The 115,343-nt window shown below is 71.8% G+C and carries 92 protein-coding genes, 1 tRNA gene and 3 pseudogenes (2 of these 96 only partly in view); 71 read left to right on the top strand and 25 right to left on the bottom strand.

What is annotated here, in order from left to right:
* Both ACZ5VD_RS09055 and ACZ5VD_RS09050 read left to right on the top strand, forming a co-directional pair.
* Window positions 1-884 carry the 3' portion of a helix-turn-helix transcriptional regulator gene (locus ACZ5VD_RS09055; protein WP_468681632.1) on the top strand. 82 nt of this gene lie to the left of the window's left edge, so only the last 884 of its 966 coding nucleotides appear in the window; its start codon lies beyond the left edge, outside the window; it ends in the stop codon at window positions 882-884.
* A 143-nt stretch (window positions 885-1,027) separates the two neighbouring features.
* Window positions 1,028-2,866 (top strand): rhamnogalacturonan lyase, encoded by a 1,839-nt coding sequence (locus tag ACZ5VD_RS09050; protein WP_468681697.1) that lies wholly within the window; start codon window positions 1,028-1,030, stop codon window positions 2,864-2,866.
* Window positions 2,867-2,918: 52 nt separating this feature from the next.
* On the opposite strand, the gene ACZ5VD_RS09045 is transcribed toward ACZ5VD_RS09050, so the two are convergent.
* Window positions 2,919-5,576 (bottom strand): cellulose binding domain-containing protein, encoded by a 2,658-nt coding sequence (locus ACZ5VD_RS09045; RefSeq protein ID WP_468681631.1) that lies wholly within the window; start codon window positions 5,574-5,576, stop codon window positions 2,919-2,921.
* Window positions 5,577-5,849: 273 nt separating this feature from the next.
* Entirely contained in the window at window positions 5,850-8,765 is a 2,916-nt protein-coding gene (locus ACZ5VD_RS09040) for a glycoside hydrolase family 48 protein (RefSeq protein WP_468681630.1), read from the bottom strand.
* Window positions 8,766-9,016: 251 nt separating this feature from the next.
* On the opposite strand from ACZ5VD_RS09040, the gene ACZ5VD_RS09035 reads away from it, so the two are divergent.
* The 5 genes from ACZ5VD_RS09035 to ACZ5VD_RS09015 all read left to right on the top strand — a co-directional run bounded on the left by ACZ5VD_RS09035 (window position 9,017) and on the right by ACZ5VD_RS09015 (window position 15,186).
* Window positions 9,017-10,507, top strand: coding sequence for a cellulase family glycosylhydrolase (locus tag ACZ5VD_RS09035; protein WP_468681628.1), 1,491 nt, complete (start codon window positions 9,017-9,019; stop codon window positions 10,505-10,507).
* Window positions 10,508-10,615: 108 nt separating this feature from the next.
* A complete protein-coding gene (locus tag ACZ5VD_RS09030; protein ID WP_468551171.1) occupies window positions 10,616-12,322 on the top strand; it encodes a glycoside hydrolase family 6 protein in 1,707 nt (568 codons plus the stop codon).
* Between the two features lie 222 nt (window positions 12,323-12,544).
* Window positions 12,545-13,459: a class I SAM-dependent methyltransferase gene (locus ACZ5VD_RS09025; protein ID WP_468681627.1), complete on the top strand. Its 915-nt coding sequence runs from the start codon at window positions 12,545-12,547 to the stop codon at window positions 13,457-13,459.
* Window positions 13,460-13,795: 336 nt separating this feature from the next.
* Entirely contained in the window at window positions 13,796-14,314 is a 519-nt protein-coding gene (locus ACZ5VD_RS09020) for a WD40 repeat domain-containing protein (RefSeq protein WP_468551174.1), read from the top strand.
* A gap of 170 nt (window positions 14,315-14,484) precedes the next feature.
* Window positions 14,485-15,186, top strand: coding sequence for an SDR family oxidoreductase (locus ACZ5VD_RS09015; protein WP_468551175.1), 702 nt, complete (start codon window positions 14,485-14,487; stop codon window positions 15,184-15,186).
* A gap of 69 nt (window positions 15,187-15,255) precedes the next feature.
* Here the strand turns inward: ACZ5VD_RS09015 and ACZ5VD_RS09010 are convergent, their stop codons facing one another.
* The 4 genes from ACZ5VD_RS09010 to ACZ5VD_RS08995 form a co-directional block, all read right to left on the bottom strand.
* Window positions 15,256-15,975 carry a glycoside hydrolase family 75 protein gene (locus ACZ5VD_RS09010; protein ID WP_468551176.1) on the bottom strand — a complete coding sequence of 240 codons (720 nt, stop codon included), beginning with the start codon at window positions 15,973-15,975 and terminating at the stop codon, window positions 15,256-15,258.
* A 186-nt stretch (window positions 15,976-16,161) separates the two neighbouring features.
* Entirely contained in the window at window positions 16,162-16,992 is an 831-nt protein-coding gene (locus ACZ5VD_RS09005; protein WP_468551177.1) for an aldo/keto reductase, read from the bottom strand.
* A 131-nt stretch (window positions 16,993-17,123) separates the two neighbouring features.
* Window positions 17,124-18,950, bottom strand: coding sequence for an AMP-dependent synthetase/ligase (locus ACZ5VD_RS09000; protein WP_468551178.1), 1,827 nt, complete (start codon window positions 18,948-18,950; stop codon window positions 17,124-17,126).
* Window positions 18,951-19,212: 262 nt separating this feature from the next.
* Window positions 19,213-20,712, bottom strand: a complete 1,500-nt coding sequence (locus tag ACZ5VD_RS08995) for an MFS transporter (RefSeq protein WP_468681625.1) — start codon at window positions 20,710-20,712, stop codon at window positions 19,213-19,215.
* A gap of 111 nt (window positions 20,713-20,823) precedes the next feature.
* Between ACZ5VD_RS08995 and ACZ5VD_RS08990 the strand changes: the two genes are divergently transcribed.
* Complete coding sequence (locus ACZ5VD_RS08990) at window positions 20,824-21,804, top strand: Lrp/AsnC family transcriptional regulator (protein WP_468551180.1); 981 nt, start codon at window positions 20,824-20,826, stop codon at window positions 21,802-21,804.
* A gap of 12 nt (window positions 21,805-21,816) precedes the next feature.
* Here the strand turns inward: ACZ5VD_RS08990 and ACZ5VD_RS08985 are convergent, their stop codons facing one another.
* Window positions 21,817-22,686 carry a LysR substrate-binding domain-containing protein gene (locus tag ACZ5VD_RS08985; protein WP_468551181.1) on the bottom strand — a complete coding sequence of 290 codons (870 nt, stop codon included), beginning with the start codon at window positions 22,684-22,686 and terminating at the stop codon, window positions 21,817-21,819.
* A gap of 163 nt (window positions 22,687-22,849) precedes the next feature.
* Here ACZ5VD_RS08985 and ACZ5VD_RS08980 point away from each other — a divergent pair, with 163 nt between their 5' ends.
* On the top strand, window positions 22,850-23,863 hold the full coding sequence (locus ACZ5VD_RS08980; protein WP_468681694.1) for a bile acid:sodium symporter family protein: 1,014 nt from the start codon (window positions 22,850-22,852) through the stop codon (window positions 23,861-23,863).
* On the opposite strand, the gene ACZ5VD_RS08975 is transcribed toward ACZ5VD_RS08980, so the two are convergent.
* Entirely contained in the window at window positions 23,799-25,028 is a 1,230-nt protein-coding gene (locus tag ACZ5VD_RS08975) for a DUF4185 domain-containing protein (protein ID WP_468551182.1), read from the bottom strand. The two genes, ACZ5VD_RS08980 and ACZ5VD_RS08975, sit on opposite strands and share 65 nt — an antisense overlap.
* A 134-nt stretch (window positions 25,029-25,162) precedes the next feature.
* On the opposite strand from ACZ5VD_RS08975, the gene ACZ5VD_RS08970 reads away from it, so the two are divergent.
* Complete coding sequence (locus ACZ5VD_RS08970) at window positions 25,163-25,708, top strand: isochorismatase family protein (RefSeq protein ID WP_468551183.1); 546 nt, start codon at window positions 25,163-25,165, stop codon at window positions 25,706-25,708.
* Window positions 25,709-25,779: 71 nt separating this feature from the next.
* Here the strand turns inward: ACZ5VD_RS08970 and fdhD are convergent, their stop codons facing one another.
* The 5 genes from fdhD to ACZ5VD_RS08945 are packed head-to-tail and all read right to left on the bottom strand — an operon-like array spanning window position 25,780 to window position 32,223.
* Window positions 25,780-26,628: a formate dehydrogenase accessory sulfurtransferase FdhD gene (gene fdhD, locus ACZ5VD_RS08965; RefSeq protein WP_468551184.1), complete on the bottom strand. Its 849-nt coding sequence runs from the start codon at window positions 26,626-26,628 to the stop codon at window positions 25,780-25,782.
* Window positions 26,629-26,635: 7 nt separating this feature from the next.
* On the bottom strand, window positions 26,636-27,496 hold the full coding sequence (locus ACZ5VD_RS08960) for a 2Fe-2S iron-sulfur cluster-binding protein (protein WP_468681624.1): 861 nt from the start codon (window positions 27,494-27,496) through the stop codon (window positions 26,636-26,638).
* On the bottom strand, window positions 27,493-29,325 hold the full coding sequence (locus ACZ5VD_RS08955) for an NADH-ubiquinone oxidoreductase-F iron-sulfur binding region domain-containing protein (protein WP_468551186.1): 1,833 nt from the start codon (window positions 29,323-29,325) through the stop codon (window positions 27,493-27,495). Before ACZ5VD_RS08955 ends, ACZ5VD_RS08960 begins: the two co-directional genes overlap by 4 nt.
* 4 nt (window positions 29,326-29,329) lie before the next feature.
* Window positions 29,330-31,255: a molybdopterin oxidoreductase family protein gene (locus tag ACZ5VD_RS08950; protein ID WP_468681622.1), complete on the bottom strand. Its 1,926-nt coding sequence runs from the start codon at window positions 31,253-31,255 to the stop codon at window positions 29,330-29,332.
* Window positions 31,252-32,223 carry a 2-dehydropantoate 2-reductase gene (locus ACZ5VD_RS08945; RefSeq protein ID WP_468551188.1) on the bottom strand — a complete coding sequence of 324 codons (972 nt, stop codon included), beginning with the start codon at window positions 32,221-32,223 and terminating at the stop codon, window positions 31,252-31,254. Before ACZ5VD_RS08945 ends, ACZ5VD_RS08950 begins: the two co-directional genes overlap by 4 nt.
* A gap of 263 nt (window positions 32,224-32,486) precedes the next feature.
* Between ACZ5VD_RS08945 and ACZ5VD_RS08940 the strand changes: the two genes are divergently transcribed.
* The 4 genes from ACZ5VD_RS08940 (at window position 32,487) to ACZ5VD_RS08925 (ending at window position 35,860) form a co-directional block, all read left to right on the top strand.
* The gene (locus ACZ5VD_RS08940) at window positions 32,487-33,821 is read left to right on the top strand and encodes an OFA family MFS transporter (RefSeq protein WP_468681621.1); all 1,335 of its coding nucleotides are present in this window, start codon (window positions 32,487-32,489) and stop codon (window positions 33,819-33,821) included.
* Window positions 33,790-33,924 (top strand): MFS transporter small subunit, encoded by a 135-nt coding sequence (locus tag ACZ5VD_RS08935; RefSeq protein ID WP_468551190.1) that lies wholly within the window; start codon window positions 33,790-33,792, stop codon window positions 33,922-33,924. The genes ACZ5VD_RS08940 and ACZ5VD_RS08935 overlap by 32 nt, the downstream gene beginning before the upstream one ends.
* A gap of 149 nt (window positions 33,925-34,073) precedes the next feature.
* Window positions 34,074-35,015 (top strand): beta-ketoacyl-ACP synthase III, encoded by a 942-nt coding sequence (locus tag ACZ5VD_RS08930; protein ID WP_468551191.1) that lies wholly within the window; start codon window positions 34,074-34,076, stop codon window positions 35,013-35,015.
* A 167-nt stretch (window positions 35,016-35,182) separates the two neighbouring features.
* Complete coding sequence (locus tag ACZ5VD_RS08925) at window positions 35,183-35,860, top strand: GntR family transcriptional regulator (RefSeq protein ID WP_468551192.1); 678 nt, start codon at window positions 35,183-35,185, stop codon at window positions 35,858-35,860.
* A 47-nt stretch (window positions 35,861-35,907) separates the two neighbouring features.
* On the opposite strand, the gene ACZ5VD_RS08920 is transcribed toward ACZ5VD_RS08925, so the two are convergent.
* Entirely contained in the window at window positions 35,908-36,744 is an 837-nt protein-coding gene (locus tag ACZ5VD_RS08920; protein ID WP_468681619.1) for an NAD(P)H-binding protein, read from the bottom strand.
* A gap of 239 nt (window positions 36,745-36,983) precedes the next feature.
* Between ACZ5VD_RS08920 and ACZ5VD_RS08915 the strand changes: the two genes are divergently transcribed.
* The 16 genes from ACZ5VD_RS08915 to ACZ5VD_RS08840 all read left to right on the top strand — a co-directional run bounded on the left by ACZ5VD_RS08915 (window position 36,984) and on the right by ACZ5VD_RS08840 (window position 56,829).
* The gene (locus ACZ5VD_RS08915; RefSeq protein ID WP_468551194.1) at window positions 36,984-38,165 is read left to right on the top strand and encodes an ROK family transcriptional regulator; all 1,182 of its coding nucleotides are present in this window, start codon (window positions 36,984-36,986) and stop codon (window positions 38,163-38,165) included.
* 154 nt (window positions 38,166-38,319) lie between these two features.
* Window positions 38,320-39,837 carry a sugar ABC transporter ATP-binding protein gene (locus ACZ5VD_RS08910; RefSeq protein ID WP_468681617.1) on the top strand — a complete coding sequence of 506 codons (1,518 nt, stop codon included), beginning with the start codon at window positions 38,320-38,322 and terminating at the stop codon, window positions 39,835-39,837.
* Window positions 39,834-40,853 (top strand): ABC transporter permease, encoded by a 1,020-nt coding sequence (locus ACZ5VD_RS08905; protein ID WP_468681615.1) that lies wholly within the window; start codon window positions 39,834-39,836, stop codon window positions 40,851-40,853. Before ACZ5VD_RS08910 ends, ACZ5VD_RS08905 begins: the two co-directional genes overlap by 4 nt.
* 17 nt (window positions 40,854-40,870) lie before the next feature.
* Window positions 40,871-41,932, top strand: coding sequence for a substrate-binding domain-containing protein (locus ACZ5VD_RS08900; protein ID WP_468551197.1), 1,062 nt, complete (start codon window positions 40,871-40,873; stop codon window positions 41,930-41,932).
* Between the two features lie 104 nt (window positions 41,933-42,036).
* Window positions 42,037-43,341 carry a Gfo/Idh/MocA family protein gene (locus ACZ5VD_RS08895; protein WP_468681613.1) on the top strand — a complete coding sequence of 435 codons (1,305 nt, stop codon included), beginning with the start codon at window positions 42,037-42,039 and terminating at the stop codon, window positions 43,339-43,341.
* Between the two features lie 13 nt (window positions 43,342-43,354).
* The gene (locus ACZ5VD_RS08890; protein ID WP_468551199.1) at window positions 43,355-44,359 is read left to right on the top strand and encodes a sugar phosphate isomerase/epimerase family protein; all 1,005 of its coding nucleotides are present in this window, start codon (window positions 43,355-43,357) and stop codon (window positions 44,357-44,359) included.
* A gap of 52 nt (window positions 44,360-44,411) precedes the next feature.
* Complete coding sequence (locus ACZ5VD_RS08885; RefSeq protein WP_468681611.1) at window positions 44,412-46,955, top strand: PQQ-dependent sugar dehydrogenase; 2,544 nt, start codon at window positions 44,412-44,414, stop codon at window positions 46,953-46,955.
* Between the two features lie 15 nt (window positions 46,956-46,970).
* Window positions 46,971-48,332, top strand: coding sequence for a ThuA domain-containing protein (locus ACZ5VD_RS08880; protein ID WP_468681609.1), 1,362 nt, complete (start codon window positions 46,971-46,973; stop codon window positions 48,330-48,332).
* A gap of 125 nt (window positions 48,333-48,457) precedes the next feature.
* A complete protein-coding gene (locus ACZ5VD_RS08875; RefSeq protein ID WP_468681606.1) occupies window positions 48,458-49,597 on the top strand; it encodes an inositol-3-phosphate synthase in 1,140 nt (379 codons plus the stop codon).
* Window positions 49,594-50,565: an SCO3242 family prenyltransferase gene (locus ACZ5VD_RS08870; protein ID WP_468681604.1), complete on the top strand. Its 972-nt coding sequence runs from the start codon at window positions 49,594-49,596 to the stop codon at window positions 50,563-50,565. The genes ACZ5VD_RS08875 and ACZ5VD_RS08870 overlap by 4 nt, the downstream gene beginning before the upstream one ends.
* The gene (locus tag ACZ5VD_RS08865; protein ID WP_468681602.1) at window positions 50,562-51,509 is read left to right on the top strand and encodes a sugar phosphate isomerase/epimerase family protein; all 948 of its coding nucleotides are present in this window, start codon (window positions 50,562-50,564) and stop codon (window positions 51,507-51,509) included. Before ACZ5VD_RS08870 ends, ACZ5VD_RS08865 begins: the two co-directional genes overlap by 4 nt.
* A complete protein-coding gene (locus ACZ5VD_RS08860) occupies window positions 51,506-52,222 on the top strand; it encodes an EboA domain-containing protein (protein ID WP_468551205.1) in 717 nt (238 codons plus the stop codon). Before ACZ5VD_RS08865 ends, ACZ5VD_RS08860 begins: the two co-directional genes overlap by 4 nt.
* Window positions 52,222-53,070: a TatD family hydrolase gene (locus ACZ5VD_RS08855; RefSeq protein ID WP_468551206.1), complete on the top strand. Its 849-nt coding sequence runs from the start codon at window positions 52,222-52,224 to the stop codon at window positions 53,068-53,070. Before ACZ5VD_RS08860 ends, ACZ5VD_RS08855 begins: the two co-directional genes overlap by 1 nt.
* Window positions 53,071-53,073: 3 nt before the next feature.
* Entirely contained in the window at window positions 53,074-54,282 is a 1,209-nt protein-coding gene (gene eboE, locus ACZ5VD_RS08850; RefSeq protein WP_468681600.1) for a metabolite traffic protein EboE, read from the top strand.
* On the top strand, window positions 54,279-55,721 hold the full coding sequence (locus ACZ5VD_RS08845) for a nucleotide pyrophosphatase/phosphodiesterase family protein (protein ID WP_468681598.1): 1,443 nt from the start codon (window positions 54,279-54,281) through the stop codon (window positions 55,719-55,721). Before eboE ends, ACZ5VD_RS08845 begins: the two co-directional genes overlap by 4 nt.
* A gap of 67 nt (window positions 55,722-55,788) precedes the next feature.
* The gene (locus ACZ5VD_RS08840) at window positions 55,789-56,829 is read left to right on the top strand and encodes a sugar phosphate isomerase/epimerase family protein (protein WP_468551209.1); all 1,041 of its coding nucleotides are present in this window, start codon (window positions 55,789-55,791) and stop codon (window positions 56,827-56,829) included.
* Between the two features lie 212 nt (window positions 56,830-57,041).
* On the opposite strand, the pseudogene ACZ5VD_RS08835 reads toward ACZ5VD_RS08840, so the two are convergent.
* From ACZ5VD_RS08835 to ACZ5VD_RS08815, 5 genes and pseudogenes are all read right to left on the bottom strand, one after another.
* A pseudogene (locus ACZ5VD_RS08835) lies at window positions 57,042-57,302 on the bottom strand (MFS transporter); the annotation flags it as partial.
* Between the two features lies 1 nt (window position 57,303).
* Window positions 57,304-58,692 carry an OFA family MFS transporter gene (locus tag ACZ5VD_RS08830; protein WP_468681596.1) on the bottom strand — a complete coding sequence of 463 codons (1,389 nt, stop codon included), beginning with the start codon at window positions 58,690-58,692 and terminating at the stop codon, window positions 57,304-57,306.
* A gap of 318 nt (window positions 58,693-59,010) precedes the next feature.
* Entirely contained in the window at window positions 59,011-61,143 is a 2,133-nt protein-coding gene (locus ACZ5VD_RS08825) for an acetate--CoA ligase family protein (RefSeq protein ID WP_468551211.1), read from the bottom strand.
* Between the two features lie 4 nt (window positions 61,144-61,147).
* Window positions 61,148-62,410 (bottom strand): formyl-CoA transferase, encoded by a 1,263-nt coding sequence (gene frc, locus ACZ5VD_RS08820; protein ID WP_468551212.1) that lies wholly within the window; start codon window positions 62,408-62,410, stop codon window positions 61,148-61,150.
* A gap of 10 nt (window positions 62,411-62,420) precedes the next feature.
* Window positions 62,421-64,103 (bottom strand): thiamine pyrophosphate-binding protein, encoded by a 1,683-nt coding sequence (locus ACZ5VD_RS08815; RefSeq protein WP_468681594.1) that lies wholly within the window; start codon window positions 64,101-64,103, stop codon window positions 62,421-62,423.
* Between the two features lie 143 nt (window positions 64,104-64,246).
* Here ACZ5VD_RS08815 and sucC point away from each other — a divergent pair, with 143 nt between their 5' ends.
* The 13 genes from sucC (at window position 64,247) to ACZ5VD_RS08750 (ending at window position 77,380) form a co-directional block, all read left to right on the top strand.
* Window positions 64,247-65,377, top strand: a complete 1,131-nt coding sequence (gene sucC, locus ACZ5VD_RS08810) for an ADP-forming succinate--CoA ligase subunit beta (protein WP_468551214.1) — start codon at window positions 64,247-64,249, stop codon at window positions 65,375-65,377.
* A 14-nt stretch (window positions 65,378-65,391) separates the two neighbouring features.
* Window positions 65,392-66,270 (top strand): succinate--CoA ligase subunit alpha, encoded by an 879-nt coding sequence (gene sucD / locus ACZ5VD_RS08805; protein ID WP_468681593.1) that lies wholly within the window; start codon window positions 65,392-65,394, stop codon window positions 66,268-66,270.
* 111 nt (window positions 66,271-66,381) lie between these two features.
* A complete protein-coding gene (locus tag ACZ5VD_RS08800; RefSeq protein ID WP_468551216.1) occupies window positions 66,382-67,923 on the top strand; it encodes an aldehyde dehydrogenase family protein in 1,542 nt (513 codons plus the stop codon).
* A 173-nt stretch (window positions 67,924-68,096) separates the two neighbouring features.
* Window positions 68,097-68,546 (top strand): MarR family winged helix-turn-helix transcriptional regulator, encoded by a 450-nt coding sequence (locus ACZ5VD_RS08795; RefSeq protein WP_468681591.1) that lies wholly within the window; start codon window positions 68,097-68,099, stop codon window positions 68,544-68,546.
* 324 nt (window positions 68,547-68,870) lie between these two features.
* Window positions 68,871-68,955: transfer RNA gene (locus ACZ5VD_RS08790), tRNA-Leu, on the top strand.
* A gap of 276 nt (window positions 68,956-69,231) precedes the next feature.
* Complete coding sequence (locus ACZ5VD_RS08785) at window positions 69,232-69,471, top strand: hypothetical protein (RefSeq protein ID WP_468681589.1); 240 nt, start codon at window positions 69,232-69,234, stop codon at window positions 69,469-69,471.
* Between the two features lie 26 nt (window positions 69,472-69,497).
* Entirely contained in the window at window positions 69,498-71,729 is a 2,232-nt protein-coding gene (locus tag ACZ5VD_RS08780) for a heavy metal translocating P-type ATPase (protein ID WP_468681587.1), read from the top strand.
* Window positions 71,726-72,238, top strand: coding sequence for a copper chaperone PCu(A)C (locus tag ACZ5VD_RS08775; protein ID WP_468551220.1), 513 nt, complete (start codon window positions 71,726-71,728; stop codon window positions 72,236-72,238). Before ACZ5VD_RS08780 ends, ACZ5VD_RS08775 begins: the two co-directional genes overlap by 4 nt.
* Window positions 72,239-72,433: 195 nt before the next feature.
* A complete protein-coding gene (locus ACZ5VD_RS08770) occupies window positions 72,434-73,087 on the top strand; it encodes a hypothetical protein (RefSeq protein WP_468681585.1) in 654 nt (217 codons plus the stop codon).
* A gap of 152 nt (window positions 73,088-73,239) precedes the next feature.
* Window positions 73,240-73,860: a sigma-70 family RNA polymerase sigma factor gene (locus ACZ5VD_RS08765; RefSeq protein WP_468551222.1), complete on the top strand. Its 621-nt coding sequence runs from the start codon at window positions 73,240-73,242 to the stop codon at window positions 73,858-73,860.
* A 573-nt stretch (window positions 73,861-74,433) separates the two neighbouring features.
* Window positions 74,434-75,498, top strand: coding sequence for an ABC transporter substrate-binding protein (locus ACZ5VD_RS08760; protein ID WP_468681583.1), 1,065 nt, complete (start codon window positions 74,434-74,436; stop codon window positions 75,496-75,498).
* A 2-nt stretch (window positions 75,499-75,500) separates the two neighbouring features.
* The gene (locus ACZ5VD_RS08755) at window positions 75,501-76,568 is read left to right on the top strand and encodes a FecCD family ABC transporter permease (RefSeq protein WP_468681582.1); all 1,068 of its coding nucleotides are present in this window, start codon (window positions 75,501-75,503) and stop codon (window positions 76,566-76,568) included.
* Window positions 76,565-77,380 carry an ABC transporter ATP-binding protein gene (locus tag ACZ5VD_RS08750; RefSeq protein WP_468681580.1) on the top strand — a complete coding sequence of 272 codons (816 nt, stop codon included), beginning with the start codon at window positions 76,565-76,567 and terminating at the stop codon, window positions 77,378-77,380. The genes ACZ5VD_RS08755 and ACZ5VD_RS08750 overlap by 4 nt, the downstream gene beginning before the upstream one ends.
* A 57-nt stretch (window positions 77,381-77,437) precedes the next feature.
* Here ACZ5VD_RS08750 and ACZ5VD_RS08745 read toward each other — a convergent pair whose 3' ends face one another.
* Window positions 77,438-77,653, bottom strand: a complete 216-nt coding sequence (locus ACZ5VD_RS08745; RefSeq protein ID WP_468551226.1) for a heavy-metal-associated domain-containing protein — start codon at window positions 77,651-77,653, stop codon at window positions 77,438-77,440.
* 315 nt (window positions 77,654-77,968) lie between these two features.
* Here ACZ5VD_RS08745 and ACZ5VD_RS08740 point away from each other — a divergent pair, with 315 nt between their 5' ends.
* The 4 genes from ACZ5VD_RS08740 (at window position 77,969) to ACZ5VD_RS08725 (ending at window position 83,571) form a co-directional block, all read left to right on the top strand.
* Window positions 77,969-79,357, top strand: coding sequence for an MFS transporter (locus ACZ5VD_RS08740; RefSeq protein ID WP_468681578.1), 1,389 nt, complete (start codon window positions 77,969-77,971; stop codon window positions 79,355-79,357).
* Between the two features lie 16 nt (window positions 79,358-79,373).
* On the top strand, window positions 79,374-81,200 hold the full coding sequence (gene asnB, locus ACZ5VD_RS08735; protein ID WP_468681576.1) for an asparagine synthase (glutamine-hydrolyzing): 1,827 nt from the start codon (window positions 79,374-79,376) through the stop codon (window positions 81,198-81,200).
* A 48-nt stretch (window positions 81,201-81,248) separates the two neighbouring features.
* Entirely contained in the window at window positions 81,249-82,448 is a 1,200-nt protein-coding gene (locus ACZ5VD_RS08730) for a cytochrome P450 family protein (protein WP_468681692.1), read from the top strand.
* Window positions 82,449-82,578: 130 nt separating this feature from the next.
* Window positions 82,579-83,571 carry an L-tyrosine/L-tryptophan isonitrile synthase family protein gene (locus ACZ5VD_RS08725; RefSeq protein WP_468681575.1) on the top strand — a complete coding sequence of 331 codons (993 nt, stop codon included), beginning with the start codon at window positions 82,579-82,581 and terminating at the stop codon, window positions 83,569-83,571.
* A gap of 49 nt (window positions 83,572-83,620) precedes the next feature.
* Here the strand turns inward: ACZ5VD_RS08725 and ACZ5VD_RS08720 are convergent, their stop codons facing one another.
* Window positions 83,621-84,226 carry a TetR/AcrR family transcriptional regulator gene (locus tag ACZ5VD_RS08720; RefSeq protein WP_468551230.1) on the bottom strand — a complete coding sequence of 202 codons (606 nt, stop codon included), beginning with the start codon at window positions 84,224-84,226 and terminating at the stop codon, window positions 83,621-83,623.
* Between the two features lie 214 nt (window positions 84,227-84,440).
* Here ACZ5VD_RS08720 and ACZ5VD_RS08715 point away from each other — a divergent pair, with 214 nt between their 5' ends.
* From ACZ5VD_RS08715 to ACZ5VD_RS08665, 11 genes are all read left to right on the top strand, one after another.
* Complete coding sequence (locus ACZ5VD_RS08715; RefSeq protein ID WP_468551231.1) at window positions 84,441-85,064, top strand: (2Fe-2S)-binding protein; 624 nt, start codon at window positions 84,441-84,443, stop codon at window positions 85,062-85,064.
* Window positions 85,061-86,053, top strand: coding sequence for an FAD binding domain-containing protein (locus ACZ5VD_RS08710; protein WP_468551232.1), 993 nt, complete (start codon window positions 85,061-85,063; stop codon window positions 86,051-86,053). Before ACZ5VD_RS08715 ends, ACZ5VD_RS08710 begins: the two co-directional genes overlap by 4 nt.
* The gene (locus tag ACZ5VD_RS08705) at window positions 86,050-88,200 is read left to right on the top strand and encodes a xanthine dehydrogenase family protein molybdopterin-binding subunit (protein ID WP_468681573.1); all 2,151 of its coding nucleotides are present in this window, start codon (window positions 86,050-86,052) and stop codon (window positions 88,198-88,200) included. The genes ACZ5VD_RS08710 and ACZ5VD_RS08705 overlap by 4 nt, the downstream gene beginning before the upstream one ends.
* A complete protein-coding gene (locus ACZ5VD_RS08700) occupies window positions 88,193-89,335 on the top strand; it encodes an XdhC family protein (protein WP_468681572.1) in 1,143 nt (380 codons plus the stop codon). The genes ACZ5VD_RS08705 and ACZ5VD_RS08700 overlap by 8 nt, the downstream gene beginning before the upstream one ends.
* Before the next feature lie 194 nt (window positions 89,336-89,529).
* A complete protein-coding gene (locus ACZ5VD_RS08695) occupies window positions 89,530-91,014 on the top strand; it encodes an MFS transporter (RefSeq protein ID WP_468551391.1) in 1,485 nt (494 codons plus the stop codon).
* A 397-nt stretch (window positions 91,015-91,411) separates the two neighbouring features.
* Window positions 91,412-93,502: an elongation factor G gene (fusA, locus tag ACZ5VD_RS08690; RefSeq protein ID WP_468681570.1), complete on the top strand. Its 2,091-nt coding sequence runs from the start codon at window positions 91,412-91,414 to the stop codon at window positions 93,500-93,502.
* 405 nt (window positions 93,503-93,907) lie between these two features.
* Window positions 93,908-95,224 (top strand): ABC transporter substrate-binding protein, encoded by a 1,317-nt coding sequence (locus tag ACZ5VD_RS08685; protein ID WP_468681568.1) that lies wholly within the window; start codon window positions 93,908-93,910, stop codon window positions 95,222-95,224.
* A gap of 5 nt (window positions 95,225-95,229) precedes the next feature.
* Complete coding sequence (locus ACZ5VD_RS08680) at window positions 95,230-96,240, top strand: carbohydrate ABC transporter permease (RefSeq protein WP_468681566.1); 1,011 nt, start codon at window positions 95,230-95,232, stop codon at window positions 96,238-96,240.
* 13 nt (window positions 96,241-96,253) lie between these two features.
* Entirely contained in the window at window positions 96,254-97,093 is an 840-nt protein-coding gene (locus tag ACZ5VD_RS08675; RefSeq protein WP_468551392.1) for a carbohydrate ABC transporter permease, read from the top strand.
* Window positions 97,094-97,140: 47 nt separating this feature from the next.
* Window positions 97,141-98,499, top strand: coding sequence for a GH1 family beta-glucosidase (locus tag ACZ5VD_RS08670; RefSeq protein WP_468681564.1), 1,359 nt, complete (start codon window positions 97,141-97,143; stop codon window positions 98,497-98,499).
* 170 nt (window positions 98,500-98,669) lie between these two features.
* Complete coding sequence (locus ACZ5VD_RS08665) at window positions 98,670-99,566, top strand: alpha/beta fold hydrolase (protein ID WP_468681563.1); 897 nt, start codon at window positions 98,670-98,672, stop codon at window positions 99,564-99,566.
* Here the strand turns inward: ACZ5VD_RS08665 and ACZ5VD_RS08660 are convergent.
* Both ACZ5VD_RS08660 and ACZ5VD_RS08655 read right to left on the bottom strand, forming a co-directional pair.
* Window positions 99,539-99,931, bottom strand: coding sequence for an SCO5389 family protein (locus ACZ5VD_RS08660; protein ID WP_468681562.1), 393 nt, complete (start codon window positions 99,929-99,931; stop codon window positions 99,539-99,541). The genes ACZ5VD_RS08665 and ACZ5VD_RS08660 overlap by 28 nt on opposite strands.
* Before the next feature lie 49 nt (window positions 99,932-99,980).
* Window positions 99,981-100,934: an ATP-binding protein gene (locus ACZ5VD_RS08655; RefSeq protein ID WP_468681560.1), complete on the bottom strand. Its 954-nt coding sequence runs from the start codon at window positions 100,932-100,934 to the stop codon at window positions 99,981-99,983.
* A gap of 142 nt (window positions 100,935-101,076) precedes the next feature.
* Here ACZ5VD_RS08655 and ACZ5VD_RS08650 point away from each other — a divergent pair, with 142 nt between their 5' ends.
* From ACZ5VD_RS08650 to ACZ5VD_RS08630, 5 genes and pseudogenes are all read left to right on the top strand, one after another.
* Window positions 101,077-101,613, top strand: coding sequence for a GNAT family N-acetyltransferase (locus ACZ5VD_RS08650; RefSeq protein ID WP_468551242.1), 537 nt, complete (start codon window positions 101,077-101,079; stop codon window positions 101,611-101,613).
* 4 nt (window positions 101,614-101,617) lie between these two features.
* Window positions 101,618-103,108, top strand: coding sequence for an ABC transporter substrate-binding protein (locus ACZ5VD_RS08645; RefSeq protein WP_468681558.1), 1,491 nt, complete (start codon window positions 101,618-101,620; stop codon window positions 103,106-103,108).
* Between the two features lie 318 nt (window positions 103,109-103,426).
* Window positions 103,427-104,740: pseudogene (locus ACZ5VD_RS08640) on the top strand (ABC transporter permease subunit); the annotation flags it as partial.
* 2 nt (window positions 104,741-104,742) lie between these two features.
* Window positions 104,743-106,122, top strand: coding sequence for an MDR family MFS transporter (locus ACZ5VD_RS08635; RefSeq protein WP_468681690.1), 1,380 nt, complete (start codon window positions 104,743-104,745; stop codon window positions 106,120-106,122).
* Window positions 106,123-106,131: 9 nt separating this feature from the next.
* Entirely contained in the window at window positions 106,132-106,311 is a 180-nt protein-coding gene (locus ACZ5VD_RS08630; protein WP_468681557.1) for a hypothetical protein, read from the top strand.
* 291 nt (window positions 106,312-106,602) lie between these two features.
* Here the strand turns inward: ACZ5VD_RS08630 and ACZ5VD_RS08625 are convergent, their stop codons facing one another.
* Window positions 106,603-107,391 (bottom strand): CDP-alcohol phosphatidyltransferase family protein, encoded by a 789-nt coding sequence (locus tag ACZ5VD_RS08625; RefSeq protein WP_468551247.1) that lies wholly within the window; start codon window positions 107,389-107,391, stop codon window positions 106,603-106,605.
* A 108-nt stretch (window positions 107,392-107,499) separates the two neighbouring features.
* Here ACZ5VD_RS08625 and ACZ5VD_RS08620 point away from each other — a divergent pair, with 108 nt between their 5' ends.
* The 5 genes from ACZ5VD_RS08620 (at window position 107,500) to ACZ5VD_RS08600 (ending at window position 112,621) form a co-directional block, all read left to right on the top strand.
* Entirely contained in the window at window positions 107,500-108,483 is a 984-nt protein-coding gene (locus tag ACZ5VD_RS08620) for a zinc-dependent alcohol dehydrogenase (RefSeq protein ID WP_468681555.1), read from the top strand.
* 151 nt (window positions 108,484-108,634) lie between these two features.
* The gene (locus ACZ5VD_RS08615; protein WP_266450177.1) at window positions 108,635-109,033 is read left to right on the top strand and encodes a 6-pyruvoyl trahydropterin synthase family protein; all 399 of its coding nucleotides are present in this window, start codon (window positions 108,635-108,637) and stop codon (window positions 109,031-109,033) included.
* Complete coding sequence (locus ACZ5VD_RS08610) at window positions 109,030-110,211, top strand: glycosyltransferase family 4 protein (RefSeq protein WP_468551249.1); 1,182 nt, start codon at window positions 109,030-109,032, stop codon at window positions 110,209-110,211. Before ACZ5VD_RS08615 ends, ACZ5VD_RS08610 begins: the two co-directional genes overlap by 4 nt.
* The gene (locus tag ACZ5VD_RS08605) at window positions 110,208-111,263 is read left to right on the top strand and encodes a class I SAM-dependent methyltransferase (protein WP_468551250.1); all 1,056 of its coding nucleotides are present in this window, start codon (window positions 110,208-110,210) and stop codon (window positions 111,261-111,263) included. The genes ACZ5VD_RS08610 and ACZ5VD_RS08605 overlap by 4 nt, the downstream gene beginning before the upstream one ends.
* Window positions 111,260-112,621, top strand: a complete 1,362-nt coding sequence (locus ACZ5VD_RS08600; protein WP_468681553.1) for a lysylphosphatidylglycerol synthase transmembrane domain-containing protein — start codon at window positions 111,260-111,262, stop codon at window positions 112,619-112,621. The genes ACZ5VD_RS08605 and ACZ5VD_RS08600 overlap by 4 nt, the downstream gene beginning before the upstream one ends.
* On the opposite strand, the pseudogene ACZ5VD_RS08595 reads toward ACZ5VD_RS08600, so the two are convergent.
* A pseudogene (locus tag ACZ5VD_RS08595) lies at window positions 112,510-113,253 on the bottom strand (creatininase family protein); the annotation flags it as partial. The gene ACZ5VD_RS08600 and the pseudogene ACZ5VD_RS08595 sit on opposite strands and share 112 nt — an antisense overlap.
* 38 nt (window positions 113,254-113,291) lie before the next feature.
* Between ACZ5VD_RS08595 and ribA the strand changes: the two are divergent.
* The 3 genes in view from ribA to ACZ5VD_RS08580 are tightly spaced (at most 44 nt apart) and all read left to right on the top strand, a layout consistent with a single transcriptional unit that may run on beyond the window.
* The gene (gene ribA, locus ACZ5VD_RS08590; protein ID WP_468551252.1) at window positions 113,292-113,951 is read left to right on the top strand and encodes a GTP cyclohydrolase II; all 660 of its coding nucleotides are present in this window, start codon (window positions 113,292-113,294) and stop codon (window positions 113,949-113,951) included.
* 44 nt (window positions 113,952-113,995) lie between these two features.
* Window positions 113,996-114,967 carry an ornithine cyclodeaminase family protein gene (locus ACZ5VD_RS08585; RefSeq protein WP_468681551.1) on the top strand — a complete coding sequence of 324 codons (972 nt, stop codon included), beginning with the start codon at window positions 113,996-113,998 and terminating at the stop codon, window positions 114,965-114,967.
* A gap of 2 nt (window positions 114,968-114,969) precedes the next feature.
* Window positions 114,970-115,343: the start of an NAD(P)/FAD-dependent oxidoreductase gene (locus tag ACZ5VD_RS08580; protein ID WP_468551393.1), read on the top strand. The gene runs 766 nt beyond the window's last position; 374 of the gene's 1,140 nt are visible here — the first part of the coding sequence; it begins with the start codon at window positions 114,970-114,972; its stop codon lies off the right edge, out of view.

Below are 115,343 nucleotides of genomic sequence, written 5' to 3'. Positions count from 1 at the left end.
TGGAGGTGTCCGTCCGCACGGTCTACCGGGACGTCGAAGCGCTGAGCGCCGCCGGCATCCCGCTGTACGGCGACGCGGGCCACGCCGGCGGCTACCGCCTCCTCGACGGCTACCGCACCCGTCTCACCGGCCTCACCGCGGGGGAGGCCGAGGCCCTGTTCCTCTCCGGGGTCCCCGGTCCCGCCGCCGACCTCGGTCTCGGGTCCGTGCTGGCCGCCGCCCAGCTCAAGGTCCGCGCGGCCCTGCCGCCCGAACTGCGTGCCCACGCCGACCGGATCAGCGGCCGCTTCCACCTGGACGCCCCGGGCTGGTACGCGGACGCGGACGAGACGCCGTACCTGTCCGTGGTCGCCGACGCGGTGTGGCACCACCGCGTCCTGGAGGTCGTCTACCGCCGCTGGCGCACACCCACTGACGTGCGGCGGCGCCTCGAACCGTACGGACTCGTCCTCAAGGCCGGGCGCTGGTACGTCGTCGCCGGCCCCGGACCTCGCACCTTCCGCGTCGACCAGATCCTCGAACTCGCCACCACGGACGAGGAGTTCATCCGTCCCGACGCCTTCGACCTGGCCGGCTACTGGACGGCGTACCAGCGTGACTTCCACGCCCGGCTCCGGCAGGGCGAGGCGGTGGTACGCCTGGCGCCCGGCGTCGGACCGGGCGGACCGGGCGGGCAGGCCGGGGGCGGCGGACGTACGGACGAGGACGGCTGGACCGTGCACACCGTCCCCATCGAGTCCCTCGACCGCGCCCACGCCGACTTCCTGCGCCTGGGCACCGGCATCGAGGTTCTCGAACCGCCCGAGCTGCGGGCGAAGATGGCCCGCACGGTCGCCGAATTGGCCGAGAGATACGGCAACTTCGCCACGGACGGCGGCGACTGAGGGGGAACGGAACCCGTCCGTCCCCCCAGGAGGTTCGCCCCGTGCAGACCCCGCACCCGCACCCGAACGAGCTGCCGAACCCGCACCCGAGCCCGCGGACGCAGTCCCCTCCGCCCCCCTTCAGGCACCGCAGACGCCGTGTGGTGCTCACCGTGGCCACCGCGGTGGCGGCGCTCGTCGGTGCCGGACTCACCGCGACGCTCGGCGCCGACACCGCCGAAGCCGCCACCGCCAGCCAGGTCGAGAGGCTCGACCGCGGTGTCGTCAGCGTGCACACCGACAGCGGCAACCTGGTCAGCTGGCGCTGGCTCGGCACCGATCCGAACGACGTCTCCTTCAACGTCTACCGGGCCGGCACGAAGGTCAACTCCACGCCGGTCACCGGCTCCACGAACTACTTCCACTCCGGCGCCCCCGCCCAGGCCGACTACACGGTCCGCGCGATCGTCGGCGGTGTGGAGCAGGCCGACTCCGTGCACGCCGTCCAACTCCGCACCGGCTACACGGACGTACCCATCAGCCCGCCCGCCGGGGGCACCACCCCCGACGGCGTCGCCTACACCTACGAGGCCAACGACGCCTCCGTCGCCGACCTCGACGGCGACGGAGCCCTCGACTTCGTCCTCAAGTGGCAGCCCACCAACGCCAAGGACAACTCCCAGTCCGGCTACACCGGCAACACGATCGTCGACGGCGTCACACTCGACGGCACCCGCCTGTGGCGTATCGACCTGGGGCGCAACATCCGTTCCGGCGCGCACTACACGCAGTTCCAGGCGTACGACTACGACGGCGACGGCAAGGCCGAGGTCGCCATGAAGACCGCCGACGCCACGGTCGACGGCACCGGCACGGTCATCGGCAGCTCCTCGGCCGACCACCGCAACTCCAGCGGCTACGTCCTGTCCGGCCCCGAGTACCTGACCATGTTCAACGGTCAGACCGGCAGGGCGATGCAGAGCGTCGGCTATGTGCCGGCGCGCGGCACGGTCTCCTCATGGGGCGACTCCTACGGCAACCGCGTCGACCGCTTCCTCGCGGGAACGGCCTACCTGGACGGCGCCCGCCCCTCCCTGATCATGGCGCGCGGCTACTACACCCGTTCGGTGATCGCCGCCTGGGACTGGCGCAACGGCACCTTCACCCGCCGCTGGACCTTCGACACCACCTCCTCCACCAACACCGGCAAGGGATACGACGGCCAGGGCTCGCACAGCCTCTCCGTCGGCGATGTCGACAACGACGGCAAGGACGAGATCGTCTACGGTGCGATGGCCGTCGACGACAACGGCAACGGCCTGTGGACCACGAAGACCGGCCACGGCGACGCCCAGCACCTCGGCGACCTCGACCCGTCGCACCCGGGACTGGAGTACTTCAAGGTCTCCGAGTCCACCTCGCAGCCCGCCGAGCTGTACATCAACCCGGCCGACGGCACGGTCAACTGGAGGCTCGCCGCCTGCTGCGACAACGGCCGCGGCGTGGCCGGCGACATCTGGGCCGGCAACGACGGCGCCGAGGTCTGGTCCGCCTCCGACAGCTCCGTCCGTGACGAGTCGGGCGCCACCAAGGGCCGCGAACCGTCCTCCGCCAACTTCCTGTCCTGGTGGGACGGCGACACCGTCCGCGAACTCCTCGACGGCACCCACATCGACAAGTACGGCACCTCCGCCGACACCCGCCTCCTGACCGGCTCCGGCGTCCACTCCAACAACAGCACCAAGGCGACGCCCTCCCTCTCCGGCGACATCCTCGGCGACTGGCGCGAGGAGGTCGTCTGGCCGACGTCGTCCAACACGGCCCTGCGCATCTACTCGACGCCCGTCGAGACCACCACCAAGATCACCACCCTGCTCCACGACACGATGTACCGCACCGGCCTGGCCTGGCAGAACACGGCATACAACCAGCCGCCGCACCCGAGCTTCTTCATCGGCAACGGGATGCCGACGGCACCGCGGCCCACGGTCTACACCCCGTAACCGCACGAGGGCGCGGGCCGCACCGGCCCGCGCCCCCGGATCCGGGTCGGGGTCAGCCGACCGTGCAGGTGCGGTCGCCCAGCTTGAAGGCCGTCGGTTTCGTGTTCGTGCCCGACCAGCTTGCGGTGAAGCCGAAGCCGACCGAGGAACCCGCGGCCACGTTGGCGTTCCAGCCGACGTTCCTGGCCGTCACCGCCGTGCCGGACTGGGTGTGTTCGGCGTTCCAGACCTGGGAGACCGACTGTCCGTCCGAGAAGGACCAGGCAAGTGCCCAGCCGGTCCAGGGAGTCGAGCCCGTGTTGGCCAGTTGGACGTCCGCCTGGAAGCCGCCCGACCACTGGTTGGTGACCTTGTAGGTCACCGTGCAGGCGCCGGTGGGGGTCGGATCCGTACCGCCGCCACCGCCGCCCGCGTCCGAGCTGTCGCCGTAGATCACGCCACGGCCGTTCGTCGACACGTACACGCGGCCGTACACCCGCGGGTCGCCCGTGATCGCCGCTCCCGTCCAACCCCACTGGTGGGCATCGTCGTTGACGCGGGTCCAGGTCGCGCCCTTGTCGGTGGAGCGGAAGATGCCGCGGACACCGGCGATCTTCGCGCTGGTGTAGAGGGTCTGGTACGACGCCCCCGTCGCCGCCTTGCCGAAGCCGATGGTGTCGGCCTGCTCGACGCCGGGGAGCTTGGTGAAGGTCGCGCCCGAGTCGGTGGAGTGCCACAGACCGTACGCACCGTCGCTCGCGCCGCCCGCCAGCCACACATCGCCCTTGGTGCCGGGCAGCGCCTTGAAGCGGACGCTGTCACCGGCGGGCAGACCGGTCGCGGGGGATGCGGCGAAGGTCGCGCCGCCGTCCGAACTGACGTAGAACTTGCCCGACTTGAAGCCGTAGAAGGTCTTCGGGTCGACCCGGTCCGACTCGACGACCGCGCCGGCCGGGATGCCGACGGCGGCCGACCACGACGAGCCGAAGCCCGTCGTGTACCGCACGCCCGTGCCCTCCGGGCTCCACACGAACCGGCTGCCGTCGGCCGCCGCGGCGACCGTGCCGCCCCCGCTCACCCCCGAAGGGTCGGTGCCCGCGAACCAGTTGGCGCCGTTGTCCGTCGAGAACCCGATATGCGGCCCCGAGTCGAGGTTGCCCACCCGGACCACGGTGTCGGGGGTCGTCTCGGCGAAGTCCAGACTCGTCGTCGTGGTGAAGTTCGGCGAGGTGAACATCATCGGCGGGACCTTCGTCGGGTCCGTGTGACGGAAGCCGCCGATGTCACCCAGGGCGCTCAGCAGCGGGGCGCCCGAGGGCGGTGAGGCGAGGTCGTTGACCGCGGTCTCCTCCAGGCCCTGCACCATCGGCTTGATGGTGAACTGGCTCCCGCTGTCCCAGTTGGTGAGGTTCTCGGTGCCGTAGACCGTGGCGCCCGTCCCGTACATCATCCGGTTCGAGTCGAACGGGTCGATCTCCAGCGACTCGGTCATCCAGCCCAGCTTCGGGGTCTGCTCGGGCGGCGAGGGGCTCACGCCCCAGCTCAGCCAGGGGGAGGACGACACGTCCATCGTGTAGCGGTTCGAGCGGTTGGGATACGAGGTGTAGTCCCACGCCTTCGTCCAGGTCGCGCCGCTGTCCGTGGAACGGAAGAACTGGGTGTCGGGCCACCAGGAGCTGTACGCGGTGGCCATCAGGGTGCCGGGTTTCTGCCGGTCCACCGTCAGCCCGCTGAAGCCGTAGTAGGTGTCGGCCTCGGCGACCGGGCTGATGTCCGTCCAGGTGCCGGTCGCGGTCGCGTACCGCCACAGCCGGCCCTTGCCGCCGTCGTACGGGCCGCCCTTGTCGCTGTACGCGATGTACAGGTTGCCGCCCGCGGTGTCCAGCACGCCCTTGTGCGGGAGGTATCCCGTCGGTTGCCCGGCGACCCGCGTCCAGGTCGCGCCCGCGTCCGTCGACCGGTACACCGCGTTGTCCTTGTCGGCGACCCCGACGTAGATCGTCTTCGTCGCGGCCCCCGCGGTGCCCGTCGACTTGTCGAAGGTGACCCAGACGACGCCCTGGTTGTCGCTGGCGTAGCCGCTGGTGTCGCTCGGATCCTGGGCGTAGTTCCCCACGTTGGGGAAGCCGCTCACCTGCGACCAGGTGACACCGGAGTCCGTCGACCGCCACAGGCCCTTGCCGCTCGGCGCGGCGAGGTACAGCACGCTGTTCCTGTTCGGGTCGATCGCGAGCCGCTCGCCCATGCCCCGGCCGGGCATGTTGCCGCCCAACTTGAAGGGCAGGTTCGTCTTCTGCCAGCTGGCGCCCCGGTCGGCGGACCTGAGCACCGCCCCGTTGCCGGGGTCCCAGCTGTTCGTGTAGGTGCCGACGGCCGCGTACACCTTGTTCGGATCCACCGCGTCGGAGGCGATACTCGCGACGCCGGTGTGCCCCCAGTCGTCCCAGCCGACGGAGTCCAGCAGCGGGGTCCAGGTCTTCGTGGACTGCTGCCAGCGGTAGGCACCGCCGATGTCGGTGCGGGCGTACGCGAGGTTCTTCTCGGCCTGGTTGAAGACGATGCCGGGGACGAAACCGCCGCCGTCGACACGCGCGTTCTTCCAGGTGTACGTGTCGGCCGCGACGACCGCTTTCGCGGCCGGAGTGGCCGGGGCGGCCAGCGCGGGCGGGGTGCCCGCGAGCAGTCCGGCGGCCAGTGCCAGCACCGCCGTGAGGATGTGGGCTCTTCGCACGGGGGGTCCTTTCCGGATGGGGGGATTCGGGAAGGTGCGGAGGGTAAGCGCTTTCCACGTAGAGCGAGAGGTGCCGGGCGGCCCCCAGTGCGGGAGGGGGCCGCCCGGCCGGTCGGTCCCGCCGTCAGGTGGCGGGACCTCGAACGCGGAACTCACCAGCGGTTCCGGGGAAGACGGTGCGTGCGCGCCCTTCAGGGGCGCGGGGAGCTGCGCGACCAGCCACAGCGGACCCGCGGTCGAACACCGCCCAACCCGCGGAGCGCTCGGCGGGGGCTATTCGAGAAGCTCCGCGTACGAACCCATGGCCAGGGCGATGTCCGCCTGGGCCCAGAACCGGTGGTACGTGAAGGAGGGCGCGGCTCCGCCCGCCAGGTACGCCTCGATCTTCGACCAGGCCGGGTCGTCCTCGTAGAAGGAGCGGATCGAGTCGAAGGTCGACGAGCCGTTGATCGCGTCGCCGTTCGGCATGGTGCCGGTCCAGCCGCTCGGGACGTACACGCTGTCGTCGAAGCGGTTGTAGTCGGCGCGGGTCTCCGGGACGGCGATACCGAGGCTGTCCTGGTGGTTGTCCCACATGCCGTCGAGGAGGGCCTTGGCCGTGGTGGCGGCCTCGGTGTCTCCGGAGCGGTCGGCGTAGTACGTCAGGGTCTTGGCGTACGCGGCGGCCACGCCGACGTCGTTGGTGTAGTCGGCGACGGTGACGTGAAGTCCCGTGTTGCTGCCGGGACTTGACGCGTTCCAGGTGTCGGGCTGGCCCGACCACTGGAGCGTCGACGGGATCAGATAGGTGCCGTCCGGGTTGATGGTCGTCTTGGACAGTGCCCAGTCGACCCACTTGTCGAGGACGACCTTGGCGTCCGCGTCGCCCGTCTGCTGGTAGTACTCGGCCACCCGCTCCATCGACCACGCCTGGAAGCCGAACCACTGGTTGGACGGCGGGTCGTGGTAGACGGGCTGCTGGTCGTAGTACATGCCGTAGAACGTCGACTTCCCGGCCGGCGGGGGCGCGTAGCGGCCCGCCCAGCTGTTGGTCGCGCCGCCGGCGATGGCGCCCTCGTTCGACTGCAGCCAGCGGTAGAACTCCAGCTGCCGGTCGAGGGACTTGGCCCAGTCCGCCTGTCCTGTCGCCGACTTGGGCTTCAGGTCGGCGTAGGAGCTGAGCGCGTAGGCGGCCAGGGGGTTCTGGTAACCGCCGTGCGCGTGGCTGGAGCCGATGCGCCAGGCCCAGCCGGCCGAGGTGTCGTTGGCGCCGCCCCACGCGTAGTACCAGGACATCAGGTACATCGAGGCGTCCTTGCCGGTGCCCGCCGCACAGGTCGACGGTCCGACGCAGTTGCCGATCTTCTTGAAGTACTTGTCGTACATCGAGTACCGCAGGTAGTCGCCCATCTTCGCGGCCTTGCCCACGGTCGCGGAGACCGCGGAGCCCTTGCCCTGTTCCTTCGCCCAGAGGTCGGCCCAGTACGCGGCCTGCACGGCCCGCGCGTCGGCGTCCGGGGCGTTGGTGAACTTCCACTGCTTGGCGTAGGACGCGTCACCGGTGAACAGGTCCAGGTAGCCGTTCCTGCCGCCGTACTTGAAGGCGTCGCAGGTCGGCTGCGGCACCGTCTCCCACACCGACTCCTGCGCGCCGCGCTGGAAGGTGTTGATGTACGACGGTCCGGTGTCGGCCGGGCCCGCCTCGCACTTGCCCGGCGCGTTGCCGTAGCCGTAGACGTTGTCGACGTCCTGCAGCCAGTGCATGCCGTAGACGTCGTCCGTGCCGTAGGCGCTCTTCAGCTCACCGGCGATCGGGTCCGATCCGGCCGGAACCGACGCGTCGAGCTTCGCCGGGTACTCGTTCGGCGTGTCCAGCTCCGGTGCGTAGGTCGCCGGCTTCGAGGGGTTGTAGAAGGAGTTCGTCGGCTGGTCGGCGTGGGTGGGGATCATGAACTTCTCCATGATGTCCCAGGCGCCGTTGAACTTGGTCCAGTCGCCGGTGACCTTGCCGTACATGGCCTGGAGCCACAGGAGGTAGCTGTACGCCTCCGAGGTCGTCTCGTGCCCGTGGTCCGGGGCCTCGACGATCAGCGTCTCCACCGAGTGGTACGGAATGCCCTCGGGGGAGAAGTAGCCGCTGGCCGGATTGGTGATCTTCCCGTAGAGCTCCAGGAACCGGGCGTCGTACTCGCCCGCCGCGGCGATCTGGGTGACCGTCACCGAGGACTTCGCATGACCGGTCGCCGTCGACTCGAAGGTCGCCGCACCGGTGCCCGAGGCGTTGGCCGTGACCGTCACCCGCTGCGCCGTGTTCCAGTTGGCCGGGGTGAAGGTGAGGGACGCCCCGCCGGTGACGGACAGCCCCGTGTTGCCGCTCGCCCGGGCGGTCGTGACGGTCACGTTGGCGGACGGCTGGGTCGACAGCCGCACGTCGAAGGTGCCCGTCTTGCCCTGCTGCACGGCCAGCTGGCCGGTCGAGGCCACCACGGCGGGACCCGAGGCGACCGTGATGCCGACCGGGGTGGACTCCGCGGACGCGCCGAGGCTGTCGTACCCCTTGGCCAGCAGAGAATGACTGCCCACGGTCAAGCTTGAGGCCGAGAGCGTGTACGGGGCCGAGGTGTCGGTGCCCAGCAGTGTGGTGTTGTCGTAGAACTCCACCTTGCTGATCGTCGCGCCGTCCGCGGCGGCGGCGGTCGCCGCGAGCGGTACGGCGTTGCCCTGCGAGTAGACCGCGCCCGCGGCCGGGCTGGTCAGCACGGTGATCGGCGGCTGGTGCGCACCGACACAACTGGTGCCGTTCACCGCGAAGTTGGACGGGTTGGCGTTCGTGCCGCTGTAGGTGAACTGCGCCCCGGTGGAGACGGAGGCGCCGGCGGCGATCGTCCCGTTGTACGACGCGTTCGTCACCGTGATCGCCTGGCCGGACTGGGACCAGGTGCCGTTCCACCCGTTCGAGAGCTTCTGGTTGCCCGCGTAGCCGTAGGTGAGGGACCAGCCGGTGATGGGATCCGTGCCGCGATTGGTGAGGGTCAGATCCGCGGTGAAACCGGAGCCCCAGTCATTCGTCTTGTAGTCGACGCTGCACTGAAGTGGTGCCGCCTGTGCGGGAGTTGAACCCGTAGTGAGCATCGTGAACGGAAGTGCCAGGGCCGCCACGACAGCGGTCCACAAACGCCGGGCGGTCCGGCGTCTCGTTCTGGGGGCCATGTGCTGGTTCCTCCTCGCGGCTCGGAGATGTCAAGGCTTGAACCAGTGGGAGCGCTCCCATAGTGAGGACGAGGGTGAGAGGGGTCAAGGTGCTTGAAGAGTCGAAAAGATTCGACGATGGGTGTTGAGGGAAAGTCAGTTACTCCTCTGTTCTTTGCCGTCACTTGGCGCTAGCTTCGTTGACACCAGTGGGAGCGGTTCCATCAGTCGACGCGTCCGTCACGGCGCGCCCGAACTGCAAGGAGTCGCTCATGCGACATCCCCCGCGTTCAGTACTTTTAGCCGTCGCCGGCGCCCTTGCAGTTGTCGGGTCCATGACGGTCGCAGCGGTCACGGCAGCCGGGGCCGCACCCGCGTGCACGGTCGAGTACACGGTCACCAGTCAGTGGGCCACCGGCTTCCAGGGTGCCGTGAGCATCACCAACCACACGACGGCCGTCAGTGGTTGGAGCCTGACCTTCGACCTCGGGAACGGTCAGAAGGTCGGTCAGGGCTGGAACGCCAAGTGGTCCCAGTCCGGCACCACGGTCACCGCGGCCAACGAGAGCTACAACGGCTCCCTCGGCACCGGAGCGAGCGTCGGCGCCGGGTTCCTCGCCAGCACGTCGGGGAACACCGCCGCACCGACGTCGTTCCGGCTCAACGGCACCCTCTGCAACGTCGACACCGCACCGTCCCCCACCCCGGAGCCGACCGACCCGACCGATCCGCCGGACCCCACCGACGGCACGGTGCCCGTCCTGCGGGCCTCCGGCAACAAGCTCGTGGACGCCACGGGCGCCACCCGCCGACTGCTCGGTGTGAACCGCTCGGGCGGCGAGTTCATGTGCGTCCAGGGCCGCGGCATCTTCGACGGCCCGGTCGACGACGCCTCCGTCCGGGCGATCGCCGACTGGAACGTCAACACCGTCCGTATCCCCCTCAACGAGGAGTGCTGGCTGGGCCTCTCCCACATCCAGGCGCAGTACGCCGGCGCCCACTACATCGACGCCGTCATGGACCTGGTGGCGAAGGTGAAGGCGCACGGCATGACGCCGATGCTCGAACTGCACTGGTCCTACGGCCAGTACACCGGCAACTCCGCCGGCTGCACCGACGTGCACGCCGGCTGCCAGAAGCCGATGCCCGGCATGCGGTACGCGCCGGCCTTCTGGACCTCGGTGGCGAACACCTTCAAGGACGACCCGACCGTCGTCTTCGACCTGTTCAACGAGCCCTATCCCGACCGCGCCACCACCACGACCACCCAGGCGTGGCAGTGCTGGCGGGACGGCGGCACCTGCCCCGGCATCGGGTACGAGGTCGCCGGAATGCAGGATCTCGTCGACGCCGTACGGAACACCGGCGCCACCAACCTGATCCTGGCCGGCGGGATCGCCTACTCCAACGACCTCGGCCAGTGGCTCGCGCACCGACCCACCGACCCGGCGGGCAATCTCGCCGCCGCCTGGCACGTGTACAACTTCAACACCTGCTCGAACGAGAGCTGCTGGAACTCCACACTCGCCCCGGTCGCCGCCCAAGTGCCGCTGGTGGCCGGGGAGATCGGCGAGAACACCTGCGCACACGGCTTCATCGACCAGGTCATGAAGTGGTTCGACGACCGTGGCCTGTCGTATCTGGGCTGGACCTGGAACACCTGGGACTGCGGCTCCGGCCCGGCCCTGATCTCCGGCTACGACGGCACACCCACCGCGTTCGGCATCGGGCTGCGTGACCATCTGCGCGCCCAGAACGGCTGACGCCCGCACGGAACGGCCGATACCCGCACGAAGGGCCAAGACCCGCACGAAGGGCCAACACCCGCACCGAAGGGCCGTACACCCGCAACCGAGAAGGAACCCGCACTCATGAGTCGTACCAGAACTGCTCTGCTCGCCGCCCTGGCGCTGGTCGCCGGGGCCTCCGGGACGGCCGTCGCCGTCGTACCCGGGGACGTCGGCATCGCCGCCGTCCCGTGCACCGTCGACTACAAGGTGCAGAACCAGTGGGACACCGGCTTCACCGCCGCCGTCACCGTCACCAACAACGGTGCCGCCAAGTCGAGTTGGGCGGTGAAGTGGTCCTACGCCGGCAACCAGAAGGTCACCAGCGGCTGGAACGCCAAGATCAGCCAGAGCGGCACCGCCGTCACCGCCGCCAACGAGTCGTACAACGGCACGCTCGCCACCGGCGGTTCGGCCAGCTTCGGCTTCCAGGGCAGCTACAGCGGCGGCAACGCCCTCCCGACCACCTTCACCCTCGACGGCGTGACCTGCAACGTCGACGACGGCGGCACCGACCCGACCGACCCCGGAACCCCGGGCACCCGGGTCGACAACCCCTACACCGGCGCCAAGGTGTACGTGAACCCGGAGTGGTCCGCGAAGGCCGCCGCCGAGACCGGCGGCAGCCGGATCGCCAACCAGCCCACCGCTGTATGGCTGGACCGGATCGCCGCCATCAACGGCGTGAACGGCGGTATGGGCCTGCGCGACCACCTCGACACGGCGCTGACCCAGAAGGGCACCGGCGAACTCGTCGTCCAACTGGTCATCTACAACCTGCCCGGACGTGACTGCTCCGCCCTCGCCTCCAACGGCGAACTCGGCCCGACGGAGATCGACCGCTACAAGACGGCGTACATCGACCCGATCGCCGCGATCCTCGCCGACGCCAAGTACGCGGGCCTGCGGATCGTCACCACCATCGAGATCGACTCGCTGCCCAATCTCGTCACCAACACCGGAAGCCGCCCCACGGCCACCCCGGCCTGCGACGTCATGAAGGCCAACGGCAACTACCAGAAGGGCGTCGGCTACGCCCTGAACAAGCTCGGTGACGCCGGCAACGTCTACAACTACATCGACGCCGGCCACCACGGCTGGATCGGCTGGGACGACAACTTCGCCGCCAGCGCCAACATCATGAAGGAGGCCGCGACCAGCGAGGGCGCCACGGTCAACGACGTCCACGGCTTCATCACCAACACGGCCAACTACAGCGCCCTGAAGGAGAACAACTTCACCATCAACGACTCCGTGGCCGGCAAGTCGGTCCGTGAGTCCAAGTGGGTCGACTGGAACCGCTACGTCGACGAGCTGTCGTTCGCCCAAGGTTTCCGCAACCAGCTGGTCACCACCGGCTTCAACTCCGGTATCGGCATGCTGATCGACACCTCCCGCAACGGCTGGGGCGGCACCGCGCGGCCCGCCGGACCCGGCGCCACGACCACCGTGGACACCTACATCGAGGGTGGCCGCTACGACCGCCGCATCCACATCGGCAACTGGTGCAACCAGTCCGGTGCCGGTCTCGGTGAACGCCCGCGGGCCAACCCGGCCGCCGGGATCGACGCCTACGTCTGGGTGAAGCCTCCGGGCGAGTCCGACGGCTCCAGCACCGCGATCCCGAACGACGAGGGCAAGGGCTTCGACCGGATGTGCGACCCGACCTACACGGGCAACCCGCGCAACGGCAACAACCTCTCCGGCGCCCTGCCCAACTCCCCGCTGTCCGGACACTGGTTCTCGGCACAGTTCCAGGAGCTCATGAAGAACGCCTACCCGGCGCTCTGACCCACTGAGCACCGCATGACCTGACCCGTCGGGGTCGGCCCTCCCGGGCCCGGCCCCGACGGATCACGCACTCCCGCGTCGAGGAGTCTTCGGGGAGGTGGCTCGGGCCCCTCCTCGCCGGCCCGCGCGGCGCGCTTTTTTTGTTGCTGTCACGGCAACAGTGGTGGCCCCGTGGCGGTGCGTCGGCGCACGCTGACGTCATCCGGACGAGAGGCTGACCCCATGGCGCACCACCACCACGACCACGACGCCGGACCGGACCAGGGCCACGGGCACAGGCACGGGCACGGCGACACCGACATCGACTGGAACGAGATGGCCCCGCTGCTGGAGAACCAGGCGGAGCTGTTCACCCCCCTGTACGAGCGCGCGCTGGCCTGGCTAGGCCACAAGCAGACCGAGCCGGGCCTGATCGTCGACGCCGGCAGCGGCCCCGGAGTCGTCTCCTGCCTGCTGGCCGACGCCTTTCCGGGCGCCCGGGTCGTCGCCGTCGACGGCACCGCCACCCTGCTGGAACGGGCCCGGATCCGGGCCGGTCGGCTCGGTGTCGCCGACCGCTTCGACACCCTCGCCGGTGAACTCCCCGGCATCCTCGACGACTTGGACTACCCCGCCGACCTGGTCTGGGCCGCCCGCAGCCTGCACCACCTCGGCGACCAACGCGCCGCCCTCGCCGCCTTCGCGGCCCGCCTCGCCCCCGGCGGCACGCTCGCGCTCCTGGAGGGCGGCCTGCCCACCCGGTTCCTGCCCCGCGACATCGGCATCGGGCGCCCCGGACTGCAGACGCGCCTCGACGCGCTGGAGGAGGAGTGGTTCGCCGGCATGCGCGCGGACCTGCCCGGCGCCGTCGCCGAGACCGAGGACTGGCCGGCCCTGATGACCGCGGCCGGTCTCCGCCCGACCGGCACCCGCAGCTTCCTCCTCGACCTGCCCGCGCCGACCACGGACCGGGCCCGCACCTATGCCGCCGCCTCCCTCACCCGTCTCCGCGACGGCCTCGGAGACCGGCTCGACACCACCGACCGCGCCACCCTCGACCGGCTTCTCGACCCCGAGGACCGGGCGAGCGTGCACCACCGCCCGGACCTGTTCGTCCTGGCGGCGCACACGGTGTACACGGCCGTCCGCACAGGGTGAGTCCGGCCCCGGGGAGCCGGACGGTCAGCAGCGGCCCGGCGGCCGGGCGTACACCGTGATCCGTGCCCCCTGGACGTCCTGGGTCCGGCAGGCCACGAAGTAGGCGGCGAGCACCCGCCGCTTGACCGCCTCCTGCGGCACCCGGTCCAGCGGCCGGCGGGGTCACCCACCGCGAGGACACGCGCCGTCGCCAGCATGCGGGCGCGCAGGACGGCGGCGGGCACCTCCGTGCCGTACAGCGTGTGCGAGGCGACCGGGGCGCGGTCCAGTCCGAGGTCCCGCAGCCCGCGGACGGAGCCCGGGCCGGCCAGTGACCACACGCGTCGCCGGGACGCCATGAAGAGGACACCGTCGCCCTCCCCGCCCTGGCCGGCGTGGAGGCGGTCGCCGTCGATCCCACCGGCCGCACCGACCGTCGAGGGAACCCTCGTCGACGCCTCGACGGGCAGGGCCCGCAAGGGAGTCGACGGGGTCGTCGGCGAGGACTTCCTCCGTGCGGGCGCCTTCAGCCCGGACGGCCGCCATCTCGCGGTCGCCGACCAGCAGGGCCGCGTCACCCTCCGGGACGCCCGCACCTGGCGCCGGACCGGCATCCTGAGAGCGGTGGGGTCCACGGTGGACGACGTGGTCCTGGCGTTCTCCGCCGACGGTTCGCTCCTCGCGGGCGGCGCGCCCGACGGATCCGTGGAGGTGTGGGAGACGGCCTCGCCCGCCCTGCCCCCGGCCACCCTGTCGGCCGGGGACGAGCCGCTGGCGGCACTGCAACGCACCGCGAACGGCGGTGAGTTGCGCATTACCACGGTCCATCTGGCCGCCGGGGTAGCCCTGTTGGCGCCCGACCGCGCGGCTCTCTAGGTGTGCTCCCGGGCACGGGGCGGTCTCACCCGGGCCGAGTGGCGGCGCCACTTCCCCTCGGCGGCCTGCCGCGAGGCCTGTGCGGCTTGACTTCGAGAGCGCTCCAAGTGATGCACTCGCCGATACCAGCCAACAGGAACGCGAGTTCCATCGAGGTCCCAGGGGGAACCATGACCGACTCTCCGGTCGCGCTCATCACCGGCGGCGGCAGCGGCATCGGCGCCGCGGTCGCCCGGCGACTGCTCGACGCCGGCGGGCGCGTGGCCGTCACCGGCCGCACCGAGGCACGGCTGCGCGGCTTCGCCGAGGAACTCGGCCGCCCTGAGGGCCTGTTGACGCTCGCCGGCAACGCGGCCGAGTACGACGACGTACGGTCCGCGGTCGACCGTACGCTCAAGGAGTACGGCCGTCTGGACACCGTCGTCGCCAACGCCGGCTTCGCCACCCACGACTCGGTCGCGGACGGCGACCCCGCCGCGTGGACCGAGATGGTGCTGACCAACGTGCTGGGCCCCGCCCTGCTGATCCGCGCCTCGATCGACGCCCTGAAGGAGTCCCGGGGCCGGATCGTGCTGGTCGGCAGCGTCGCCGGGTTCGTGCCCACGCCGGGCAACATCTACGGGGCGACGAAGTGGGCGGTGACGGGTCTGGCCGAGAACACCCGCCGGCAGGTGACGGAGTTCGGCGTCGGGGTGACGCTGGTCGCGCCGGGACGGGTGGAGACCCCGTTCTGGGACAGCTACGGCAGCCTGCCGCCCGGCCGCCTGCTCACCGCCGACCAGATCGCCGACTCCATCGTGTGGGCGGTCGGGCAGCCCGAGGGCGTCGACGTCAACACCGTCGTCGTACGACCGATCGGGCAGCCCAACTGACGGAGTTCGACCGACTGAGTTCAACTGACGGACTCCGGCCGACGACACCCAACCAGGCGCTTCCGGCGGTCAGTTGTCGCGGAGGAACCGCTTCGCGAGCCGTTTGCCCAGCTTCACCGCCGCCTTGCGGCTCTCGATGGGGGACACCTGGGAGTTCTTGAAGAGGATGTACGTCACCTCGGAGGCGGTACCCCCCTTCGCAGGGTGGGGGTCGATGCCCAGGGCCTTCGCGGCGGCGTACGAGGCCTCCCCGATGATCTTCGTGGGGCCGGTGTCGCCGACGACGGCGTAGCGGACCTTGTTCTCGTGGATCAGTGCGACCACGCCGCCGCCCCTGATGCCCGAGGCGGCGGGCTTCCAGACGGTGCCGGCGCCGGGGACGACGACGTAGGGCAGGGTGTCGGAGCGCAGGGGCCTGCCGTCGGACTGGTGGAAGGCGGTGTCGGGGTGGAACCAGGGGTCGGTGCGCTCGTTGCACTTCGCGCTGCGCCGGCCGTCGCAGTCGATGTCCATGTCGGCCTTCCAGAAGACCGCGCCCTTGGTGCCGCACACGGGGACCGTGGCCGGGGTGCCCGCGTCGGTGCGGTATCTGCCACGGGAGATCTGGTCACAGGAGGTCACCTTGGCGAGCAGGTCGGCCGCGTCGACCGGGTCCGCGGGGTCGGCGGGGTCGTCCCGGGCCGACGGCGGGCGCGGGGCGCCGGTGGCGCTCGCGGGGAGCGGCAGCTGTCCGGCGGCGAGCAGGGCGGCGGCGGGGAGCGCGGTGAGGGTCAGGGTGCGGAGGTGCACTGCGCGAGGGACCTTTCGTAGGGAAATCGGTTAATACGTCTCCCTGTGTCCCTACCATGAGGGCCCGCGCGGGCCCGTCGACCCGGCCGTGTCCGTCCCCCGCGCGGGTGGCGGACATGGCCGCGCCCCGGGTGCCGTACCGCCGAAGCGGTGTGGCACCCGGGGCGCGGCCGGGACGGGTCGGGCCTAGGCGAGGGTCGCCGGGTCCGGTCCGATACGGCGGTCCTCGTTCAGCGCGCTGATGGCCGCCAGGTCCTCGGTGTCCAGGCTGAAGTCGAAGACCTCGATGTTCTCCTTGATCCGGGACGGCGTCACGGACTTCGGGATCACGACGTTGCCGAGCTGGAGGTGCCAGCGCAGCACCACCTGGGCCGGGGTGCGGTCGTGCTTCTGGGCGATGGCGACGATCGCCGGAACCTCCAGGAGGCCCTTGCCCTGACCGAGTGGCGACCAGGCCTCGGTGGCGATGCCCCGCTCCGCGTGGAACGCGCGGGACTGGTGCTGCTGGAGGTGCGGGTGCAGTTCGATCTGGTTGACGGCCGGGACGACGGACGTCTCGGCGGTCAGCCGCTCCAGGTGCTCCACGAGGAAGTTGGACACACCGATGGCGCGGACGCGGCCGTCGGCGAGCAGCTTCTCGAACGCCCGGTAGGTGTCGAGGTACGTGTCCGCGGACGGTACCGGCCAGTGGATCAGGTACAGGTCGACGTACTCCAGGCCGAGCTTGGCCAGCGACGTGTCGAAGGCGCGCAGCGTGGAGTCGTAGCCCTGGTCGGCGTTCCAGAGCTTGGTGGTGACGAAGAGGTCCTCGCGGGGGAGGCCGGATGACGTGAGGGCCTTGCCGGTGCCCTCTTCATTGCCGTAGATCGCCGCTGTGTCGATGCTGCGGTACCCGGCCTCCAGCGCGGTGGTGACCGCCTGCTCCGCCTCGTCGTCCGGCACCTGCCAGACTCCGAAACCCAGCTGGGGCATCTCGACGCCGTTGTTGAGGATGATCGGGGGGACCTTGCTGCTCACGAGCTCTTGATCCTTACGGTTGTCGTCGGGTGGTACGTCCCATCGTCAACGATCACGAGCCGTGATGCATTCCTGACCGGGGAATCGGTGGGAATCGGCCGGATCGCACGGTCATGGGACATCCTGGGACGTCATGCCCGGTACAGCGCCTCGACCTCGCCCGCGTAGGCGTTCTCGATCGCCTTCCGCTTCAGCTTCAGCGACGGGGTCAGCAGGCCGTGCTCCTCGGTGAACGGCTGGGCGAGGATGCGGAAGGTGCGGATCGACTCGGCCTGCGAGACCAGCGTGTTGGCGGCGACCACGGCCCGCCGCACCTCGGTCTCCAGGTCCGTGTCGCGCACCAGTTCGGCGGGGGTCAGCCGCGGTTTGTCGCGCATGGTCAGCCAGTGCTCCACGGCCTCCTGGTCGAGGGTGACCAGGGCGGCGATGTAGGGGCGGTCGTTGCCCACGACGATGCACTGGGCGACCAGCGGATGGTCGCGCACCCGCTCCTCCAGCACACCGGGGGAGACGCTCTTGCCGCCGGAGGTGACCAGGATCTCCTTCTTGCGGCCGGTGATCGTGAGGTAGCCGTCCTCGTCGAGCATGCCGAGGTCGCCGGTGGCGAGCCAGCCGTCGTGCAGGGACTCGTCGGTGGCCTTCTGGTTGTTGAGGTAGCACTGGAAGACGTTCGGGCCGCGCAGCCAGATCTCGCCGTCGTCCGCGATGTGCACGGTCATGCCGGGGATGGCCTGCCCGACGGTGCCGTAGCGGGTGCGCTCGGGCGGGTTGGCGGTCGCGGCGGCGGTGGTCTCGGTGAGGCCGTAACCCTCGTAGATGTGCACGCCCGCACCCGCCCAGAACAGGCCCAGCCGGCGGTCCATCGCCGAGCCGCCCGACATCGCCTGCCGGATCCGGCCGCCCATCGCGGCCCGGATCTTGGAGTAGACGAGCTTGTCGAAGAGCTGGTGCTGCATGCGCAGCCCCGCCGACGGGCCGGGCCCGACGCCCCAGGCCTTCGCCTCCATCGCGTCCGCGTACTTCACGGCGACGTCGACGGCCTTCTCGAAGGGCCCGGATCTGCCCTCCTTCTCCGCTTTGCGGCGGGCCGCGTTGAACACCTTCTCGAAGATGTACGGGACGGCGAGGAAGAACGTCGGCTTGAAGGCGGCGAGGTCCGGCAGCAGGGCGGCGGCGTTCAGCTGCGGCTGGTGGCCGAATTTCACCTTGCCGCGGATCCCGGCGATCTGGACCATGCGCCCGAAGACGTGCGCGAGCGGCAGGAAGAGCAGGGTGGCCGCCTCGTCGCCCTTCTTGGAGTGGAACACCGACTCCCAGCGCTCGATGACCGTGTCCGCCTCGTACATGAAGTTGCCGTGCGAGACGACACAGCCCTTGGGGCGGCCGGTGGTGCCCGAGGTGTAGATGATCGTGGCGATCGAGTCCGGGGTGACGGCCTGCCGGTGCCGGTGCACCACCTCGTCGTCGAGGTGGGCACCGGCGTCGTACAGCTCCTGCACGGCGCCCGAGTCCAGCTGCCACAGCCGGCCCAGCCGCGGCAGCCGGTCGATGACGGTGGCGATGGTCATCGCGTGGTCCTCGTGCTCCACGACGGCCGCCGTGCACTCGGCGTCGTACAGCATCCAGAAGCACTGCTCGGCCGACGACGTCGGGTAGACCGGCACCACCTGGGCGCCGATGGTCCACAGCGCGAAGTCGAACAGCGTCCACTCGTAGCGGGTGCGCGACATGATCGCGACGCGGTCGCCGAAGCGGACGCCCTGGGCGAGCAGGCCCTTGGCGAGGGCGAGGACCTCGTCGCGGAACTCGGCGGCGGTGACGTCCCGCCACTGCCCCTCCTCGTCCTTGCGGCCGAGGGCGATGTACAGCGGATCCTCCTGGGCATGCTGGAAGACGACATCGGCCAGACCGCCCACCGGTGGTGCCAACGCCAACGGAGGGTTGGTGAACTCGCGCAAACCCCGCTCCCCGCCTCTTGTGACGCTCCGCACGGCGCCGTGAAAGCTACCCCAACCGGGGAGTGGCCGGGAGGGGTGCGGAAGCCGAGCGATGCTCAGGTACGCACTGGTCAGTGACGGAAAATACGCTCACATGGGGAAGGGTCGGACAGAAAGCTGACGGTTGGACAAGTTTCGGTGCCGTAATCTCCACCGAATCTGTACGACCTGATTACGGCCACCCGATGGCCGGATCACGTCTCTCCGGCCGGGGTGTCCTGTCTCATCCGCGCGGCAGCGCGCCCTCCTCCTCCAGCGTCCCGGCGGCCGGTGCCGGCACCCCGTGCGGTGCCGTCCGCCCGGTCCTGACCAGGGCGAGCACCAGCAGGCCCGCGACCACGGCCACGGAACCCGCGACCAGCGCCGCCCGGTCCAGCCCCGCCGCGAAGGCCGCCCGCAGGGTGTGCTCGGAGAAGGCGCCCCCGAGCGCCCCGGCGCCGCCGCCCGCGAGGGTGTGGGCCGCGTCGGGCGGCAGCGTGTCCCGCATCCGGGAGGTGAGGACCGTGCCGCACAGGGCGATGCCGAGGGCGTAGCCGAGCTGCCGGAACGTGTTGACCGCGCCGCCCGCCATGCCGGCCCGCTCGGGCCCCACCGCGGCCAGCGCGGCGCCCGCGATGCCCGGCGACACCAGCCCCGTACCGGCACCCACCAGGACCAGCCCGGGAATCAGCGCGTTCGCGCCGGATCCCGCGTCCAGACCCGCCATGCAGAACTGCCCGGCGCCGATCAGCAGCAGCCCGCCACCGATCGGGAAACGGGCCGGCACCCCGTGCAGCAGCCGGCCCCCGGCCCCCGCCACCACGAACGCGGCGAGGGACATCCACAGGAACAGCACGCCCCCGCGCACCGGGCTCATCCCGAGCATCGTCTGCAACCAGATCGAGGTGTACACCAGCACGCCGAACGCCGTCCCGTTGAAGGCGAGCGCACCCGCCATCACACCGGAGAACGCGGGCCGGGTGAACAGCCGCAGCTCCAGCAGCGGGTCCGCGACGCGCCGCTGGACCGCCACGAAGGCCACCAGCGCCGCGACCGCCACCGCGAACCAGCCGAGCGTGCCGGCCGCGCCCCAGCCGTGCGACCCGGCCCGCACCGCCCCGTACGTCAGCGCCCCGGCGAACGCCGCGAACGTCGCCGTACCCGCCCAGTCGACCCGACGGCCCTCGCGGCCCCGCGACTCGGGCACCACCCGCAGGGTCAGCCAGACCGCGGCCACGCTGACCGGCAGGTTCACGAAGAAGATCCACCGCCAGCCCGGCCCCGCGGTGAGCAGCCCGCCGGCCAGCGGTCCCACCGCGGCCGCCGCGCCACTGACCGCGCCCCACACCCCGAGCGCCGTCGAGCGCTGCCGCCCCTGGTAGACGGAGCCCAGCAGCGGCAGTGTCGTGGCGAACATCGCCGCCGCGCCCACACCCTGCAGTCCCCGTGCCGCGATCAGCATCCCCGGCCCGGTCGCGAGGGCGCACGTCAGCGAGGCGACCGCGAACAGCACCACACCCGCCACATGCACCCGCCGCCGGCCCAGCACGTCGGCCGCGGCCCCCACCCCGAGCAGCAGCGCGGCCAGCGCCAGCGCGTACCCGTCCATCACCCACTGCAGATCGCTCAGCGACGCGTCCAGCGCCCGCGCCATGTCCGGCAGCGCCACCACCGCGATCGTGACATCCAGCAACAACATGAACGTGCCCAGGCACACCGCCGTCAGCGGCCCCCATGTACGCATGTCCCCCACTCTCTCCGTGTCGAAGGTGCTTTCTCCGTACGATGGGACGCACCCGGCCGATCAAGACGGCGAACAGGTGCCGACCGCCGGAATCCGACAGGGGTGAGCCGGATGGAGATGGAATCCCACACCTTCGACCAGCTGGATCTGCGGCTGCTGGACGCCCTGGGAGTCAACGGCCGCGCCTCCTTCAGCCGGCTCGCGGAGGTGCTCGGCGTCTCCGACCAGACGATCGCGCGCCGCTACCGCAGGCTGCGCGCCGAGGGCGGCCTGCGGGTCGTCGCCGTCCGGGACGCCCATCGTCTCGGGCAGGACCAGTGGACCCTGCGCCTGCGCTGCGTCCCCGACAGTGCCCTGGTCATCGCCGACGCGCTCGCCAAGCGCCCCGACACCAGCTGGATCGGTATCGCCGCGGGCGGCACGGAGGTCGTCCTCGGCACCCGGCCGCGCAGCGCGGGCGACCGCGACGACCTGCTCCTCGGCAAGCTCCCGCGCACCCCACGCGTCATGGAGATCCGCGCCCACCAGATCCTCCACCGCTTCTACGGCGGCCCGACCTGCTGGCTGAGCAAGTTCGGCGCGCTCACCGCGGACGAGATCGCCGCCCTGAGGACCGAGCCGGTCGCCACCGACGGCCTGGCCCGTATCGACCCACAGGACGAGCCGCTGGTCGCCGCCCTCGAAGAGGACGGCCGCGCCACCTACCCCGAACTCCAGCGCGCCACCGGCCGTTCGGAGTCCGCCGTCAAACGCCGGCTGGCCGCGCTGCTCGCCTCCGGCGCGCTCTACATCGACGTGGAGTACCACTCCGAGACCATCGGCTACCCCCTGACGGCCGTCCTGTGGATCACCACCACCCCGGCCGCCCTGCACTCCGTCGGCGAGACCCTCGCCGGCCACGACGAGATCGCGTACGCCGCCGCCACGGCGGGCCCCTCCAACCTCCTCGCCACCGCCGTGGTCAGGAACACGGCTCACCTCTACGCCTACCTGAGCGGCCCCCTCGGCCACCTGTCCGGCGTCCAGCACGTGGAGGCCTCGCCGTTCCTGCGGCGCGTCAAGCAGCTCACCTACCAGCGGCCCGCCCGCTGACCGCGTTCCGGGTCACCGCCGGTGCAGCCGGTCCCCGCCCGCCAGGATCGCCGCCGCCAGCGCGTCGGCGGCGCCCTGTGCTGCCGTACGGCGGCGGCCGTGCACCAGGACGAAGTCGACGCGGCCGAGCTCCGGCAGCCCCGACCGGTCGGGGACACGCACCAGGCCGGGCGGGATCAGGCCGCGCGAGTGGGCCATCACCCCGAGGCCCGCGCGGGCCGCCGCGACCAGCCCGTTCAGGCTGCCGCTGGTGCACGCCACGCGCCACGCGCGGCCCTGCCGCTCCAGGGCCTCCATGGCCAGCGCCCGGGTGATGCCCGGCGGCGGGTACACGATCAACGGCACCGGCCGGTCCGCGTCCAGGCGCAGCCGCTCCGCGCCGATCCACACCAACTCGTCGTGCCACACGAGCTGCCCGCGCGGAGCGGCCGCGTCCGGTCGCCGTTTCGCGAGGACCAGGTCCAGCTTCCCGGCCGCCAGCTGGGTGTGCAGGGTGCCCGACAGTTCGACCGTCAGCTCCAGGTCGACCTCGGGGTGGTTGTGCCGGAAGCCCTCCAGGATCTCCGGCAGCCGGGTCAGCACGAAGTCCTCGGACGCCCCGAACCGCAGCCGGCCGCGCACCCGGGTGCCCGTGAAGAACGCCGCCGCCTGCTCGTGCACCTCCAGGATCCGGCGCGCGAAGCCGAGCATCGCCTCGCCGTCCTCCGTCAGCTCCACGGAGTGGGTGTCCCGGGTGAACAGCTGCCGCCCGGTGACGTCCTCCAGCCGCCGCACATGCTGGCTGACCGTGGACTGACGCAGCCCGAGCCGGCGGGCCGCCTGCGTGAAGCTCAGCGTCTGGGCCACCGCGAGGAACGTACGCAGCTGAGAGGGGTCGTACACCCGCTCAGGCTATCGCGGAACGTGATGACAGTGAGTGCGGTGTACGGGATTCCCGATCACGAGGTGAGGGAGCACGATGGAGGGGGGACCCGTGACCCCGCACCGCCGACAGCACCGAGCAAGCAAGTGGAGCACCGTGAAACGCCTGCGATGGCCGAGTTGGATGCCGATCGACCCGTACATCCTGCTGTTGCTCGGGACGGTGGGCCTCGCGGCTCTCCTCCCGGCCCGCGGGGCGACGGCCGACGTGGCCTCCGGCGCCTCCACGGGCGCCATCGCCTTCCTCTTCTTCCTCTACGGCGCCCGGCTCTCCACCCGTGAGGCGATGGACGGGCTCAGGCACTGGCGGCTCCACCTCACCGTCCTTGCCTGTACGTTCCTTGTCTTCCCGCTGCTGGGCCTGGCCGCCCGCGGGCTGGTGCCCGTCCTGCTGACCCAGCCGCTCTACCAGGGACTGCTCTTCCTCACGCTCGTCCCCTCGACCATCCAGTCGTCGATCGCCTTCACCTCGATGGCCCGCGGAAACGTTCCCGCAGCGATCTGCGCCGGCTCGTTCTCCTCCCTGGTGGGCATCGTCCTCACCCCCCTGCTGGCGGCGGCCCTGCTCGGCGGCGGCACCGGTGGGTTCTCCGCCGACTCGCTGCTGGAGATCGTGCTCCAGCTGCTGGTGCCCTTCCTCGCCGGACAGCTGCTGCGCCGCTGGATCGGAGGGTTCGTCACCCGGCACAAGAAGGTCCTCGGCCTGGTCGACCGGGGCTCGATCCTCCTCGTCGTCTACACGGCGTTCAGCGAGGGCATGGTCCAGGGCATCTGGCACCAGGTGAGCCCCGCCCGGCTGGCCGGTCTGATGGCCGTCGAGGTCGTGATCCTCGCCGTGATGCTGGCCCTGACCTGGTACGGGGCCAAGGCGCTCCGCTTCGGCCGGGAGGACCGGATCGCCATCCAGTTCGCCGGCTCGAAGAAGTCCCTGGCCTCCGGACTGCCCATGGCGAGCGTCCTGTTCGGCGCGCACGCCTCGCTGGCCGTGCTGCCGCTGATGCTCTTCCACCAGATGCAGCTGATGGTGTGCGCGGTGATCGCCAAGCGCCGCTCGCTCGATCCCCGGGAGGAGGTCACCGGGTCGGCACCAGCCGCAGGGTCACGAACCGCGGTCGGTACAGGGCCACGTTCCGGTTGAGCTGCGCCGCAGCGTCCGTGACCTCCAGCCAGTTGACGTCGTAGCTCAGCACCAGCCGTCCGTCGGCGCCGAGTTCGGGGTGGACCTGCGGGTTGTAGGCGGCCACCCCGCCCGCCGGCAACGACGCCGTGAAGTCCTTCGCGGGGCCGTGCCAGGGCCCGGTGGGGGAGCACGCCCAGTACGAGGTGACCGTCGTCAGGCCCTTGGCCCCCGCCGCCATGGTGAACAGCACATACGTCCCGCCCTGCCGCACCACCGAGAAGGCGCTGCCCACCCCGGTGCGCCGGCCGTCCCCCAGCACGGCGCCCGGCCGGGCCCGCGCCGCCCAGGCGGAGCCGTCCCAGTACTCCCAGGCCGCGGGGTCCCCGAGCCCGCCCTCTGGCACCCGCGCCACGTACGCCTGCGAGGCGGGCCGGGACGCCGCCTGTCCGTCGTCGCCGCCGAACACGTACGTCCAGCCGCCCTTCTCGACCAGTGTCGTCCCGAACAGCACCCGCCGGGACGGGTCCTGGACGAGGCGCTGGTCGAGGACCTCGACGACGGACTCGACCCGCAGCGCGGGCAGGGAGAGGGTGGCGACCTCGGTCGCGGTGGGCACGCCGTAGATCCACGGCGACTGTCCCGCCGTCCGCACCCACAGCAGCACCCGCAGCACCTGCTCGGAGGAGCCCGGGGAGCGGGGTTCGACGCGGGCCGCGACCGGCCAACGCCACTGGTCCGGGCCCGGATCGGGGAAGAGCGGCGCGGGCAGCGTCGCGGCGAGCCGCCCGTCGTCCATCAGCACCGCCGAGTTGCGCACCAGAGGTGCCGTCCCGTCCCGCCAGGCGTAGGACTCGCCGACCGGGTTGGGCGGGCTGTGCACCTGGCCGAGGTAGGTGTCCGAGAACAGCCACAGCACCCGTCCGTCGGGCAGCCGCACCGAGTGCGTGCCGTCGCCGCCGGTCCAGTCGTCGGCGCGGGCGGCGTCGTCGCCGTAGCGGGCGAACTCGGCGGTGAGGCGGTCGTCGGCCGACCAGGAGCCGACCGTGTGCGGTGCGCACGCCCCGGAACCGCGTCGGTCCTCGTCCTTGGACAGCGCGCTGAGCAGCACGGCCGAGAGAACCAGGGCCATCAGCAGGCCGACCCCGACTCCCGTTCGCTGTCGTGCTCGTGTGTCCTCGGGCACGTTCCGGGACGTTAGTGCCTGCCGCCCACCCGGTCCATGGGGCGTCCCGCGGACGGAGGCCGGACACGGCCGGTTCACGGGCCCGTTGATCCGGATCTCCGGCACGGACGGCCGTCCATGGATAACGTTCCGTCATGAACGCACCGCACACGGCCGATCCGGGGCTCGCGCTCGATCCCGCGCGCACCGCCCTCGTGCTCGTCGACCTGATGGACCGCATCGTCGCGCTGCCCCTGGAGCCCCACAGGGGTCCCGAACTCCTCGCTGTCGCGCGGGAGTTGGCGACGGGTTTCCGAGCGGTCGGCGCACTGGTCGTGCTCGTCCGGGTGGAGCGCCCCGGCGTGACGGAGCAGCCGTCGGGCAGCGCACTGGTGCCGGGGCTGCTCGGGGACGGCGACGTCGAGATCGTGAAGCGGACGATCGGCGCCTTCCAGGGCACCGGACTGGACGAGCGGCTGCGTGAACACGGCGTCACCACGCTGGTGTTCGGCGGGATCGCCACCAACCTCGGTGTCGAGTCCACCGCCCGCGCCGCGGGTGACCTCGGCTACGACCTGGTCTTCGTCGAGGACGCCATGACCGCGTTCACCGCCGCCGAGCACGAGGCGTCGGTGCGCCTGGACTTCCCGCGCCTGGGCACGGTCGTGACCGCCGCCGGGGTGCGCTTCACCACGGATTGAGGCGGGGCCCCTGCGGCGCAGGGGGCGCTCCCCGCCGTTCGGGGCCCCGCCGCCGTGTCGCGGGGAGCCGCTCAGCCCTGGGCGGCCGCGGCCTGCAGGGCGATACGGCCCTCGCCCGCGTACACGTTCATGGAACCGCCCCGCAGGAAGCCCACCAGCGTCAGCCCCGACTCCGCCGCCAGGTCCACCGCCAGCGACGAGGGCGCCGACACCGCCGCGAGCACCGGGATGCCCGCCATCACGGCCTTCTGCGCCAACTCGAACGATGCCCGGCCGGACACCAGCAGGATCGTGCGGGACAGCGGCAGTTCCCCGTTCTGCAGGGCGCGGCCGACCAGCTTGTCGACCGCGTTGTGCCGGCCCACGTCCTCCCGGATGTCGACCAGCTCGCCCTCCTCGGAGAACAGGGCCGCCGCGTGCAGACCCCCGGTCCGGTCGAAGACCCGCTGCGCCGCGCGGAGCCGGTCGGGGAGGCGCGCGAGCAGGGCGGGTTCGACGCGGACCGGGGGAGTGTCGGCGATGGGCCAGCGGGCGGTCGTCCGGACGGCGTCGAGACTGGCCTTGCCGCACAGACCGCACGACGAGGTCGTGTACACGTTCCGCTCCAGGGTGATGTCGGGCATCACCACGTCCGGCGAGGTCCGCACGTCCACCACGTTGTAGGTGTTCGACCCGTCCGCGGTCGCCCCCGCGCAGTAGACGATGTTCAGCAGATCGGACGCGGCGGCCAGGACACCCTCGCTCACCAGGAAACCGGCGGCGAGCGCGAAGTCGTCGCCCGGGGTGCGCATGGTGATCGCGAGCGGCTTGCCGTTCAGCCGGATCTCCAGCGGTTCCTCCGCGACCAGCGTGTCCGGGCGGCTGGAGACCACCCCGTCCCGGATCCGGACCACCTTGCGTCGTTCCGTGACTCGTCCCATGTCCTGATCAGCCCCGGTTCTGTACGTGCTGGTAGCCGAAACGGCCCTTGATGCAGAGATTGCCGTGGGTCACCGGGTTGTCGTGCGGGGAGGTGACCTTCACGATGTCATTGTCCTGCACGTGCAGGGTGAGATTGCAGCCCACACCGCAGTACGCGCACACGGTGGTCGTCTCCGTCTGCGCCGACTCGTCCCAGGTACCCGCCGCCCGCATGTCGAACTCCGACTTGAAGGACAGCGCCCCGGTCGGGCACACCTCGATGCAGTTGCCGCAGTACACGCACGCCGAGTCGGTCAGCGGGGCGTCGTGCTCGACGGCGATCCGGGCGTCGAAGCCGCGGCCGGTCACGGAGATCGCGAAGGTGTTCTGCCACTGGTCGCCGCAGGCGTCCACGCACTTGTAGCAGAGGATGCACTTGTCGTAGTCGCGTACGTACAGATCGTTGTCGACCCTCGGCTCCTCGTCCAGCCGGGCCGCGTCCGGGCCGAAACGGTCCGGCTTCGCCTCGTACTCCTTGATCCACCCGGCCACCCGCGGAGTGGTCGACATGTCGACCGAGGAGGCGAGCAGTTCCAGGACGATCTTGCGGCTGTGCCGGGCCCGCTCGGTGTCGGTCCGCACCTCCATGCCGGACTCGGCCCTGCGGGAGCAGGCCGGGACGAGGGTCCTGGCGCCCTCGACCTCGACGACACAGACCCGGCAGGCGTTCTTGGGTGTGAGGGTGTCGCCCTCGCACAGGGTCGGGATGTCCTTCCCGGCCGCCCGGCAGGCGTCCAGGACGGTCGAGCCCTCGGGGACCCTGGCCGCCTCGCCGTCGAGGGTGAACTCCAGCAGCCGGCGCGGGATCCCCAGCGGTGTCACGGTCATTCGTACGCCCCCAGACGGTCGATGGCGGATTCCACGGCGTTCCACGCGGTCTGCCCCAGACCGCAGATGGAGGCGTCCCGCATGGCGCGGCCGACCTCCCTGAGCAAGGCGATGTCGTCGGCCGCCGCCGCGCCCGTGCGCTCCGCGATCCGGTGCAGCGCTTCCTCCTGGCGCACGGTCCCGACCCGGCACGGCACGCACTGTCCGCACGACTCGTCCCGGAAGAACTCGGCGATGCGCAGCAGGAGCCGGGGTAGCGGAACCGTGTCGTCGAAGGCCATCACGACCCCCGAGCCGAGCGTGGCACCCGCCTCCCGGGTGCCTTCGAAGGTCAGCGGGATGTCCGTCTCGTCCGGCCGTACGAAGCCGCCGGCCGCCCCGCCGAGCAGCACCGCCCGCAGCCCCTCGCGCACCCCGGCCAGCTCCAGCAGCTCGCCCAGTGTCGCCCCGAACGGCAGTTCGTAGATCCCGGGCCGCTCCACACCGCCCGACACACAGAACAGCTTCGGTCCGGTGGAACGCCCGGTGCCGATCACCGCGTACGCCGGGGCGCCCAGGGTGAGGATCGGCAGCACGTTGATCAGCGTCTCGACGTTGTTCTCGACCGTGGGCTTGCCGAACAGGCCCTTCTCCACGGGGAAGGGCGGCTTCGAGCGCGGCTCGCCCCGGTATCCCTCGATGGAGTTGAACAGGGCCGTCTCCTCACCGCAGATGTACGCCCCGGCACCGCGCCGGATCTCGATGTCGAAGGCATAGCCCTGGCCGAGGACGTCGTCGCCGAGCAGTCCCCGGGCCCGTGCCTGGTCGACGGCGTGCCGCATCCGGTGGATCGCCCGCGGGTACTCGCCGCGCAGATACAGGTACCCCTGGTGTGCGCCGGTCGCGTACGCCGCGATCGTCATCGCCTCCACCAGCGCGTACGGATCGCCCTCCATGATCACGCGGTCCTTGAAGGTGCCCGGCTCGGACTCGTCCGCGTTGCACACCAGGTAGTGCGGATGGTCGGGCTGGGACGCCGTGGCCTGCCATTTGCGGCCGGTGGGGAAGGCGGCTCCACCCCGCCCGACCAGACCGGAGTCGGTGACCTCACGGATGACTCCGGCGGGACCGAGGTCGAAGGCCTGGCGCAGCGCGGTGTACCCGCCCCGGGAGCGGTAGTCGTCCAGGCTCGCCGGATCCACCACGCCGATGCGCCGGAGCAGCGTCAACGAGGGGTCCCCGGCCTGCGGCACCGCCATCGCCGCGGGCGGCTCCTCGGGCGCCGAGTCGGGGGAGCTCGCGGCGAGGACGGCGTCGTGCACCGTCGCCGGCGCCGAGACCGCCGTGCGCACCGGGTCCCCGGCCCTGATCGCGAGTGCGGCCGGAGCCCGTTCGCACAGGCCCAGGCACGGGCCGCGCTCGACCGAGACACCGCTGCCGGGGCCGAGCCGGGACTCGATGCCGGCGCACAGCCCGGCGGCTCCGGCGGCCGCGCACGCCAGGTCCGTGCAGACGTGCAGCACGGTCGCCGGGCGCGGCTTGACCGAGAACATCGCGTAGAAGGTGGCGACCCCGTACGCCTCCGCGGGCGGCACGGTCAGCCGCCGGCACAGGTAGTCGAGGGCGCCCTCGCTGATCCAGCCGATCCGGTCGTTGATCGCGTGCAGCCCCGGCAACAACAGGTCGCGGCGGTCCCGGGCCGCCCGCCCGCCACGGGCCCACCTCAGATCCGTGGCGCTCATCTCGTCGCGGGCCGCCCCCTCCCACGAGGACTCCGGGGGACCGAGCAGCGCGTCGACCGCCGCCCGCTCCTCGTCCGTCGGTTTGCTGTCACCGAAGTGCAGGTCCACTGCCTCACCTCACGTAGGTCACGACCGGTAGCTTCTCGATGCGGATCGCCGACGCCTTGAACTCCGCCGTCCCCGCGATCGGGCAGTTCGCCTCGATCGTCAGCTGGTTGGTGTCCACCTCGTCGGGAAAATGCATGGTCATGAAGGCCAGCCCGGGCCGCAGCGCGGTGTCGATCCACACCGGGGCGACCACCGCCCCGCGCCGCGAGGAGATCCGCACCTCCTCACCGACCGTCACCCCGTACCGCTCGGCGTCCTCCGGGCACAGTTCGACGAACTCGCCGCGCCGCAGCGGGGAGGCGAAACTCCCGCTCTGCACACCGGTGTTGTACGAGTCGAGGCGCCGCCCGGTCGTCAGCCGGATCGGATACTCCTCGTCGGTGAGGTCGACCGGCGGATCGTGCCGGACCAGCCCGAAGGGGGCGGGCAGGCCGCGCCGGTGCGGGTCCGTCTCCCACAACCGGCCGTGCAGATACGTCGGTTCGAGCCCGTCGGGGTCGGGGCACGGCCACTGGATGCCCTGGTGCTCCGCCAGCCGGTCGTACGTCATCCCGTAGTGGTCCGGCGACACCGACCTGAGCTCGTTCCAGACCGCCTCGGAGTCGGTGTACTTCCACTCGTGGCCGAGGCGTCCCGCGAGGTCGCAGAGGATGTCGATGTCCTCGCGGGCCTCGCCGGGCGGCGTCACCGCCCGGCGTACCCGCTGGACCCGCCGCTCGCTGTTGGTGGTGGTGCCCTCGGTCTCCGCCCAGCCGGCCGTCGCGGGCAGCACCACGTCCGCGAGTTCGGCCGTCCTGGTGAGGAAGATGTCCTGCACCACGAGGAAGTCCAGCCGCCGCAACCGCCGTACGGCCTGCTCGCTGTCCGCCTCCGACTGTGCCGGGTTCTCGCCGATGCAGTAGACCGCCCTGAGCGCGCCCTCCTCCATCGCCTCGAACATCTCCGTCAGGTTCATCCCGTAGTGCGGCTGGATGACGGTGTCCCACGCCGACTCGAACTTCAGCCGGGTGTCGGCGTCGAGGATGTCCTGGAAGCCGGGCAGCCGGTTGGGGATGGCGCCCATGTCGCCGCCGCCCTGCACGTTGTTCTGTCCGCGCAGCGGCTGCAATCCGCTGCCGTAGCGGCCCACATGACCGGTGAGCAGCGACAGGTTGATCAGCGCGCGGACGTTGTCGGTGCCGTTGTGGTGCTCGGTGATGCCGAGCGTCCAGCACAACTGGGCGCGCTCGGCGCGGGCGTAGGCGTGCGCCAACTCCCGTATGGCGGCGGCCGGTACGCCCGTCACCTTCTCCGCGAGGGACAGCGTCCAGGGTTCGACGAGCTGCTTGTACTCCTCGTAGCCGCTGGTCGCCCGTTCGATGAACGCCTCGTTGGCCAGGCCGGCCCGGATGATCTCGCGGCCGACGGCGTGCGCCATCGGGATGTCGGTGCCGACGTTGAGGCCGAGCCAGCTCTCCGCCCACTCGGCGGTCGAGGTCCGTCGCGGGTCGACCGCGTACATGCGGGCGCCGTGGTGGATGCCCTTCAGCGCGTGCTGGAAGAAGATCGGATGCGCGAAGCGGGCGTTGGAGCCCCACATCACGATGACGTCGGTGTGCTCGATCTCCTCGTACGAGGAGGTGCCGCCGCCGGAGCCGAAGGCGGCCGACAGGCCGGCCACGCTGGGGGCGTGACAGGTCCGGTTGCAGGAGTCGACGTTGTTGGTGCCCATGACGACCCGGGCGAACTTCTGCGCCACGTAGTTCATCTCGTTGGTCGCGCGGGCGCAGGAGAACAGGCCGAACGCGCCGCGTGCCGCCGCCAGCCCGCGGGCGGCCCGGTCCAGGGCCTCCTCCCAGGTGGCCTGCCGGAAGGGCTCGTCGCGGGAGTCCCGGACCAGTGGATGGGTGAGCCGGGTGTAGGTCTTCGGGGTTCGGTCGCGTTTCCTCATGCGGCGCTCCTCGACGCGAGCAGGTCCGAGATGGCGTGCACGGTGCGCAGGGTGGGCACCTCGACGCCGGTGATCTCCGCCAACTCGACGACGGCCGCGAGCAGTACGTCGAGTTCGAGCGGTTTGCCGCGCTCCAGGTCCTGGAGCGTGGAGGTGCGGTGGTCGCCGACCCGTTCGGCGCCCGCGAGGCGCCGCTCGATGGAGACGCCGACCTCGCAGCCGAGGGCCTCGGCGACGGCCAGGGTCTCCGTCATCATGATCTCGATGACCCTGCGGGTGCCGCCGTGCAGGCACATCTGGCGCATGGTGGCGCGGGCCAGCGCGCTGATCGGGTTGAAGGAGATGTTGCCGAGCAGCTTGAGCCAGATGTCGTTGCGCAGATCGGGTTCGATCGGGCACTTCAGGCCGCCGGCCCGCAGCGCCTGGCTGAACGCCGTACAGCGGGGCGAGAGGGAGCGGTCGGGTTCGCCGACCGAGAACCGGGTTCCTTCCAAGTGCCGTACGACGCCGGGGCCTTCGAGTTCGGTGGCCGCGTAGACCACGCAGCCGACGGCCCGCCGCGGCGCGAGCACCGCGCTGACCGTGCCGCCCGGGTCCACGCTCTCGACGCGGTGGCCGTCGTGGGGGCCGCCGTGCCGGTGGAAGTACCACCAGGGGATGCCGTTCTGGGCGGCCACGACCGCCGTGTTCTCGTGCAGAAGGGGCTCGATCAGCGGCCCGCACGCCGCGTACGAGTTGGCCTTGAGGCCGAGGAAGACGAAGTCGACCGGGCCGACCTCGGCCGGGTCGTCGGTGGCGTGCGCGTGCGCGGTGAAGTCACCGCGGGGGCTGAGGACCCGCACACCGTGCTGCCTCATGGCCGCGAGATGCGGTCCACGGGCGACGAGGTGCACGTCGGCGCCCGCACGGTGGAGCGCGGCGCCGACATAGGCGCCGATCGCTCCGGCGCCGAGTACTGCGACTTTCATGCGAGGGAGCTCCGTTCGGTCGAGGGATACCGCGGAGAGGGCGCACTGTCTGAATCTGTCGACGGAATATTGTCTACAGTATGGGAGTTGGGGCAGCAAGGGTTCGCGCAGCATGGGCGGAGTCGGGAGGGTCCGGCTCGGGGAGGAGACGCCCGCGGAAAACCGGTCGGTAGGACCGTTCGGCGCGTACGGCATACCGTTCATCGCATACGGTCGACCTGCCGTCTTCTCAACCGCGCTCCCAGTTCCTACCGTTCGGGATCATGAGTCCCCCAGTCGCACCCCCCGGGTGGAGCCGCTGGCTGGTTCCGCCCGCCGCCCTCTCGGTCCATCTCTCCATCGGCCAGGCCTACGCCTGGAGCGTGTTCAAACCGCCCCTGGAATCGGCCCTCGGCCTCAGCGGGACACAGAGCGCGCTGCCCTTCCAGCTCGGCATCGTCATGCTCGGCCTGTCGGCCGCGTTCGGCGGCACGCTCGTGGAGCGCAACGGCCCCCGCTGGGCGATGACCGTGGCCCTGATCTGCTTCTCCTCCGGCTTCCTGCTCTCCGCGCTGGGCGCGGCCACCGAGCAGTACTGGCTGATCGTCTTCGGCTACGGCTTCGTCGGCGGCATCGGCCTCGGCATCGGCTACATCTCGCCCGTCTCGACCCTGATCAAGTGGTTCCCGGACCGGCCCGGCATGGCCACCGGCATCGCCATCATGGGCTTCGGCGGCGGCGCGCTGATCGCCTCGCCCTGGTCGGCCCGGATGCTGGAGTCGTTCGGCAGCGACAGCTCCGGGATCGCGCTGGCGTTCCTCGTCCACGGACTCTCGTACGCGGTCTTCATGACCCTCGGCGTACTCCTCGTACGGGTGCCGCGCGGCGAGAAGCCCAAGACCGACGGGCCCAGCGCCCTGAGCGGACCGCAGGTCTCCGCCCGCGGCGCCGTACGCACCCCCCAGTTCTGGTGTCTGTGGGTCGTGCTCTGCATGAACGTGACCGCGGGCATCGGCATCCTGGAGAAGGCCGCCCCGATGATCACGGACTTCTTCGCGGACACCTCCACCCCGGTCTCGGCGTCGGCCGCCGCCGGCTTCGTCGCCCTGCTCTCCGCGGCCAACATGGCGGGCCGCATCGGCTGGTCGTCGACCTCCGACCTGATCGGCCGCAAGAACATCTACCGCGTCTACCTCGGCGTGGGCGCCGTGATGTACGCCCTGATCGCCCTGTTCGGCGACTCCTCCAAGCCGTTGTTCGTCCTGAGCGCGCTGGTGATCCTGTCCTTCTACGGCGGCGGGTTCGCCACCATCCCCGCCTACCTCAAGGACCTCTTCGGCACCTACCAGGTCGGCGCGATCCACGGGCGGCTGCTCACCGCCTGGTCCACGGCGGGCGTCCTCGGGCCGCTGATCGTGAACTGGATCGCCGACCGCCAGGAGGAGGCGGGCAGACACGGGGCGTCACTGTACGGCCTGTCGTTCGTCATCATGATCGGACTGCTCGTGGTCGGCTTCGTCGCCAACGAACTGGTCCGCCCCGTCCACGCCCGCCACCACATTCCCGCCCCGAGGGAGGAGGCCGTCGATGTCCACCGACAGCAGTCAGAGTCCGCCTAGCCGACGAGGGCTGATCGCCTTCGCCTGGGTGTGGGTGGGAGCGCCGCTCGTGTACGGGCTGTATGAACTCGTACAGAAGGCGACACAGCTGTTCACCGGGTAGCTGTTCGAAAAATGTTCGGGTGTCCGAGGGTCTGACGGAAGCCGACAAGGTGTGCGCCGGTTTCCTGTGACTTCACCTGCCGTCGTACCCGCGAGTCACTGATCAGACTGGTGAATCCCGCTACTTGAACCACTGAGGGGGATCCGCCCATGAACGGCTCGCGCATCGCCGCTGTCGGCCACTACCAGCCCGCCAGGGTACTCACCAACGAGGAACTGGCGGGCATGGTCGACACCAGTGACGAGTGGATCAGGTCCCGGGTCGGTATCCACACCCGCCATATCGCCGGCCCCGACGAGCCCGTCGACGACCTCGCCGCGCACGCCGCGGCCAAGGCGCTCGCGGCGGCCGGCCTGACCCCCGCCGACATCGACCTGGTCCTGGTGGCCACGTCGACCGCGGTCAACCGGTCGCCCAACATGGCCGCCCGGGTCGCCGCCCGGCTCGGCATCCCGTCGCCCGCGGCGATGGACCTCAACGTCGTGTGCGCCGGCTTCACCCACGCCCTGGCCAGCGCCGACCACACCATCCGGGCGGGCGCCGCGACCCGCGCCCTGGTCATCGGCGCCGACAAGATGTCCGAGGTCGTCGACTGGACCGACCGCTCCACCTGCGTACTCGTCGGCGACGGCGCGGGAGCCGCGGTCGTCGAGGCGGCGGAGACGGAGCCCGGGATCGGGCCGGTGCTGTGGGGCTCGGTGCCCGAGATGGGGCACGCGGTACGGATCGAGGGGCAGCCCGCCCGGTTCGCGCAGGAGGGGCAGAGCGTCTACCGCTGGGCGACCACCCAGCTGCCGCCCATCGCCCGCCGCGCCTGCGAGCGCGCCGGTCTGGTCCCCGCGGACCTCGCCGCGGTCGTCCTGCACCAGGCGAACCTGCGGATCATCGAACCCCTCGCCGAGAAGATCGGCGCCGTCAACGCCGTGATCGCGCGCGATGTCACCGCATCCGGCAACACGTCCGCGGCGAGCATCCCGCTCGCCTTCTCCAAGCTGGTGGAGCAGGGCGCCGTCTCCACCGGGGATCCGGTGCTGCTCTTCGGCTTCGGCGGCAACCTGTCCTACGCCGGACAGGTCGTGCGCTGCCCCTGACGTGCCGCTGCGACGACGAGGTGACGAGGGGTGTGACGAGGCCGACTCGCCGCTCCTCTGGCGGCTGTGCGCCGTAGACTGTAGACGAAAGACAATCAATACTGGGTCTACGGCTGACACCGGCTGTCACGGCTGCTGTGCACGGCCCGCCGAGGAGGGGGACCGCGATGTTGTCGACAGGACTGCCGCAGGGAGCAGTGCCCAAGCTCGAACGGCCCGGCCCGCTGAGGGACCGCGTCTACGAGGCCCTGCTCGAACTCATCACCACCCGCGCCCTGCAGCCCGGCCAGCACCTCGTGGAGAGCGAACTCGCCGGCCACCTCGGCGTCTCCCGGCAGCCGGTGCGCGAGGCGCTGCAGCGCCTCAACACCGAGGGCTGGGTCGACCTGCGCCCCGCCCAGGGGGCGTTCGTGCACGAACCCACCGAGGAGGAGGCCGACCAACTCCTCACCGTGCGCACCCTGTTGGAGGCCGAAGCCGCCCGGCTGGCCGCCGCGAACGCGAACAAGGCCGGTATCGAGGACCTGAACGAGATCCTCCAGCAGGGCAGGCAGGCGGTCGCCTCCGACGACGTGGACGCCGCGGTCGCCCTGAACGCCCGCTTCCACGGCAGGATCATGGAACTCGCGGGCAACGCGGTCCTCGCCGAGCTCGCCGCGCAGGTCGACCGGCGCGTGCGCTGGTACTACACCCCGGTCGCCCGGCAGCGCGGACACCAGTCCTGGGTCGAGCACCGGGATCTGATCGAGGCCATCTCCGACCGTGACGAGCAGCGGGCCACCGAGCTGATGCGGGAACACACCGAACACACCCGCCGCTCGTACCACGCCCGCCAACAGCCGTAGCCCGTACGGGACGTGCTCGGCCGGCCGGTCGTCGCGCGACGCGCCGATCAGAAGGCGTCCGTGTGCGCCCTCGCCCATTCGGCGAAGGCGCGCGGCGCCCGGCCGGTGACCTCCCGGACCGTCGGCGGCACCGCGGACTCGTCCAGGGTGCCGTCGACGAAGAAACCGAAGAACGCGTCGACGTACGGCTTCGGCATCCGCGCCTCCAGTTCGGTGCGCGCCTCCTCGTCCGTCAGCCCCACGGCCCGCAGGTCCCGGCCCGGCACCTCACCGAGGACGCGGATCCGGTCGGCGGGCAACAGCGCCCGGGGCCCGGTCGGTTCGAGAACGCGGCCCGCGAACGCGTCGGACGACCGGGCGGTCAGGACACTCGACGCGGCCCCGGCGATGTCGTACGGATCGATGTCGGCGGTGTACACGTCCGGGAACGGCACCCGTACCGTGTCGCCCTCGCGGATCTGGTCGGCCGGCCGCAGCGCGTTCGACAGGAAACTCGTCGGCCGCAGCACCGTCCACGCGAGCCCCGACCCGCGCACCGCCGCCTCCGCGTCGATCAGGTAGGCCGCGACGGCGTTGGTGGTGTCGCCGGTCCCCGCCGACCTCGCCGAGAGCAGGACGACCCGCTCCACGCCCGCCGCCCGCGCGTCCGCGCGTCCGCCAGGATCTGGCGCTGACCGCCGTAACCGGGGCATCAGGAACAGCCCGGTCACCCCGTCCAGCGCGGCCCGCACGGTCTCGGGCCGGTTCAGATCGCCGGCCACCGGCTCCACCCCCGGCGGCAACCCGTCCGGCCGCCCGGCCCGGCTCAGTGCCCGCACCGGCCGGTCCGCCTCGGCCAGGGCGCGGACGAGCTCGGCACCCACGTTCCCCGTGGCGCCCGTCACCAGGAATCACCAGGTTTCCCCTTTTCCCCGGGACCGGCGTCCCCGGGACCGGTTCCGTGCCCATCCTGCGCCGCCGGGGCGGGGTACACCAGAGCACGGCCGCTCTTTGTCCTGTGAGTGGAGAAAGTTGGGGGCAATCTCCGCACAGCTTCTTCCCAGGTTCGGCAGCCGCTGCTACGTTCCCCTCGAAAGCACGGCAACATGCGGCCGATTGAGGCGGGGAGGGGCTCGTGAGACGCATGACGGCACGACCCGCGAACGCCCATCAGGCCCGCCTGCTCAAGCTGTTGCGGGACGGCGGCCCCAACTCCCGTGCCCAGCTCGGGGATCAGGTCGACCTGTCACGGTCCAAACTGGCCGTGGAGGTGGACCGGCTGCTGGAGACCGGTCTGATCGTGGCCGACGGACTCGCCGCCTCGCGCGGTGGCCGCCGCTCCCACAACATCAGGCTCGCTCCCAAGCTGCGGTTCCTCGGCGTCGACATCGGTGCGACCTCGGTCGACGTCGCCGTCACCAACGCCGAACTGGAGATCCTCGGCCACCTCAACCAGCCCCTGGACGTACGCGAGGGCCCGGTCGCGGTCTTCGAGCAAGTCCTCGCCATGGCGGCCAAGTTGAGCGCCTCCGGGCTCGCGGAGGGGTACGACGGCGCCGGTATCGGCGTCCCGGGCCCGGTCCGCTTCCCCGAGGGCGTGCCGGTGGCACCGCCGATCATGCCGGGCTGGGACGGCTTCCCCGTACGGGAGGCACTCAGCCAGGACCTCGGCTGCCCCGTCATGGTCGACAACGACGTGAACCTCATGGCGATGGGGGAGATGCACGCGGGTGTCGCACACTCCGTGGGCGACTTCCTCTGCGTCAAGATCGGCACCGGCATCGGCTGCGGCATCGTCGCCGGCGGTGACGTCCACCGTGGGGTGACGGGCAGCGCGGGCGACATCGGGCACATCCAGGCCGTGCCCGACGGGCGACCGTGCGCCTGCGGCAACCGGGGCTGCCTGGAAGCCCACTTCAGCGGGGCCGCCCTCGCCCGGGACGCCACCGAGGCGGCCCAGCAGGGGCGGTCGGAGGAACTCGCGAACCGCCTGGCGACGAACGGCGGCCTCACCGCCGTCGACGTCGCCGCCGCGGCCGCCGCGGGGGACGCCACCGCCCTCGCCCTGATCCGGGAGGGCGGCGACCGCGTCGGCCAGGTCATCGCCGGCCTGGTCAGCTTCTTCAACCCCGGCCTGGTGGTGATCGGCGGCGGGGTGACCGGCCTCGGCCACACCCTGCTCGCCGCGATCCGCACCCAGGTCTACCGTCAGTCGCTGCCCCTGGCGACCGGCAACCTGCCCATCGTGCTGGGCGAGTTGGGCCCCACCGCCGGCGTCATCGGCGCGGCCCGCCTGATCAGCGACCACCTGTTCTCACCCGCGTAGACACCCGCTTTCCCACCCGCGCAGCCACCTGTTCCACCCGGCCCACCGGCCGTCCGCGTACGGCACACCGCCGACCGTTCACAGCACACCGGCACCGCGCCCTGCCCCGCCCTGCCCTGATTCCGGCCCGCACGCCTGCCAGGGGGACCCGCACATGGCACCCGAACCAACGCTGCTCAGCATGTCCGGCATCACCAAGTCGTTCCCCGGAGTCCGGGCCCTCGACGGCGTCGACCTCGACGTCCAGGCCGGAGAGGTGCACTGCCTGCTCGGTCAGAACGGTGCCGGGAAGTCCACCCTGATCAAGGTCCTGGCCGGCGCCCACCAGCCCGACACCGGCACCATCCGGTGGCGCGGCGAGGACGTCACGCTCCGCTCGCCGATCGCCGCGATGCGCCTCGGCATCGCCACCATCTACCAGGAACTCGACCTGGTGGAGCACCTGTCGGTGGCCGAGAACGTCCACCTCGGCCATGAACCCACGGCGGTCGGCTTCGTCGTACGGGGCAAGGCGGCGCGGGCCTCGACAGCCGCTCTCCTCAAGCGACTCGGGCATCCCGAGATCGACCCCGCCCACCTGGTGGGGGAGTTGTCGGCGGCGCAGCAGCAGATCGTGTCCATGGCGCGGGCGCTCTCGCACGACGTGCGGCTCATCGTGATGGACGAACCGTCCGCCGCCCTCGACCCTGACGAGGTCGACAACCTCTTCCGGATCGTCGGCGACCTCACCGCGGACGGCGTCGCGGTCGTCTACATCTCCCACCGGCTGGAGGAGATCCGCCGTATCGGGGACCGGGTCACCGTCCTCAAGGACGGGCGGGCCGTCGCCGTCGGACTGCCCGCCAAGGCGACCCCGACCCGCGAGGTCGTCGCGCTGATGACGGGACGCAACGTCGAGTACGTGTTTCCCGACCGCCCGACACGGTCCCCCGGCGGCACACCGGTCCTGGAGGTGGAGGGGCTGGCCCGGGACGGCGAGTTCGCCGCCCTCGACCTGACGCTCCGGCCCGGCGAGATCGTCGGCCTCGCCGGACTCGTCGGCTCGGGCCGCTCCGAGATCCTGGAGACGATCTACGGAGCCCGCAAGCCCACCGCCGGACAGGTCAGGGTCGACGGACGCCCGCTGCGGCCCGGCAGCGTCCGCGCCGCCGTCCGCGCCGGCGTCGGACTCGCCCCCGAGGAGCGCAAGGCGCAGGCCCTGCTGATGCTGGAGTCGGTCACCCGCAACGTCTCCGTCTCCTCCATGTCCCGTTTCTCGCGCGCCGGTTGGATCGACCGCGGTGCCGAACACGGGGCCGCGCGGGCCGCCACCCGCGAGCTGTCGCTGCGGCCCGACAACCCGGACGTGCCGGTACGCACCCTGTCCGGCGGCAACCAGCAGAAGGCCGTCCTGGCCCGCTGGCTGCTGCGCGGCTGCCGGGTGCTGCTGCTCGACGAACCCACCCGCGGGGTCGACGTCGGCGCCCGCGCCGAACTCTACGCAGTGGTCCGTCGACTGGCCGACGAAGGCCTCGCCGTGCTGCTGGTCTCCAGCGAGGTTCCCGAGGTCCTCGGCCTCGCCGACCGTGTCCTGGTCCTGCGGGAGGGCCGCGTCGTCCATACGGCGCCCGCCCGCGACCTCGACGAACACCGCGTACTCGATCTCGTCATGGAAGGAAGCCCGGCGTCATGACGCAGCCCGTCTCCCCGCCCCGGGACAGCGCCGACAAGGTGCCGTCGGCGAGCGAAGCCCCGGCCTGGCGGTCCCTCGTGTTCCGTGCCGACGTGCGCACCCTCTCCCTCCTCGGGGTGCTCGTCGCGCTGGTCGTCATCGGCGGCATCACCAAGCCGGACGAGTTCCTCGACACCCGCAACCTCCAACTCGTGCTCACCCAGGCCTCGGTGATCGGCGTCGTCACCGTCGGGATGACCTTCGTCATCACCTCCGGCGGTATCGACCTGTCCGTCGGCGCGATCGTCGCGCTCGCCTCGGTGTGGGCGACGACGGTCGCCACCCAGGAGTACGGCTTCGCGGGCATCCTCTTCACCGCGGTGCTGGTCGGCCTCGGCTGCGGCCTGGTCAACGGACTGCTCATCGCGTACGGCGGGATGGTCCCCTTCATCGCCACCCTCGCGATGCTCGCCTCGGCCCGCGGCCTCGCCCTGCAGATCACCGACGGCAGCACCCAGATCGTCACCGTCGAGGGCGTCCTCGACCTCGGTGAGCGAGACGCGTACGTCCTCGGCGTCCCGCCCCTGGTCATGGCGTTCGCGATCGTGACGATCATCGGCTGGCTCGTGCTCAACCGGACCACCTTCGGGCGCCGCAGCGTCGCCGTCGGCGGCAACGCCGAGGCCGCCCGGCTCGCCGGCATCGACGTACGTCGCCAGCGGCTCTACCTCTACCTGCTGTCCGGACTGTGCTGCGGCATCGCCGCCTTCCTGCTGATCATCCTGTCCGGCTCCGGCCAGAACACCAACGGCAACCTCTACGAGCTCGACGCCATCGCCGCCGCGATCATCGGCGGCACCCTGCTCACCGGCGGGCGCGGCACCATCACCGGCTCCGTGCTCGGCGTCCTGATCTTCACCACGATCACCAACATCTTCGCCCTGAACAACCTGCAGAGCGACGTCCAGCAGATCGCCAAGGGCGCGATCATCGTCGCCGCCGTGCTGGTCCAGCGCCGTACCGCGAGCACGACCTGAGGAAAGGGTTCACCGCCATGCCAGAACCGACATCCTTCGCCCGCCGCCTCACCAGTCGCAGAGGACTGCTCCTCGGCACCGCCGCCGTCTCGGCCGGCACCCTCCTCACCGGTTGCACCAGCAACGACCCCGACGAGGACGAGCCCGCCGCGAACGACGGGTCCGCCACCGAGGACAAGCCCGGCAAGCAGGTCACCATCGGCTTCGCCGGCCCGCAGGCCGACCACGGCTGGCTCAACGCCATCAACGACAACGCCAAGAACCGGGCGAAGAGGTACTCCGACGTCACGCTGGAGATCACCGAGGGCTCCAACGACACCGCCCAGCAGATCGGGCAGATCGAGACCCTCATCAACAAGAAGGTCGACGTCCTGGTCGTGCTGCCCGCCGACGGTAAGGCGCTCACTCAGGTCGGCCTCAAGGCGATGCGCGCGGGCATCCCGGTCGTCAACCTCGACCGGATCTTCAACACCCCTCAGGCGTACCGCTGTTGGATAGGCGGCGACAACTACGGCATGGGCCTCAACGCCGGTCACTACATCGGCGAGAAGCTCAAGGGGAAGTCCGGCGCCAAGGTCATCGAACTGGCCGGCCTCGACAACCTGGAGCTCACCAAGCAGCGCACGCAGGGCTTCGACGACGCGTTGAAGAACTACCCCAACGTCAGGAAGGTGGCCCGCCAGGCGGCCGAGTTCACGGTCGAGTCCGGGCAGGCCAAGATGGCTCAACTCCTCCAGGCCCAGTCGTCGTTCGACGCCCTGTGGAACCACGACGACGACCAGGGCGTGGGCGCCCTGCGCGCCATCGAACAGGCCGGACGGGACGACTTCCTGATGGTCGGCGGCGCGGGCGCGCTCTCCGCCTTCCAGGCCATCAAGCAGGACAACGGCGTCCTGAAGGCCACCGTCCTCTACCCGCCGACCATGGCCGCCTCCGCGATCGACCTCGCCCGCGCCCTCGGCCAGACCAAGGGGGTGAGCGGCCTCGCCGAGTTCGAGATCCCGGCCTCGCTCACGCTCTACTCGGCCGTGGTCGACAAGGAGAACGTCGACCAGTACATGTCCACCGGCTTCAAGTGAGTCGTCCCGCCGCAGGGCCCGAAGGGCAGGCCCTGGGGGCCCGGTTCGTCGACGGTCCGGGCTGCACCCCCCACCGCGCCACCACGACGAGGAGGACATCGCGCATGGCACAGCCGCAGCAGTCAACAGGGGCTCAGGCCGAGGGACCGGTCACGGCCGGGGCCGACAGCCCGGACAGGGCCGAGGCGGCGCACGCGGAACGGACCGGGGCCGCGCCCTCGGAGACGGCCGGGGCGGGGAAGCCGCCGCTGCGCGTCGGCATGGTCGGCTACGCCTTCATGGGCGCCGCCCACTCCCAGGGCTGGCGCACCGCGGGCCGCGTCTTCGACCTGCCCCGCACCCCGGTCCTGGCCGCCCTCTGCGGGCGGGACGCGGCAGCCGTCCGGGCCGCGGCCGACCGGCACGGCTGGGCGTCCGCCGAGACCGACTGGCGTGCGCTGATCGCGCGGGACGACATCGACCTCGTCGACATCTGCACCCCCGGCGACAGCCACGCCGAGATCGCGCTGGCCGCGCTGGCCGCCGGCAAGCACGTGCTGTGCGAGAAGCCCCTCGCGAACACCGTCGAGGAGGCCGAGGCGATGACCCGCGCGGCCGAAACGGCATACGGGCAAGGCAGGTTGGCGATGGTGGGCTTCAACTACCGTCGCCTGCCCGCCACCGCGCTGGCCCGGCAGATGGTCGCCGACGGCCGCCTCGGCACGCTGCGGCACGTACGGGTGGCATACCTTCAGGACTGGCTGGTGGACCCCGAGTTCCCGCTGACCTGGCGGCTGCGCAGGGAACTGGCGGGCTCGGGCTCGCTCGGCGACCTGGGCGCCCACATCGTCGACCTCGCCCAGTACCTGGCGGGCGAGCCCCTCGCCGGAGTCTCCGCGCTCACCGAGACGTTCGTCCGGGAACGCCCGCTGCCCGGCGCCGCCACCGGCGGCCTGTCGGCGGCCACCGCGTCCGGCACCGGACAGGTCACCGTGGACGACGCCGCCCTGTTCACCGGCCGCTTCCCCTCCGGAGCCCTCGCCTCCTTCGAGGCCACCCGCTACGCCACCGGACGCAAGAACGCCCTGCGCATCGAACTCAACGGCGAACGCGGCTCCCTCGCCTTCGACCTGGAGCGCCTCAACGAACTCGCCTACCACGACGGCACGGAGCCCGGAGCACACGCCGGCTTCCGGCGCATCCTCGTCACCGAACCCGACCACCCCTACCTGGAGGCCTGGTGGCCGCCGGGCCACGGCCTCGGCTACGAGCACTCCTTCGTCCACCAGGCCCGAGACCTGGTCCACGCCATCGCCGAAGGCCGGGCGCCCGCACCCTCCTTCGCCGACGGACTCCAGGTGCAGCGCGTCCTGGCGGCGGTCGAGGAGAGCGCCGAGAAGAACTCCGTCTACACGCCCATCGCGGCCTGAGGAGGCCCCCGACATGCCGCGCACCTTCACGCTCTTCACCGGCCAGTGGGCCGACCTGCCGCTCGAAGAGGTCTGCCGCCTCGCCCGCGACTTCGGCTACGAGGGACTCGAACTCGCCTGCTGGGGTGACCACTTCGAGGTCGACAAGGCGCTCGCCGACCCGTCCTACCTCGACTCGCGCCACCAACTCCTCGACAAGTACGGCCTCAAGTGCTGGGCCATCTCCAACCACCTGGTCGGCCAGGCCGTCTGCGACGCCATCATCGACGAACGCCACCAGGCGATCCTGCCCGCCCGCATCTGGGGCGACGGGGACGCGGAGGGCGTACGCCGCCGGGCCGCCGCCGAGATCGCCGACACCGCCCGCGCCGCCGCCGCCTTCGGCGTCGACACCGTCATCGGCTTCACCGGCTCCGCGATCTGGCACCTGGTGGCCATGTTCCCGCCCGCGCCGGAGTCGATGATCGAGCGCGGCTACGAGGACTTCGCCCAGCGGTGGAACCCGATCCTCGACGTCTTCGACGCGCAGGGCGTGCGGTTCGCCCACGAGGTCCACCCCAGCGAGATCGCGTACGACTACTGGACGACACAGCGCGCGCTGGAGGCCGTTGACCACCGGCCCGCCTTCGGCCTCAACTTCGACCCCTCGCACTTCGTGTGGCAGGACCTCGACCCCGTCGGTTTCCTCTGGGACTTCCGCGACCGCATCTACCACGTGGACTGCAAGGAGGCCCGCAAGCGGCTCGACGGCCGCAACGGCCGCCTCGGCTCCCACCTGCCCTGGGGCGACCCGCGCCGCGGCTGGGACTTCGTCTCCGCGGGCCACGGAGACGTCCCCTGGGAGGACGTCTTCCGGATGCTGCGCTCCATCGACTACCAGGGGCCCATCTCCGTGGAGTGGGAGGACGCCGGCATGGACCGGCTCCAGGGCGCCCCGGAGGCCCTGACCCGCCTCAAGGCATTCGACTTCGAGCCGCCGTCGGCCTCCTTCGACGCGGCGTTCGGCGGCAACGACTGAGCCGTTCCCGAAGGTTCCGGGGTGACGGCGCACCCCGGCGTATCGCACCCGCATGTACAACGAGCCCCATTCGGAGGCATTCGTGCACGCGAAAGACGGCACCACCCGCACCGGCAGAATCGAGAGCCACAGACGACACCCCGGGTTCCGCAGAGCGCTCGCCCTGTTCACGGGCGCGCTGCTCACGGGAGCGTCGCTGACGCTGGCCGCACCCCAGGCCGGCGCAGCCGTCGCCGACCCGGGAGCCGCGCCGGCGGCCTCCGCGGCCGAGGACTTCCAGCAGGTCACCCTCGCCAAGGGCGAACCGGAGGTCGGCGAGCCCATGTCGCTGGCCGTCCTCCCGGACCGCTCGGTCCTGCACACCTCGCGCGACGGCGAACTCCGTCTCACCGACGCGGCGGGCAACACCAGCCTCGCCGGCAAGCTCGACGTCTACTCGCACGACGAAGAGGGCCTCCAAGGCATCGGAGTGGACCCGGACTTCACCGACAACCGCTTCATCTACCTCTACTACGCGCCCCCGTTGGACACCCCCGCGGGCGACGCACCCGAGACCGGCACCGCGGCCGACTTCGCGCCCTTCGACGGCGTCAACCGCCTCTCCCGGTTCGTCCTCGCCGCCGACGGCACCCTCGACACCGCCAGCGAGAAGAAGATCCTCGACGTCCCGGCCTCACGCGGCCTGTGCTGCCACGTCGGCGGGGACATCGACTTCGACGCGGCCGGCAACCTGTACCTGTCGACCGGCGACGACACCAACCCCTTCCAGTCGGACGGCTTCACCCCCATCGACGACCGGGACGGCCGCAACCCCGCCTTCGACGCCCGGCGTTCGTCCGGCAACACCAACGACCTGCGCGGCAAGATCCTGCGCATCAAGGTGAGCGCCGACGGCTCGTACACCGTCCCCGACGGCAACCTCTTCCCGGCCGGCACGGACAGGACACGGCCCGAGATCTACGCCATGGGCTTCCGCAACCCGTTCCGCTTCAGCGTCGACAAGGAGACCGGGATCCTCTACGTCGGCGACTACGGCCCCGACGCCGGCGCCGCCGACCCGGCCCGCGGACCGGCCGGCCAGGTCGAGTTCGCGCGGGTCACCGAGCCCGGGAACTTCGGATGGCCGTTCTGCACGGGCGCCAACGACCCGTACAACGCCTACGACTTCGCGACCGGCACATCCGGCGCCCCGTTCGACTGCGCCGCCCCGAAGAACACCTCGCCGCACAACACCGGCCTCACCGACCTGCCCCCGGCCCAGCCCGCCTGGATCCCCTACGACGGCGGCTCCGTACCGGAGTTCGGCACCGGCTCCGAGTCCCCGATGGGCGGCCCGGTCTACCACTACGACGCCTCGCTCGACTCACCGGTGAAGTTCCCCGAGGCCTACGACGGCGACTTCTTCGCCGGGGAGTTCGGCCGCCGCTGGATCAAGCGGATCAGCAGTGACGACAACGGCACCGTGCAGTCCATCAACGACGTGCCCTGGACCGGCACCCAGATCATGGACATGGCCTTCGGCCCCGACGGAGCGCTGTACGTCCTCGACTACGGCACCGCCTGGTTCGGCGGCGACGAGCACTCGGCCCTGTACCGCATCGAGAACGCCACCGACGGCCACTCCCCGGTCGCCCAGGCCGCGGCGGACCGCACCTCGGGACAGGCGCCGCTGAAGGTGCGCTTCTCCTCCGCCGGCAGCACCGACCAGGACGGCGACACCCTCACCTATCGCTGGGACTTCGGCGACGGCGGCACCTCGACCGCGGCCAACCCCACGCACAAGTACAAGAAGAACGGCACCTACACCGCGACCCTCACCGCCACCGACCCGGGCGGACGCACCGGGAGCGCGAGCGTACAGATCGTCGTGGGCAACACCGCCCCCAAGGTGACCCTCGAACTCCCGCGTGACGGCCAGCTGTTCAGCTTCGGCGACGCCATCCCGTTCAAGGTGAGGGTCACCGACCCCGAGGACGGCAGGGCCATCGACTGCGCCAAGGTCACCGTCACCTTCATCCTCGGCCACGACACCCACGGCCACCCGGTGACCTCCGCGAACGGCTGCACCGGCACCATCCAGACCAGCGCCGACGGCGGCCACGACGACGACGCCAACATCTTCGGGGTGTTCGACGCCGAGTACACCGACGGCGGAGGCGGCGGCCAGGCCCCGCTGACCACCCACGACCAGAACGTGGTCCAGCCCAAGCACCGTCAGGCCGAGCACTTCGGCACCTCCTCCGGCGTCTCCGTCATCGCCAAGGACACCGCGCACGGCGGCAACACCGTCGGCGACGTCCACAACGGCGACTGGATCGCCTTCACGCCGTACGTCCTCGGCAACGCGAAGAAGATCACGGCCCGTATCTCCTCCGCCGGCACCGGCGGCACCCTGGAGATCCGCGCCGGATCCGCCCGGGGCACGCTGCTCGGGAAGACGACCGTGCCGGTCACCGGCGGCTGGGAGACCTTCCAGGACGTCAGCGCCGACCTGTCCCGCACCCCGCGCGGCACGACCACGCTCTACCTGGTCTTCAAGGGCAGCGGCACCGGAGCCCTGTACGACGTGGACGACTTCACGTTCACGACCGGCTGACAGGAGGTGACGGTGATGCGATCAACCAGACGCCTGAGCACGGCGGTCGGGGGCGCGGCACTGCTCCTCGGCTGCGTCTCGGGACCGGCCGCCTCGCAGCCCTCCGACGACACCCGGGTGCTCGTCTTCTCCAAGACGGCGGGCTTCCGGCACGACTCGATCCCGGACGCCGTCGCGGCCGTCCAGGAGATCGGCGCGTCGTCCGGCTTCCGGGTCGACGCGACGGAGGACGCGGGCGCTTTCACCGCGCGCAACCTGCGGCGCTACGACGCGGTCGTGTTCCTGTCGACGACCGGAGACGTCCTCGACACCCGCCAACAGGCGGCCTTCGAGGGCTATATCCGGCACGGCGGCGGATACGTCGGCGTCCACGCCGCCGCCGACACCGAGTACGACTGGGAGTTCTACGGCGGCCTCGCCGGCGCCTACTTCCAGTCGCACCCGGCGATCCAGAGCGCCACGGTGAACGTCGAGGACCGCGGCCACCCCGCGACCTCGGGACTGGCCCGGACCTGGGAGCGCACCGACGAGTGGTACAACTACCGCTCCAATCCCCGGGATCGAGTCCATGTCCTGGCCTCCCTCGACGAGTCGTCGTACACCGGCGGCACCATGCAGGGCGACCATCCGATCGCCTGGTGCCAGACCTACCGGGGAGGCCGCGCCTTCTACACGGGCGGCGGCCACACGAAGGAGTCGTACACGGACCCGGCGTTCCGCGGCCACCTGGCCGGCGGAATCCGGTACGCGACCGGCGACGTCCAGGCGGACTGCCGACCGGAGACCGGCTATCGTCCGCTCTTCGACGGCGGCTCGGTGGACGGCTGGAGCCAGGCAGGACCCGGCTCCTTCACCCTGGACGACGACGGCTCGCTCACCTCGTCGGGTGGCATGGGCATGCTGTGGTACGCCGACCGGGCCTTCGGGTCGTACTCGCTGAAGCTCGACTGGAAGATGGCGAGTACCTCCGGTGACGACAACTCCGGTGTGTTCGTGGGCTTCCCGCCCTCGGACGACCCGTGGTCGGCCGTGAACAACGGCTACGAGATCCAGATCGACGCCACCGACACACCGGAGAGGACCACCGGGTCCGTCTACGGCTTCCGCTCCGCCGACGTGAAGAAACGCGACCGCGCGCTGAACCCGCCGGGGCAGTGGAACACGTACGAGATCCGCGTCGAGGGCGAACGCCTGCGCATCTGGCTCAACGGCGTGCAGATCAACGATTTCACCAACAGTGATCCGGCCCGGAGCCTCAGGGACGGTCACGTCGGCATCCAGAACCACGGAGCCGACGACCAGGTGTCCTTCCGCGACATCCGGATCAGGGAACTGCCCGCGAAGTCCCCGGCACGCATGGCTTCGCAGGGCGACTGAGCGGCGGCGGGCGGGGGACGCCGGATCCCCGCCCGCCGTCTTCACCCCACCTCGGGGCCGGTACCACCGGCCGGTGTCCCACGGCCCCGAGGTCTCGTACGACGTGTTCGACAAGGAGGCTGCCCATGACCGAGTCCGTTTCCGTGCCCGGTTCCGCACCGCGTGTCGGTGTCTGGCTGATCGGAGCGCGTGGCTCCGTCGCCACCACGGTCGTCGCCGGTTGCGCCGCCGTCAGCGCGGGCCTGCACCCACCGACCGGCCTGGTCACGGAGACCCCCGCCTTCACCGACAGCGGCCTGCCGGCCTTGACGTCCCTCGTCTTCGGCGGCCACGACACGCTGGACTGCCCGCTGCCCAAACGCGCGGAGGCACTGGCGGCCGGCGGCGTCCTGCCGCACGGCCTTCCCGCGGCGATCGGAGCCGAACTGGCCGCCGCCGACCGCGAGATCAGACAGGGCGGCCCGATCCCGGGAGACACCCGCGGCGCGGACGAACTGATCGCCGCCTTCACCGAGGACCTGCGGGACTTCGTAGGACGGCGAGGCCTGGACCGCGCCGTCGTGGTGAACGTCGCCTCCACGGAGCCGGCCGCCACCGGCACGGACCTGCCCGCCAGCTCCCTCTACGCGGCAGCCGCCCTGCGCGCGGGCTGCCCCTACGTCAACTTCACCCCGTCGACCGGCCTCCACCACCCAGCCCTCGAACCGCTCGCCGAAGCGTCGGGACTGCCGTACGCCGGCCGGGACGGGAAGACCGGACAGACACTGCTCCGCTCGGTGCTGGGCCCGATGTTCACCCAGCGGGCGCTCGCCGTGCGAGCCTGGTCCGGCACCAATCTGCTGGGCGGCGGCGACGGCGCCTCCCTCGCCGACCCGGCCGCCGCGGCGGCGAAGAACGCCGGCAAGGAGCGCGTCCTCGCCGACACCCTCGGCACGGTCCCCGAGGGCGAGGTCCACATCGACGACGTCCCCGTCCTCGGCGACTGGAAGACCGCCTGGGACCACATCGCCTTCGACGGTTTCCTCGGCGCCCGCATGATCCTCCAGACCACCTGGCAGGGCTGCGACTCCGCCTTGGCCGCGCCCCTGGTCCTCGACCTGGCCCGCCTTCTCGCCCGCGCCCACGAGCGAGGCCTCGCCGGCCCGCTGACCGAGCTGGGCTTCTACTTCAAGGACCCGGTGGGGGAGGGGCCGTCCGCCCTGGGAGAGCAGTACGCGGCACTGACGGGGTTCGGGGAACGGCTGCGGGACGGGGCGGCGCGATGAACGGCGGCCGACGTGACGGTGCCCGTGAGCCGGGCCCGGCGGCCGGCTCGGGAGCAGCCGCCTGGGCCGAACTGCTCCGGGTCCCCGCCCTGTTCACCGTCCCCGGCGACGCCCTCGCCGGGGCCGCCGCCGCGACCGTACGCCCCAACTCCCGCACCCTGCTCGCCATCGGCTCCTCCCTCTGTCTGTACGAGGCCGGGATGGCCCTCAACGACTGGGCCGACCGGGACGAGGACGCCGCCGAACGCCCGCACCGCCCGCTCCCCTCCGGCCGGATCCGCCCGGCGGCGGCCCTCGCGGCGGCCTGTGCCCTCACCGGCGCCGGCCTGTCCCTGGCCGCCCGCGCCGGCCGCCCCACCCTTGCCGTCGCGACCGCCCTGGCGGCGACCGTCTGGGCGTACGACCTCGGGCTGAAGCGCACCCCGGCGGGCCCCGCCGCCATGGCGACGGCCCGAGGCCTGGACCTGCTCCTCGGTGCCACTGCCACTGCCACCGCCACAGCCACCGCCCCGGCCGCGGCCGACGCCATCGGGAGTGCCCTCCGCCGGGCCCTTCCCTCCGCCGCCCTCCTCAGCGCCCACACCCTCACCGTCACCACCGTCTCGCGCCGGGAGACCCGGGGCGGCGCACCCCTGGTCCCCCTGACGGCCCTGGCCACGACCGCCGGACTGACCCGGCTGCTGTCCCGTCCCTCCGGGAGACGCGCCGCTCCGAAGCCCGCACGGGACGCCGCGCTGCGCACCGCACTCGCCGCCGCCTACGCCACGACCGCGGCCCGCCCCTACTTCCACGCCACGCTCAACCCGTCACCCCCGCTCACCCAACGAGCCGTCGGCGGCGGCATCCGCGCCACCATCCCGCTCCAGGCCGCCCTCTCCGCCCGCTCGGGCGCCCCCGTCGTCGCCCTGCTCACGGCGGCACTGGCCCCACTCGCCGGACGGTTCGCGAGGAAGGTGAGCGTCACATGAGCCCGGCGGCCCGCCACCCCGCACACACCTCCCCTCCGGCACCCACCCCCGGCCTCGTCCCCTCGGCCCCCGCCCCTTCCGACCACCCCCTCCGCTTCGGCTACGGCACCAACGGCCTCACCGACCTCCGCCTCGACGACGCCCTGGACCTCCTCGCCGACCTCGGCTACGACGGCGTCGGGCTGACCCTCGACCACATGCACCTCGACCCGTTCGCCCCCGACCTGGCCGCCCGCACCCGCCGCCTCGCACACCGGCTGGACGCGCTCGGGCTGTCGGTCACCGTGGAGACGGGCGCCCGCTATGTGCTCGACCCCCGGCGCAAACACGGCCCCTCCCTGCTGGACCCCGACCCGGACGACCGGGCCCGACGCGTCGACCTGCTGATGCGTGCCGTCCGGGTGGCCGCCGACCTCGGTGCTCACGCCGTCCACTGCTTCAGCGGCATCACCCCGCGGGGAACGGACCCGGACACGGCGCGGAAGCGTCTGGCCGACACGCTCGCCCCGGTCCTGGACGCGGCCGGGAACGCGGGCGTCCCCCTGGCCGTCGAGCCCGAACCGGGTCATCTGCTCGCCACCCTGGCGGACTTCCACCGGCTCCGGGGGGCCCTCGGCGACCCGGAGCCCCTCGGACTGACCCTCGACATCGGTCACTGCCAGTGCCTGGAACCCCTCTCTCCCGCCGACTGCGTCCGCGAGGCCGCTCCCTGGCTGCGGCACGTCCAGATCGAGGACATGCGCCGCGGCGTCCACGAGCACCTCCCGTTCGGAGACGGCGACATCGACTTCCCGCCGGTGCTCACCGCCCTGTCCGACGCCGGCTACCAGGGCCTGACCGTCGTGGAACTGCCCCGCCACTCCCATGCCGGCCCTCACTTCGCCGAACTGTCCCTCCCGTTCCTCCGTCACGCGGCGGCGCCCTCACAAGGGAGCACCTCATGACCCGCCTCCCCACCGACCCGGTCACCCCGGCATCGGACCTCCAGGGCGCCACCCTCGCCCGCATCCCCCTGCCCGACCTGCACGACCGCATCGCCGCCCACCTCGCCGGAGCGGCCCGCGCCTGGCTCGACCAGGCCCTGGAGGAGGCCGCCGCCCACCCGGGCGGACCCGGGCCCATCTCCGTGTGGGAGCTACGGCTCGCCGAGGCGGGGCGCCGCTGCGGCCCCGCGTACGCCGACGCCGTGCGGGTCCTCATCCTGCACGCCGCCCACGCCGACACGGCCGCCCTGACCCGCGTCTACCTCCAGGGCACCGCCGCCGAACGCCGAGCCGTCCTGCACGCCCTGCCCCACCTGGTGCCGGGCCCGGACGCCCTCCCGCTAATCGAGGACGCCCTGCGCACCAACGACACGCGCCTGCTCGCCGCCGCGGTCGGCCCGTACGCCGCCCGGCACCTGCCGGCGCACGCCTGGCGGCACGCCGTTCTGAAGTGCCTGTTCACCGGTGTGCCCGTCGACGAGGTGGCCGACCTGGACCGGCGGGCCCGCGCCGACACGGAACTCGCCCGCATGCTCGGCGACTACGCCGACGAACGCACCGCCGCCGGCCGACCGGTGCCCGACGACCTGTACCGCGTGCTGACCCCGACCGACCCCACGGCCGCCGCGCCCGCCCCGAAGGGCGAGGCCGGCGGCGACGGCGAGGAGTTCTGATGCGCATCTTCGACCCCCACATCCACATGACGTCCCGCACCACCGACGACTACGAGGCCATGCGCGCCGCCGGCGTCCGCGCCGTCGTCGAGCCGTCCTTCTGGCTCGGCCAGCCCCGCACCTCGCCGGCCTCCTTCCTCGACTACTTCGACTCCCTGCTGGGCTGGGAGCCCTTCCGGGCCGCCCAGTACGACATCGCGCACCACTGCACCCTCGCGCTCAACCCCAAGGAGGCGAACGACCCGCGCTGTGTCCCCGTCCTCGACGAACTGCCCCGGTATCTCGTCAAGGACCAGGTCGTGGCGGTCGGGGAGATCGGCTACGACTCGATGACCCCCGCCGAGGACACCGCCCTGACCGCGCAGCTGCAGCTCGCCGCCGACCACGGGCTGCCCGCGCTCGTCCACACCCCGCACCGCGACAAACTCGCCGGCCTGCGCCGCACCCTCGACGTCGTCCGGGAGTCCGCCCTGCCCCCGGACCGTGTCCTGGTCGACCATCTCAACGAGACCACCGTCAAGGAGGCCAGGGACAGCGGCTGTTGGCTCGGGTTCTCCGTCTATCCGGACACCAAGATGGACGAGGAGCGGATGGTCGCGATCCTGCGCGTCCACGGACCCGAGCGGGTGCTGGTGAACTCCGCCGCCGACTGGGGCCGCAGCGATCCCCTGAAGACCCGGCGGGTCGGCGATCTGATGCTGGCCGAGGGCTTCACCGAGGACGAGGTGGACCGGGTGCTGTGGCGCAACCCGGTCGCCTTCTACGGGCTCAGCGGCCGTCTGAACCTGGACGTCGGCCCACCCGACGCCACCCATGAGGGCAACTCCGTGCTGCGCGGCGGGGAGTGAGCGATGCGCTTCCGCCACCCCGACGGCTCCACCGTCCACCTCGCCTACTGCACCAACGTCCACCCCGCCGAAACCCTCGACGGTGTCCTCGCCCAGCTCCGGGACCACTGCGAACCCGTCCGCAGACGCCTGGGCCGCGACCGTCTCGGCATCGGCCTGTGGCTCGCCAAGGACGCCGCCGACGCCCTCGTCACCGACCCGTCCGCGCTGCGCGCGCTGCGCACCGAACTCGACCGGCGCGGCCTGGAGGTCGTCACACTCAACGGCTTCCCCTACCAGGGCTTCGGCGCCGAGGAGGTCAAGTACCGCGTCTACCTGCCGGACTGGGCCGACCCCGAACGCCTCGACCACACCACCGCCCTGGCACGGGTCCTCGCCGTCCTCCTCCCCGACGACGTCACCGAGGGCAGCATCTCCACGCTGCCCCTCGCCTGGCGCACCGCCCTGCCACGCGCCGACGGCTCGGTGCCACCGGTGCGCACCGCCACGGAGCTGCGCACCGAGGCGGCCCGGACCGCCCTCACCGCCCTCGGCCAACGGCTGGACGCCCTGGCGGAGTTGACCGGCCGCTCCATCCGGGTCGGCCTCGAACCCGAACCCGGATGCGTCGTCGAAACCACCGCCGACGCCATCGCCCCGCTCACCGCGATCGGCCACGACCGCATCGGCATCTGCGTCGACACCTGCCACCTCGCCACCTCCTTCGAAGACCCGCACACCGCCCTGGACGCGCTCACCCGGGCCGGTGTACCCGTGGTGAAGTCGCAGCTCTCGGCCGCCCTGCACGCCGAACACCCCCATCTCCCCGAAGTCCGCGAGGCCCTCGCCGACTTCGACGAACCCCGCTTCCTGCACCAGACCCGCACCGCGACCGCCGCCGGCCTCCGCGGCACCGACGACCTCGGCGAGGCACTCAAGGGCGACGCGCTGCCCGACGCGGGCCCCTGGCGCGCCCACTTCCACGTCCCCCTGCACGCGGCCCCCGCCGCACCCCTCACCTCCACCCTCCCCGTCCTGCAGGACGCCCTGACCCGGCTCGTCGGCGGCCCGCACCCGCTCACCCACCACCTCGAAGTCGAGACCTACACCTGGCAGGCGCTCCCGCCCGAACTGCGGCCCCGCGCCCGCGCCCAGCTCGCCGACGGCATCGCCGCCGAACTCACCCTCGCCCGCGACCTGTTGACGGACCTCGGCCTGAAGGAGCTGCCATGAGCACGGACGAAGCTCCCACGGGCGCCCACCGGACCACCGCGGACCCCGCCTCTGCCCCCACGACCGCTCCCACCCCCCTTCTCGTCCTCGACGTCGTCGGCCTCACCCCCCGTCTCCTGCACCACATGCCCCACCTCAAGGCGCTCGGCCAGGCCGGTTCCCGTGCGCCGCTCGGCACCGTCCTGCCCGCCGTCACCTGCGCCGCCCAGTCCACGTTCCTCACCGGCACCCACCCCTCGGAACACGGCATCGTCGGCAACGGCTGGTACTTCCGCGAGCTGGGCGACGTGCTCCTGTGGCGTCAGCACAACGGCCTGGTCGCCGGAGACAAACTCTGGGACGCCGCCCGCCGCGCGCACCCCGGCTACACCGTCGCCAACATCTGCTGGTGGTACGCCATGGGTGCCGACACCGACATCACCCTCACCCCCCGTCCGATCTACTACGCCGACGGCCGCAAGGAACCCGACTGCTACACGCGGCCCGCCGCACTCCACGACGAACTCACCGAGAAACTCGGCACCTTCCCCCTCTTCCACTTCTGGGGACCCGGCGCGGACCTGGTCTCCAGCCGCTGGATCATCGACGCGACCCGGCACGTCATCCACACCCGACGGCCCGACCTGACGCTCTGCTACCTCCCTCATCTCGACTACGACCTGCAGCGGTTCGGCCCCGACGACCCCCGCTCCCTGAAGGCGGCGGCCGACCTCGACGCCGCGCTGGCCCCACTGCTGGACGACGCCCGCGCCGAGGGCCGTACCGTCGTCGCCCTGTCCGAGTACGGGATCACCCGCGCGGACCGCCCCGTCGACATCAACCGCGCGCTGCGCAGGGCCGGACTGCTCGAAGTCCACACCCAGGACGGCATGGAGTACCTCGACCCGATGGCCTCCCGGGCCTTCGCCGTCGCCGACCACCAGATCGCCCACGTCTACGTCCGCCGGCCGGAAGACCTCGACGCGACCCGGGCCGCCCTGGACGGACTGCCCGGAATCGAGCAACTCCTCGACGACGAGGGCAAGAAGGCCCACCACCTCGACCATCCGCGCTCCGGCGAACTCGTCGCCGTCGCGGAGCCGGACGCCTGGTTCACGTACTACTACTGGCTCGACGACGCCCGCGCGCCCGACTTCGCGCGACTCGTCGAGATCCACCGCAAACCCGGCTACGACCCGGTCGAACTCTTCATGGACCCGCTCGACCCCTATGTGAAGGTGAAGGCGGCCACGGCACTGGCCCGCAAGAAACTCGGCATGCGCTACCGCATGGCGGTCGTGCCGCTGGATCCCTCACCTATTCGCGGCAGCCACGGCCGCCTTCCCGCGAGCGACGACGACGGTCCGCTCCTCATCTGCTCCACCCCCCGCGCTGTCGGAGACCGCGTCGCGGCCACCGACGTGAAAGCACTGCTGCTTCGGCTCGCCGGTCTTTCCTGACTGGTCACCAGTGAAGCACCCAGCACTGACAACACCCCGCGACCTGCGACAACGAGGAGTTCCAGGCATGAGCCGCACCTTCCAGACCGACCCCGAACTCACCCACCGCCTCAGCAGACGAGGCATGCTCGGCGTGGCCGCCGGAGCCACCGCCGCCGCCCTGCTCGGCGCCGCCGCGGCCCCCGCCGGCGCCGCCACCGAGACCGCGTCCGGCGGCGCCGGCCGGGGCCGTCCCGTCCTGCCGCCCGGACGGCTCGGCATCCAGCTGTACAGCCTGCGCGACAAGGTCTCCACGCTGGGCTTCGCCCCCGTCTTCGCCGAACTGGAGAAGTACGGCTACGACGAGGTCGAGTTCGCCGGATACACCCAGGGCTCGGCCGGCCCGATCACCCTCGCCCAGCTCAAGCGGCTGGCGAGGAGCCACGGTCTGAACCCGATCGGCAGCCACGTCGGCTACTACGCCGACGACCCGAACGCCTACACCTTCGCCCAGAACCTCACCAAGGTCCTCGACGACGCCCAGGCCCTCGGCCTCAAGCACATCGGCACCGCCTCCGGCCCCTTCCGCTACGGCTCGACCGTCGACGCGTGGAAGCGGGCGGCCGAGGAGTTCAACACCTACGGAGCGGCGGCGCGGGCGCGCGGCATGAAGTTCTACCAGCACAACCACTCCGAGGAGTTCTCCTTCGCCACCGACAACCCCAAGGTCCGTCTCTACGACGTGCTGCTCGCCGAGACCGACCCCGACCTGGTGTTCCTGGAGATGGACATCTACTGGGCGTACTCGGGCCAGTTCCGCTTCTCCAAGCGGCCGGACGGCACCCCCGCGCCGTTCGAACCCCTCGACTACGTCCTCAAGCGGCCCCACCGCTACCCGCTGTTCCACGTCAAGGACGGGGTGAGCGACCCGGCGAACCAGTACGGCTACCGCATGACCGACGTCGGTGACGGCGACATCGACTACCAGCGGTTCATCTCCGCCGTGACCCGGCTGCGCGGCGAACGGCTCGCCCACCACTGGCAGGCCGAGCACGACAACCCGACCGAGTCCTTCACGTTCGCACGCCGTTCCAGCAAGCACCTGCACTCGCTGCGGGAGAAGTGCTGACCGTTGCTCCGCGCATGAGGCGGCCCTCCCCGGACTCCGGGGAGGGCCGCCTCATGCACGCCGTGTCGACGTCAGCCCGCGGGCTGCGCCAGGACCCACGGGGTGCCGTCACGGCTGCGCCCCGGCTGCCGCGGCAGCAGCGCGAGCGCCGCCGCCATCGGCACGCAGCCGGCCGGCGCGTACGCGCTGTTGACGAAGCCGGTCTTCGCGCGGGTGTCGCCCTTCGTCCAGCCGTGGGCGTGGGCGTGGGACAGGGTGTCCTCCGCCGAGCCGTGTGCGTGTGCGAAGACGCTGATGGCCGTCATGGCGATCCACGGCGGACACACCATGGGCCTGCGGGAGTGGCCGAGGGCGTCCAGGTCGCTCTCGCCGACGCGGTAGACGCGACCGTGCGCGTCGGTCACTTCACGGCAGGGACGGTTCGCGGCGTCGGGGTGTGCCGAGCTGTTCGGTGCGACGGGGTCGGCCGTCATGTCACGCCATCTCCTCACCGAGCGGGTGCGGGTTGGGAGCGATACGCCGGGCCTGCGGCCTGCCCGGTGCCTTCAGGAAGAGCGCCAGTACCGCCGAGGCGAGACCGATGGAACCCGCTATGACGAACGCGCCCTCGTAGTCCCACACGCTGACCACGACCGCGCCCACCCCGGATCCCACGAGCCCCGAGATCAGCTTCGAGCTGTAGACCATGCCGTAGTTGGAGGCGTTGTTGTTCTCGCCGAAGTAGTCCGCGGTCATCGCCGCGAACAGCGGGAAGATCGCGCCGCCGCCGAACCCGGAGACCATGGAGCAGAACAGGAAGAACGGCATGCTGCCCATCTGGCCGGAGATCAGCACGCCGAACTGGGCGGTGCCGAGCACCAGACACACGATGACCAGGGTGTTGCGGCGCCCGAACTTGTCGGAGATCCAGCCGATCACACCGCGTCCGGTGCCGTTGACGATGGCCTTGAGGGACATCGCCGTGGCGACGATGCCGCCCGCGAAGCCCATGTCCTTGCCGAACGGCACCTGGAAGGCGATGCCGAAGATGTTGATGCCGGCCGTGCACAGCAGACAGAACCACATCATCCACAGCACGGGTGTACGGGCGGCCTCCCTCGGTGTGTACTGCTTGACCGCCGGCGGGTTCTTCTCCAGCGCCCGGCGGATCTTCGGGTCGTCGGTCTGCTTGAGCGGGTCGACGTGCGCGGGCCACCAGCTCTTCGGCGGATCCTTGAAGAACCACCCGGCGAACGCCACGACAGAGCAGCAGATGACGCCCACCAGCACCAGGACGCCCTTGTAGTTGCTCAGATCCATGTACGAGGTGAACAGAAACACGAAGGGCACCGAGCCGTAGGCGAAACCGCCGTTGACCATGCCGGTCTTGCCGCCCTTGCGCTCCGGATACCACTTGCCGACCATGTTCACGCAGGTCGCGTAGACGAGACCGGCACCGATACCGCTGAACATGCCGAACCCGATGTACGCGACGATCACGTGTGGCGCGAACGCCAGCGAGAGATAGCCGAGGATCGTGCCCAGCGCGCCGAGCATCATCGCGTACCGCGCGGGCAGCCTGCCGCTCTCCCGCAGCTGCCCGGCGGGGAAGGCGACGGCGGCCTGGAAGAACACCCAGACGCCCATCAGCCAGAAGATGTGCCCGCTGTCCCACAGGTGGGCCTCGTGCAGGGTGTCCTCGGCCGAGGTGAACGCGTACTCCGAGGAGCTGATGCCCATCATTCCCAGCCACGGGAAGAGCACCATGGTCCATCGTGGCCGTCCCATGATGTCCCGGTCGCTCTCACCGATCCGGTACATGCGGCCGTTGCGGTCCGTCACCTCCCTGTAGGGGACGGACGTCGAGAAGTCGGTGGTTGTCATATGTGTCGCACCCCTTGCGTCGAAAGTGCTGGCCAGCGCCCCCTGTCCAATGCCTTTCGTGTGCGCACGGGTCCCGGGGCCGGCCGACGCGCACCGTCGGCCGGCCCCCGCACCGGGTCACCTCATGAACAGCCCCCCAACAGCCCCGCCGCCCGCGCCCAGCGGGCTGTGTCCCGCCGGAGGGCCAAGCCCCGGACCCCCGGCCGGTGCACCGTGTGCGTCGGCATCACAGGAGCCCCGCCGCCCGCGCCCAGCGGGCCGCGTCCCGCCGGGGAGCCAAGCTCCGGACCCCCGGCCGGTGCAGCACGTGCGCGGGCATCACAGCAGCCCCGCCGCACGCGCCCAGCGGTACTTCGCGCCGAGGACGGCCACCGGCTGTTCGGTCGTGTACGGGTACGCCACGACTCCGCGCTCGTACAGGTACTGGCAGGCCTCCTCGACCTCGACGTCGCCCGCGAGCGACGCCACGACCGGCTTCTCGATGCCGCGCTCCCGGAACTCGGCCACCACGCGCGCGGTGAGTTCGGCGAAGACCATCGGGGGAGTGACGATGGTGTGCCAGTAGCCGAGGACGAGCGCGTGGATGCGCGGGTCCTCAAGGCCCAGCCGGATGGTCGCCTCGTACGTCGACGGCGGCTCGCCCCCGGTGATGTCCACCGGGTTGCCCGCCGCCCCGAAGGGCGGGATGAACTCCCGGAACGAGGCGTCGAGGTCCGGTGGGATCTCCATCAGGGTGAGGCCGTTGTCGGTCACCGCGTCGGACAGCAGCACGCCGCTGCCGCCTGCCCCGGTGATGATCACGACGTTGTCGCCCCGGGGAGCGGGAAGCACCGGCAACGCGCGCGCGTACTCCAGCATGTCGTTCAGCCCGGGTGCCCTGATGACTCCGGCCTGCCGCAGGATGTCGTCGTACACGGCGTCGTCGCCGGCCAGCGCCCCGGTGTGTGAGCCGGCGGCCTTCGCGCCGGCCGCCGTACGTCCGGCCTTCAGGACGACGACCGGCTTCTTCGGTACGACGGCCCGCGCCGCCTCGACGAACGCGCGCCCGTCCTTGAGGTCCTCCAGGTGCATCGCGATGCACTCGGTGTGCGGGTCCTCGCCGAACCAGGTCAGCAGGTCGTCCTCGTCCAGGTCCGACTTGTTGCCGAGACCGACGATCGCCGACACGCCCGTCCTGGTGGTCCGGGCGAAGCCCAGGATGGCCATCCCGATGCCGCCGGACTGCGAGGTGAGCGCCACCCCGCCCTTGACGTCGTACGGCGTGCAGAACGTGGCGCACAGGTCGTGCCACGTGGAGTAGTAGCCGTAGATGTTCGGTCCGAGCAGCCGCACCCCGTGCCGTTCGGCGATCGCCACGATCTCGTCCTGGAGTGCGTGCTCGCCGGTCTCCGCGAACCCCGAGGGGATCAGCACGGCGTTCGGGATCTTCTTGCGTCCCACCTCCTCCAGGGCCGAGGCCACGAACTTGGCGGGGATCGCGAAGACCGCCACATCCACCTCACCGGGAACGTCGGTGACACTCTTGTACGCCTTGCGGCCCAGAATGTCATCGGCCCTGGGGTTCACCGGATGGATCTCCCCGGCGAAACCCCCGTCGATGAGGTTGCGCATCACCGAGTTCCCGATCTTGCCCTGCTCGTTGGACGCGCCGATCACGGCCACCGAAGCGGGCTGCATCAGGCGGCGCATGGAGGTGAGGATCTCGTCGCGGCCGTACGTGCGGCGGGGCTTGACCACCGACTCGGCGAGAAGGACCCGGATGTCCGCGGCCACCGCGCCCTCCGGGGTGGCGATCACCGGGTTGAGGTCGACCTCGGCGATCTCCGGGAAGTCCGCGACCAGTTGGGAGACCCGGCGGATCTGCTCGGCGATCGCCCACCGGTCCACGGCCGGCGCCCCGCGCACTCCGCGCAGGATCTCCGCCGCCCGGATGGAGTCCAGCATGGACAGCGCCTCGTCGGCGTCCAGGGGCGCGAGGCGGAACGTGATGTCCTTGAGGACCTCGACGAGCACCCCGCCGAGCCCGAACGCGACGACCTTCCCGAACGTCGGGTCGGTCACCGCGCCGACGATGACCTCCAACCCCTTGGGCAGCAGCTCCTGGACCTGTACGCCCTCGATCCGGGCAGCGGCGTCGTACGCACGCGCGTGGTCGACGATCTCGTGGAACGCGGCCCGTACCGCGGCCGAGCCCTCGACGCCGACGATCACCCCGCCGGCGTCGGTCTTGTGCAGGATGTCCGGCGAGACGATCTTCATCACCACGGGCCCGCCGAAGCGCGCCGCGTACGCCACCGCCTCCTCGACGTCCGTGGCCAGTTCCTCGCCCGGCACGGCGATCCCGTACGCGTCGGCGATCACCTTGCCCTCGGGTGCGGTCAGCGCCGTCCGGCCCCCGGCCCGCACGGAGTCGAGGAGCGTGCGCACCCTCAGGTGGCGGTCTTCGGCCATCACGTCAGATCACTCCGTTCGACTTGAGCAGGCGCAGCTCCTCGTCGCCGAGACCGAGCTCGCCGACGTAGACCTCCTCGTTGTGTTCGCCCAGCAGCGGCGAACTGGTCACGTCCACGGGGGAGTCGGAGAGCTTCAGCGGACTGCCCACGGTGGTGAACTCGCCGCGCTGGGGGTGCGGGACCCTCACGACCATCTCGTTGGCGACCAGCGACGCGTCCTCGATGATCTCCTTGGTGGAGAGGATCGGGCCGCACGGGATGTTGTGGGCGTTGAGCTTCTCCAGCACCTGCCACTTGGGCAGGGTGGCCGACCACTCCTCGATCAGCTGGAACATCTTGCCGAGCTTGGGCAGCCGCGACTCCGGCGTGGCCCACTCGGGGTCCGCGGCCAGTTCGGGCCGGCCGATCAGCTCGCTGAGCGGCTTCCAGCCGACGGGCTGGACGATGACGTACACGTAGTCGTTGGGACCGCCCGGCGCGCACCTGACGGCCCAGCCGGGCTGGCCGCCGCCGGACGCGTTGCCGGACCGGGGAACCTCGTCGCCGAAGTCGTCGTTGGGATATTCGGCGAGCGGGCCGTGGGCCAGGCGCTGCTGGTCGCGCAACTTCACCCGGCAGAGGTTGAGCACAGCGTGCTGCATGGCCACATTGACCCGCTGACCGCGCCCGGTGTTCTCCCGCTGGTACAGCGCCGCGAGAATCCCCGCCACGGCGTGGACGCCCGTGCCCGAGTCCCCGATCTGGGCCCCCGTCGCCAGCGGCGGCCCGTCCTCGAACCCGGTGGTCGACATCGACCCGCCCATGGCCTGAGCGACGACCTCGTACGCCTTGAAGTTGGTGTACGGCCCGTCCCCGAACCCCTTGATGGAGGCATAGACGATCCGCGGATTGATCTCCTGGACGCGGTCCCAGGTGAAGCCCATGCGGTCGATCGCGCCCGGTCCGAAGTTCTCGACCATGACGTCCGAGCGCCGGATCAGCTCGGTGAGGATCTCCTTGCCGCGCTCGGTCTTGGTGTTGAGGGTGATGCTCCGCTTGTTGCAGTTGAGCATCGTGAAGTAGAGGGAGTCGACGTCCGGGAGGTCGCGCAGCTGTTTGCGCGTGATGTCACCGGTCGGCGCCTCCAGTTTGACGACGTCCGCGCCGAGCCAGGCGAGGAGTTGGGTCGCGGACGGTCCGGACTGGACGTGCGTCATGTCCAGGACGCGGATGCCTTCGAGAGCCTTGGCCGACGTTCCTGAGGGACCTGAGGAGGGAGGGGTCATCGGGGGCACCTCACTTGTACATGGTCTGGTTCATGGTTCCGGGGGCGTACGCGTCCGGGTCGACCCAGACGTTGATCAGCGACGGCTTGCCCGACTCGCGGGCGCGCCGGAGCGCGGGGCCGATGTCGGCGGGGTCGCGGACCTCCTCGCCGTGACCGCCCAGCATCTGGGCGAACTTGTCGTAGTGGACGTCGCCGAGGGTGTTGCCGACCCGCTCGCGCTCCGGGCCGTACTTGGCGGCCTGGCCGTAACGGATCTGGTTCATGGAGGAGTTGTTGCCGACGATGCCGACGAAGGGCAGGTCGTAGCGGACGAGGGTCTCGAAGTCCCAGCCGGTGAGGGAGAAGGCGCCGTCGCCGAAGAGGGCGACGACCTCCTTGTCGGGCCGGGCCTGCTTGGCCGCGAGGACGAAGGGGACACCGACGCCGAGGGTGCCGAGCGGTCCCGGGTCCATCCAGTGGCCGGGTGACTTGGGCTGGACGACCTGACCGGAGAAGGTGACGATGTCGCCGCCGTCGCCGACGTAGATGGAGTCCTCGGTGAGGAAGTCGTTGATCTCGCTGACCAGTCGGTACGGGTGGATCGGCGAGGCGTCCGACTTCAGGCTGGGCAGTCGCTTCTCCAGGGCGGTCTGCTCGGCCGCCCGCAGCTCGTCGAGCCACTCCTTGCGCCTGGAGGCGCCCCCGTTGACGCGCCCGGAGGCCGCCTCGGTGACCGACTTCAGGACGAGACCCGCGTCGCCGACGATCCCGAGGTCGATGTCGCGGTTCTTGCCGACGGTCCGGTAGTCGAGGTCGATCTGCACGACGGTCGCGTCCGGCGAGAGCCGCTTGCCGTAGCCCATGCGGAAGTCGAAGGGGGTGCCGACGATGACGATGACATCGGCGTGGGAGAAGGCGTACCGGCGCGACAACTGGAAGTGGTGCGGGTCGCCGGGAGGCAGGGTGCCGCGGCCGGCGCCGTTCATGTACGCGGGGATGTTCAGGGTCCGTACGAGGTCGATGGCGGACTCGGTGCCCCGGGTCGTCCACACCTGGCTGCCCAGCAGGATGGCCGGCTTCTCGGCGTGCACGAGCAGGTCGGCGAGCTTCTCGATCGCCTCGGGGTCACCGGCCGACCGGGTCGAGGCGCGGTAGGCGCCTTCCTTCGGCACCCGTGCCTTGGCCACCGGGACCTTGGCGTCGAGGACGTCGCGCGGGATCTCCAGGAAAGAGGGGCCGGGGGCCCCGTGGTAGCACTCGCGGAAGGCCATGGAGACCATGTCCGCCGCGCGCGCCGTGTCCGGCACGGCCGCCGCGAACTTGGTGATCGGCGTCATCATGTCGACGTGCGGCAGGTCCTGGAGGGAGCCCATCTTGTGCTGGGTGAGGGCGCCCTGACCGCCGATCAGCAGCATCGGGGACTCGGCGCGGAAGGCGTTGGCGACACCGGTGACGGCGTCGGTCGTACCGGGCCCCGCGGTGACGACCGCGCAGCCGGGCTTGCCGGTGATGCGGGCGTACCCGTCGGCGGCATGGGCGGCGACCTGCTCGTGGCGGACGTCGACGACTTCTATGCCCTCGTCGACGCAGCCGTCGTAGATGTCGATGATGTGGCCGCCGCACAGGGTGTAGATGCGATCGACCCCCTCGGCCTTCAGGGCTTTGGCGACGAGATGACCACCGGAAATCACGTCCTGGGTGTCGTCGGGCATGGCGAAGTCCTGTCCCTTCGTAGGGGGTTGGAGCTCTCTCGCGGTACATTGCATACAGTCGACGAATACTGTATGAAGCTTGTTATCCCGCATCCGGTGGGTGGTGTCCAGGGGGCGTGCGGCACTTTTAGGTGGGAGCCGGAATGGACCTGTACGAGCACCAGGCAAGGGAACTCTTCGAGGAACACGGCATCGTGGTGCCGAGGGCGGAGATCACCGACTCGCCCAAGGGAGCGCGCGAGGCAGCCCGCAGGCTGGGCGGTCGAGTCGTGGTGAAAGCCCAGGTGAAGACCGGTGGCCGAGGCAAGGCGGGCGGCGTCAAACTCGCCGCCGATCCGGCCGCCGCCGAGTTGACGGCCCGCCAGATCCTGGGCATGGACATCAAGGGCCACACGGTCGGCACAGTGATGCTGGCCCAACCCGTGGACATCGAGAGCGAGTTCTACGTCTCCTACGTCCTCGACCGGGCCGCGGGACGCTTTCTCGCCATCGCCTCCGCGGAGGGCGGCATGGACATCGAGGAGGTCGCCGCCGACCGGCCGGAGGCCGTCGCCCGGATCCACGTCGACCCGGCCGAGGGCGTCACCTCGGCGAAGGCGGTCGAGATCGCCGAGGCCGCCGGGCTGCCGCCGCAGACCGTCGACGTCCTGGTGCGGCTGTGGCAGGTGCTGGTCCGCGAGGACGCCGTCCTCGTCGAGGTCAACCCGCTCGTCCGCACCGCGCGGGGCCAGATCCTCGCCCTCGACGGCAAGGTCACCCTGGACGACAACGCCCGCTTCCGGCAGACCCGTTGGGGCGCCGAGAGCGCGGCCCACGACGACCCCCTGGAGGCGAGGGCCGCCGCCAGGGGCCTCAACTACGTCAAACTCGACGGCGAGGTCGGCATCATCGGCAACGGCGCCGGCCTGGTCATGTCCACCCTCGACGTGGTCGCCGGCTGCGGAGCCCGCCCCGCCAACTTCCTCGACATCGGCGGCGGCGCGTCCGCCCAGATCATGGCCGACGGACTGTCGGTCATCCTGTCCGACCCGGCCGTGAAGTCCGTCTTCGTCAACGTCTTCGGCGGGATCACCGCCTGCGACGCGGTCGCCGACGGCATCGTGCGGGCCCTGGACACCGTCCGGTTGACGAAGCCGCTCGTCGTCCGCCTCGACGGCAACAACGCCGCCCGCGGTCGCGCCATCCTCGACGAGCACGCCCATCCGCTCGTCGAGCAGGCCACCACCATGGACGGCGCCGCCGGCCGTGCCGCCCAACTCGCTACGACAGCCTGAGGAGACGGGACGACATGGCGATCTACCTCAGCAAGGAGAGCAAGGTCCTCGTCCAGGGCATGACCGGCGGCGAGGGCATGAAGCACACCCGGCGCATGCTCGCGGCCGGCACGAACGTCGTCGGCGGCGTCAACCCGCGCAAGGCGGGCCACACCGTGGACTTCGACGACCGTGCCGTCCCCGTCTTCGGATCGGTCGCCGACGGCATGCGGTCGACCGGAGCCGATGTCACCGTCGTCTTCGTGCCGCCCGCCTTCGCCAGGGCGGCCGTCACCGAGGCCGCGGACGCCGGCATCGGCCTCGCCGTCGTCATCACCGAGGGCATCCCGGTCCACGACTCCGTCGCCTTCACCGCGTACGCGAAGGCGAAGTGCACCCGGATCATCGGACCGAACTGCCCCGGCCTGATCACCCCCGGTCAGTCCAACGCGGGCATCATCCCCGCCGACATCACCAAACCGGGCCGCATCGGACTGGTCTCCAAATCGGGCACCCTCACCTACCAACTCATGTACGAACTCCGCGACATCGGCTTCTCCACCTGCGTCGGCATCGGCGGTGACCCCGTCGTCGGCACCACCCACATCGACTGCCTCGCCGCCTTCCAGGACGACCCCGACACCGAGATCATCGTCCTCATCGGAGAGATCGGCGGCGACGCGGAGGAAAGCGCCGCCTCCTACATTCGCGAGCACGTCACCAAGCCCGTCGTCGGCTACATCGCGGGCTTCACCGCGCCCGAGGGCAGGACGATGGGGCACGCGGGTGCGATCGTGTCCGGTTCGGCCGGCACCGCCCAGGCCAAGAAGGAGGCCCTGGAAGCGGTCGGCGTCAAGGTCGGCTCCACCCCCACCGAGACGGCCCGCCTGGTGCTGGCCCAACTGGAGGCGTGAGCTCACTCACAGTCGACGCCGAGTCACTGTCCGGATCCGTGACGCCCCGTCAATGTCCTTCCTGGCCACGCACTACCGCCCCCGACTGTGCACCGAGAGCGGAGAACCCCGATGGCAACCACCCTCACCCCGAAAACCGGGACGTCCTGGACCGACGCCTGGCAACGCTGCCTCGCCGTCGCCCCCGAGGCGTTCCGCGACGACCGCGTCCTCAACCTGTGGGACTCCGCCTGGCAGGCGGACGGCCGGGCCCTGCCCGCCACCAGCCCCGTCGACGGCACCCCCATCGCCGGCCCGCCCCGCCTGGACCGGACCACCGCCCACCAGGCCGTCCGCGCCTCGCTCGACCAGCACCGCGCCTGGCGGCACATCCCTCTCGACGAGCGGCGCGCCCGCGTCGCGGCCACCCTCGACGCCCTCACCGAACACCGGGAACTCCTCGCCCTGCTGCTCGTCTGGGAGATCGGCAAACCCTGGCGGCTCGCCCAGGCGGACGTCGACCGGGCCATCGACGGCGTGCGCTGGTACGTCGACGGCGTCGAACCCATGCTCGCCGGGAGGGCCCCGCTGGACGGCCCGGTCTCGAACGTCGCGAGCTGGAACTACCCGATGAGCGTGCTCGTTCACGCAGTGCTGGTGCAGGCACTGGCAGGCAACGCGGTCATCGCCAAGACCCCGACCGACGGCGGTGTCGCCTGTCTGACCCTGGCCTCGGCGCTCGCCGCCCGCGAGGGAATTCCCGTCACCCTCCTCAGCGGCAGCGGAAGCGAGCTGTCCGAGGCGCTGGTACGGGCGCCCGAGATCGGCTGTGTCTCCTTCGTCGGCGGGCGCGACACCGGCGCCGCGGTGGCCACGGCCGTCGCCGACCTCGGCAAACGGCACATCCTCGAACAGGAGGGACTCAACACCTGGGGCATCTGGAACTGCACCGACTGGGACGCGCTCACGGCGGCCGTGCCGAAACTCTTCGACTACGGCAAACAGCGCTGCACGGCATACCCCCGCTTCGTCGTCCAGCGCGAGCTGTTCGACGAGTTCCTGGCGGCCTACCTCCCGGCGGTCCGCACCCTGCGGGTCGGCCACCCGCTCGCGGTCGAGCACCCCGACGACCCGTACCCGCAGCTGGACTTCGGGCCCGTCATCAACGCGGCCAAGGCGAAGGACCTTCACGACCAGGTCGCCGAGGCCGTCGACCGCGGCGCCGTCCCGCTGCACCGCGGCCGGCCCTCCGACGCGCGCTTCCTGCCCGGCCAGGACACCTCGGCATACGTCCAGCCGGTCACGCTGCTCAACCCGCCGCCGTCCTCGCCGCTGCACCACGCGGAACCCTTCGGCCCGGTCGACACCATCGTCCTGGTCGACACCGAGGCGGAGCTGCTCGCCGCGATGAACGCGTCCAACGGCGCGCTGGTGGCCACGCTGTCCACGGACGACCGGGCGACGTTCGACCGACTCGCCCCGCAGATCCGGGCGTTCAAGGTCGGGCACGGCACACCGCGCTCCCGCGGCGACCGCGACGAGCTGTTCGGCGGGTTCGGCGCGTCCTGGCGGGGTGCGTTCGTCGGCGGCGAACTGCTGGTGCGCGCCGTGACCCGGGGCCCGGCGGGGGAACGGCTGCCGGGGAACTTCCCGGAGTACCGGCACATGCCGTGAGGGCCGGCCGGCGGCGGGGTGGGGCAGGCAGGCCGGTCCCGGTCCCCGCCGACGGCCGGATCGGCCGAGGAACCGGTGGCCGGGTGCCGTCCGCCTCCCGCGGGCGCCACCCGGCCCCACAGTCGCGCGGCTGTCGGGGATATCGACGAGCGGTTCTGGATATCAGTCGGGACATGGCCGACGACCAGTTACCCGCGCCCCTCGACGAGCGGCTCGGCTACCTCCTCAAGCACGCCCAGGCCAAGCTGGCCCGCAGATCCGCGGAGGCCCTCGCGCCATGCGGTGTGGACGGCCATGAACTGTCCGTCCTGGTGGTGCTCTCCGGCGGCGAACCGCTCTCCCAGACCGAGGCGGCCGCCCGCCTCGGCGTCGACCGCACCACGATGGTGTCGCTCATCGACGGACTGGAGGACCAAGGGCTGGTGGAGCGGCGGCGCAGCCCGCGGGACCGTCGCAAGAACATCGTCGAGCTGACGGCCGTGGGCCAGGAGTGCCTGCGGCAGGCGGAGCGGGCGCGCCAGGCGGCGGAATGCCGGTTCCTCGCCGCGCTGGACGAGGAGACGGCATCGGTGCTGATACGCGCCCTGCGAACGCTGGTGTTCGACACCCGCACCACGGAGTGACCCCGAGACGCCGGCCGATGCCCTGCCCTGCCCTGCCCTGCCCTGTCCGGTCCGGTTCGGCGGCTCAGTCGATGCCCTGCCGGTCCGGCCGGAGGGCGAACATCGGTCCACGGCCCACGGGGCACCCGCCCGCGGTCCGCACCCCGCCCGCGCGAGCTGTGCGTAGCCGTCGAGTCGCCCATGGTGAGACCTTGGATTCCTCGGTGCGGTCGGTCCGGCGGCGGCGCTCTGGCGACGGATATGCAGGTGAAGGGCGCTCCGAAAGCTTGGTATTGTTGTTCATGTCGCCGCGGGGCACCCCTCCGGCCGGGCGACAGACACCTGGTCCGGGTGGCGGAATGGCAGACGCGCTAGCTTGAGGTGCTAGTGCCCTTTATCGGGCGTGGGGGTTCAAGTCCCCCCTCGGACACACTTCACTTAACACTTCTCTTTGCGCGCACCAAGGGTGCCGGCCGGTTTTCGGTCGGCACCCTTCGTGTTTTCTGCTCCTGGGTCGGGCGCACCCGTGCACTCACGGGGATGTCGTACGGGATCCGACCCCGACCGGCAGGGGCGATGCTCACCAGGTGTGGCTGTGACCCGCGCCATACCTCTGTCGCGGAACTCGGTCGCTGGCCTCTCCGACTCCTGAATCGGTACGGCTCGACCCGACCGACGCCGTGCGACGCGATCTGGAGACCCGGTGATGGACGAGCCCCGACAGGTGCTGCGCAAGCTGCTGCCCCCGCCCGCGCTCTGCGGCTTCCTCCTGCTGCTGGCGGTGATGTTCACGGTGTCGTACGCCATCGGGTCCGCCGCCGGACCTGTCGCGCCCGGCATGCACGGCACCTCCGACGGCACGGGCGGCGGCGGGACCGGTGACAGCGGCGGGACCGGTGACAGCGGAGGCATGGGAGACATGGACACGCACGGGGGTGGCCGGTGACGAGTGTGGAACCGCCGACTGCCCTGTTGACGACCGATCTGACCGTCGGCGGCATGACCTGCGGGGCCTGTGTGCGGCGCGTCGAGAAGAGACTCGGCAAGCTGGACGGGGTCACCGCGACCGTCAATCTGGCCACCGGCCGGGCCCGGGTCAGCCACCCGCCGCACATCGGGGCCGGGGAACTCGTCACGACGGTCGAGAAGGCCGGCTATACGGCAGCCCTGCCCGAACCGCCGAAGAGACAGCGGCACGAAGAAGCCGACCGGGAGTCCGAGGACGGCCGCGAGGAACGCGACCGGCTGCTGATCACCGCACTGCTCGCCCTGCCCGTGCTCGTCCTGTCCATGGTGCCCGCACTGCAGTTCCGCAACTGGCAGTGGCTGTGCTTCGTGCTGGCCGCGCCGGTCGCCGTGTGGGGTTCCTGGCCCTTTCACACCCGGGCGGTGCGCGGGCTGCGGCACTCGGCGGCCACCATGGACACGTTGGTGTCCCTGGGGGTGGTGGCTTCCTTCGCGTGGTCCTCGTACGCGTTGTTCCTCGGCGGTGCGGGCGATCCCGGGATGCGGATGCCGTTCAGCCTGGTGCCCTCCGCCTCGGACGGGGTCGCCCACATCTACCTCGAAGCGGCCGTCGGCGTACCGCTGTTCGTGCTCGCGGGACGTTTCTTGGAGGCACGGGCGCGACGCGGGACCGGAGCGGCACTGCGGGCGCTGGCGAACCTCGCGGCCAAAGAGGTGTCGGTCCGTGCGGACGACGGCTCCGAACGACTCGTCCCCATGGAGCAGTTGGGGGCCGGGCAGGTTTTCGTCGTGCGGCCCGGAGAGCGGGTGGCCACCGACGGGCAGGTGGTGAAGGGCAGTTCGGCCGTCGACCTGTCCCTGGTCACCGGAGAGAGTGAGCCGGTCGAGGTCGGCCCGGGCTCGGCGGTGGTCGGGGGAGCCGTCAACGCCGGCGGACTGCTGCTCGTACGGGCCACCGCGGTCGGGGCGGACACGCAACTCGCGTGGATCACCCGGCTGGTGACCGAAGCGCAGGCGGGCAAGGCCAGGGCGCAGCGGCTGGCCGACTCGGTCGCGGGCGTCTTCGTTCCCGTCGTGCTCGCGCTGGCCGTCACGGCTCTGGGGTTCTGGCTCGGTGCCGGGGCCGATCCGCAGGCCGCCATCACCGCGTGTGTGGCCGTCCTGGTCGTGGCCTGCCCGTGCGCCCTGGGGCTGGCGACGCCGACCGCGCTGATGGCCGCCACCGGCCGCGGAGCCCAACTGGGCGTCCTGGTCAGCGGTCCTGAGGCGCTGGAGGGGCTGCAGCACCTGGACACGGTCGTGCTCGACAAGACCGGCACACTCACCTCGGGGCACATGAGCCTCGCCCGGGTCACGGCCGTGCCGGGCGGGCTGGAGAGGGACGCCGTGCTGCGGCTGGCCGGGGCGGTCGAGCAGGGCTCGGAGCATCCGCTGGGGCGGGCGATCACGTCGCAGGCGCGACGGACACTGCCGTCACTGCCGGATGTCGTCGAGTTCGTCGCCCTGCCGGGAAGGGGAGTTCGCGGCCGGGTCGAGGGACGGCTGGTCGAAGTCCTCGCCCCGGACGACGAGTTGCCCGCCGCCCTGACGGATGCGCTGTCGGTCGCGGAGGCCGCCGCGCACACGCCGGCCGTGGTCCGCGTGGACGGCGTCGTCGCGGCGCTGATCGAGGTCGGAGACGTCGTACGGCCCGGCAGCTACCGGGCCGTGGAGGGGCTGCGGCGCCTCGGTGTACGGCCCGTGCTCGCCACCGGCGACCGGGAGGCACCCGCCGAGGCCGTCGCGAAGGCTCTGGGCATCGACGAGGTGCACGCCCGCCGCACCCCGGAGGACAAGGCCGACCTGGTACGGGACCTGCGGGAGCGGGGCCACCGCGTCGCGGTCATCGGCGACGGGGTGAACGACGCCGCCGCGCTGGCCGGTGCCGACCTCGGCATCGCCATGGGCAGCGGCACGGACGTCGCCATCGGGGCCGCCGACGTGACGCTCGTACGCGGCGACATCGAGGCCCTCGCGGACGCCGTGCGGCTGGCCCGGCGCACGCTCGGCACGATCCGCGTCAACCTCGTGTGGGCCTTCGGCTACAACGTCGTGACCGTGCCGCTCGCCATGGTCGGCCTGCTCAACCCGATGCTCGCCGCGGCGGCGATGTCGGTCAGTTCGCTGCTCGTGGTCGGCAACAGCCTGCGGCTGCGCGGCCGGCAGCCCTCGTCACCGGCCCGGAGGCGCACCCGATGACCGAACAGTCCCTCTGGCGGCCGACCCGTCGCCGCCTCACCGACACCCTGCTCGCCGCGCTCGCACCCCTCGCCGTGTGCAGCGTCGCGCTGGGCGGCCTGACCACCTGGGTCGGTGCCGGGAAGGCGGGCAGCCCGGCCCGGATCGGCATCTCCAACTCGCGGGTCTTCCTCCCGTACGGCGACACCACCGAGACCGCGGCGTTCTTCGACGTCACCAACCTGGGCGGCACCGACGACCGGCTGGTCGGGGTGACGTCCTCCGCCGTGGGAGGGGAGATCGCCCTCAGCCGCCACCGCATGATCAACAGCGGTACCGCCTACAAGGCCGACGTGGACGCGGTGGCCGTCCCGGCGGGCCGCGCACTGTCCATGTCGCCGAACGGCCTGGACGTGACACTGCGGGCCGGGGCGGGATGGAAGGAGGGCGACGAGGTGCCGTTCACGCTGCACTTCGAGCGCAGCGGGGCGGTCGAGGCCATCGCCGTGGTGGTCCCGCCGGGGTCGTGACACGGAGCCTGTGAGTGGGTGCGGGACGCGCTACGGCCGTACGGCGACCAGACCCCCGCGGCAGGCGTAGACAGGCGGTGAGGCCCGCCTCGACCTGCGCGGCGAGCCTGAACGAAGCCGACCGCGTGAGTGAACCCGGGGCGATTTCCGTACCCACCCATGACGAACGTCGGCCGGATGCGAGGATGAGGCGCCATGACAGCAGGGTGGTGTTCTCGCGCAGTACGGGCCGCGGTGTTCGCGGCTGTCTGTGTGCTGCTCGCCGCCCTGGGCCACGTCATGATGTCCGGCAGCCGCGTGCCCTGGTGGGCACTGGCGGCGGCGGTGGCCGTGACCGGTGGCGCGGGCTGGTGCCTGGCCGGCCGCGAGCGCGGGCTGCCGCTGATCGTGACGGTCGTGGTCGCCGCGCAGACAGGTCTGCACTCGGCCTTCTCCCTCGTCCAGTCGGTGAACGGGGGAACAGCAACACCGCCCGAGGACATGGGGTCCACGCATATGGAGTCCATGAACATGGACTCGATGCACATGCACTCCATGGACGCCATGGACATGGGCCACATGGATCACTCCTCGGCCGGTTCGTCGTCGCTCGGCATGCTCGCTGCCCACCTGCTGGCAGCCCTCCTCACCGGACTCTGGCTGGCGTACGGCGAGAAGGCCGCGTTCCGCATCCTGCGGGCCGTGGCCGGATGGCTGGCGGCACCGCTGCGGCTGCTGCTCGCCCTGCCCCTGCCCCCGGACCGTCCGCGACCGAGGGTGCGCCGACGCCGCTCCGAGCGGACCCCTCGCCTTCTCCTCATCCACGCGATCACCTCCCGGGGTCCGCCCGTGGGGACCGCTGTCGTCTGACGACAGCCGGCATCCCGAGGCCGCGCCCCCGCGTGCCTCGGGCAGCGGTCGTACGCCCGCACAGGCGCCGTACGGCCGTCTCCCCACTCACCGGACCGCCCGCGCCCTCGCGCGCCGCCGGTCCGGAACACGGATGACGAGAAGGACACCACGTGATCACTTCTGTCCTGCCCGCCCCGCCCAGAGAAGGCCAGAGCGAGAAAGCGGCGTCGCTCGACGAGTCGATAACGGCGTGGGCGCTCGCCGCCCGGGGCGGCGACGCGGACGCGGTCGAGCATTTCGTGCGCGCCCTGCACCGTGACGTCCAGCGTTACGTCACCCATCTCTGCGGCGATCCCCAGGCCGCCGACGACCTCGCCCAGGACACGTTCCTGCGCGCTCTCGGCAGCCTGCACCGGTTCGAGGGCCGCTCCTCGGCCCGCGCCTGGCTGCTGTCCATCGCCCGCCGCGCGGTGATCGACAGCTACCGGTACGCCTCCGCCCGGCCCCGCCTGTCCGACCTGCCGGACTGGCAGCTGGCCGTCGAGAACGCGCAGCCACGGGATCTGCCCGGCTTCGACGACGGCGTAGCTCTGCTCGATCTGCTGGAGTCCCTGCCGGGCGAGCGCCGGGAGGCGTTCGTCCTCACCCAGCTGGTCGGCCTGCCCTACGCGGAGGCGGCCGAGGCGGGCGACTGCCCGATCGGCACGGTCCGATCCCGCGTGGCCCGCGCCCGGGCGACCCTGATGGAGCTGCTGGACGAGGCGGAGGAGTCCGCCCTCCAGGCGGCCTGAGCTCGACCGAGGGTGTCGGTGCCGACGGGCGGAATCCGGCACCGACACCCTCGTCATGCAGCCGGCGCAGGAGGTGGAGACCATTGGTACGACGTCGTGCCGGTCTCCCGACGGCGGCCCGGCCCGCACCTCCAGCGGGCTCACCGTCCAGCCGGACCGCGCCCTCACCGACGTGACCGACGCCGTTCCGGTGATCCTGCCCGGAGCCGACGGCATCCCGGCGATCCAGAAGGAACCGCCGACGAGACGATCGGCGCCCCGGCCCCGCGGTCGAGCCGGGTCGCATCGGTGCGCACCCGTGCGTTCCCGCTCGCCGGGGCCGGCCGCCTCGACGGCCGCAGGGCGGTCACCCACGGGGAGTTGACCGGCGAACCGGCGTGCAGACACCCGGCCGCGCGACGTGCCGTGCCGCCTTCCGTCCTCCGCGTGTTCCGGATCTCGCCGGTCGAGCGCCGCGAGCGGTTCTCCGGAGGGCATCTGCCGAATCGGCGGGAACCCGGGGCGCGTTCGCCCCGACTTCTGGACCGGGTGACGGAAGTTCACCCGCGTACCGAGTGGAACCGGAGACTTTCGATGCGTTCTCGTGTGTGGGGCGGTACGGCGGCCGTCGTACTCGGTGGCCTGCTGACGGCGGGCTGCGGCGGCCAGGACAAGGACACGGCCGGCGAGAGCGCGGGGAAGGCCGTCACGGACGGATACCCGGTGTCCGTCACCGACTGCATGGGTGCCAGGACCGTCTTCTCCGCCGCGCCGCAGAAGATCGTCACCAGCAACGCCTCCAGCCTGGAGCTGCTGCTCCGCCTCGGCGCCGGTGACCAGGTCGTCGGCACCGGCTTCCCGCCGGGCCAGGGCACGTTGCCCGGCGCCCTCGACGCCCGGGCGCAGAAGGTCGAGGTGCTCGGCGAGACCGTGATCCCGAAGGAGAAGCTTCTCGGCTCCGGGGCCGACCTGTACATCGACACCTTCGCCCACATGGACATGGGCGGCGGCATGGGGGACGCGCCGACCGAGGAGGAGTTCAAGGCGGCCGGGATCAAGCACATCTACCTGAAGTCCACCGCCTGCGCGGCCCGGAGCAAGAGCGCGGTCACCGACCTCTCGGCCGTCGAGGCCGACATCACCTCCCTCGGCGAGGTCACCGGCACGAGCGCCAGGGCGAAGGAACTCGTCGCCGGTATGAGGTCGACGGTGGACGCCGTACGGAAGGCGGTCGGCGGCACGGCGCAGAGCGCGCGGCCGACGTACTTCTTCTTCGACTACGACGCCGGCACCAAGCAGCCCTTCGTCGTCTGCAACCGCCAGGTCGCCAATGCGGTGATCACCCTGGCCGGCGCCCGCAACGCCTTCGCCGACTGCGACGGCGACTACAAGCAGGTCGGCTGGGAGGACGTGATCGCCAAGAACCCGGACTGGATCCAGCTCGGGGTCCGCAACCGGGGCAGCGAGGCGGCGAACGACAGGGCGTTCGACGAGGCCGAGAAGTGGCTGACGTCCAACGCGGCGACCAAGGGGCTGACGGCGGTCAAGGAGGGCCACTTCCTGCGCATCGCCTCCGAGCGGACCACCATCGCCGGGGTGGGGAACGCCGACGCGGTCGAGGAGATCGGGAAGACCCTGTATCCGGGCAAGGTCGGCTGACGGTGGTGTCCGTCCTGGTGCGTCGGGAGACCGGATCGGAGGCACGCGGCCTGCCCGCCGGGCCGCTGGCGCTGGTTCTCGGTGCGTTGCTGCTCGTGGCGCTGACGGCGGCGGTGGCCTGGGGGTCGACGTCCATCCCGCCCGGAGAGGTATGGGGCGTGGTGTGGCGTCGGCTGGTCGGCGAGGCGCCCCGTCCCGGCACGAACGACCTGATCGTGTGGCAACTCCGCGTCCCGCGCTCCTTGTTGGCGGCCCTGGTCGGCGCCGGACTCGGTCTCGTCGGTACGGCGGTGCAGGCACTCGTGCGCAACCCGCTGGCCGATCCGTACCTCCTGGGCATCTCCAACGGTGCCTCGCTCGGCGCGGTCGCCGCGATCGTGCTCGGTCTCGGGACGGGCGGGGCGCTGGGAATCGGACTGTCGGGCGCGGCCTTCGCCGGAGCTCTGGCCACCTTCGCCCTGGTGTGGACGGTGGCGCGGCGCGGCGGCGGTTTCGCACCGCTGCGGCTGGTGCTGGCCGGGGTGGCGATCGGCCAGTTCCTGTCCGGCTTCACCAGCTATCTGGTGTTGCAGGCCGGGGACGAGCAGCAGACCCACAGCGTGCTCTTCTGGCTCATGGGCAGCCTCAGCGGCGCGAACTGGGAACTGCTGGCCGTACCCGCGGTGGCCGTTCCGCTGGCCATGGTCTGGTTGCAGGCGCGCGCCCGCGGTCTGAACGCCCTGCTCATGGGTGACGAGACCGCGGCCGGACTCGGCATCGACGTCACCCGGCTGCGCCGCGAACTGTTCACCGTGACCAGCGTGCTGACCGGCGTCCTGGTCGCGGTCTCGGGTGCGATCGCCTTCGTCGCGCTGATGGTTCCGCACGTCTGCCGCCTGGTCGTCGGCGGCGACCACCGCCGTCTGCTGCCGCTCTCGGCGCTCGTCGGGGCGCTGCTGCTGGTCGTGGTCGACATCGTCTGCCGCACGGCGATGGACACGCAGGAACTGCCGGTCGGCGTGGTCACCTCGCTCATCGGGGCTCCGGCCCTGTTGTATCTGCTGGACCGGCGTCTGGGGAGCGGCAGTTGAGGATCGACATCGAGGACCTGCACGTCGCCTACGCCGGGCGTACGGTCGTCACAGGTGCCCATCTGATCGCGGCCGAGGGCGAGATCACCGGCCTGGTCGGGCCGAACGGCAGCGGCAAGTCCACGCTCCTGCGCACGGTCTACCGGCATCTGAGACCCGCCGCGGGACGGGTGCTGCTCGCCGGCGCCGACATCCGGGAGATGACGCCCGTCGAGTCGGCGAGACATGTGGCGGCGCTTCCCCAGGAGCGCGGCAGCGACTTCGAGTTGTCCGTGCGGGAGGTCGTCGCGATGGGCCGCACCCCGTACAAGCGCGCCTTCGCCGGCGAGGACGCCACCGACCGGGACATCGTCGCCCGCGCCCTCGCCGACGTCGGCATGGACGGCCACGCGGGGCGCCGCTTCACGGCCCTGTCCGGTGGCGAACGCCAACGCGTGCTGCTCGCCCGGGCGTTCGCGCAGAAGCCGGACGTCCTGGTCCTGGACGAGCCGACCAACCACCTCGACGTCCGCCACCAGGTCGAACTGCTGGCACTGCTCCGCACCCGGCGCCGTACGACACTCGTGTCCCTGCACGACCTCAACGCGGCCGCCTCGGTCTGTGACCGGCTGCACGTGCTGCACGCCGGGTCCGTGATCGCCTCCGGAGCGCCGCGTGAGGTGCTCACTCCGGCGCTGCTGGCCGAGGTGTTCGGCGTACGGGCGGCCGTGATCGACCATCCCCTCACCGGGGACCCCCTGATCGCCTTCGACCATCGGGCGCCGGCCGCCGCGGAGCCGGCCACGGCGGTGGAGACACCCAGCGCTGTGTGAACGCGTCCGGCCGGGCGGGACGACGGGGGAGGAGCCGTCCCGCCCGGACGGAGGGGGTCAGGCGGCGACCGGGTCGGCGACGGCGTACCCGGCCTCGACGATGGCGGCGCGCAGCAACCCGTCGTCGAGGTCCGTGCCGTGCACGGTGACGGCGTGCGCGTCGAGATCGACCACCACCTCGCTCACCCCCGCCACCTCCGAGACCTCTTCCCTGACGCTCGCCGCGCAGTGCTCGCAGGTCATGCCGGTGACGGTGTACTGCCTCTGTGCCATGGGGAACTCCTGGGTGCCATAAGGGCTTTGGGTGGCATGCGGGTCCGCGGTCGCGGATGTTCGGGCCGATGCCGTCACCTCAGGAGTCGGCCGGAGGGGGCACGGAGTTCCGCGGCGGACCAGTCGGCTCGCCGGCTGTGTCCGGCCGGCCGGCCGCCGGTGCTCCGCCGCAGGCGCCACGCGTCATGCCCTTCCGCGCGCCGAGGCCGACCGTCGTCCTTTTGCCGATGACCGGGAACTCACCCCTGATTCCTGCCGACTTGTGGGACGAGGCCGCTGTCCGGCGGCCCACCCGCGACGGTGAGGGGCGGCAGGGTGACACACCACGGTTCCGGCCCGGAACAGCCCGGTCCCGCCGCCCCGGTCGAGGACCGCTGGCTACTGGTGGCCGTGGCGGGCGTGCTGTCGTTCCTGGCGATGCTCGACATGAACATCGTCAATGTCGCCCTGGCGGACATCGCCGAGGGCCTGCACGTGTCCGCCGCGACCGCCCAATGGGCGGTGCTGGGCTATCAACTCCCGCTCGTGGCCTTGCTGTTGCCCGTCGGCCGGTGGCTGGACGGGGTGGGGCAGCGCTCCGCCGTACTGGCCGCGACCGCCGGCTTCGGACTGTGCAGCGCCGTGGCCGCCGCCGCGCCCTGGGCGGCCTGGCTGATCACCGCCCGTGTCGCCCAGGGCGCCTTCGGGGCGGTGCTGTTCGTCCTGATGCCCGTCCTCGCGATGCGTTCCGTACGGCCTCAGGCGCGCGGGCGGGCGATGAGCGTGCCCGCGACCCTGGGGCCGCTGGGCGCGGTGACCGGACCCGCGGTGGGCGGTGTGCTGCTCGACCACTTCGGCTGGCACTCCGTCTTCCTCGTCAAGATCCCCTTCTGTGTTCTCGCTCTCGCCCTCGCGTGGAAGGCGCTGCCCCGGGACGGCGGACCGCGCGCGCCCGATGGCCGCGCGGTGGCCGACGCGGTACTGGTGGCCGCCGGGACCACCGCCCTGCTGCTGGCGCTGACGCTGGGGGCGGGCGGTCCGGCCCGGCTGCTCCTCGCCGTCGTCGCCGTACCGCCGCTGTGGTGGTGGCTGCGCGGTTCCGGCGGCAGGCCGGTCACCGGCGTGCTCCGGACGGCCGGGCTGCCGCGGGCCCACGGGGCGGTCCTGGGCCTCGCCGCGGGATTCGCCGCCATGCACTACGTCGTCGCCCTGCACCTCCGGCGCGACGACGGCCTCAGCGCCACGACCACCGGCCTGACCGTGCTCGCCTTCCCGCTCGGCATGGGAGTGGCCGGGCCCCTGGGGGGTCGCCTCGCCGACCGGTTCGGCGCGCGCCGGGTCGCGGTCACCGGCGCCGCGCTCACCGCCGCGGGGCTGCTCCTGCTGATCCCGCTCGGCGACGGCTGGACACCGGCGGACGTGGCCTGGCGGCTGGGGCTGGCGGGATTCGGCATGGGCCTGGGCGGCGGCCCCACCCAGGCGCTGGTCATGGGCGCCGCCCCGCCCGACCGCCTCGCGACCGTCGGCTCGACCGTGCAACTCGCCCGCAGCCTCGGCTTCACCCTCGGCCCGGCCCTGGCCACCGCCGCCTGGGCACTGAACGGTGCCCGAGCGGGGCTGGCCCTGGCAGCCCTCGCCGCCTGTCTCGCCGTGCCCCTGCTCGCGCTGCCCGGCCGCTCGCCGGCCGCCGCATCCGAGCAGGCGACCGACGCCGCCCACACCTGACCCAGGAGACCTCCCCATGTGCGGAATCACCGGCTGGGCGTCCTTCCTCCACGACGCCCGCACCCAGGCCCCGGTCATCGAGGCCATGACCGCCACCCTCACCCCGCGCGGCCCCGACGCGGGCGGTGTCTGGCTCGGCGAGCGCGCCGCGATCGGCCACCGACGGCTGGCCGTCATCGACCTGGCCGGCGGCACGCAGCCGATGACCGACCGGCCCGACGAGCCGGCCCTCGTGCTCAGTTACAGCGGCGAGGTCTACAACCACCACGCGCTGCGGGCCGAACTCCGAGGCCGCGGCCATGTCTTCCGCACGCGCAGCGACACCGAGGTGGTGCTGCGCGGCTACGCCGAGTGGGGCGAGGCGGTCGCGGATCACCTGGAGGGGATGTTCGCCTTCGCGGTCTGGGACGAACGCGCCCGGCGCCTCCTCCTCGTCCGGGACCGCCTCGGCGTCAAGCCGCTGTTCTGGGCGGCCATCGACGGGGGAGTGGCCTTCGCCTCCGAACCCAAGGCCCTGTTCGCCCACCCGGAGATACGGCCCCGTGTCGACGCCGACGGGCTGCGAGAGGCGTACAGCCTGCTGTTCAACACCGGGCCGACGGTGTGGTCCGGCGTCCGGGAGGTCGAACCCGGCGGCCTCCTCGTCCTGGACCGCGACGGCATCCGCGAACGCCGCTACTGGCAGTTGGAGGCCCACGGCCACGACGACGACCAGGACGCGACGATCGAGCGCATCGGTGACCTGGTCGGCACGGCCGCCCGTGGCCGGCTGGAAGCCGACGTCCCGCTGTGCAGCCTGCTGTCCGGCGGCATCGACTCCACCGTCCTGACCGCCCTGCTCGCCGACGAACTCCGCCTGCGCGAGGGCTCGGACACCCGAATCCGCTCGTACGCCGTCGACTACAGCGATCAGGCCGACCACTTCACCGGGGACGTGCTGCGCACGGGGCACGACACCCCGTTCGCGATCGAGGCCGGCGCCTTCATCGGCACCGACCACAGCACGGTCGTACTCGACCCGCGCTCCCTCCTCGACCCCGAGCACCGCAGGGCGGTCGTGGTCGCGCGGGACTCGCCGATCGGCGTCGGCGACATGGACACCTCGCTGTACCTGCTCTTCGGCGAGATACGGCGGCACTCGACCGTCGCGCTGTCCGGGGAGGCGGCGGACGAGGTCTTCGGCGGCTACCCCTGGTTCCACAACCCCAAGGCGCTGGCCGCGCGGACCTTCCCGTGGCTGCTGGTGACGGGCGACGAGGCCGCCATGCCGCTCAACCCCGAACTCGACCTGCGCATCCCCGAGTTCCGTGACGACACCTACCGCACCGCCCTGGACGCGGTACCCCATCTGGACGGCGAGACCCCTCTCGAACACCGCCAGCGCGAGATGCAGCACCTCTCCCTGACCCGCTGGCTGCGCCAACTCCTGCACCGCAAAGACCGGTTGAGCATGGCGCAGGGACTGGAGGTGCGCGTCCCGTACTGCGACCACCGCCTCGTCGAGTACGCCTTCAACGCGCCCTGGGCGCTGAAGAGCCACGACGGCCGGGAGAAGAGCCTGCTGCGCGCGGCGGGCGCCGCACTGGCACCCGAGGCGGTCCTGTGGCGACCCAAGAACCACTACCCGGCCACCCACCACCCCGACTACAACCGCGGCCTCCAGGACATGGCCCGCGAAGCCCTGGCCACCGAACAGGTCCGCGCCCTGGCTGACGAGACCCGCATCAAGCCCTGCCTGGACACCCCGCCCGACCACCTGGAATGGGGCCACCGGCTGCGGCTGGAACGCGTCGTCGACCTCGCCCTGTGGCTGGACCACCACCAGCCCGAACTCGCCCTGTAAGGAGCCACCTTGACCGTCCAGGAACCCTCACCCGACGCCGTCCCGCTGATGGGCTGCCCCTACAAGGCCGACCCCTACCCCCTGTACGAGGAGATGCGCGAGGCCGGCCCGGTCCACCCTGTGCTCTTCCCCAGCGGAGTACAGGCATGGCTCGTCACCGGCTACGACGCCGCCCACGCAGCCCTGAACGACGACCGTCTCGGCAAGAACCACGACCGCGGCAACGACCGCTGGAGGGCCCGGGCGTCGATCATGCCGGAGCCCCAGCACTCCCAGCTCCAGGCGCACCTCCTCCACCAGGACCCGCCGCAGCACACGCGGATGCGGCGGTTCGTGACGGACGCCTTCACGCCCCGCCGGATCGAGGAACTGCGCCCCCGTTTCCAGGAGTTGGCGGATGCCCTGATCGACGCGCTGCCCTCGGCCGGGGGCGCCGACCTGGTGTCGGGCTTCGCCGCCCCCTTCCCCTTCCAGGTCCTCGCCGAAGTCATCGGCCTTCCGGGGGAGCTGGCTGCCCGCTTCGACCGCGACTGGGGCAAGGTCGTCCAGCCCGTCGGCCCCACCGACCCCGGACGGCCGCGGTACGAGGCCCGCCTGCACGGCCTGCAGGGCTACATAGCCGAGATCGTCGCCCACAAGCGCGAGCACGGGGAGGACGACCTGCTCGGCCGACTCGTCGTGGCCCGCGACCGGGGCGAACTGTCGCAGGAGGAGCTGGACTCCATGATCTTCCAACTCCTGGTCGCGGGTCAGGAACCGGTCACGAACCAGATCACCACGGCCCTGATCGCCCTGTTCCGCAACCCCGGGCAGCTCACCCGTCTGCGCTCCCGGCCCGAACTGCTGCCCCGCGCGGTCGAGGAACTCCTCCGCCATGACAGCGCCTTCGAGCTGACCACCTGGCGCTTCTTCGACAGGGACAGCGATCTGCACGGCACCGAGATCCCGGCCGGCGACTCGGTGATCGTCTCCCTGTGCGCGGCCAACCGCGACCCGCGCCGCTTCCCCGACCCGGACACCCTGGACCTCGACCGCAGCCCCAACCCGCACCTGGCCTTCGGCCACGGCATCCACTTCTGCCCCGGCGCCGCCCTCGCCCGCGCCGAACTCCGGATCGCCCTGGGCACCCTCCTCGCCCGGCTGCCCGGCCTCCACCTCGCCATCGACGACGAGGACATCGAGTGGATCCCGGCCGTCCTCGGCCGTGGCACCAGCCATCTGCCCGTCGGATACGACCGACGCCTCTGACACCGGCTGCCGGCTCACGGGTCGGGCAGCACCGCCCGAGCCGTGGCCGGCCGAACGACCCCACTCGACACCCCGCGCCTGGCCGCGACCCGCCACGGCGCCATGCCCGCACGCCTTCAGGAGGAACGACATGCCGCCGACGACCGCGCCCGACACCCTCCCCACCAGCACCAGCACCAGCACCAGCACCAGCACCAGCACCAGCACCAGCACCAGCACCAGCACCAGCACCAGCGTCGCGATCCTGAACCTGCTCCTGCCGCACCACCGCACGACCGACCGGGCCCGTGCCCGCGCCGACGCGTTCCCCCATCAACTGCGCCAGATCGACGACTTCGTGCGCGCGGGCGATCCCCTCGTGTTCACGCTGCCCGGCTTTCCCTGCAAGTCCCCGAACCCGGCCAAAGTCCTCGGCCGCCTTCCGGACATGGGCGAACGCCTCTCCCTCACCTTCCTCGATGCCCTGTGCGCGGAGGTCGAGCGCGTCCACCCGCCCGGGGCGCGCATGGTGATCTGCTCCGACGGCCACATCTTCGGTGACCTCATCGGCGTCCCCGACGCACACATCGACGCCTACGCCGACGAACTGCGCGGATTCATCAACGGATCGGGTCTGGAGAGACTGTCCGTCTTCGACCTGCGCGACGTCCTCGGCGACCTCCCGCACGACACCAAACGCACGCACGTCCACGACCGCTACGCCCCGCCCCTGGACGTTCTGCGGGCCGAGATCCGCACCGACGGCCAGGCTCTCGCCCTGTACCGGGGAATCACCCGGTTCCTGGTCGAGGACACCGCCGACCACGCGGGCACCCGTTCGATGCTCCAGCGGGAATGCCGGCAACGTGCCTATGGCGTCATACAGCGCAGCCGGGCCTGGGGCGCCCTGATCGCCGAACACCACCCCGGCGCCGTACGCCTGTCCATCCATCCTCAGCCCATCGGCGCCACCAAGTTCGGCATCCACCTCCTGGACGCGTCCGACGCCTGGGCCACGCCCTGGCACTCGGCGGCCCTGCACCGTTCCGACGGAACCTGGACCCTCCTGCCGCAGGCGGAAGCCGCCGGGCTGGGGCGCCTGGTGATGGCCGACGGCAGAGCCAGCCACTTCGAACCGAGGTGATCGGGCCGCTGTTCGTGGGGTGATCGACGCGTTCCTGTGTCATGGGGTCTCAGGTGTGGGTCACCGGGCCCGTGGCCGCTTCCCCCGCGCGGCCCGCGCGCAGTCCGTCCATGACGAGGTCCAGGAGGCGGGTGGTGCGCGTCTGCCGGTCCTCGTGGGGGGCGATCTGCCAGAGCCCGGCGATGGCGAGGAAGAAGTCGTCGGCGGAGACTCCCGGGCGGATGGCGCCGGCTTCCTCGCCTGCGCGGAGCAGGAGTTCGGCAGCGGCCGTCAGGGGTGCGTGACCCGGTTTCGCCGGGCCGCCGGATGCGCTGACGGCCCGGCGGATCGCCTCCGCGATGCCGGCCTTGGCGGTCGCGAACCGCGCCAGCCGGTCCATCCACGCGCGCAGCGCCCGGTCGGGTCCGTGGGTCCCGAGCAGTTCGGGCGCGGCCTCGGCGACCTGCCGCATCTCGTGCCGGTAGACCTCCAGCACGAGCGCCTGGCGGTCGGGGAAGTTCCGGTAGAACGTGCCCTGGCCGACCCCCGCCTTCTTCGCGATCGCGCTCAGCGGGGTGTCCGCGGAGACGGTCAGCTCCGCGAGGGCGACTTCCAGGATGCGCTCGCGGTTGCGTTGCGCGTCCGAGCGCAGGGGTGCGTCCTTCTTCGGCTGCACTCGCCCTCCTCGTGGATCGCGACCGAAATCCGTCCTTGATAACCGGACAGCTGTCCACTACGTTGATGGAAGCGGACAGCTGTCCATTTGAGTCCACTCTAGCGCCGGTGCGGCCGGTGTCCCTCCCGGTGTCCCACTCGATACGGTTCCCCGATTCGATTGCCTGCCGGAGCGCGCTCTCGACGTGCTCCGGATACGCGAAGGAAGGCTGATCATGGCCCCAGCCCCAGCATCGACGTACAGCGCCGTCACTCTGAAGATCAACGGAGACAAGCACACCCTGTCCGTCGACCACCGCACCACCCTGCTCGACGCCCTGCGGGAGCGGCTCGACCTGACCGGCACCAAGAAGGGCTGCGACCAGGGGCAGTGCGGCGCCTGCACGGTACTGCTCGACGGACGCCGGGCGGTGTCCTGTCTCCAGCTCGCGGTGGCGGCCGAGGGCCGCGAGATCACCACCGTCGAGGGCCTGGCCGAGGACGGGCGACTCCACCCGGTGCAGCAGGCGTTCCTCGACCTCGACGGCTACCAGTGCGGCTACTGCACACCCGGCCAGATCTGCTCGGCCGTCGCGGTGATCGAGGAACACGCGGCGGGCTGGCCCAGCGCCGCCACCGAAGACGTCCGGCCCGAGGCCGGACCACCGCCGCTGAGCGCCGCCGAGATCCGCGAACGGATGAGCGGCAACCTGTGCCGCTGCGGCGCCTATGTGTCGATCGTCGAGGCCGTCGCCCGCGCGGCGACGGAGCGGGCCACAGCCTCCACCGCCTCCACGGGCGGCACCGACCGCACGGAAGCGGGCCGCACGCAGGCGGACGGCACGGAGGTCGCCGCATGAAGGAGTTCACCTACCGGCGCGCCACCGACGTCACCGGCGCCCTCGCGCTGCTCGACGCCGACCCCGACGCCCGTTTCCTCGGCGGCGGCACCAACCTCGTCGACCTGATGAAGACCGGCGTCGAGCGGCCCGCCCGGCTCGTCGACGTCCGCGAACTGCCCCTGGACGACATCGAGTCGACGGAGGAAGGCGGTCTGCGCATCGGCGCGACCGTCACCAACAGCGACCTCGCCGCACATCCCGAAGTCCGCCGCCGCTACCCGGCGTTGACCGAGGCCGTACTGGCCGGCGCCTCCGGGCAGCTGCGCAACATGGCCACCGTCGGCGGCAACCTCCTCCAGCGCACCCGCTGCGGCTACTTCGCCGACGTGACCAAACCCTGCAACAAGCGGGTCCCGGGGAGCGGTTGCCCGGCCGTCGCCGGCGAGCACCACAACCACGCGATCCTGGGAGCCAGCGAGCACTGCGTGGCCACCCACCCCTCCGACATGGCCGTGGCACTGACGGCCTTCGACGCCGTCGTGTCGTACGAAACGGCCGACGGGCCCGGCGAGTCGGCGCTCGCCGACTTCTATCTGCCGGTCGGTGACACCCCGCACCGGGAGACCGCCCTGCCGCCGGGTGCGCTGATCACCGCGGTCACTCTGCCGCCCGCCCCCGTCGCCGCGCACTCCCGCTACCGCAAGGTGCGCGAGCGGGCCTCGTACGCGTTCGCCATCGGCTCGATCGCCGCCGCGCTCGACGTCCACGACGGGGTCGTACGCGATGTGCGTCTCGCCTTCGGGGCGGTCGCCTCCCGGCCCTGGCGTGCCCGGCACGCCGAACTCGCCCTGGCGGGGCAGCCGGCCCACGCCGAGAACTTCGCGGCCGCCGCCGACGCCGAACTGGCCGTGGCCAGGCCGCTGCCCCACAACGTCTACAAGGTGACCCTCATGCGCAACCTCGTGGTGGCCGTGCTGACCGAACTCGCCGAGGAGGCCGCCCGATGACCACCGCCCCCACGGCGCGCACGAACTCCGTCGGCACCGCGCACACCCGCGTCGAGGGTGTCGACAAGGTCACCGGCGCGGCCCGCTACGCCGGCGAGATCCCGTTCGCCGGACTCGCCCACGGCTGGCTCGTGCTGTCCACCGTCGCCCGCGGGCGCATCCGCTCCGTGGAGGACGCCCCCGTCCTCGCGATGCCGGGTGTGGTCGCCGTCCTGCACCACGGCAACGCCCCGCGCGTCGACACCGACTACGTCGGCATGCTGGGCGTCCCGGACCGGACCGCGGCCGTCTTCCAGCACGACCGGGTGCCGCACGTGGGCTGGCCGGTCGCCCTGGTCGTCGCCGACACCTCCGAACAGGCCCGGGAAGCCGCCGAGTCACTCGTCGTGCGCTACGAACAGGAGCCGTTCGACGTCGACTTCGGCGGCGAACACCCGGACGCCTACCCGGTCGACAACCACGGTCCGGCAGTCGTCCAGAACGGCGATCTGGAGGCCGAACTCGCCGCGTCCGCGGTCGTGCTGGACGCGGAGTACACCACCCCGGAGGAACACCACAACCCGATGGAGCCGCACGCGGCGACGGCCCACTGGGACGGCGGCCGGCTGGAGGTCGTCGACTCCAACCAGGGCACCCTGTGGGTCGCCAGTGAACTGGCCCAACTGTTCTCCCTCGACCCGGCCTCGGTGCGGGTTCGGTCCGAACACGTCGGCGGCGGCTTCGGCAGCAAGGGCGTCCGCGCCCACCAGGTGTCCGCGGTGATGGCCGCGACCGTCCTGCAACGCCCGGTACGCGTGATCATGACGCGCCGTCAGATGTTCTCGCTGGCCGGCCACCGCAGTCCCACCCGGCAGCGCCTCAGGCTGGGCGCCGACTCCGAGGGCCGGCTGCGCGCGCTGGAACACAGCTCCCTGAGTCTCACCTCGACGGTGCACGAGTTCATCGAGTCGGCCGCCGGACCGGCCCGGACGATGTACGGAGCCGACGCCCACCACACCGTCAACCGGCTCGTGCGACTCGACGTCCCGACCCCGACCTGGATGCGCGCGCCGGGCGAGGCACCGGGATCGTTCGCGCTGGAGTCGGCGATCGACGAACTCGCCGAGAAGTGCGGCATCGACCCGATCGAACTGCGCGCCCGCAACGATCCCGACCGGGGTCCGGTCTCCGGGCTGCCGTTCAGTGGCCGCAACCTGCTCGGCTGCTTCCGGGAGGGCGCCCGCAGGTTCGGCTGGGAGGACCGCGACCCGCGCCCCGGGGTGCGTCGCGAGGGCCGTCTGCTGCTGGGCACCGGAACCGCGGCGGCCTCCTTCCCGGCCGGCGCCGCGCCCTCCACGGCCGCCGTGACGGCGGAGGCCGACGGCACCTTCACCGTGCGGATCAACGCGGCGGACATCGGCACCGGAGCCCGGACCGCCCTCACCCTGGTCGCCGCCGACGCGCTGGAGACGGACCCGGCCCGGGTCCGAGTGCGCATCGGGGACAGTGACTTCGGCGCCGCGTTCATCGCCGGCGGGTCGATGGGCACCCGCTCCTGGTCCTGGGCGGTCATGGCGGCCGGCGCGGAACTGCGGGAGCGGCTCGCCCCCGGCGTCACCGTCCCGCCCGAGGGGATCACCGTACGGTCCGACACCACCGAGGCCGTCGGCGCCCTCGCCCAGAAGGAACGGCACTCCTTCGGCGCCCAGTTCGCCGAGGTCGCCGTGGACCCCGACACCGGCGAGATCCGGGTCCGCCGCATGCTCGGCATCTTCGCGGCCGGCCGGATCGTCAACCCGCTCACCGCACGCGGCCAGTTCATCGGCGGCATGACCTGGGGCATCTCCATGGCCCTGCACGAGGAGGCGGTACGGGACCACGGCACCGGCGGCCACTACGGCGCCGACCTCGCCGCCTACCACGTGGCCGCGCACGCCGACGTACCCGCCATCGAGGCGGACTGGATCGACGACCCCGACCCGGACGACCCGGTCGGCATCAAGGGCATCGGCGAGATCGGCATCGTGGGCGCGGCGGCGGCCGTCGCCAACGCGGTCTGGCACGCGACCGGCGTACGCCACCGCGACCTGCCCATCCGGCCCGACCGCGTCCTGACGGCGGCCGACCGGACCGTGACAGCGGCCGGACAGGCGGGCGGACATGCTTGACCTCGCCGACGCACTGGACCGGTGGGCCGAAGAGGGCCGCGACTTCGCCGTCGCCACCGTCGTGGCCGTCGACGGCAGCGCCCCGCGCGGCCCCGGCGCGGCCCTCGCGGTCGACCGCGAGGGCACGGTGATCGGCTCGGTCTCGGGCGGCTGTGTGGAGGGCGCCGTCTACGACCTGTGCGTGCGGGCCCTCCAGGACGGCGAGACCGTCGTCGAACGCTTCGGCTACAGCGACGAGGACGCCTTCGCCGTCGGACTCACCTGCGGCGGGGTCATCGACGTCATGGTCACGCCGGTCGGCGCGGACGCCCCCGACCGGCCGGTGCTGCGGTCGGCACTTTCGGCCGCGGCCCGCGGTGAGCCGTCGGCCCTCGCCCGGGTGGTCCGGGGCCCCGAACGCCTTCTCGGCCGGGCGCTGCTCGTGCGGCCCGACGGGGCCTCCGAGGGCGGCCTCGGGGGCGCGCCCGAGCTGGACCGTACGGCGGCGGCGGAGGCGCGGGCCCACCTGGAGGCCGGCCGCACCGGCACGGTCGAGCTGTCGGCGGACGGCTCGCTCTGCCCCGGCGGCCTGACCCTGCTCGTCGAGTCGAGCGTGCCGCCACCCCGGATGATCGTCTTCGGGGCGATCGACTTCGCGGCGGCCCTGGTGCGGGCGGGCAAGTTCCTCGGGTACCACGTGACGGTGTGCGACGCGCGGCCCGTCTTCGCCACCCCGGCCCGCTTCCCCGACGCCGACGACATCGTCGTCGACTGGCCGCACCGCTATCTGCGGGGCACCGCGACCGACGCGCGCACGGTGCTGTGCGTGCTCACCCACGACGCCAAGTTCGACGTACCGCTGCTGAAAGAGGCCCTGCGGATGCCGGTCGCGTTCGTCGGGGCGATGGGATCGCGCCGCACCCACGCCGACCGTGAGCGACGACTGCGTGAAGTGGGCTTGAAGGAAGGGGAGTTGGCGAGGCTGCGGTCGCCCATCGGGCTCGACCTCGGTGCCCGGACGCCGGAGGAGACCGCCCTGTCCATCGCGGCGGAGATCGTCGCCGCGCGGCGGGGCGGGACGGGGGTGCCGCTGACCGGGTCCGGGGCGCCGATCCACCGGGACCGGGGCGAGGGGAGGGCCGAGGCGGCGGCCTGAGGGCCGGCGGCGGGTTCGAGTGGTCGCGTCCCACGGACGGGCGTACCGTCGAACGGTGGACCGGAGTGGACGCAGTCGTTCACTCTCCGCTCTCGGGGGTTCGACCTCCGGATGTGTGACCTGCCATGACGAACCCGCAGCCGAACCCCTCAGCGCCGTCCACCACCCGGGAACCGGGCGGTGGCGGAAACACCATGGCGTTGCTGGTCATCGCCTCGTGCCAGTTGATGGTGGTGCTGGACATCACCATCGTGAACATCGCGCTGCCCGACATCCAGCGCTCCCTGGACTTCTCCACCACCAGCCTGGCCTGGGTCGTCAACGCGTACACCCTCACCTTCGGCGGTCTGCTGCTGCTCGGCGGCCGGGCCGGCGACATCCTCGGCAGGCGCCGCGTCTTCGTCTTCGGCGTGCTGCTCTTCGTCCTGGCGTCCCTGCTCGGCGGGTTCGCCCAGAACGAGGCCCAACTCCTCGCCGCCCGCGCCCTCCAGGGTGTCGGCGGCGCCATCGCCTCCCCGACGTCCCTCGCCCTGATCAGCACGACCTTCCGTGAGGGGCCCGAACGAAACCGGGCCTTCGGGGTGTTCGCCGCGGTCTCCGCGGGCGGCGGGGCGATCGGACTGCTCGCGGGCGGGATCCTCGTCGAGTGGCTGAACTGGCGGTGGGTCCTCTTCGTCAACGTCCCGATCGGCCTGCTCATCGCCCTCGCCACCCCCCGCTGGATCAGGGAGTCGCAACGCCACCCGGGCAGCTTCGACGTCGCCGGGGCGCTGACCTCCACCGCGGGCATGGTGCTGCTGGTGTACGGCTTCATCCGGGCCGCGCAGGAAGGCTGGCGGGACCCCGTCACACTGGGCTCGTTCGCGGCGGCCGTCGTGATCCTCGCCGCGTTCGTCCTCGTCGAACGGCGCTCCCGGCAGCCGATCACGCCCCTGCACATGTTCGCCGACCGCAACCGCGCGGGCACCTACGGCATTATGCTGTGCCTGGCCGCAGCGATCTTCGGCATGTTCTTCTTCCTCACGCTCTTCGTCCAGAACGTGCTGGACTTCAGCCCGATGCAGGCCGGCCTCGCCTTCCTGCCGGTCAGCGCGGTCATCGCGATCGGTGCCGGGCTGGCCTCCCGCTTCCTGCCGGTGTACGGCCCCAAACCCTTCATGGTGGCGGGCGCGATCCTCGCGGCGATCGGACTGGGCTGGCTGACCCTGACCGACGTGCACTCCACCTACGCGGGCAGCGTGCTCGGTCCGATGCTCGTGTTCAGCCTGGGCATGGGCATGGAGTTCGTCTCGCTCACCCTGATGGCGCTGTCCGACGTGCCCGTCCAGGAGACCGGTGCGGCCTCCGGACTCCTCAACGCCACGCAGCAGGTGGGCGGTTCACTCGGACTGTCCATCCTGGTCACGATGTTCGGCACGGCCAGCACCAACGAGGCGGACAAGCAGGTCCCGCTCTTCCTGGAACAGGCGACCCCGGCCGAACGCCTGCTCTTCCGGCGCACCGGGGAACTGCCCCGGCCGTTCTCCGACGAGGTCCTCACCGCCGGGGTGTCGGCGGCCTTCGTCATGGCCGCCGTCTTCACCGCGGTCGCCGCACTGATCGCCGTCCTCGTCATCCAGGTCCGCCCCTCCGACCTGGAACGCCTCAAGGGCGACGGAGCGGGCCCCGGGCCGGTCTGAGAACGGGGGCGCGGGAGCGAGGAGCGGCAGATCCCGTCCCCGGGGCGCGGAAAACCCGGTGCCGGGCCCCTGCCCGGTTCCCTACACTCACCACGAACCACGCGCCGCCCACCCGTTGGCGACGCGTGTCATGACGTGGAACGACGAGTGAGGGGAGACCGGCATGTGCGCCTACGCCGCCGTCGTCGTCCCCCGGTCGCAGTACGACGTGATCCTCGTGTCCTCGTCCGCCCGGTGCCCGCTGCGCGGCCGGTACCGGATGCCCCGGACGAGCGACTGACGTACCACCCGAGCTCCGTTCGTACGTCCATGTCCATACCCTGACGACCTGTCAGATATGTTGCCCTGTCCGGGAATCGCGCCGCCCTCTCACCGAGCCATTCGAAAGGCCACGGCCGTGCGCACCCACACCGACCCTCTCTCCGCCGTCCGCAACCTCGGCATCCTCGCCCACGTCGACGCGGGCAAGACCACCGTCACCGAGCGGATCCTGTACGCCACCGGGACCACGCACAAGCGTGGCGAGGTCCACGACGGCACCACCGTCACCGACTTCGACTCCCAGGAGCGCGACCGCGGCATCACCATCTTCGCCGCGGCGGTCAGCTGCGCCTGGGACGGTCACCGGATCAACCTGATCGACACCCCGGGCCATGTCGACTTCGCCGACGAGGTGGAACGCTCGCTGCGGGTCCTCGACGGAGCCGTCGCGGTGTTCGACGCCGTCGCGGGCGTCGAGCCGCAGAGCGAGTCGGTGTGGCGGCAGGCGGACCGGCACGGAGTGCCGAGGATCGCCTTCGTCAACAAGCTCGACCGGTCCGGCGCCGACCTCGACACCGCCGTCGAGTCGATCCGCGAGCGCCTGCACCCGGCCCCGCTGGTCGTACAGCTGCCCATCGGGCGCGAGGACACCTTCACCGGTGTCGTCGACCTGCTCCGCATGCGGGCGCTGACCTGGAGCGACGACGGTCAGGTGGCCGAGGAGGGGCCGGTGCCGGAGGTGCTGCGCGAGGAGGCGTCCAGGCGTCGTCGGCTGCTGGAGGAGGCGGTGGCCGAGCTCCATCCGGGGGCGCTGGAGGAATTCTGCACGCAGCCGACGGACGGGATCGCCCAGGCGATCGGCGGCGACGCGACCGGGCTCACCACCCGCACCCTCGTCGACGCCCTCCGTGACCTCACCCACTCCGGCGAGGGTGTCGTCGTCCTGTGCGGCTCCGCCTACCGCAACCGCGGGATCGAGCCGCTGCTGGACGCGGTCGTGGCCTATCTGCCGTCGCCGCTGGACGTGCCCGCCGTACGCGGCACGGACGAGGACGGCGGCGAGCAGGAGAGGGCCGCGGACCCGCGGGCGCCCTTCGCCGCGCTGGCGTTCAAGGTGAACGCCACCCCGACGGGGCGACTGACGTATCTGCGGGTGTATTCGGGAACGATCGAGAAGGGAGCGACGGTGATGGACGCGAGCGCGCGGCGCACCGAGCGGATCGGGCGGATCCTGCGCGTGCGGGCCGACCGGCACGCCCGGTTGGAGCGGGCGGTCGCCGGGGACATCGTGGCCGTCGTCGGGCTGAAGTCGGCCCGTGCCGGTTCGACCCTGTGCGCGCCGGACGCCCCGCTCGTCCTCGAACCGCCGACCGTGGCCGAACCCGTGGTCTCGGTGGCGGTCGAGGCCCGCAGCTCCACCGACACCGACCGGCTGGCCACCGCGCTCGCCCGGCTGGCGGAGGAGGATCCGTCGCTGGTGGTCCGTACCGACGCCGAGACGGGTCAGACGCTGCTGTCCGGGATGGGTGAGCTGCATCTGGAGGTCGCGGTGGAGAAGGTACGGCGCGACCACGGACTGGAGGTCGCCGTGGGCCGGCCGAGGGTGGCGTACCGGGAGACGGTCGCCCGCGGGGTGTCCGCTCTGGTGTACCGGCATGTCAAACAGGACGGCGGGGCAGGGCAGTTCGCGCAGGTCGTCCTCGACGTGGAGCCATTGGAAGGAGGCACCGGCTTCGAGTTCCGGTCGGCCGTCGTCGGCGGGCGGGTTCCGCAGGAGTACGTCCGGGCGGTCGAGGCAGGCTGCCGGGACGCCCTCGTCGAGGGGCCGATCGGCGGGCACCCGGTGGTGGGGCTGCGGGTCACCCTGACCGACGGGGCGACCCATGTGAAGGACTCCTCGGACACGGCGTTCCGCACGGCGGGCCGGTTCGCGCTGCGGGAAGCCCTGCGCGCCTCCGTGATGACCCTGCTGGAGCCGGTCGTCGAGGTCACGGTCACCGTGCCCGAAGACGCCGTCGGCACCGTGCTCGGTGATCTCGCGGCGCGGCGCGGGAAGGTCTCCGGCTCGGCCACGCGCGCGGGGTCGGCGGTCGTCACCGCGACCGTGCCGCTGGCCGAACTGTTCGGCTACGCCACCCGGTTGCGCAGTCGGACGCAGGGCCGCGGCACGTTCACGGCCCGCCCGACCGGCTACGCACCGGCTCCTGCCGTCACGGCGACGCGGTAACCGTCAGGGTGGCCCCACCCTCACACGGGTGGGGCCACCCCTGGGTTTTCCCCTCGGCCGCCCCCGCGCTTCCCCCTCAGGGAGAGGACACGACCGTCGACGGCACCGTCGACGGCACCGTCGACGTACCCGACGTCGACGCCCGGAACAACCAGGCGCCCGAAGGCGGATGGTCTCGCGGAGGCTGAAGTCATGGGGCGGCTCTCCTGGTTCAGGAAGTGAACGGGGTGGGGTGCGGGAGCGCTCTCTCGGCGCTGCATGCTTCAGGCACTTGAACGCATGCGTCAAGAGGCGGGGCGGAGTTCGACGAGTGCTGTCGGAACCCTTGACGAGCCCCGCTCCCGAGGTTTAACTCACGTCCTAAATTAAGTCGTGAGTGCATTGCCTGAAGGGACACCACGAGCCATGCGCACCATCCGAGCCGCGGCCACAGGCGCCGTCACCCTGTCTCTCGCCCTCGCCGCCTCGGCCTGCGGAGGCGGTTCGTCGGCCGACGGCGGGTCCAACGACTCGCCGAAGACGCTGACCTACTGGGCCTCCAATCAGGGCGCCAGTATCGAGGTCGACAAGAAGGTCCTCCAGCCGGAACTCGACAAGTTCGAGAAGCAGACCGGCATCGAGGTGAAGCTGGAGGTCGTCCCCTGGTCGGACCTGCTGAACCGGATCCTCACCGCCACCACCTCCGGCCAGGGCCCCGACGTCCTGAACATCGGCAACACCTGGAGCGCCTCCCTCCAGGCCACCGGTGCCCTGCTGCCCTGGGATGCCGAGAACCTCGCCGCGATCGGTGGCAAGGAGCGCTTCGTCGACTCGGCGCTCGCCTCGACGGGAGCGCGGGGCAAGGACCCGGCCGCCGTGCCGCTGTACTCGATGGCGTACGCGCTCTACTACAACAAGAAGATGTTCGCCGACGCGGGCATCGCCCAACCGCCCGCCACCTGGGCGGAGTTGGCCGCCGACGGCAAGAAGCTGTCGAAGGACGGCAAGTGGGGCCTGGGCGCGGAGGGTTCGAACCCGTCGGAGAACATCCACCACGCCTTCGTCTTCGCCAAGCAGCACGGCGCCGACTTCTTCACCGCCGACGGCAAGCCCGACTTCACGAACGAGGGCGCGGTCGCGGGAGTCAAGCAGTACGTCGACCTGATGGCCAAGGACAAGGTCATCGCGCCCGGCAACGCCGAGTACGCGCAGAACCAGTCGGTGAGCGACTTCGCCAAGGGCAAGAGCGCGATGCTGCTGTGGCAGTCCGCCTCCGCCAACCTCACGTCGCAGGGCATGAGCGAGGACGACTACGGCATCGCCCCCGTGCCCGTGCGGTCCGGCACACCGGGGACGGGCACGAACGTCAACTCCATGGTCGCCGGCATCAACCTCGCCGTCTTCAAGAACACCGACAACCTCGACGGCGCCCGGAAGTTCGTGAAGTTCATGACCGGTGACGCCGAGCAGAAGGTCCTCAACACCGCGTACAGCACCATCCCGCCGGTGAAGGCCGCGCAGACGGACGCCGCCTTCGACACCCCGGCGAGCGCGGTCCTGAAGGAGACCCTGGCGGGCAGTGCGGCGGCCCTTCCGCAGGTCGCGGACGAGTCGCAGTTCGAGACGGCGGTCGGTACGGCCGTCAAGGACCTGTTCGCCGACGCGGCGGCGGGGCGCGCGGTCACCACCGAGTCGGTGCGGGCCAAGCTGGAGAAGGCCCAGCAGCAGATGCCGGCGAAGTGAGCGTGATGACCAGCACCGTCGAACTCCGGGCGGACGAGGGGGGCAAGGGCGCCGAGGGGGCTGGTGAGGCGGCGGCGCACGGCCCGCGCCGTCGCCGCCCGGCCGGCCGGATCCGCCGCGTCGGACTGCCGTACCTGCTGCTCCTGCCCGCCCTGGTCCTCGAACTCCTCGTCCATCTGGTGCCGATGGTGATCGGCATCGTGATGAGCTTCAAGGAGCTCACCCAGTTCTACATCCGCGATTGGGGCGCGGCCCCGTGGGCGGGTCTCGACAACTACTCGGTGTCGGTGGACTTCGACGCCCCCGTCGGTGAGGCCCTGCTCCACTCGTTCCTCGTCACCGTCGCCTTCACCCTGCTGTCGGTGGGCATGTGCTGGCTGATCGGCACCGCGGCGGCCGTCTGCATGCAGGACACCTTCCGCGGCCGGGGTCTGCTGCGGGCCCTGTTCCTCGTCCCGTACGCCCTGCCGGTCTACGCGGCCGTCATCACCTGGGTGTTCATGTTCCAGCACGACAACGGTCTGGTGAACCACGTCCTGCACGACCAGCTGCACCTGACCGACAAGCCGTCCTTCTGGCTCATCGGCGACAACGCGTTCGTCGCCCTGCTCACCGTGTCGGTGTGGAAGGGCTGGCCGTTCGCCTTCCTCATCGTGATGGCCGGACTGCAGAACATCCCCAAGGAGCTGTACGAGGCGGCGGCGCTCGACGGCGCCGGCATGTGGCAGCAGATCCGCCGCATCACGCTGCCGTCACTGCAACCCGTCAACCAGGTGCTCGTGCTGGTCCTGTTCCTGTGGACGTTCAACGACTTCAACACGCCGTTCGTCTTGTTCGGCAGGACCGCGCCGGAGGCCGCCGACCTCATCTCGGTGCACATCTACCAAGCGTCCTTCGTCACCTGGAACTTCGGCACCGGCTCGGCGATGTCGGTCCTGCTGCTGCTCTTCCTGCTGCTGGTGACGGGCGTGTACCTCGTACTCACCTCGCGCGGACGGAGGACCGCCCGTGTCTAGCACCGGCTCCCCGATGGCCCCGCCGCGGTCCTTCCTCTGGTCCCGGCGGATCTTCCTCACCCTCCTCTCCGGCTTCGTCCTGATGCCCGTCTACGTGATGGTCTCCAGCTCCCTGAAACCGCTCGCGGACGTCACGGGCACGTTCCGCTGGCTGCCGAGCGAGTTGACGATCCGGCCGTACATCGACATCTGGTCGACGGTCCCCCTCGCCCGCTACTTCGTGAACTCGCTGATCGTGGCGAGCGCGGCGACGGTCTGCTCGGTGGTCATCGCGGTGTTCTCCGCGTACGCGGTCAGCCGCTACGAGTTCCGCGGCAAGCGCGTCTTCACGGTCACCGTCCTGTCGACGCAGATGTTCCCCGGGATCCTCTTCCTCCTCCCGCTCTTCCTCCTCTACGTCAACATCGGCAACGCCACCGGCATCGCCCTGTTCGGCTCGCGCGGCGGCCTGATCCTGACGTATCTGACGTTCTCCCTGCCGTTCTCGATCTGGATGCTGATCGGGTACTTCGACTCGGTGCCGCGCGACCTGGACGAGGCGGCGCTGGTGGACGGCTGCGGGCCGCTCGGCGCGCTGTTCCGGGTGGTCGTGCCGGCCGCGATCCCCGGCATCGTCGCGGTCGCCGTCTACGCCTTCATGACCGCCTGGGGCGAGGTGCTGTTCGCGTCGGTGATGACCAACGACACCACCCGCACACTCGCCGTGGGACTCCAGGGCTACTCCACGCTCAACGACGTGTACTGGAACCAGATCATGGCCGCCTCGCTGGTCGTCAGCGTCCCCGTGGTCGCGGGCTTCCTGCTGCTCCAGCGCTATCTGGTGGCCGGTCTGACGGCGGGCGCCGTGAAGTGAGCCATTGCGACTCCCACTCCGACTCCGCATCTTTTGAAGGGACTTCAGTGACCATCGACCTCGCCGCCCTCCCGCACGACTTCCTGTGGGGCACGGCCACAGCGGCGTACCAGATCGAGGGAGCCGCAGCCGAGGACGGACGTGCGCCGTCGATCTGGGACACCTTCTCCCACACCCCCGGCAAGATCGCCAACAACGACAACGGCGACGTGGCCTGCGACCACTACCACCGCTGGCGCGAGGACATCGCGCTGATGCGTCAACTGGGCACCAACGCCTACCGGTTGTCCCTCGCCTGGCCGCGGATCGTGCCCGGCGGCGACGGCCCGCCCAACCCCAAGGGCCTCGCGTTCTACGACGAGTTGATCGACGGCCTGCTGGAGGCGGGCATCACCCCGTCCGTCACCCTCTACCACTGGGACCTCCCGCAGGTCCTCCAGGACCGGGGCGGCTGGCCCGAGCGGGCCACCGCCGAGCACTTCGCCGTGTACGCCTCGGTCGTCGCCGAACGTCTCGGCGACCGTGTCAGCCACTGGGCCACCCTCAACGAGCCGCTGTGCTCGGCCTGGATCGGTCACCTCGAAGGCAAGATGGCCCCCGGCCTCATGGACCTGACCGCGGCCGTCCGCGCCTCCTACCACCTGCTCCTCGGCCACGGCCTCGCCACCCGGGCGATCCGCGCCGCCGCCCCGCACGCCCAGGTCGGCATCGTCAACAACCTCTCCACCATCCACCCCGCCACCGACCGCCCGGAGGACGTCGAGGCCGCCCGCCGCATGGACGGTCACACCAACCGCTGGTGGCTCGACCCGGTCCACGGCCGCGGCTTCCCGGCGGACATGCGCGAGGTCTACGGCGTCGAACTCCCCGAGCGAGCGGGCGACTCGGAGACCATCGCCGCGCCCCTGGACTGGCTGGGCCTGAACTACTACTTCCCGCAGACCGTCGCCGACGACCCCACCGGCCCGGCGCCCCGGGTCCGCACGGTCCGCCGGCTCGGCGTGCCGCGCACCGGCATGGACTGGGAGGTCGACGCGACCGGCATCGAGGACCTGCTGCTCCGCCTCACCGACGAGTACGGCGCCCGCAGGCTGTACGTCACCGAGAACGGCTCCGCCTTCCCGGACGTCGTACGCCCCGACGGCACGGTGGAGGACCCCGAACGTCAGGAGTACCTCACCAAACACCTCGCGGCCTGCGCCTCCGCCGCCCGCAAGGGCGCCCCGCTGGCCGGCTACTTCGCCTGGTCGCTGCTGGACAACTTCGAGTGGGCGTACGGCTACGACAAGCGGTTCGGACTGGTCCACGTGGACTACCGGACGCAGACCCGCACGATCAAGGGGACCGGGTACCGGTACGCGGACATCGTGCGGGCGCACCGGGGGCGGGTACGGAACGCGGCGTGACGGCAGGGCGGGTGGACGCGGATGGACGCGGGTGCGGGAGCCCGCGTCCACCCGTGCGGGGAGGTGGGGGAACCGAAGCGGTGGCCGCGGACCGGGTGTCGCCCGGTGCCGCCGGGCGCGCGAGTCACTATCCGGTTGCCGCCCCGGGCACCCCCTGCCAGGCTCGCCCCATGCCCACCTTCTCCGCCCCCGACGGAACCCGCCTCGCCTATCACGTCTCCGGCGAGGGAGACAGGGATGGGGACGGAGAGGGGGACAGCGCCGGTCCGCCGCTGATCTGCCTGCCCGGCGGCCCCATGCAGGACTCCGTCTATCTAAACGACCTGGGCGGTCTTGCCGCCCACCGCACCCTGATCCGCCTGGACCTCAGGGGCACCGGCCGCTCGGCGACGCCCGAGGACCCGGCGTCGTACCGCTGCGACCGTCTGGTCGGTGACGTCGAGGCGCTGCGTGAGGAACTGGGTCTGGAACGGCTGGAGTTGCTCGGCCACTCCGCCGGCGCGAACCTGGCCGTCCTGTACACGGCCCGTCACCCCGGCCGGGTCGAGCGGCTCGCCCTGATCACCCCGAGCGTCCACGCGGTCGGCATCGAGGTCACCGCCGAGGACCGTCTGGGCACCGCACGGCTGCGCCGGGGCGAACCATGGTTCACCCCGGCGTACACGGCCCTGGAGGCGATCGCCGCCGGCCGGGCGGGTGCCGACGACTGGCCGGCCGTCGCCCCCTTCTGGTTCGCCCGCTGGGACGACGAGGCGAGGGCCGTCCGGGAGGCCGAGGAGAAGCAGCGCAACGACGAGGCGGCAGCCGTGTACGGCTCCGAGGGAGCCTTCGACCCGGCCGCCACCCGCACGGCTCTCGCCGCGTGCGAGGCACCCGTGTTCGTGCTGGCCGGAGAGGTGGACGTGGCCGCCCCGCCGCGTGCCGTCGCCGAGTACGCGGACCTGTTCCCGGACGCGGAAGTCGTCGTCCAGCCCGGCGCCGCACACTTCCCGTGGCTGGACGACGCCGACCGGTTCGTGACGGCGTTCCTGGAGCGGGGTCAGCAGTCGCGGAACTCCGGCGACTGATTCAGCACCTGCGACCGCAGCGACGTGAACCGCGCGTACGTCTCGCCGTCCCGGTCCTCGGGCCGGAACGCCGCCACCCGGTGGCAGTTCTGGAAGGCGAGCGACACCCCGAAGTGCCGCTCCAGACTGCCGCGGATCGCGTCGCTGGCGAGGGCGCGCAGCAGCTGGCCGCGCTCCCTCTCGGACGGGGGAGGGGTCTGGTTGTCGGTGAACGGGGCCTGTACGGTGCGGAGTTCGGCGGCGAGACCGGCGATCAGGTCGTAGGCGTACGGCAGGGAGGTGCGGACGGTGTCCACGAAGTCCTCCTCGCGGATGTCACCGTGTTGGGCCTCGGCGAGGAGCTGGGGGGAGACGTCGAGAGACATGGTGCCGGGGTGTCCTGTCCGGTAGGTGGGTGGCGGTGAGGGGGAGCGGTCAGGCGAGGGCGGCCGGGCCCGGTACGAAGTCCGGGTCCACCTGCGCGGCCAGGTCGAGGCCGGTCGCCGTGTTCGCCCAGGCGCGCGCGTTGCGCAGATGGAACTCGACGGCGTGCCGGTGCTGCGTCGCCCAGTCCCGGGGGTGGGCGTCGACGGCCTCGCGCAGGATGTTCAGGGCATGTGTGTTGTGCGGCTCCAGCGTGTCCAACCCGCCCTGCTCGCGGCCCTGTTCGGCCGAGCGCACCCAGGGGGAGTGCACCAGGTGGGTGAGAAGGTCGTCGCCGACCTGTTCCTTGAGGAACAGCAGGTCGTCCTCGCCGGTCACCTTGTTGCCGACGACGGCGACCCGGATCCCGAACTCCCGTGCGTGGTCCCGGTACTGGCGGTACACCGAGACGCCCTTGCGGGTGGGCTCGGCCACCAGGAACGTCAGGTCGAAGCGGGTGAACAGGCCGGAGGCGAACGCGTCCGCGCCGGCCGTCATGTCGACCACGACGTACTCGCCCGGGCCGTCGACCAGATGGTTGAGGTAGAGCTCCACCCCGCCGAGTTTGGAGTGGTAGCAGGCCACCCCCAGGTCGCTCTCCTCGAACGCGCCCGTCGCCATCAGCGGCACGCCGCCCGCGCGCCGGACGTGCCGGGTGTGCAGTTCGTCGTCGCCGAGCAGGCGCAGCAGACGGGAGCCGCCGCCGGGCGGTGTGGTCTTGATCATCGCCTCGGGGGAGGGGATGCGGGGGTTGGTGCCGCGCAGGAGGTCCTTGATGCGGTCGAGGTGCGCGCCGAGCGGAGGGGCGTCCAGGGGCCCGTCGTGTCCGAGCGCCTCGGCCAGGTGCTGGTTGATGTCGCCGTCGATGGCGAGGACCGGCGCGCCGGAGCGGGCCAGGTGCCGGGTGAAGAGCGCCGACAGGGTGGTCTTGCCGCTGCCGCCCTTGCCGACGAACGCGATCCGCACTACCGCTCCGTCTTTCCGTGAACGACATTTTTGAAAATGGATGTCATGTCGGTAGGTTGTAGGGGTGCGCGATGATCAGTGTCAAATCGCCCCACCCCCCGGCCGGTGATCGGCTCATCGGCTTAATGCATATGATTGGCAAGTGCGTGACTACAGCATCAGGGCGGCGAGCCCGGACGACCTCGAAGGTGCGCGAGCCGTGATGCTCGACACCGTCTACCGCGACTTCGGCACCGGCTACGTGCCCCGCTGGCATGCGGACATCATCGACCCGGCCGCCGCCTACCTCGCCCCCGCCCGCCACACCCTGCTCGTCGCCGTCGACCCGGCCGACGGAGCCGTCGTGGCCACCGCCGCCCTCGACTCCCGCGGCCCGGCCCACCCGCCGAACCCGCGCCACGTCGCCGAGCGCTATCCCTCGGGCGCGACCGCGCAACTGCGCCGGGTGTACGTCCGGCCCGAGCACCGCAGGCGCGGCCTCGCCCGCCGCCTGGTCGACGAGCTGCTCGCCTTCGCCGCCGCCGACGGCGGCTACCGCGCCGTCTACCTGCACACCGACCCCCAGGTGCCGGGCGCCGAGCCCTTCTGGCACTCCCTCGGCAAGGTCGTGCACGACGAGCGCGAGGACCCCGACGCCGAGCATGGTGTCGTCCACTTCGAGATCCCGATGGGCCGGTGACGGCATGCGCCGCCGACACATACTTGGTTCCCTGCTGCTCGCCCCGCTCCTGACGGCCTGCTTCGCCTCCTCCTCCGGTGACGACTCCTCGGGCGACGCGGCGGACGGCTCCCGGCTGCGGGTCGCCCTCGCCTTCCCGCCCGCCGAGAACCTCTCGCCGTACGGCGCCGACGCCACCCTCCTCAGCCGCCTCGGCGTCACCGAGGGCCTCACCGCCCTCGACGCCAACGGCGCCGCCGCCCCCGCGCTCGCCGAGTCCTGGCGCCGCGAGAACGACCGGACCTGGCTGTTCACCCTGCGCGAGGCCGCCTTCCAGGACGGTTCCGAGGTCACCCCGGCCGCGGTCGCCGCCGCCCTCACCCACGCCACCGACGCCAAGCCCGAGCCCGCCGCCCTGTCCGGCGTGACGCTCACCGCGAAGGCCGGCGGCGACCGGGTCGTACGCGTCACCACCGCCACGGCCGACCCCGTCCTGCCCCTGCGCCTGTCCAGTCCCAGCCTCGCCGTCCTCTCCCCGAAGGCCTACGACGACCAGGACGGCGTCGACCCGGTCGGCACCGCCACCGGACCCTTCGAACTCACCGAGGTCACCGGCTCCACCTCCGCCGCCCTCGACCGCTACGACGACTACTGGGGCGGTCGCGCCCAGGCCTCCGGCGTCGACGTCCGCTTCATCGCCGACGGCACCGCCCGCGCGAGCGCCCTGCGCACCGACGAGATCGACATCGCCGAGGCGGTCCCCGTGGCCCAGGCCGCCACCCTGGACAAGGCCACCCGCAAGGAAACCGCCACCACCCGCACCACGAGCCTCCTCCTCAACTCGGAGTCCGGCCCCTTCAAGGACCCGAAGCTCCGTGCCGCCGCCCGCCAGGCCGTCGACACCACCGCCCTCGCCGACGGCGTCTACGAGGGATACGCCGACCCCGGCGCCGGCATCTACGGCCCCGCCGTGACCTGGGCCGAGGGCAAGCGGCAACAGCCCACCGGACGCCCGAAGGCCGCCGCGCCCGACGGCACGAAGGTCACCCTCGCCACCTATGACAACCGGCCCGAACTCCCCGAAGCCGCCCAGGTGTTGAAGCAGCAACTGGAGAAGGCCGGATTCCGGGTCACCCTGGAGGTGCGCGAGTACTCCCGGCTGGAGAGCGACGCGCTGGAGGGCGAGTTCGACGCCTTCGTCCTGGCCCGCAACACCCTCGTCGACACCGGTGACCCCCTCGCCGTCCTCGCCAGCGACTACACCTGCAAGGGCGGCTACAACATCGCCCAGCTCTGCGACAGGACCGTCGACGCGGACGTCACCAAGGCCGAGGGCATCGCCGACACCGCGAAGCGGCAGGACGCGGCGATGACCGCCGAGGCCGCGATCCTCGGCACCGACGCCGTCGTCCCGCTGGTCCACCAGCAGATCATCACCGGGGTCGCCACCACCGTCAGCGGTGTGATCCTCGACCCGTACGAGCGGACCCTCGTCGGCACCGGAACCCGGCGCTGACCCGTGCGACCGCACGTGGCCGCACTCGTGTGGCGCGCCGCCCTCGCGGCCGCCCTCGTGTGCGGCATCGGTCTGCTGCCCTGGCTGACCCGCACCGACCCGGCCCGGACCGTCCTCAAGGCCCGCTCGGCCGACCGTGACCCCAGCCCCGAGGTGCTCGCCGACATCCGCGCCCAACTGGGTCTGGACAAAGGCCCGTTGTCGCTGCTCGGGCAGTGGCTCGGCGGGCTGTGGCGCGGCGACGCCGGACGCTCGTGGCTCTCCGGCGACGAGGTCACCCCCGCCGTGCTCCAGGCCCTCGGCGCATCCCTGCTGCTGATGGCGGTGACCCTCGTGGTCGCCGCCCTCACCGCCGCCCTGATCTGCGCCCGCACCCTGTGGCTCGGCGCCCACCGACGCCTCGACGGCCGCCGGGCCGGAGGCAGCGGCTCCGCGATCCTCGCCGCACTCCCCGAATTCCTCACCGCGTCCGTCCTCGCCACCGTCGTCGGCGTCCAACTGGGCTGGCTGCCCGCCCTCGGCTGGTACGGCCCCCAGTGGACCGTCCTGCCCGCCCTCGCCCTCGGCCTGCCCGCCGGTGCCGTCATCGGGCGACTCCTCGACGACCTGCTGCCCGGCGCCTTCGCCGAACCCTGGGCACTCGCCGCCGCCGCGCGCGGACTGACCGGGCGCAGCATCGCCCGCCAGGCCGCACACCGCTGCCTGCCGGCGCTGCTCCCCAACCTCGGCCTGTTCGTCGTCGGCCTCACCGGCGGTGCGGTCGCCGTGGAACAGATCTTCGACATCCCCGGACTCGGCCGCACCACCCTCCAGGCCGCCCTCGCCCAGGACCTCCCCGTCCTCCAGGCCGGCACCCTGGCCCTCGTCCTGCTCGCCGCGGTCGCGGCCGGACTCGCCGCCCTCACCACCCGACTCCTCGTCGGCCCCGCCCTGCGCGACGGCGCTCTGTCCTCGCTCCACCGCCCCTCCCCACCGGCCCGCGCGATCCTCCCCCTGGCCTACGGCGGACTGCTGGCCCTCGTCCTCTTGCTCGGCCTGCCCCGCGACCCGCTCGCCCTCGACACCGGTGAACGCCTGCGCGCCCCCTCCTGGAACCACCCGTTCGGCACCGACGCCCTCGGCCGTGACCTCCTCGCCCGGGTCGCGCACGGCGCCGTCGACACCCTGCTGTTCGCCCTCCTGATCAGTGCCGCCGCCCTGCTCGCCGGTGTACTCCTCGGGCTGGTGCCCCGGCTCTCGGGACCGCTCGTCGACACGGTCAACGCGATCCCGCCCGTCCTCCTAGCCCTCCTCGTCACCGCGGTCGCGGGCAGCGGACCCGCCACCCCCGCGCTCGCCGTCGGAGCCGTCGCCTGGGCACCCCTCGCCGCCCACACCGCCGCCCTGCTGCGCCAGGAACGCGCCGCCCTGCACGTCACCGCCACCCGCGGCCTCGGCGCCGGCCGCTGGTACCTGCTGCGCCACGAACTGCTGCCCGCCGCTCTGCCGCCCGTCACCCGGCACGCCCTGCTCCGCCTGCCCGGCATCGCCCTGGCACTCGCCTCCCTCGCCTTCCTCGGCCTCGGCGCCCAGCCGCCCTCCCCGGAGTGGGGCCTCCTCCTGGCCGAGAACCAGCCCTACGCCGAGCGCGCCCCCTGGGCCGTCCTCGCCCCCGCCGCCGTCCTCGCCCTTCTCGGAGCGCTCGCCGTCAGCGCGGCGGGCGGCCTGCGGCTGCCGCGGCGCGAGCGGCCCCGTACGCCCGAACCGCCGGCCGAAGAGACGTCCCCCATCCGGGAGTTGGTCCGCACCCCATGACCTCGCTGACGGCCGGCCTGCGCAAGCCGCCCGGGCAGAGCCGCCTCACGCCCCTGCTGCGTCTGTTGATCCTCACCCAACTCGCCTTCAACATCGGCTTCTTCGCCGTGCTGCCCTTCCTGTCCGAACACCTCGGACAGGCCATGGGGATGGCCGGCTGGCTCGTCGGACTGGTCCTCGGGCTGCGAACCTTCAGCCAGCAGGGACTGTTCGTGGTGGGCGGGGCGCTGGCCGACCGGTACGGCATCCGGCCGGTGGTACTCGCCGGCTGCGTCCTGAGGATCGGCGGATTCGTCTGGCTCGGACACGCGGAGGGGACCGGGGCCGTCATCGGGGCCGTCCTGCTGATCGGCTTCGCCGCCGCACTGTTCTCACCGGCCGTCGAGTCCGAGGTCGCCCGGCAGGCGGTCGTCCGGGAGGAGGCCGGCGAGGGCTCCCGCACCCATGTCCTGGCCCTGTTCACCGTCGCCGGACAGGCCGGCGCCTTCGTCGGACCCCTGCTCGGCGCGCTGCTCCTGTCCGTGGACTTCCGCACGGTGTGCCTGGCCGGGGCGGGCGTCTTCGTCCTCGTCCTCGCCGGACACGCCTGGCTGCTGCCGCAGCACATCCCCGGCCGCGCACGCGTCCAAGTGCGGGGCGGCATAGGGGCGTTGCTCCGCAATCGCCGCTTCCTCGCCCTGTGCTGCGCGTACGGCGCCTACCTCCTCGCCTACAACCAGCTTTACCTAGCGCTCCCCGACGAGGTGCAGCGCGTCGCCGGCTCCCAGGCCCCGCTCGCCTGGCTGTTCGCCCTGTCGTCGCTGCTCGTCGTGACCGCCCAACTCCCCGTCACCCGCTGGGTCGGTGACCGTCTCGACCTGCGCCGCTCCATGGTGACCGGACTCCTGCTCATCGCGGCCGGCTTCGCGGTGGTGGCCCTCGCCCGCCCCGCGCACTGGACCGGCGTCCCGGGCCTGCTCCCCGCGGCGGGCTTCGTCGTCCTGCTGACCCTCGGTCAGATGCTCGTCGCCCCGGTGGCCCGCGCCTGGGTCCCCGACCTGGCCGAGGAAGGCCGACTCGGCCTGTACATGGGGGCGTTGTCGTCGGTCTCCGGCCTGATCGTCCTCGTCGGCAGCGCGGTGACGGGAAGCCTGATGGACAGTGGACTGCCGGCGGTGGTGCCGTGGCTGCTGCTGGCGGCCGTACCGGCCGCGGCGATCGGACTGCTGCCCCGGCGATAGGGGCCCGGCATGGAGACCCGGGACATCCGGGTGGAGATCGCCCGCGAGGCGGACCGCGAACTCGTCGACACCTTCGACCGGATGCCGCCACAGCCGTCCCGACCACGAACGCGACTGCGGCGCGCCTCGATCCCGCCGCCGTCGACCGCGTCCCGCGACGCGAACACCGTGCTGGTCACCCGCTCGTGATGTTCCCCGTGCCGAGTGGGCTCCGGGCCCGCATCGAGGACGTCGTGGCCGACCACGGGCGGCCCGTGGCCACGGAATCGCCGGGCTGCCGACCCGCGGGGCGGGCGCCCGGACCGTCGGCCTCACCTCACGGCAGGGCCGGGGCGCGACGATCGGACGGTGCGAACGGTTCGGATTCCGGGCGAGAGGGCCGACGGTGTACCGGGTGCCGCCGGGCGGCTGACGACCGTGTACCCGGGTACTCCCGTCGACTGCGTACCGGACACCGCGTGGGGACCGGATGACGCGAGGTCAGGACGCCACCGGCTCCCGCGCCGGCAGCAGCTCCAGCACCTCCGCCACCTCCTCCGCGACCGCGGCCTCCTGCGCCCGCCAGGTGCGCCACAGCCACAGGATGTCCCGGCCGAACGACCAGACCAGCGTCACCAGTGCCGTCGTGACGACCGCGAGCGTCCCGACGTACGGCAGGAGGTCGGAGGCGGCGAGGAGGAGGAAGACGCCCTGGAGGGCGGCGACCGTCTTGCGGGCGGTGCTCGGGGGGAGCGGGGCGTTGAGCCAGGGCAGGGCGCGGGCCGCGGCGACGAAGCCGTAGCGCATGGCGCCGATCAGCATGACCCACGGGCCGAGGGACATCGAGACGTACACGCTCAGCACCAGGATGAGGAACGCGTCGACCTCCATGTCGAAGCGTGCGCCCAGAGGGGTCGAGGTGCCGGTGCGGCGGGCCACCTTGCCGTCGACCCCGTCGAGGATCAGCGCCACCGCGGTCAGCCCGACGAACAGCGTCACCGGGGGTGAGCTCTCGAAGGAGTCCGCGACCAGAGCGGTCACGGCACCCACCAGAGTCGCCCGGCCGAGCGTCACCCGGTTGGCCGGGCCGAACGTGGGCAACCGGGACCTGTGCAGAGCTCGGGAGAGCACCGCCCAGGTGGCGATGGCGAAGGCGAGGCCGGTGAACCAGCCCGCCGGCCCCATGCCGATCGCCGTGCCGAGCAGGGCCAGCAAAAGGATCTGCAGGCCCGCTCCCACCGCGGTCTCCTGCTGGACCAGCCTTGCGTCGTAAGTGTTGTTCAGGGCCACCGCACATTCCTCCGGCCAGGTGACAGAGTGGATCAAGGCCGCGTACTGTGCGCGACCTGTGCACACTTCGGTACGTGAACAGCTTCCCGATCGTTCAGGAGGATGCCGATGAAGCGCACCGGACGTGCGTTCTGGCTCAGCTCTCCGGGTCACGGAGAGATACGCGAGGTGGCCCTGCCGGACCCCGCGGAGGACGAGGTCGTCGTCCGTTCGCTGTACTCCGGAGTCAGCCGGGGCACGGAGACCCTCGTGTTCCGCGGCGGAGTGCCGCGGAGCCAGTACGCGGCCATGCGGGCACCCTTCCAGGAAGGTGACTTCCCCGGGCCGGTGAAGTACGGCTACCTCAATGTGGGGGTGGTGGAGGAGGGGCCGGCGGATCTGGTCGGCCGGACCGTCTTCTGTCTCTATCCGCATCAGACGCGGTACGTCGTCCCGGTGGCCGCGGTGACGGTCCTGCCGCCGTCCGTTCCCGCCGAACGGGCCATCCTCGCCGGCACGGTCGAGACCGCGGTGAACGCCCTGTGGGACGCGGCACCGCTGGTCGGCGACCGGATCGCGGTGGTCGGCGGGGGCATGATCGGCAGCTCGGTGGCCGCGCTGCTGGCCCGCTTCCCCGGCGTCCGCGTCCAGTTGGTCGACGCCGACCCGGCCCGCGCGAAGACCGCCGAGGCCCTCGGTGTCGACTTCGCACTCCCAAAGGACGCCCTCGGCGACTGCGACCTCGTCGTACACGCCAGCGCCACCGAACAGGGCCTGGCCCGCGCCTTGGAGCTGCTGACCGCGGAGGGCACCGTCCTCGAACTGAGCTGGTACGGCGACCGACAGGTCAGCCTGCCGCTGGGGGAGGCCTTCCACTCCCGGCGCCTGGTCATCCGCAGCAGCCAGGTCGGCTCCGTGTCGCCGGCCCGCCGCTCCAGCCGCACCTACGCCGACCGGCTGGCCCTCGCCCTGGAACTCCTCGCCGATCCGGCGCTGGAGGCCCTCGTCACCGGGGAGAGCGCCTTCGGTGACCTGCCGGACGTCATGCCGCGGCTGGCCTCCGGCGAGATTCCCGCCCTGTGTCACCGGGTCCGCTACGACGGCACCACGTGACCCAGCCGGTCACACCCGTACGGCAAGAGCGCCTGACCTGAGAAAAGAGTGAGAGGAGGCTGAACACCGGGAAGCGAAGAGCCGTACTACACGGCATCCCCCGGCAGGGATCAGCGGGGGACCAGACGCGCCGCACCTGGAGGGTCGTCCGTTGTTCAGCATCACCGTCCGCGATCACATCATGATCGCCCACAGCTTCCGCGGCGAGGTCTTCGGACCCGCGCAGCGCCTGCACGGAGCGACGTTCCTCGTGGACGCCACGTTCCGCCGCGAACAGCTGGACGACGACAACATCGTCGTCGACATCGGACTCGCCACACAGGAACTGGGCGCCGTAGTCAGCGAGCTGAACTACAGAAACCTCGACAACGAGCCCGACTTCGCCGGAATCAACACCTCCACGGAGTTCCTCGCCAAGGTCATCGCGGACCGGCTCGCCGAACGGATCCACAAGGGCGCGCTCGGCGAGGGCGCCAAGGGTCTCGCGGGCCTCACCGTCTCGCTGCACGAGTCGCACGTCGCCTGGGCGAGCTACGAGCGTGCGCTGTGACCGACACGACGATGGAGCGGTCCGCTCTCGGCTATGTGCCGGTGCAGCACTCCGCCCTCAAGAACGCGGAGATCATCCCGATGTCCCTGCGCTCCGTGCACTTCGTGCTGCCGGGCGGGGTCGACGACCCGACCGTCCCGAGCGGCGGCAACGCCTACGACCGGCGGATCAGCCTGGACCTCCCCGGCTTCGGCTGGCAGGTCCACCAACACGCGGTGCCCGGTGAGTGGCCCCGCCCCGGAGCCTCCGCCCGCGCCCAGCTCGCGCAGACGCTGCGGGACCTGCCGGACGACGCGATCGTCCTGCTGGACGGGCTGGTCGCCTGCGCGGTCCCGGAGATCGTCGTCCCGGAGGCGGAACGGCTGCGGCTGGTCGTCCTCGTCCATCTCCCCCTCGGCGACGAGACGGGCCTGGACCCGGCGGTCGCCGCGGACCTGGACGCCAGGGAGCGCACCGTCCTGCGGGCCGTCCCCGCGGTCGTCGCCACCAGCGACTGGGCCGTGCGTCGCCTGGTCTCGCACCACGGCCTGGCCCCCGACCGGGTCCATGTCGCCGCCCCCGGCGCCGACATCGCCCCCCTCGCCTCCGGCACCGACGGCGTCTCGCGCCTGCTGTGCGTCGCCGCCGTCACCCCGCGCAAGGGCCAGCACCGGCTGGTGGAGGCGCTGGCCGCGGCGAGCGACCTGCCGTGGAGCTGCGTGTGCGTCGGCGGGCTCACCCACGATCCGCAGTACGTGGCGAGCCTGCGGATACTGATCCGCAAGTACGGCCTGGAGGACCGACTGCACCTGGCGGGCCCGCAGTCCGGCGCCGCACTCGACGCCAGTTACGCCGCCGCCGACCTCATGGTCCTCACCTCCTACGCCGAGACCTACGGCATGGCGGTCACCGAAGCCCTCGCGCGCGGCATCCCCGTGCTGGCCACCGATGTCGGCGGCCTCCCCGAGGCGGTCGGCCGCGCCCCCGACGGCGGTGTGCCCGGCATCCTCGTCCCGCCGGAGGACCCCGCCGCCCTCGCCTCGGAACTGCGCGGCTGGTTCGGTGAGGCCGACGTACGACGCCGGCTGAAGGCCGCCGCGCGCGGCCGGCGGGCCGCCCTGGACGGCTGGGCGACGACCGCCCGCAGCCTCGCCGGGGTACTGGGCCGGCTGCCGAACGAACCCAGGAGGGCCGCATGAGGAAGACCGCGATGACCGAGCGGGCGGGACGGATCCCGTCCCAGCCCGGGCCCGAGGGGGCCGTCGAATCGAGGAGTTCCGTGGGCGCAGGTCCTGAAGGAGGGGCAGTGGAAGCCACCGTCGCCGGACCCGGGGAAGCCCCCGGCGAGGCCGAAACCGTCATCCCCGGAGCCGGACCCGGCGAGCGCCCCACCGTACGGCTGCGGGACACCGATCCCGACGACCCGCCGCGCTACGCCCCCGAGTGGCTGGAACTGCGGGAGGGCGCCGACGCCGCCGCGCGCGCCGCCGACCTGCTCGACCCGCTGCGCATCCGCCTCGCGAACCTGCCGGGGAAGGCCGGGATCGTCGTGCACGACCTGGGCTGCGGCACCGGCTCGATGGGCCGCTGGCTGGCCCCCCGCCTGGACGGCGCCCAGCACTGGATCCTGCACGACCGGGACCCCTACCTCCTGCACTTCGCCGCCGTGGCCTCCCCGCGCGCCGGCGCCGACGGCAGCCGGGTGTCGGCCGAGACACGGCGCGGCGACGTCGCGCGCCTCACCCCGGACGCCCTGGCGGGCGCGTCCCTGGTCACGGCCTCCGCGCTGCTCGACGTCCTCACCCGCGAGGAGATCGACACCCTCGCCGCCGCCTGCACCGGGGCGGGCTGCCCGGCCCTGCTGACCCTGTCCGTGGCCGGCCGGGTCGACCTGACCCCCTCCGACCCGATGGACGCGGAGATCGCCGAGGCGTTCAACGCCCACCAGCGCCGCGACGGCCTGCTCGGCCCGGACTCCGTCACCGCGGCCTGCGAGGCGTTCTCCGAGCGCGGCGCCACCGTACGGCTGCACCCGAGCCCCTGGCGGCTCGGGCCGGACGAGTCCGCGCTGACCGCCCAGTGGCTGCGCGGCTGGGTCGGCGCGGCCGTCGAGCAGCGGCCCGACCTGCGGGAGCGCGCCGGCCGCTATCTGCGGGAGCGGCTCGCCGCCTGCGCGGCGGGCGAGCTGTCGGTGGTGGTGCACCACACCGACCTGCTGGCGCTGTCCCGGCCGACGGGCGGAACGGCATGAGCGTGGAGACGGTACGGACCTGGGCCGGATCGCCGGCGCGGACGTGGAGCGGACTGCCCGGCACCGAGCCGCGGGAGCGGCGCACGGACCTGGTCGCGCCGCCCGCCCCGGTCGGCGGCCGGGCGACGGCCCCCGCCGGTGCGGCCGTCTCCGAGGACCGGATCGGCGTGATCGTCTCGACGCCCCGCCCGGGCGCCGCGCCGAGCGCTCCCCGTCGTCCCTTTCGCCTCCGCCTCGACTCCCGGGCGCTGCGCACCCACATCGGCACCGTCGCGGGCGTGGCCATCCTGGCCGTGCTGCTCTGGCGCCTGGGCACCGGCGTCTTCCTGGACGGGCTGCGCCGGATCGACGGCGCGACGCTGCTCGTGGCGCTCGGCATCGGTCTCCTCACCACCGTGTTCAGCGCCTGGCGCTGGCAGTTGGTGGCCCGGGGGCTGCGCATCCGGCTGCCGCTCGGCCCGGCCGTCGCCGACTACTACCGTGCTCTGTTCCTGAACGCGGCGCTGCCCGGCGGTGTCCTGGGCGATGTGCACCGGGCGGTGCGGCACGGGCAGAGCGCCGGTGACCTGGGCCGCGGGGTCCGCTCGGTCGTCATCGAACGGGCCGCGGGACAGATCGTCCTGGCCGTCGTCGGTGTCGCCGTGCTGCTGACCATGCCGTCACCGGTGCTGGCGGACGCCCGGCACTTCGCACCGCTGATCGCGTTCGCCGCGCTCGGCGCCCTCGCCGTCGTCCTGGCCCTGCGGATGAGCCGGGCGCCCTCCCGTCGGGGACGGGCCCTGCGGGCGAGCCTCGGCGAGGCACGCGAGGGACTGCTGTCCCGCCGGAACCTGCCCGGCGTCGCCCTGTCCTCCGCCGTCGTCCTCGCCGGCCACCTCGGGATGTTCGTCGTCGCCGCCCGCGTCGCCGGATCCGCCGCCTCGGCCGCCCTGCTGCTGCCGCTCGCGATCCTCGCCCTGCTCGCCATGAGCCTGCCGCTGAACGTCGGAGGCTGGGGCCCCCGCGAGGGCGTCACCGCCTGGGCGTTCGGCGCCGCCGGACTGGGCGCGAGCAGCGGCCTCGCGGTCGCCGTGGTCTACGGCGTGCTGAGCTTCGTGGCGAGCCTGCCCGGCGTCGTCGTCCTCGTCGTCCGCTGGTACGCCGCTGTGCGCGCCGGTAGGGGAACCGGGACCGGGGCCCGGACCGTCGTGACGGACCCGGAACCCCCGCACACGCCCACGGGTCACTCGTCGGCGGGCGTGGGGCCGGTCAGCATCGAGAAATACGCGCCGAAGGAATCCGCCAGACTCGCCAGCAGCGCCTTCCCCTTTTCCGCGGAACCCAGCGAAGGCCGGCCGATGACACCCGAATCGGTATAGCCGGACATACCGAGGGTGAGGAGATGACGACGATCGTCCGCGACGAAATCAGAGGTCTCATAACCGGGCCGCAGACATTCGGGATGAGCGTGCAGAAGAATGGAGGTCTCGATTTCCCCCGCGTGCATGTCGGTGAGCAGCGAGGTCACCACCCCCGCCCGCTCCCGGGCGGTCTCCCAGTCCTCCGCGGCCGGGAAGAGCGCCATCCGCTCACCGCGCGCGGAGGATTCCTGAACGACGTTGCCCAGTACGTAGTTCCCGCCGTGCCCGTTGACCACCACCAGGGTGTCGACGCCGGAGCGGCGCAGCGAGTCCGCAATGTCCCGTACCACCGCGTGAAGGGTGACGGAGGAGATGCTGACGGTTCCCGGCCAGGCCGCGTGCTCGTGCGAGCAGGAGAGCGTCACCGGCGGGAGGAGGTGCACCGGGTACGCGTCGGCGATCTCCCGGGCCACGGCACAGGCGACCAGCGTGTCGGTCGCCAGCGGCAGGTACGCACCGTGCTGCTCGAAGCTTCCGACAGGAAGGACGGCGACCTGCGTTGAGAGATCCGTGCCCCGTGTCCGTACGTCCTCAGTGGTGTCCGCCGGCACCAGACCGTACGCGGCCGACCGTATTCCCGAACCACTCATCTTTTCCCGGCCTTTCGTCTCTGCTTAGGAACCAGATCATGACAGATAAACTTGGCGTGCTCGGCAAGACGTCGCCACAGCGCACCGGTGTGGAACGCGTGGTGAATGCCCCGCTTCCCACCGTGTACGGGAAATTCCAGGCCGTCGGCTACCTCGATCACGATCGCGGTGACGAGCAAGTGGCCCTGGTCTACGGTGACATCGGCAAGGACGACGTCCTCACCCGCCTGCATTCCGAGTGCCTGACCGGTGACGCCTTCGGCTCCCAGCACTGCGAGTGCGGTGACCAGCTCGCCTCCGCGCTGCGCGCGGTCGTCGCCGAGGGCAGCGGCGTCGTCGTCTACCTCAGAGGGCATGAGGGCCGGGGCATCGGCCTGCTCGCCAAGCTGCGGGCGATGGCGTTGCAGGCGGAGGGCCTGGACACCGTGGAGGCCAACCTGGCGCTCGGTCTGCCGGTGGACGCCCGCGACTACGGCGTCGCCGCGGAGATCCTGCACGACCTGGGCGTGAAGTCGGTGCGTCTGATGTCGAACAACCCGCGCAAGCGCGAGGCGCTGGTGCGGCACGGCATCCAGGTCGCCGAGACGGTGCCGCTGCTGATACCGCCGTGCGAGAACAACATCACCTATCTGCGGACGAAGCGGGAGCGGCTGGACCACCATCTGCCCCATCTGGACGCGGTGGCGCACCTGTCCTGATTCCCGGGCGGTGCGCGCGGACAGGAAGAGGGCAGGTAGAGGGAATGACCGACGACGTCCTCTTCCTCTCCGCGGAACAGGTGGCGCGCCTGCTCGACGCCGACACGGCCATCGCCTCGCAGCGCGCGGCCTTCACCGCGCTCGGCGCCGGCACCGCCGACCTGCCCGCGAAGATCATGCATCCCAGCCGCTTCGACGACAGTGTCGTCTTCGCGTACGTCTCCCGGCTGTCGGCGGACAGCGGGGCGGTCGCGAAGTTCGGCAGCGTCAACCCGGGCAACGCGGCGGCCGGGCTGCCGACCGTGCACGCCGTCGTCACGGTGCTCGATCCGGTGACGGGCCGCCTCACCGCCGTCCTGGACGGCACGGCGGTGACCACGCTGCGGACGGCCGCGGCGAGCGCCGTCGCCGTGGACGCGCTGGCCCGCCCCGACGCCGCTGACCTGGCCGTCCTCGGCTCGGGCACCCAGGCCCTCGCACATGTGCGGGCCCTCGCCCGGGTGCGGGACCTGAAGTCCGTACGGCTGTGGAGCCCGACCCCGCGGCACCGCGCCCACGCGGCCGAGACCCTCACGGCCGCGTCGGGCCTGCCCGTCGAGGCGGTCGACAGCGCCGAGGCGGCCGTGCGCGGGGCGTCCCTGGTCGCGGCCTGCACGCTCAGCACCACACCGGTGGTGCGCGGGCCGTGGCTGGACCCCGGCTGCACCGTCGTCAGCGTCGGTTCGTTCGAACCCACCCGCCGCGAGGTGGACACCGAGGTCGTACGACGGTCCGCGGCCGTCGTCGTGGACGACCCGGAGACCGCGGCCGGGCACGCGGGACCGATCGTGGACGCCCTGCGGGAGGGGCTGTTGACCCCCGGCGACCTCGTCCCGCTGGGTGCCGTGCTCACCGGGCAGCGCACCGCACGCAGGACACCCGAGGACATCGTCCACTACACCAGCGTCGGCCTCGGCATCCAGGACGCCGCCGCGGCGTGGGCCGTCGTACAGGCGGCGCGAGAGGAGTGCCGGTGAGCATGCGGGCCGGTGTCGTAGTGATCGGCGGCGGGGTGATGGGCACGAGCATCGCCTGCCATCTGGCCCGGGCGGGCGTACGGGACGTCGTGCTGGTGGAGCGGGACGAGCTGGCCTCCGGATCCACCTCCAAGGCGGCGGGCGGGGTGCGGGCACAGTTCTCCGACGAGCTCAACATCCGGCTGGGCGCACGCAGTCTGGAGGCGTTCGCCCACTTCGAGGAGGACACCGGGTACGACATCGGGCTGCACCGGGTCGGCTATCTGTTCTTACTGTCGACGCCCGAGGACGTCGCCTCCTTCGAGGCGGGCGTACGACGGCAGAACGCCCTCGGCGTGCCCAGCCGCATGATCGACCCGGCCGAGGCCCGCCGGCT

It is taken from the genome of Streptomyces sp. NPDC032822, assembly GCF_055578825.1.
Note: the sequence above shows the minus strand (reverse complement) of the source record. Positions and strands in the feature narration are given on the sequence as shown.

Bases quoted from the DNA above. Each gene is read 5' to 3' on its own strand.
- ACZ5VD_RS09040 (WP_468681630.1), bottom strand. From the start codon at position 8,765: ATGGCCCCCAGAACGAGACGCCGGACCGCCCGGCGTTTGTGGACCGCT.
- ACZ5VD_RS09035 (WP_468681628.1), top strand. From the start codon at position 9,017: ATGCGACATCCCCCGCGTTCAGTACTTTTAGCCGTCGCCGGCGCCCTT.
- ACZ5VD_RS09030 (WP_468551171.1), top strand. From the start codon at position 10,616: ATGAGTCGTACCAGAACTGCTCTGCTCGCCGCCCTGGCGCTGGTCGCC.
- ACZ5VD_RS09025 (WP_468681627.1), top strand. From the start codon at position 12,545: ATGGCGCACCACCACCACGACCACGACGCCGGACCGGACCAGGGCCAC.
- ACZ5VD_RS09020 (WP_468551174.1), top strand. From the start codon at position 13,796: ATGAAGAGGACACCGTCGCCCTCCCCGCCCTGGCCGGCGTGGAGGCGG.
- ACZ5VD_RS09015 (WP_468551175.1), top strand. From the start codon at position 14,485: ATGACCGACTCTCCGGTCGCGCTCATCACCGGCGGCGGCAGCGGCATC.
- ACZ5VD_RS08995 (WP_468681625.1), bottom strand. From the start codon at position 20,712: ATGCGTACATGGGGGCCGCTGACGGCGGTGTGCCTGGGCACGTTCATG.
- ACZ5VD_RS08990 (WP_468551180.1), top strand. From the start codon at position 20,824: ATGGAGATGGAATCCCACACCTTCGACCAGCTGGATCTGCGGCTGCTG.
- ACZ5VD_RS08980 (WP_468681694.1), top strand. From the start codon at position 22,850: ATGCCGATCGACCCGTACATCCTGCTGTTGCTCGGGACGGTGGGCCTC.
- ACZ5VD_RS08970 (WP_468551183.1), top strand. From the start codon at position 25,163: ATGAACGCACCGCACACGGCCGATCCGGGGCTCGCGCTCGATCCCGCG.
- fdhD (WP_468551184.1), bottom strand. From the start codon at position 26,628: ATGGGACGAGTCACGGAACGACGCAAGGTGGTCCGGATCCGGGACGGG.
- ACZ5VD_RS08960 (WP_468681624.1), bottom strand. From the start codon at position 27,496: ATGACCGTGACACCGCTGGGGATCCCGCGCCGGCTGCTGGAGTTCACC.
- ACZ5VD_RS08950 (WP_468681622.1), bottom strand. From the start codon at position 31,255: ATGAGGAAACGCGACCGAACCCCGAAGACCTACACCCGGCTCACCCAT.
- ACZ5VD_RS08945 (WP_468551188.1), bottom strand. From the start codon at position 32,223: ATGAAAGTCGCAGTACTCGGCGCCGGAGCGATCGGCGCCTATGTCGGC.
- ACZ5VD_RS08940 (WP_468681621.1), top strand. From the start codon at position 32,487: ATGAGTCCCCCAGTCGCACCCCCCGGGTGGAGCCGCTGGCTGGTTCCG.
- ACZ5VD_RS08935 (WP_468551190.1), top strand. From the start codon at position 33,790: ATGTCCACCGACAGCAGTCAGAGTCCGCCTAGCCGACGAGGGCTGATC.
- ACZ5VD_RS08930 (WP_468551191.1), top strand. From the start codon at position 34,074: ATGAACGGCTCGCGCATCGCCGCTGTCGGCCACTACCAGCCCGCCAGG.
- ACZ5VD_RS08925 (WP_468551192.1), top strand. From the start codon at position 35,183: ATGTTGTCGACAGGACTGCCGCAGGGAGCAGTGCCCAAGCTCGAACGG.
- ACZ5VD_RS08915 (WP_468551194.1), top strand. From the start codon at position 36,984: ATGACGGCACGACCCGCGAACGCCCATCAGGCCCGCCTGCTCAAGCTG.
- ACZ5VD_RS08910 (WP_468681617.1), top strand. From the start codon at position 38,320: ATGGCACCCGAACCAACGCTGCTCAGCATGTCCGGCATCACCAAGTCG.
- ACZ5VD_RS08905 (WP_468681615.1), top strand. From the start codon at position 39,834: ATGACGCAGCCCGTCTCCCCGCCCCGGGACAGCGCCGACAAGGTGCCG.
- ACZ5VD_RS08900 (WP_468551197.1), top strand. From the start codon at position 40,871: ATGCCAGAACCGACATCCTTCGCCCGCCGCCTCACCAGTCGCAGAGGA.
- ACZ5VD_RS08895 (WP_468681613.1), top strand. From the start codon at position 42,037: ATGGCACAGCCGCAGCAGTCAACAGGGGCTCAGGCCGAGGGACCGGTC.
- ACZ5VD_RS08890 (WP_468551199.1), top strand. From the start codon at position 43,355: ATGCCGCGCACCTTCACGCTCTTCACCGGCCAGTGGGCCGACCTGCCG.
- ACZ5VD_RS08885 (WP_468681611.1), top strand. From the start codon at position 44,412: ATGTACAACGAGCCCCATTCGGAGGCATTCGTGCACGCGAAAGACGGC.
- ACZ5VD_RS08880 (WP_468681609.1), top strand. From the start codon at position 46,971: ATGCGATCAACCAGACGCCTGAGCACGGCGGTCGGGGGCGCGGCACTG.
- ACZ5VD_RS08875 (WP_468681606.1), top strand. From the start codon at position 48,458: ATGACCGAGTCCGTTTCCGTGCCCGGTTCCGCACCGCGTGTCGGTGTC.
- ACZ5VD_RS08870 (WP_468681604.1), top strand. From the start codon at position 49,594: ATGAACGGCGGCCGACGTGACGGTGCCCGTGAGCCGGGCCCGGCGGCC.
- ACZ5VD_RS08865 (WP_468681602.1), top strand. From the start codon at position 50,562: ATGAGCCCGGCGGCCCGCCACCCCGCACACACCTCCCCTCCGGCACCC.
- ACZ5VD_RS08860 (WP_468551205.1), top strand. From the start codon at position 51,506: ATGACCCGCCTCCCCACCGACCCGGTCACCCCGGCATCGGACCTCCAG.
- ACZ5VD_RS08855 (WP_468551206.1), top strand. From the start codon at position 52,222: ATGCGCATCTTCGACCCCCACATCCACATGACGTCCCGCACCACCGAC.
- eboE (WP_468681600.1), top strand. From the start codon at position 53,074: ATGCGCTTCCGCCACCCCGACGGCTCCACCGTCCACCTCGCCTACTGC.
- ACZ5VD_RS08845 (WP_468681598.1), top strand. From the start codon at position 54,279: ATGAGCACGGACGAAGCTCCCACGGGCGCCCACCGGACCACCGCGGAC.
- ACZ5VD_RS08840 (WP_468551209.1), top strand. From the start codon at position 55,789: ATGAGCCGCACCTTCCAGACCGACCCCGAACTCACCCACCGCCTCAGC.
- ACZ5VD_RS08830 (WP_468681596.1), bottom strand. From the start codon at position 58,692: ATGACAACCACCGACTTCTCGACGTCCGTCCCCTACAGGGAGGTGACG.
- ACZ5VD_RS08825 (WP_468551211.1), bottom strand. From the start codon at position 61,143: ATGGCCGAAGACCGCCACCTGAGGGTGCGCACGCTCCTCGACTCCGTG.
- frc (WP_468551212.1), bottom strand. From the start codon at position 62,410: ATGACCCCTCCCTCCTCAGGTCCCTCAGGAACGTCGGCCAAGGCTCTC.
- ACZ5VD_RS08815 (WP_468681594.1), bottom strand. From the start codon at position 64,103: ATGCCCGACGACACCCAGGACGTGATTTCCGGTGGTCATCTCGTCGCC.
- sucC (WP_468551214.1), top strand. From the start codon at position 64,247: ATGGACCTGTACGAGCACCAGGCAAGGGAACTCTTCGAGGAACACGGC.
- sucD (WP_468681593.1), top strand. From the start codon at position 65,392: ATGGCGATCTACCTCAGCAAGGAGAGCAAGGTCCTCGTCCAGGGCATG.
- ACZ5VD_RS08800 (WP_468551216.1), top strand. From the start codon at position 66,382: ATGGCAACCACCCTCACCCCGAAAACCGGGACGTCCTGGACCGACGCC.
- ACZ5VD_RS08795 (WP_468681591.1), top strand. From the start codon at position 68,097: ATGGCCGACGACCAGTTACCCGCGCCCCTCGACGAGCGGCTCGGCTAC.
- ACZ5VD_RS08785 (WP_468681589.1), top strand. From the start codon at position 69,232: ATGGACGAGCCCCGACAGGTGCTGCGCAAGCTGCTGCCCCCGCCCGCG.
- ACZ5VD_RS08775 (WP_468551220.1), top strand. From the start codon at position 71,726: ATGACCGAACAGTCCCTCTGGCGGCCGACCCGTCGCCGCCTCACCGAC.
- ACZ5VD_RS08770 (WP_468681585.1), top strand. From the start codon at position 72,434: ATGACAGCAGGGTGGTGTTCTCGCGCAGTACGGGCCGCGGTGTTCGCG.
- ACZ5VD_RS08760 (WP_468681583.1), top strand. From the start codon at position 74,434: ATGCGTTCTCGTGTGTGGGGCGGTACGGCGGCCGTCGTACTCGGTGGC.
- ACZ5VD_RS08745 (WP_468551226.1), bottom strand. From the start codon at position 77,653: ATGGCACAGAGGCAGTACACCGTCACCGGCATGACCTGCGAGCACTGC.
- asnB (WP_468681576.1), top strand. From the start codon at position 79,374: ATGTGCGGAATCACCGGCTGGGCGTCCTTCCTCCACGACGCCCGCACC.
- ACZ5VD_RS08730 (WP_468681692.1), top strand. From the start codon at position 81,249: ATGGGCTGCCCCTACAAGGCCGACCCCTACCCCCTGTACGAGGAGATG.
- ACZ5VD_RS08725 (WP_468681575.1), top strand. From the start codon at position 82,579: ATGCCGCCGACGACCGCGCCCGACACCCTCCCCACCAGCACCAGCACC.
- ACZ5VD_RS08715 (WP_468551231.1), top strand. From the start codon at position 84,441: ATGGCCCCAGCCCCAGCATCGACGTACAGCGCCGTCACTCTGAAGATC.
- ACZ5VD_RS08710 (WP_468551232.1), top strand. From the start codon at position 85,061: ATGAAGGAGTTCACCTACCGGCGCGCCACCGACGTCACCGGCGCCCTC.
- ACZ5VD_RS08705 (WP_468681573.1), top strand. From the start codon at position 86,050: ATGACCACCGCCCCCACGGCGCGCACGAACTCCGTCGGCACCGCGCAC.
- ACZ5VD_RS08700 (WP_468681572.1), top strand. From the start codon at position 88,193: ATGCTTGACCTCGCCGACGCACTGGACCGGTGGGCCGAAGAGGGCCGC.
- ACZ5VD_RS08695 (WP_468551391.1), top strand. From the start codon at position 89,530: ATGGCGTTGCTGGTCATCGCCTCGTGCCAGTTGATGGTGGTGCTGGAC.
- ACZ5VD_RS08685 (WP_468681568.1), top strand. From the start codon at position 93,908: ATGCGCACCATCCGAGCCGCGGCCACAGGCGCCGTCACCCTGTCTCTC.
- ACZ5VD_RS08680 (WP_468681566.1), top strand. From the start codon at position 95,230: ATGACCAGCACCGTCGAACTCCGGGCGGACGAGGGGGGCAAGGGCGCC.
- ACZ5VD_RS08675 (WP_468551392.1), top strand. From the start codon at position 96,254: ATGGCCCCGCCGCGGTCCTTCCTCTGGTCCCGGCGGATCTTCCTCACC.
- ACZ5VD_RS08665 (WP_468681563.1), top strand. From the start codon at position 98,670: ATGCCCACCTTCTCCGCCCCCGACGGAACCCGCCTCGCCTATCACGTC.
- ACZ5VD_RS08660 (WP_468681562.1), bottom strand. From the start codon at position 99,931: ATGTCTCTCGACGTCTCCCCCCAGCTCCTCGCCGAGGCCCAACACGGT.
- ACZ5VD_RS08645 (WP_468681558.1), top strand. From the start codon at position 101,618: ATGCGCCGCCGACACATACTTGGTTCCCTGCTGCTCGCCCCGCTCCTG.
- ACZ5VD_RS08630 (WP_468681557.1), top strand. From the start codon at position 106,132: ATGGAGACCCGGGACATCCGGGTGGAGATCGCCCGCGAGGCGGACCGC.
- ACZ5VD_RS08620 (WP_468681555.1), top strand. From the start codon at position 107,500: ATGAAGCGCACCGGACGTGCGTTCTGGCTCAGCTCTCCGGGTCACGGA.
- ACZ5VD_RS08605 (WP_468551250.1), top strand. From the start codon at position 110,208: ATGAGGAAGACCGCGATGACCGAGCGGGCGGGACGGATCCCGTCCCAG.
- ACZ5VD_RS08600 (WP_468681553.1), top strand. From the start codon at position 111,260: ATGAGCGTGGAGACGGTACGGACCTGGGCCGGATCGCCGGCGCGGACG.
- ribA (WP_468551252.1), top strand. From the start codon at position 113,292: ATGACAGATAAACTTGGCGTGCTCGGCAAGACGTCGCCACAGCGCACC.
- ACZ5VD_RS08585 (WP_468681551.1), top strand. From the start codon at position 113,996: ATGACCGACGACGTCCTCTTCCTCTCCGCGGAACAGGTGGCGCGCCTG.